Raw genomic sequence first — 85302 nt, forward strand, 5'->3', positions numbered from 1 at the left:
ATGCAGGCAGGCCGTTTGCAGGATTGGCAGTTGCTCACGGTCGGCTTCGGCCAGCAAGGCCAGCAGGCGCTGGTCGGGGTGGTCGGCATGCCAGGCTTGCAAGCTGCTTGCCAGTTGAGCGGGATCCAGCGAACTGTGCCAGGGTGAGGGCATGGCGGAACTCTCTGATGATAGGCATGAAAATGCACAATAACCTTATCATAAACGAGGGAAGTGCCATTGCCGACGGCAATCCGGCTGTCGGGCGGGAAAAATGCAGCAAAGTTTGATCCTGACCAGCATGTTGGCTGGTCAGGAGGTATGGCTGTTGCTGATTCAGGGCTTGGCAGACAGCCCGGTCGGACGACTGCCATCGCTTTGCAGCCATTTGTGCAGCAGGCGGCTGCTGAGCGGAATGAACAGGAACACCATGACAGGTGTCAGCATCAGGGTGCTGCACAGTACCCGCAGCACCACCGGCAGGCTGGCCAGTTTGTCGCCCAAGAGCAGGGTGAAACAGAGCGAGACCGGAAAGAATACCAGCCAGATCATCACCGCCTGTTTCCAGCGTGGTGGTGTTTTCAGACCAAACCACTGCTCCAGGCCTTCGGCGCAATGCACGCTGCTGTGCCGGATCAACTCTTCCCCAGCAGCCAGCCATGCCTGACGTGCCGGGCTGGCTGCCCAGGCATCCAGACTGGCCTGATCGCTGAAACGAAACAGGATTTGCCAGTGGTCGTCACCCGGCGGCGGTTGCAGCAGTCCGGAGCCCAGGTAGCCGGGCGCAGCTGTAGCGAGGCTCTCGCCCTGGCGGATCCAGGCGTGGAAATCGGCGTGGCGTGCCGGCTTGATGCGGCGGGTGATCAACAAGGTAAGCGGTGTGCTGGGTGTCATGATGTGGCTCCTGCGGGCAAGTCCTGCCACCCGGGGTGTGGGTGGTCGGCACGCCTCCGGGGTGTTGGAGGCGTTTCGCTCATGTAGCAAGCAAGCAGCGTGCCTGCACTCCTACTTGCGCAGCAGTCGCAAGCCGTTGCCCACCACCAGCAGGCTGGCACCGACATCGGCGAATACCGCCATCCACATGCTGCCCATGCCCAGCAGGGTCAGCAGCAGGAAAACCGCCTTGATGCCCAGCGCCAGTACGATGTTTTGCACCAGAATGGTGTGCGTGGCGCGGGACAGGCGCACAAATGCGGGCAGGCGGGCGGGGTCGTCATCCATCAGTGCCACATCGGCGGTTTCGATGGCGGTATCCGACCCCATCGCACCCATGGCAAAGCCGATGTCGGCGCGTGCCAGTGCCGGTGCGTCATTGATGCCATCCCCCACCATGCCCACCAGTCCGTCCCGGCCCAAATGGGCAATGATGTCGGCCTTGTCCTGTGGCAGCAGCCCGCCATGGGCTTGGTCAATGCCGACAGCAGCGGCAATGGCGCTGGCAGTTTGCTGGTTGTCCCCACTGAGCATGACGGTACGGATGCCCAACTTGTGCAACTGGGCGATGGCGTCCCGGCTGGCGGGGCGGATGGTGTCTGCCACGGCAAACAGGGCCAGCACCCGCTCTTCATCCATCAGCATCACCACGCTATTGCCATCTTGCTCACGGGCAGCCACCCAAGCCTCAACTTCGGGTGTCTTCCGGCCAAGCTGACCGGCCAGCGCCAGGTTGCCCAGCCACAGCTGACGTCCGGCTATCACCCCGTGAATGCCACGGCCGGTGATTGCCGCAAACTGGCTGACTTCCTGCAGGGCGATGCCGTCTTGCTCTGCCGCGCGCAGCAAGGCGCGGGACACCGGATGGTCTGAGCGGCTGGCAAGGCTGGCTGCCAGGCTGCGGCAGCTGCTGGCGTGTTCAGTATCCAGTGCCTGCCAGGCTGTCTGTTCCGGCTTGCCATGGGTAATGGTACCGGTCTTGTCCAGTGCCAGCGTACGCAGCTGGCGGCCTTGTTCCAGCCAGACACCGCCCTTGATCAGTATTCCCTGACGGGCTGCAGCGGCCAGGCCGCTCACCACGGTAACCGGGGTGGAGATGACCAGCGCGCACGGGCAGGCAATCACCAGCAGCACCAGCGCTTTGTAGATCCATGCCAGCCAGTCGCCACCGGTGAATAGTGGCGGCAGGATGGCCAGCAAGGTGGCCAGCGCAAAGACGGTCGGGGTGTAGATGCGGGCAAAACGATCGACAAAGCGCTGGGTAGGGGCCTTGGCATCCTGCGCCTGCTCCACCGCATGCCGGATGCGCGCCAGCATGGTATCGCTGGCGGCGGCGGTGACGCGGTAATCGAAAGCGCCGTTTTCGTTCAGCGTGCCGGCGTAGACGCTATCGCCAGTCTGTTTTTCCAGCGGCATGCTTTCGCCGGTCATGGCGGACTGGTTGACCGTGGAATGACCGCTGATGATGACGCCATCCAGTGCAATGCGTTCGCCCGGCGCTACCCGCACTACTGCGTCCAGCGGAATGGCGTCCACCGGCATGTTTTGCCAGCTGCCATCGCCAGCTTGCACAGTGGCGCTGGGCGGCGTGAGTTGCAGCAGGCTGTCAATGGCATGGCGAGCCCGCTCCAGCGATCTGGCCTCGATGCGCTCGGCCAGGGTGAACAGCACCATCACCATGGCGGCTTCCGGCCATTGCTGCAGCAGCAGCGCGCCGGTAACGGCAATGCTCATCAGGGCATTGATGTTGAGGGTGAGGTGACGCAGTGCTATCCAGCCCTTGCGGTAGGTGCTGATGCCGCAAATGGCAATCGCTGCCAAAGCCAGCAAGGCTGCCAGCCAGCCAGGGGCTTTCAGCCAGTCACACAATTCGGCGGCCAGTGCCAGCAAACCGGCAGAGGCCAGCGGCCACCAGGGGGTAGGGGCGGCAGCGGAATCGGCCGGGGGCAGGGTGCCTGCCTCGGCTGCGGTTTCCGGGTTGAAGCCCAGCTCACGCAAGGCGCTCAGAATGGCAGGCAGTGCTGCCTTCTGGTGCGTGACTGTGAGCACGCGCTGCATCAGGCGGAATTCCAGCGCGACAACTTCGCTCATGGCGTCCAGCTGTTTGCGGATCAGCGCTTCTTCGGTGGGGCAGTCCATTTGCAGGATGCGGATGGGCGTAACCTTCAGCTCGCCTTCACTGCGCGCTCCGGCCAGTGTTTCCAGCGGCGCGCTGGTGCTGCCGCAGCAGTGGTCGTGGTGGTGATCAGCATGCTTGTGTCCATCCTGTCCGTGGCCATGATGGCTGTGGGCTGCTTTGTCGTGCGGGGCGGGTACACGCTTGTATCTGGCTTGCATGCTGGTCTCCTGTGTTGCATTGGCATACAGTTAACACCCTGTAGCAACTTCAAGGTCAACAGCTAAAGGGGAGTGCAATGAAAATTGGTGAATTGGCCAGACTGGCGGACTGTACCAGCGAAACCGTGCGCTTTTATGAAAAGACCGGGCTGTTGCCACCGCCACAACGCGAGGCCAACAACTATCGCAGCTATGGCGAGCGCCATCTGGAACGGCTGCGATTTATCCGTAACTGCCGGGCGCTGGACATGACGCATGAGGAAATCCACCAGTTGCTGTCACTGATGGCGGACCCGCAGTCCGATTGCGGCGGGGTGAACCAGGTGCTGGATGCGCATATCAGTCATGTGGATGCGCGCATTGCCGAACTGGTGCAGCTGAAAGCGCAGCTGGATGAACTGCGCCAGCGCTGCCAGCAGACACAGGCGCTGGACGCCTGCGGCATCTTGCAGGGTCTGGCCGAAATGGAAACCGCCGCCCGTCCGGAGCGCCATACCCATCTGTAAACGGGTATGGCTGCAGGGCAAAGCAGGTGGCGTTACACCTGATACTGCGCCACGGTGTTGAGTATGGTTCTGGCCTGCTTGTGCAGTTCACGTGCGGCATCGGCCGAGCTGCTGGCAGCAGACGAGTTTTCCTCTGCCATCTGGGCAATCTGTTCCACCCGCTGGGCAATGGTGGTGCTGGTGCTGGTTTGTTCGGAAATGCTGTGGGAAATGTCATGCACCAGTTCCCTGGCCTGCTGGGTATTGTCCTGGATGCGTTCGATGGCGCTGTTTGCACCGCGGGCGGCATCGGCTTCCTGATTGGCGCGTTCCACCACGCGTTCCATGCTGCCAACAGCATCCTGCGTACCTTGTTGCATCTGGCTGATGACCGTGGAAATTTCCGTGGTGGACTTGGCCGTGCGTTCTGCCAGCTTCCGCACCTCATCGGCCACCACGGCAAAGCCCCGGCCCATTTCACCGGCCCGCGCCGCTTCGATGGCCGCATTCAGCGCCAGCAAATTGGTCTGTTCGGCAATTTCCTTGATGATGTTCATCACCGTGGCCACCGTCTGACTGTCCTGACGCAAACTGGCCACCTGGCTTGCTGCCTGGCGGATGGATTCGGAAACCGCCGTGATGCCGCTCACCGTAGCTAGGATTACCTGCCCACCCTGGCTGGCGGTATCGCCTGCGGCACTGGTTTGCTGGTTGGCCTCCAGCGCGCGGTCGGACACATGGTTAATGCTGACCGTCATTTCCTCGATGGCTGCTGCCATGGCGGCTGCAGCTTCGCTTTGCAACTCGGAACTGCGGGCAATCTGCGTGGTGTTGCTGGCCATGCCCTCAATGGCCTGGTCGACGGATTCCACGCTGCGGCGGATATCCTGGAAACTGTCCTGCAATTGTTGCAGCAGGGCATTGAATGCCATGGCGGTTTCGCCCACTTCATCCTGGCGCATCACTTTCACCCGCAGGCGGAAATCCAGCGCCTCTCGCACATTGAACATCACGTCGCGCATGCCCAGCAGGCTGCTGCGAATGTGCCGGAACAGGCTGCCACCCAGCAGCGCACAGCCCAGCAGGCAGGCAGCAATGACCGCAATCGACATGGTGATAGCCTGCTGATAGGCCTGCCGGTTGTCATCGGCCAGCTTGCCCGCCAGCCGGTAGTTGAATTGCATGTGTTCCTGCAGGTTCTTGCTCAAGGCCGCAGTCGCAGCGCGCATATTGCCGCCGGTGATGGCCTGCTCGGCTTCCTGGGTCTTGTGCTGCCGTGACAGCTGCAACAAGGCATCGCGGGCGCTGCGATAGCTGGCCACCAGCTTGCGGTCCTGCTCCAGCAACTGGCGGTCCTCGGCGTCGACGATCAGGTCTTTTTCGTAACGGGCTGCGGCTTCATCAAAGCGTTTGTCCTGGGTATTGATGGCCTGCTGGTCTTTTTCTTTCTGACTGTCGTTTTGCGCAATGACATGGCGGTAAGTGCCGGTGCGCATCTGGGTCAGTGCATCCTGCATTTCATCCAGCGCAATGATGCTGGGGAAGGTATTGGCTGTCAGGTATTCGAAGCGGGCATTGGCCTGTTTTTGCTGATACAGGCCGAAGCCGCCGATACCTATCAATGCCAGCAAGGCAATGCCCAGTGTCAGTGCCAGTCGTTGCGAAATGTTCACGAAGCGCTCCCTGTCCTGAATTGTGTCGGATGACATAGTGTCGTAATAGACTGGAAGGTGCGGGCGACAAGTCACTAAAAATCAATATCTTGCCAAATGACAAACAAGTGGTGCTCCGCAGGCTGCGGCCTGTTGCTATGCCGTAAGGTGGCAGTCCGGCTGGCTGATGACACCCCAGATGGCAAAGTCCTGGCCGTAATCCGCCTCTATCGGCGGGTAGTCCGGATGAGCAGCCAGCAGGCACAGCCGCTGCCCGTTGCGCTGCAGGCGACGCACCATGAATTCGCCATCCACGGCGGCCAGCACCAGATTGCCTTGTACCGGGCTGCGCTGCGCATCGATGGTAAGGATATGCCCGGCAGCAATACCGGCACCGCTCAGCGAGTGGTCGGGCATGGTCAGATAGAAAGCCTGGCTCTGATCCGGGTTCAGGGTGGTTGTCATGGTGAATCTCCGCACTGTTGATTATGAAATTGTACAAAATCAAAACTGACAGGGCAAGCAGGCAATATCCATGTAAAAAAACTCTGAAGCATGTAGGGCAGGCACGGCCCCTTGTGGCAGCTATGACAAATTTTCCTTGCTGGAGCATGCTCTGGCTGGTTAACCTTCCAGCTTGAGACTATTCACCTTTTGCGGCGCAGGAGCCTTGCATGACCAAACAACAACTCATTGCCATCCTTTCCGAAAAAACCGGCTGCAGCAAAGTCGATGTCCTGCGCTTCATGGATGCGCTGGAACAGACCATTCGTGATGAGCTGGTCAGCGGTGGTGAGGTCACGCTGGCCAGTACCGGCAAGTTCAAGGTGAAAAATACGGCGGAGCGCAATGGCCGTAATCCGAAAACCGGCGAAACCGTGCTGATCCCGGCAAAGCGCAAGGTGGTGTTCACCCCCATCAAGCTGCTGAAGGAAGCCGTAGCCGGCTGACCGGCCATACCGGGTGACCGGTCATTGACATGAAAAGGACGCAGCGGCGTCCTTTTTTCATGCCTTCGGTCTATTTTGTGTGTAGTGCTGGATTGTTGCCTGAAACTGATCAATAACTAGAGAGAGCAGTAATAAATCTATTCAGTCAGTCTTTTATTTGATGTTTCGGGGAGGGATATGCATGAAACAGAGCGTTAATTGCTTCATCAATGCCAATATTGTGCATCAGCCTATTGAAAATGCCGGATGCATTTGAAATTGGTATTGACGTGTCGGATTGAAGCCGGGAACATTGCAGCACGCCGGTGGCCACCTCAGGCGGTGGTGTCAGCTAGCAATGTGTGGTTTTAAGTAATTATAAAAACAGGATCCTCCATGCGTACTCTCCGTTCCAGAATGCTTGCATTTGTACTGATGATTCTGGTAGCCATTTCGCTGTTGTTCTGCGGTGTGGCCTACTGGAAAATGAAAGAAGCGCTGCTCTCTTCCATCAGTGACCAGATTGTCCAGACGGCCAATAACAAGGTCAGCTTCATTACCGAGTGGGTTTCCACTCGTCAGAATATCGTCGGCTCTGCCTTGCTGCATTTTACCGAAGGGGACATGAAACCCATCCTTGACCAGTCGCAGGTGGCCGGCAAGCTGGATGACATGTATGTCGGTGAACCCAGCAAGAAAATGACGCAATTCACCGGCTCCACGCCAGTGCCTCCGGGTTATGACCCGACAGGCCGACCGTGGTACCTGGCGGCCAGCAATTCGCAGGACGCCATTGCCACTGCGCCTTACATTGACGCTGCTACCAAGAAGCCCATCATCACCTTTGCCAAGGCCCTGCGCAAAGATGGCCAGCTGGTTGCCGTGGCCGGTGGTGATGTCTCCCTGGTGCGCGTAGCGGACGAAGTGGTGTCCTCCAAGCTGCCGGGTGACGGCTTTGCCTTCCTGATTACCGGTGACGGCTCGGTGATTGCCCATCCGGTCAAGGATTCGGGCTTGAAGAAAATCAATGAAGTGATGCCGGGCTTTGATCTGAACAGTGTCAGCAAGGACGGCACACTGCAAACCATCAACCTGAACGGCGAAGCCAGCATGACTGCGCTGTATCCGGTGGGCAAGACCGGCTGGCTGCTGGGCGTGGTGGTGCCGGTGGCGGCGGCTACCGTGTCAGTGACCCACCTGATCGAGCTGATGATCGCGGTGCTGATTGCCGGTGTGGTGGTGGCGGCCTTGCTGGCAACCATCGGTGTGGCCCGCATGATGTCCGGCCTGACCGAACTGCGCGATGCAATGCGTAACGTAGCCAGCGGCGATGGCGACCTGACCCTGCACTTGCCGGTACGTTCGCAAGATGAAGTAGGCCAGATTGCCGAAGCCTTCAATGCCTTCGTCCACAAGCTGCATGGCATGTTCGTCTCGGTGCGCAACGATGCCGAAGCACTGGCACGCGATACCGCAGCCCTGCATCAGGCCGCCGAGAGCATTGCCTCGGATTCCCGCGTGCAGTCCAATGAACTGTCGGCCACGGCGGCAACGATCGAAGAAATCACCGTCAGCATCAACCACATTGCCGACAATGCCGGGGAAACCGAAGTACTGGTCGCTTCCACCCGTGAAAACTCGGAAGACTCCTACCAGGCCATGGAGCAAGTGGCACGCGAAGTGCAGTCCATCGTGCAGACGGTGGATGCCCTGCAAAGCGCCATGGGCGACCTGTCTTCGCATTCCGAACAGATTCGCGGCATTGTGGCGGTGATTCGTGACATTGCGGATCAGACCAACCTGCTGGCACTGAATGCTGCCATTGAAGCGGCCCGTGCCGGTGAACAAGGCCGTGGCTTTGCCGTGGTGGCGGACGAAGTACGCAAGCTGGCCGAGCGGACTGCATCGGCCACGGTAGAAATCGCGCAGATGATCAACAGCGTGATGAGCCAGACCGAAGTGGCAATCGGCCATACCAGCAAGACCAACGAGCGTGTTGCCACCGGGGTGGCAATGTCGCGTGAAGCGGCCGAGAAGGTGGGCCGCATCAAGGCCAGCACGCAGGACATTGCCAGCCGCATGTCGGAAATCACCAGCTCCACCAAGGAGCAGAGCACGGCGACCACGGTGATGGCGCAAAGTGCAGAGCGCATCAACACCAAGGCACTGGAAAGTGATGAGAACGTGCAACGCATTCTCACCATCATTCAGGACCTGTCGCGCCGTGGTGGTGATTTGCGCAACCTGGTGTCGCAGTTCAAGCTGTAAGCCCGGGCGCAGCAATCCCAAAGCAAAACCCCCGCTAGCCGGGGGTTTTGCTTTTCCTGCCTGCACGAGAGCTGGCAGCTCTCAGTTGTCCTGACCCTCGTCGTCAGCATAGTTGGCGCGAATCCGCAGGATTTCCGGCAAGGCCTTGCGAAAGGCGGCAATCAGTTGCGGGTCGAAGTGCGCGCCGGACTGGCCATACATATAGTCCAGCGCTTCTTCAAGCGGCAGGGCCTTTTTATAAGGACGGGCCGACAGCAGCGCATCAAATACATCGGCAATGGCCACGATGCGCCCGGCCAGTGGAATGGCCTCGCCACGCAAGCCGAAGGGGTAGCCACTGCCATCCCAGCGCTCGTGATGACTCAGCGCAATGATGCTAGCGGTTTGCAGCAGCTCGTCATCGTGACTGCCAATGATGTCGGCCCCCATTTGCGGGTGCTGTTTCATCAGCTTCCATTCTTCGGCATCCAGCTTGCCCGGCTTGAGCAGGATATGGTCCGGAATGCCGATCTTGCCGATATCGTGCATGGGCGCGGCCAGTTGCAGGATTTCCTGCGCCTTGCTGCCAAGGCCGGCCACTTCGGCGATCAACCGGGTGGCATGCGCCATGCGGATGACATGGTTGCCGGTTTCGTTGTCCTTGAACTCGGCGGCACGCCCCAGGCGCTGGATGATTTGCTGACGCGAGCTGAGCAGTTCGTTGGTGCGCTGAACCACCATGCGCTCCAGTTCGCGCGTCTGGTCGTACAAGGCCAGATGGGTGCGCACCCGTGCCTTGACCACCGGCGGGCTGATGGGTTTGGTGATGTAATCCACCGCACCGATTTCCAGCCCCAGCTTTTCATCCTCCACCGAACACATGGCAGTGACGAAGATGACCGGAATGTGCTGACGGTCCGGGTTGGACTTCAGCCGGCGGCACACTTCATGCCCGCTCAGGCCTGGCATCATCACGTCCAGCAGGATCAGGTCCGGCGGGGTGTCGGAATAGGCAATCTTGAGCGCCTTCTCACCATTGGGTGCCACCTTGATGGTGTATTCGTCTTCCAGGATGGCGGCCAGCAATTCGATATTGTCCGGCACATCGTCGGCAATCAGGATGCTTTGACGTTGTCTGAGATCAGCCATGGATAATGGGCTTTCGGTTGGCATGCATGTTCAGCTTGCTTGCAGCCGGACGCGCAACTGCGCCAGCTGCTGCAAGGCGGCTTCGTATTCATATTGTCCCGCCTGACGTGACAGCTGTTCGGCGGCGTCGGCGGCTTCGTGATCAGCCAGGTTGCGGAACAATTCCGCCGCGGTCTTGCTGGCGCGGATGTCATCGTCACGCAGTTGTTGTTCCAGCGTATCCAGCAATGCACGGATGCTGTCTTCACCGGCCAGCGGAATGGCAGCTGCTGGCGTCTGCTCCTGTTCCAGCTGCGCCAGCAGGGCTTGCAATTGCTGCTCCAGCCTGCTGATGGCCTGGTCACGGCTGTCGATATCGCTGTCCAGATGGTATTCCGCGTGGCGGCAGGCGGCGGCCAGCGCGTCCGCACCCAGATTGCCGGCCAGGCCCTTGAGGTTGTGCACGATGCGGCGGGCGGTTTCGGTGTCTGCCTGCTGCAAGGCTTGTTGCAGCCGCTGGCAGGCATCGCTTTCCCGCTCGCGGAAGCGATGCAACAAGCGCTGGTACAAGGTGGTGTCTCCGCCCATGCGCAGCAGGGCGGCATCGCGGTTCAGGACGACATCGCTGCTGCGGCTGCTGCCGGGCAGCGGCAGCTTGCCGGGCAGGCTTTGCGGCATGCCGGGGCGCAAGTGGCGCAGCAGGCAGGCATAAAACACCTGGATGTCGATGGGCTTGGCGATGTAGTCGTCCATGCCGGCATCCAGGCAGCGCTGTTCTTCCCCTTCCATGACATTGGCGGTCATGGCGACGATCTTGCTCGCGTTGTGACGTGTGTCCAGGCGTAACTGGCGCGTGGCTTCCAGTCCGTCCATCACCGGCATCTGGCAGTCCATCAGTATCAGGGCATAGTCCCTGGCGGCGGCCATCGCCACGGCCTGGGCGCCGTTTTCGGCCAGATCAGCCTGTATGCCGACCTGACGCAACAGTTCCAGCGCCACTTCCTGATTGGTCTGGTTGTCTTCCACCAGCAGGACCTGTGCGCCTTGCAGCAACTGGCGCAGCTGTGCCAGATCCAGCCGCGGGGCATTGCTGCCGACTTGCAGCGCCGGCTGATGACGGCAGGCGGTGTGAATGGCGTCCAGCAAGGTGGAGAAGGTGGCCGGCTTGTTGAAAATGCCGTCAACCGTGGTGTTGCCCAGAGCCTGGCTCAGGCTGTCGCAATCGTGCGCGGTGGCCAGCAGGCATACCGGGGTGTCCAGTTGTGTATTGGCCTGGATGCGGCGCAGGGTTTCCACCCCGTCCATGCCGGGCATTTTCCAGTCGATCAGCACCAGCTGATAGGGCAGTCCGGCATCCTGTGCCTGCTGCAGGGCCTGCAAGGCAGCCGTGCCGCTGTCCACCGACCATGCCTCCAGTTGCAGTGCTTGCAGCATGTGGACGAATACTTCGCGCGCTGCGGCATTGTCATCCACCACCAGCGCACGCATGCCACGGATGTCCGGCAGCGTGCTCAGTACCGGCTCGTTGGCATCCGCCTTGCCAAACTGGCAGGTAAAACTGAAGCAGCTGCCCTGTCCTGGCTGGCTGCTGACGGTGATATCGCCATCCATCAGTTGCACGATGTGCTTGCTGATGCTCAAGCCAAGGCCGGTGCCACCGTAACGGCGGGTGGTGGAACTGTCAGCCTGCGAGAAAGCCTGGAAAATACAGTCCTGCTGGGCCGCGCTCATGCCGATGCCGGTGTCGCTGACGGCAAAGTGCAGTGTCAGCTTGTCCTGTTCTTCCCGCTCCAGCCGCACGCTCAGCGTTACCTCGCCGGAATCGGTGAACTTGACGGCATTGCCCACCAGGTTGTTCAGCACCTGACCCAGGCGCAGCGGGTCGCCAATCAGCCGGGCGGGAACCGCGCTGTCAATGTCGAACAGCAGTTCCAGTCCCTTGTCCCGCACCCGCAGCGCCATCAGGTCGGCCACCCGGGCAATGACTTCTTCCAGCGCGAATTCGGTTTGCTCGCAACTGAGTTTGCCGGCTTCGATCTTGGAGAAATCCAGGATGTCGTTGATCAGGCCAAGCAGGCCGTTGGCTGCGGTATTGACCTTCTCCAGATAATTGCGTTGCTGCGGGCTCAGCTGGGTTTGCAGTGCCAGCTGGGTCATGCCGATGACGGCATTCATCGGCGTGCGGATTTCATGGCTCATATTGGCCAGGAATTCGGCTTTGGCACGGGTGGCGGCTTCGGCCTGATGGCGGGCGGCACGAGCTTCCTGCTCGGCAATCTTGATGGCGCTGACATCGACAATCACGCCAATCAGTCCGCCCGGGGTGCTGTCCTCGTGGCGGAAGCCGGTTACCGAATACAGCACGTGATGCAACTGCCCATCGGCAAAACGCAGCTGTTCTTCACGTGAAATGCGGCTGCAGTTGGCAATGACCGCTTCATCCTCCTGCTGGAAGATCTGGCGGGCGCTGGCCGGCAGGTACTCCAGCTCCAGCACCCGTTTGCCGATGAAGTTGCTTCTGTCTATGCCGAAGGCCTGCTCGTATGCCTGGTTGCAGCCGATGAAACGGGTGTCGGCACCCTTGTAGAAAATGGGATTGGGAATGGTATCCAGCAGAGCTTCCACCAGGGCTACCTGATGTTGCAGGTCGCTGGTGCGCTCGACCACTTTTTGCTCCAGCTCGGCGCGGGCCTGTTGCAGTTCGGAAGTTTTGACCAGCAATTGCTGACGCATTTGCTCCTGCGCGGCTGCCAGCTGGCGCACTTCCAGCCAGGGGGCTTGCAGGGCATCCTGACTGACCGCCTGTTGCAGCTCCAGCTGGCCGAAACGGACGCTGCCCTGTGCCAGCAATTCCAGTGGCCGGGCAAAGCGCTGTGCCATGCGCAGTGCCACCATGCCGGCACAAATCAGGGCGGCAATGCTGATCAGTACCAGCAGGATCAGGTCGCTGGCGGTGCCGGGCAGAAAGGAGGATTCGGGGGCAATCACCGCAATCCACCAGGTTTGGTCGCCAAGCGTCATCGGCTGGAACAGGCTGAACCACTCCTGCCCGTCTGCGGTGAAGCGGCTGGCTTGCCCGGCCAGCTGGCTGCGCAGCAGCCAGTGCGGATAGGCATGCGACAGGGGGCCGTTGTTCACCGTGGCCAGCGGGTGCAGTTGCTCGCCCGGCTGCAATTGGCCATCGGCATAGGGCAGGGCCAGCAGGCGGCCCTGTTCATCCAGCAAGGCCAGGGTTTTGGCGCGTTCCGAAGGCAAGGTGCCGGCCAGGCGGGACAGGCTGCTCAGGTTGACGTCATGGCCAATCACGAAGCGGCTGCCGTCACTGGCGGTCCAGCGGGTGGAGACAGTCAGGCCGATCTGGTGCGTGGTGTAGAAGGTATAGGGCCTGGTCCAGACAATGGCCCCGTCATCGTTGCTGGCCATGGCATTGCGAAACCAGGGGCGCTGGCGGGCGTCGTAATCCTGCTGCCGTGTCTCGCTGCGGATCAGCCTGCGTTGCCGGTCCCAGAAAAACCAGTAGGTGGTGCGGCCCCAGTGTGCCGGGTCGCTGATGCGATTGGTCCAGCCGCCGTTGGCATCATGTAGCAGCAGGATTTCGCGCCCGGACTGATGTGCCATGTTGACCGAGGCTATCTCGGCGTGGTTTTCAATGATGGGGAAAAAGAAATCGTTGAAGCGCTGCAGTTCGTGACGATTGGCCGCCAGCCATTCGGTCTGGCTGTTCCAGGTGCTGTTGCGGCCCCAGGACTGGCTGGCACGCAAGGTGTCCTGCACGCTGGACAGCAAATGCTGGGTGCGGGACTGCAATTGCTGGGCGGAAATCTGCATTTCCGACTGGGCCAGACTGTCGACAGTGCGCTGCACGATCAGGTGATAGCAGCCAAAGGCGAATACCAGGATGGACAGCAGGATCAATCCGCACATGCGCAGGACCAGACTGCTGGCGAAAGTCTTTTTCAATCAGCGCTCCAATACCGGCGTACTGTGCTGTGCTGCGATGAGGGGAGGAGTGTTTACCGGCCCGGTTGCGCCTGATTCAGAGGAGTAGAGCTGGCGATTTCCGTAGCGGCTTCATGATATTAACATGGTGGAAATCGCAAACTCAATTGTCATTGCAGATTGATTGCAGCCCGCGCCGGGGCTGGCTTCAGGGCTGGTTTCAGGATTGGGCCGCCTGGGCCGCGCGCAGCTTGTCCTTCTTGCTCATGCGCTTGCCCTTGATGCCGCCATTGCCGTCGACAAGCGGCGTGCTCACCGCTGCATCCTGCGGTTCGAAACCGGTAATGCGTTCCCGCTCAAGCTGTATCTGTTGACGCTTCTCGATCAGGCGGAAGTGGGCGGCGTTGTCAGCACAGACAAAGCTGATGGCCACGCCGCTGGCACCGGCACGGCCGGTACGGCCAATGCGATGGGTGTAATCCGCAGGTGAGCGCGGCAGGTCGTAGTTGACCACCATCTCCAGCCGGGCAATGTCGATGCCGCGGGCCGCCACATCGGTGGCCACCAGCACTTGCAGCCGGGCAGCCTTGAAGTCGGCCAGTACCTGGCCACGCTGGCCCTGGCTACAGTCGCCATGCAAGGCGGCGGCACGGATGCCTGCCTGTTGCAACTTGCCGCTGACGCGCTCGGCGCTGTGACGGCTGGCAACAAATACCAGCACCCGTTCCGGGTTTTCACTTTGCAGCAGATGACGCAGCAGCATGGTACGGCGGGCTGCATCCACTTCGATGGCCCGCTGGCGGATGGCCGGGCCATTTTCAGCCGAGGCCGGAATGTCGATGGTTTGCGGCTGTCGCAGCAATTGCGTGGCCAGTGTGCGCAACGCTGGCGGGAAAGTGGCGGAAAACAGCAGGTTCTGCCGGTAGGGCGGTAGCAAGTCCAGCAACTGCTTGATTTCGGCGGCAAAGCCCAGGTCCAGCAAGCGGTCGGCCTCGTCCAGCACCAGGGTGCTGACGGCAGACAGACTCAGCGCATTGTGTTGCAGCAAATCCAGCAAGCGGCCCGGCGTAGCCACCACGATGTCGGCACCACCGCGCAGGGCCATCATCTGCGGATTGATGGAAACCCCACCATAGGCCACCACCACCTTGGGATGGCGCGGCAGGCTGTCGCCCAGTTCGCGCAGGGTGGCACCCACCTGGATGGCCAGTTCACGCGTGGGCAGCAGGATCAGCCCGCGCAGCTGGCGGCGCTTGCTTGTGTGGTCGCTCAACCATTGTTGTAGCAGTGGCAGGCAGTAGGCTGCAGTCTTGCCCGAGCCGGTCTGGGCGGTAGCCAACACATCTCCCCCTTGCAGGATGGCGGGAATGGCAGCGTGCTGGATGGCGCTGGGGGTGGCATAGCCTTGGGCGGCGGCGGCATCGGCCAGCGCAGGCTGCAGGCCCAGAGAGGTGAATGGCATGAGCGGGACAGACGTAAAGAAGAATGAATGATGGAAGCGGCGGTAAAGCCGGCAGCGGCGCAGCAGTATCGGCTGGCTGACTGGCAGGGTCAAGCCTGCTGCGATCTTGGCAGCGGGCGCGGGCATTTACGGGTAGAATCGCGGCTCGCCAGCCAAAGTTAAAGCAATCTGCCCATGCAAGAAACAGAAGTCAAAGAACAGCCCAGATACGCCATCATCGCATCAGTCCAGTTGCCGGAAGTCAGCGATGTCGAGTTTGCCTCCTCGCTGGCCGAGTTGAGCGAACTGGCCAAGACCCTGGGTTTTCAGGTGGTGCATACCTTTGTCCAGAAGCGTAACGGCTTTGACCGTACCGCCTATCTGGGGGTGGGCAAGCTGGAAGAAATCCACATGTATGTCAATCGCGGCTTGCGCGCTGATGAGCTGGCCGATGCGCCGCAATGGCTGGACCCGTCCGCCATTGAAATTGACGTACTGCTGGTGGATCACGAAATCTCCCCGTCCCAGGCGCGCAATCTGGAGCTGGCTGTCGGTTGCGAAGTGATGGACCGCACCATGGTGATTCTGGAGATTTTCCACCGCAATGCCCGCTCACGCGCGGCCAAGGCGCAGGTGGAAATCGCCCGGCTGGGTTACATGGCACCGCGCCTGCGCGAGGCGGCCAAGCTAGCTGGCCCGCAAGGCCGTCAGCGTAGCGGCATGGGTGGCCGTGGTTCGGGTGAATCACATACCGAGCTTGACCGCCGCAAGGTGCGCGACCGCATTGCCGAACTGCAACGTGAAATCCTGGCGATGGAGCTGGAACGCAAGACCCAGCGTGCCCGCCGTCTGGAACGGCAGGGCCAGGGCCTGGCCGGGGTGTCGCTGGTGGGCTATACCAATGCCGGCAAATCCACCCTGATGCGGGCACTGACCGGTAGCGAAGTGCTGGTGGCCAACAAGCTGTTTGCCACGCTGGATACCACGGTGCGCGCCATCTACCCGGAAAGCGTGCCGCGCGTGCTGGTGAGCGATACCGTGGGCTTCATCAAGAACCTGCCGCACGGCCTGGTGGCCTCGTTCAAATCCACGCTGGAAGAGGCGCTGGATGCCGGTCTGCTGCTGCATGTGATCGACGCCAGCGACCCGGGCTTTGAGCGCCAGCTGGAAGTAACCGATACCGTTCTGCATGAAATCGGTGCTGATGAGGTACCGCGTATCCGCGTGTTCAACAAGATCGACCACGTGGCAGACGAAAGCGGCTGGCTTGCCGAGCTGGAACAGCGTTACCCCGGCTGCGTGGTGATGAGTGCGCGCCGTCCGGAAGATGTGTCCGCCTTGCGCGCCCGCATCGTGGCATTCTTCCAGCAAGACCTGACCGAGGATGAAATCCTGCTGCCGTGGTCGGCCCAGCAATTGCGCGGGGAAATCTACAGCCACTGCCAGGTGCTGGAAGAACGGGCGGATGAAGAGGGCAGCTGGTTCCGCGTGCGTGGCGAGCCGGAACAATTGCGCCGTCTGCACGAAAAACTGAACCCCGGTTCTGGCGGGCGGGAAAAGGAATACTGGGAAGTCTGAAACCCGGCATTCTGAACATGCAAAAGCCCATGTTGTTGCAACATGGGCCTTTTGTTGTGCTGTCGCGTCAGCCCGGCACACCCAGAATCACGCTGGAGGCCTTGAAGATGGCGGTGGCGCTGCAGCCGGTCTGCAAGCCCATGTCTTCGGCACTGCCATTGGTGATGATGGCGGCGATGCTGACCCCGGCGGCAATTTCGATCACCACTTCGCTATTGACTGCGCCGGGAATCAGCCTGCTCACCGTGCCGCGCAACTGATTGCGCGCCGACAGGCGGATGTCGTCATCTTGCGTACCAACGATCACCGATGAAGCCTTGATCAGCGCATAGGCCGTCACCCCCGGTTCCAGCCCCAGGCTGGCGACGCTGTCGTGGGTGACCACGGCCACCAGGCGCAGGCCATCGGTGATTTCCACTTCCACTTCGTCATTCACCGCACCGTTCCTGACGGCTACCACCTTGCCCAGAAACTGGTTGCGCGCGCTGGTTTTCATGCTCATGCCTCCCAATAGCAGCAAGTCGTCGGCCATGCCGCTGGCCTGACGCTGCAGATTGCGCAGGAACTGCTGATGTTCCCGCTCGATGATCTGGTAATTGGCCACCAGCTGGCGGCCACGTGCGGTCAGCCGGGTACCGCCACCGCCCTTGCCACCGGACAGCCGCTCCACCAGCGGCTCACCGGCCAGATTGTTCATGTGGTCGATGGCATCCCATGCTGCTTTGTAGCTCAGCCTGATATCGCGCGCTGCCTGACTGATGGAGCCGCAGACATCGATTTGCGCCAGCAAGGCCAGATGCTGCGGGCTGCCGAATTTTTCCCCGGCCAGGTTCAGCCACAATGCGCCTTGCAGGGTGATGTCCTGTTGCTTCATGTCAGATTTCCTGTCCCGGATGGGTGGCAAACGGTGCGCTCCTGATTGCTGTGGCATTCCGGCGGCTTGAGGCCTGGGCGACCCAACTGCTCTGCCAGCTCTGCATAGAGGAAATGCTTCCATTTGGCATCGCCCCGATTGCGCACATACAGGGGGTAGAGATAGCACTGCAACAGCTGGTTCAGCTCGTGTCGGGACGACAGGCCCATGTCCTGCCACAGGTGGCGGTTGCCCAGGCTGGCTACGGCCACTGCATGTGCCAGCCAGCGGCCATGTTGCGGATTTTCCGCCGCCGAGCGGTTGGCCAGCAGCATGAGCAGCAAATCATTATGCAAGGGTGGGCGCTGGGCCAGCAGTTGCTGGTACTGGGCATCGGGCAAGGCTTCCATGCTGCCAAGCGCTGGCGCGCAGGCGGACAGCACCTCCAGCAAGTCTGCTTGCGACAGGCCCAGTGTCCAGGCAAACAGTGGCAGCTCACCATCCTGCGCATTGCGCAGCACACCCAGCACCGCACGGCTGAGCAGACGGAAGGCCTGTTGTTGCCGGAAATCATCCATGGGGCGTCTCCGTCAGGTCCGCAGGTGGCTGACCAAGCCGACCATCCTGCAGGTATAAGGTTTGCTGGCCGAAGGCGCGCACGTCTGCCGCATCGTGGGTAATCAGCAGCATGGGGATGGACAGGCGCTGCAACAGCTCGGCCAGCTCGCCGCGTAATTGCTGACGTAGCGCCGGGTCCAGCGCGGAGAAGGGCTCATCCAGCAGCAATGCGCGTGGCTGAGCCACCAAGGCACGCGCCAGCGCGGTGCGCTGGCGCTGGCCGCCGGACAGGGTGGCTGGCAGTTGATCGGCCAGCGATTGCAGGCCGAAAGCTTCCAGCCAGTAATCAACAGCCTCCAGTTGACGGCGGCGTCCGGGGTTGAGCCAGCCGCGCTGCAGGCCAAAGCCGATGTTCTGCCGCACGCTCAGGTGCGGAAACAGCGCGTAGTCCTGAAACAGATAGCCCAGCTGCCTTTGCTGTGGACTCAGGCAGATGCCTTGTGCGCTGTCGAACAGACAGCGGCCGTCCAGCCGGATATGGCCGGCATCCGGACGATGCAGACCGGCAATGGCCTTGAGCAGCAGGCTTTTGCCCGCACCGGACGGGCCGTAAACCACCAGCTGCTGGCAACTGCTTTGCAATGCGATGTCCAGCGAGAAGCTGCGCTGACCGCTGCGCAGGGTGTGGCGGATGGAAAGATCAAAGCGGGGTGTTGTCATGTCAGCGCTCCGCTACCCGGCCTGGAGCCAGCTTGCCGGCCAGCAGCAGGACCAGGATGCAGACTACGGAAGTCACCAGCACCAGCCGGTTGGCACTGTCGTCCTGACCGGCCTGCACCGCTTCGTAAATGGCCACCGACAGGGTCTGGGTCTTGCCGGGAATGCTGCCCGCCACCATCAGCGTGGCACCGAATTCACCCAGTGCGCGGGCAAAGGCCAGCAGCAAGCCAGCCAATATCCCACGCCAGGCCAAGGGCAGGGTGATGCGAAAGAAAATGCCGATTTCCGAGATACCCAGCACGCGGCCGGCCTGTTCCAGCTGGCCGTCCACCGCTTCAAATGCCGCTCTTGCCGGTTTGTACACCAGGGGAAAGGCCACCAGCGCGGCAGCAATCACCGCGCCTTGCCAGGTGAAGATCAGGTTGATGCCGAACTGCTCCTGCAGCCAGCCACCCAGCGGGCCGCGCCTGCCCAAGAGGGTGAGCAGGTAATAACCCAGCACGGTGGGCGGCATCACCATGGGCAGGGTCAGCAAGGTGTCCAGCAGATTACGGCCGGGAAAGCGCCCGCGCGCCAGCAACAAGCCTACCCCCACACCCAGCAACAGGTTGAGCAGGGTGGCGCAGCCCGCCACCCGCAGCGACAGGCCCAGTGCAGTCCAGGCCGGGTCATTCATCCAGTCAGTCATGGTCAGGGTTTGCTGAATCCGTAGCGGGCCAGAATGGCCTGGGCAGCAGGCGACAACAGATAGCTGACAAAGCGTTGTGCCTCGGCGGCATTGGCCGCGCTGGTGGTGCGTGCCACCGGATAGCTGATGGTTTCATCCAGCGGCACGGCAAACGCCACTTTCACCTTGTCCGGCATGATGGCGGCGTCGGTCTGGTAGACAAAACCGGCTTCCACCTCGCCACGGGCTACGTAATCCAGCGACTGGCGTACGTTCTGGGTGTTGATGGCCTTGGCCTCCACCGCTGGCCACAGGCGGGCATTTTCCAGCGCCCGCTTGGCGTAGCGGCCTACCGGCACGCTGGCCGGAACGCCCAGTGCCACATGCTTGATGGCAGGCTGTTGCAGGTCGGACAGCTGTTGCAGCTTCAGCTTGCTGTCGGCAGGCACAATCAGCACCAGCGTATTGCGGGCAAAGTCCTTGCGGTCGGCACTGTTCACCAGTTTCTGCTTTACCGCGCTGTCCATGGTTTCCTGATCGGCCGAGGCAAACACATCCACCGGTGCTCCCTTGGCCATTTGCTGCAACAGTGCGCCGGAAGCGGCAAAGTTGAAGTTGACCTTGCTGCCCGGATTTTTCGCTTCAAAACTCTGGGCAATATCCTTGAAGGCATTGGTGAGGCTGGCGGCGGCAGAAACAGTGATTTCCCCGGCCAGGGTATGTCCTGCCAGCAACATGCTGCACAGGGAAAGGGCAATCCGCCTTGCTTTCATCGGGCACTCCGGTGTGAGGGACGAGTGCGTAATATACCCGGATATATAACGCCAAGAAATAATCCTTCCGGGGAATGGGCAATCGGCCGGCGTTGTTAGCAGTGAATGGTGGGGGTTTGGGGTGTGGCACAAAAAAAGCCCGGGCAGCTGAGTGGCTGACCGGGCTTTGTGACGGAAGCTCAGGCGGCAGATAATTCTGCACGCCGTGGCAAGTCCGGCCCACGGCGCGAGCAGGTGATGGCAGCGGCGCGGATGGCAAATTGCAGCAGGGTATTGATTTGCACTTTATCCAGGCTGTCCAGCGCGGCCGGACTGGCCAGACCCTGCTCGGCCAGATGGCACAGCAAGGCAGCCTGGAAGGTGTCGCCCGCGCCCACGCTGTCCACCACGTCCACCGGTAAGGCCGGCAGCGACCATTCGCCGTGGTGCGGGCTGAACACGGTGACGCCATCGCCGCCACGAGTCAGTATCACCAGACTGCATTGCCCGCCCAGCCAGCGGCGGGCGGCTTCTTCCACCGGCAAGTCCGGGTAGAGCAGTTGCAGGTCTTCGTCGCTCACCTTGATCAGATGAGCATGGTTGGCATGGAAGTCCAGCACGCTGCGCCAGCGGTTCAGGTCCGGCTCCACGTTCAGGCGGATGTTCGGGTCCAGGCTGATCAACCGCTGCTTGCTTTCGCGCGCCACCAGCTGTTGCAGGCTGTCACCGGTGGGGTGGCTCACCAGCGCATACGACCCGACATGAATCCCCTGTACCGCATCGTCCAGCTGCGGCAGGTCGGCAAGGCTAAGGCTGGCTTCCGGTGCCTTGTCACCATAAAAGCTGTATTGCGGCTTGCCTGCGGTATCCAGCCCCACCAGCGCCAGTGTGGTGGGCAATTGGCGACGCTGCAGGTGGCGGCAATCCACGCCTTCCTGTTCCAGCACGGCAAGCAACTGCCGGCCAAGGAAATCCTCTGCTATGCCGCTGAACAGGGCAGTGCGCTGACCCAGCCGCGCCAGCCCGATGGCGACATTGAAGGGCGAGCCGCCCGGCACCGCCTGATAACGCAGTTGTGGCCAGCAGTCGGCACTGGCGGGCTGATCGACAAAAAAGTCGAACAGTGCTTCTCCACAAACCAGAAACATGAAGTTCTCCTGCACTCAATCGTTTGGCAGTGCTTGCAGCCACTGCGCCAGTTTTTCGGTATCGGCGGCAAACAGGCGGATGCCCTCGGCCAGCTTTTCGGTTGCCATTGCGTCTTCATTCAGCGCAAAGCGGAAGCGGCTTTCATTGACGGCATCGTCCAGCAGGCTGGCGGGCAGGGTGTCTTCCCCTAGCTCCATGCCGGCATGCAGTTGCGGCTGTAACACGCCATCCGCCTGTTGCAGCTGTTGCAGCTGTTGCAGCAAATCCGGGCTGATGGTGAGCAGGTCGCAACCGGCCAATGCCAGGATCTGCCCGGTGGAGCGGAAGCTCGCTCCCATCACTTCGGTAGCAAAGCCCTGCTGGCGCAGCAGGGCGTAAATGCGCCGTACCGAGCGTACGCCGGGGTCGTTGACGCCGGCATGCGCGGCTTCGTCCCAGCTGGCCCCGGCGGTTTTCTTGTACCAGTCGTAAATGCGGCCGACAAAGGGCGAAATCAGGCGCACGCCAGCGCGGGCACAGGCGGCGGCCTGTACCGGGGCAAACAGCAGGGTGAGGTTGCAGTGAATGCCGTCGCGCTCCAGCGCCGCTGCCGCCTGAATGCCTTCCCAGGTGGCGGCTATCTTGATCAGCACGCGGGATGTGTCCACTCCGGCAGCCTGATACAGGGCAATCAGCTGGCGGGCCTTGGCCTCGGTGGCTGCACGGTCGAAAGACAGGCGCGCATCCACTTCGGTGGAGACCCGGCCCGGCACGCTGTCCAGAATGCGCAGGCCAAAGGCAATCAGCAGTGCGTCGATCTGCTGCTCGACAGGCAGTTGGCGCTTGTCTGCCAGCGTATCCAGTACCAGCTGGCGGTAGGCCGGCTGCTGGGCCGCCTTGAGAATCAGGGACGGATTGGTGGTGGCGTCCTGCGGTGCGTACTGGCGGATCAGCTGGAAGTCGCCGGTGTCGGCCACCACGGTGGTGTATTGCTTGAGTTGTGCCAGCAAGTTCATGCTCAGGCCTCTTGATGCGGAACCGGTCGGTTCCGGTAGATGTCACGGAAAAGTTGCAGACGGCCTTGCAGCGCCTGATGGCGCTGGGCATCCGGCTGATACACGGCCTGCACCGGCGGCCTGGTGCATACGGTGGCGATATCACCCCCCGCAGCCAGCCAGCCCAGCCGGGCGGCGCCCAGCGCACCGCCGGCTTCACTGCCCACGTGGGTGACAATATCCAGTTGCAGCGCATCGGCCAGCAGTTGTGCCCAGAACGGGCTGCGCGCGCCACCACCCACCAGCGACAGCTGGCTGACCTGACTACCGGCGGCACGCAGCGCATCCAGCCCATCCACCATGCCGAAGCTGACGCCTTCCAGCACCGCATAGCCCAGCGCAGCGCGGTCGTGCGCCTGGGTCAGGCCCCAGAACACGCCGGGGGCGAATGGGTCGTTGTGCGGGGTGCGTTCGCCGGACAGATAGGGCAGGAATACCGGCGCACTGGCGCGCGCCTCGTCCGGCATGGCTTCGATTTCCTGCAGCAGGCTGGCTTCATCCACGCTGGTGAGCTTGCAGAACCAGCGCAGGCAACTGGCGGCGGCCAGCATCACGCTCATCTGGTTCCAGCGGCCGGGCAGGGCATGACAGAAGGTATGCAGGGCGGAGGCCGGATTGGGGCGGAAACTGTCGTCCACCACAAACATCACGCCGGAGGTGCCAAGCGAGAGGAAACCATCCCCCGGTTGCACCGCGCCGATTCCAACCGCACTGGCCGCGCCATCGCCAGCACCACCGGCCACGATGACGTCATCACCCAGACCCCAGGCGGCGGCGACTTCCGGCAGCAGGCTGCCCGCAGCTTGCAGGCCTTCCACCAGTTGCGGCATCTGCTCGCGCCGCATGCCGGAGGCGGCCAGCAATTCGTCCGACCAGTCGCGCTCGGCTACATCCAGCCACAAGGTACCGGACGCATCCGAGGTGTCACACACCTTGGCCCCGGTCATGCGCAGGCGCAGGTAGTCCTTGGGTAGCAGTACGGTAGCGGTGGCGGCAAACAGCTCCGGCTCGTGGCTGGCCACCCACAACAGCTTGGGTGCGGTAAAGCCCGGCATGGCCAGGTTTCCTGCCAGCTGGTGCAGACGCGGCGCAGCAGCCGTCAGTGCCTGGCATTCGGCCACACTGCGCAAGTCGTTCCACAAAATGGCCGGGCGCAATACCCGGTCGTGCTCGTCCAGCAGCACTGCGCCATGCATCTGGCCGGACAGGCCGATGGCGCGCACGCCGGCAAAGGCCGCGCCAGCCTTGTCTCGCAGCTTGGCAATGGCCTTGCTGGTGGCCTGCCACCAGTCTTCCGGCTGCTGCTCGGACCAGCCGGGCCGTGGCCGGGATACGCTCAGGCTTTCCCCGGCGACGGCCAGCAGGCCTCCAGCCTCATCCAGCAGGACAACCTTGACTTCCGAGGTGCCCAGATCAATTCCAAGATACATCGCTCTCTCCAGCGGATTGCCCGAATCAGCCTGCCTGTATGCCATCCAGCCACTGGTCGACTTTTTGCAGCGCCGCACGCAGCGGTGCTTCCAGTTGAGCTGTGCCAGCCAGGCTGCCCCATAGCATGGGGTCGGCGCAGAAGGCGGCCACCGGGTCGGCGGCGGTCAGCATCTGGCGGCAGGCAGCGGCGTCCATGATACCGTCCTGATAGGTGTATGGCAGTGTATTGGCTTGCCAGCGTTGCAGGAAGCGGAAGAACAACGCCGGCAGCATGCAGGTGGCCTCCGGCACCGCACCACGCGCCACAGATTGTTGCAGGGTGGGGGCGATGAAACCCGGCACCTTGGAGAAGCCGTCAGCAGCCACGCGCTGGTTGCTGTCGCGGATGTGCGGGTTGCCAAAACGCTCCAGCACGGTGTCGCGGTAGGCCGCCAGATCCAGCGGGCTGGGGCTCAGGCAGGGGATAACGTCCTGGGTGACGTAATCGAAAGCCATCTGGCGGATGGACGGCACGGCGGTGCTTTCGTCAATGCTGGACAGGCCGATCAAGGTGCCGGCCCAGGCAATGCAGCTGTGACTGGCGTTGAGGATGCGAATTTTGGCTTCCTCATACGGCAGTACCGATTCCACCATTTCCACGCCTACCGCCTCCAGCGCCGGGCGACCGGCAATGAAGTTGTCTTCCACCACCCACTGGATGAAGGACTCGCCCATGATGGCGCAGGGGTCGTGCTTGCCGGTGGCTGCCTGTACCCGCGCGACAACTTCCGGCGTGGGGCGCGGGGTGATGCGGTCCACCATGCAGTTGGGGCTACTGGTGTGGCTATCCACCCAGTCCAGCAAACCGGTTTCGCCACGCAATTGCAAGAACTGCTTCAGTCCGCTGTGAAAGCGCTCGCCGTTATGGCGCAGGTTGTCACAGTTGAGCAGGGTGACCGGGGTGCCGCTGTCTGCCATGCGGGTGCGCAGGATGGCGGCAATCGCGCCGTAGATGGTGTTAAGGCCGCCTTGCAGGTCGGCTGCGAGGTCGGCATTGGCGGTGTCCAGTTGCAGATGCTGGTCCAGGTAGTAACCACCCTCGGTCACCGTGAAGGAAATCACCCGCGTGTTGCTGTCCGCGCCCGCCGCAATCAGCGCGGCTAACCGGTCATCCCAGGGAATGACGGCCTGAATGGCGTGGATTTCCTCATAGCGGTGCTCACCTGCCGGGGAGATGGTTTCCAGCGTGTACACGCCGTTTTGTGCGGCCAGCTGTTCCAGCAGTGGCGACATGTCGGCGCGGATATTGCCCAGCAAAAGCTTCCAGGCGGGCTGGCCCTGCTTGGCCAGCTGGTCCAGATACCAGGCCTGATGCGCGCGGTGGAAGGAACCGGCACCAATGTGCATCCAGCCGGGCTGTTGTCGGGATGAAGTCATGATCTGTGCTTCCTGTGTTTGGCTTGTTCAGGGCGCAGCCGTCCCCGCGCCCCTGCCGTATGGGCAAGGGCGGTGCAGGCGCGGCAATGCTTGGTATCAGTGCTGGGTGGGCGGGGTGGTGCGTGGCATGGCTTCACCCTTGCTGTCGAACAGATGGCAGTGGTGCGGCTTGATGGAGAAGCCCACTGCGCTGCCGTTAGCTACTTCCAGCGCGTCCGGGATGCGGCTGATCAACGGCTCTTCGGCGCTGGCGGAGGCGGCATAGATATAAGAGAAGTCACCCAGCCCTTCCACGGTGCTGACCGTGGCCTTGATCACCGGCTTGTCGCTGTCCAGTTGCAGGTATTCCGGCCGTACACCAATGCTGACCGCATCGCCGGGCTTGATGCCGCGCGCCGCCACACACACCTGTTGCAGGCCGCCGTTGTTGATTTGCACGGTGACGGTTTCGGCATCGATGGCGCTGACGGTGCCGTCGATGAAGTTCATCTTGGGCGAACCGATAAAGCCCGCGACAAAACGGTTGGCCGGGTGGTGGTACAGGGTTTTCGGGCTACCCACCTGTTCGATGCGCCCGGCAGACAGCACCACGATCTTGTCGGCCAGCGTCATGGCTTCCACCTGGTCGTGGGTGACGTAGATCATGGTGGTTTTCAGGTCCTGATGCAGACGGGAGAACTCCAGCCGCATTTTCACCCGCAGCGCGGCATCCAGATTGGACAGCGGCTCGTCAAACAGGAAAACCTTGGGCTCGCGGGTGATGGCGCGGCCAATGGCCACACGCTGGCGCTGGCCGCCGGACAGCGCCTTGGGCTTGCGGTCCAGCAGGTGGTCGATATGCAGGATGCTGGCAGCCTTGCGCACGGCGGCATCTATCTCGCTTTTGGATTTGCCCGCCAGCTTCAGGCCGAAGGCCATATTGTCGTACAGCGACATATGCGGGTAGAGCGCATAGGACTGGAACACCATGGCGATGCCACGCTTGGCGGGCGGCACGGCATTCATGCGGTCCTCGCCAATCAGCAAATCACCACCGCTGATGTCTTCCAGGCCAGCAATCATGCGCAGCAGGGTGGACTTGCCGCAGCCGCTGGGGCCGACAAACACCACGAATTCTCCATCCTGAATGTCCAGATTGATGTCGCGCATCACTTCCGGGTTGTCGCCATAGCGCTTGCTTACATTACGCAGGTTGACGCTTGCCATGTCTTGTCTCCTCCGGCGGCTTGAGTCGCCGCTTTTGTCATTGCTTGTTGTGTTGGCTCAGCAGGGCCACCAGCTCGGGCAGGCGCTGCATGTCATTGAAGGTGGTGCAGGCCCCACAGGCCAGCAGCTTGTCGGACTGGCCGTCGGCCACATGCCCGGCACCGGTAAAGCCCAGCACCGTCATGCCGGCAGCCACCGCAGCGCGTACGCCGGTCACGCTGTCTTCCACCACCAGGCAGTGCAGCGGTGCTACGCCAAAAGCCTGGCTGGCGGCCAGATACAGCGCCGGGTCCGGCTTGGCCGCGCCCACTTCGTCAGCGCAGAACACGCGCCCCTCAAACAGCGGAGCCAGACCGGTCTTGTCCAGTGCGGCACGTACCCGGTGCCCGGCGCTGTTGCTGACCACCGCCCGCGGCAGCGGCACGGCGGCCATGGCAGCGGCCACGCCGGGTATCAATTGCAGGCGCTCGGCCACTTCGCCTTCCACCGTGTCACGCAGTTGCTCGATGTCTGACGCCGACAAGGACAGGGGGTGGTGACGGGCGATGTCGGCCAGCAGCGCATCCAGCGTCAGGCCAAGCCGTGGCAGGATGGCGGCAGCCACATCGATGCCGGGCATGCTGGCGGCCAGTTCGCGCTGCAACACTTCAAAGGCGATGGCTTCGGTGTCCAGCAGTACGCCGTCGCAGTCGCTGATCAGATGGGTGAAGGTCTGGCTCACTTGACCGCTCCAAAGGTAAGGCCGCGTACCAGTTGCTTTTGTGCCAGCCAGCCCAGCACCATGATGGGCGCGACAGCCAGCAGGGAGGCTGCGGACAGCTTGGCCCAGAACAAGCCTTCCGGGCTGGAGTAGGAGGCGATGAACACCGTCAGCGGCGCGGCATGCGAGCTGGACAGGTTGATACTCCAGAAGGCCTCGTTCCAGGACAGGATCAACAGCAGCAGGCCGGTGGAGGCCAGGCCCGGCAAGGACATCGGCAACAGCAGGTGGATGATTTCCTGCCAGGTATTGGCACCGTCAATGCGCGCGGCTTCCAGGATCTCCTTCGGTACTTCGCAGAAGTAGGTAAAGGCCATCCACACCGCGATGGGCAGGTTGATCAGCGTATAGATGATGATCAGCCCGCTGACGGTGTCCAGCAGCCCGCTGTTCTTCCACAGCAGGTAGACCGGCAGCAGCACGCCGACTGAGGGCATCATCTTGGTGGACATCATCCACAGCAGGATTTTCTGGCTACGCGGGCCGGGGAAGAAGGCCATGCTGTAGGCCGCCGGAATGGCCAGCAGCAGGCTGAGCACGGTAACGCCCAGCGAGATGGCGATGGAGTTGCCGGCAAAGGACAGGTAGTCGCTGCGGGCAAACACCTCGCGGAAGCTTTGTAGCGTGGGCTGGAAAATCACGCTCAGCTGGTAGGCCTGCTCCTCGGTCTTGAAGGCGGTGATCATCATCCAGAAGATGGGGAAGAACACCAGGATGGCCAGGCTCCAGGCCACGGCCGTGGTGATGCCATAACGCAGGCGGCTGTGGGCGACGCTCATTGCTCGTTCTCCCCTTTGAGGTTGCTGGCCAGCATGCGCACCAGGAATACCGACACGATATTGGCCAGTACCACGGCCAGGATGCCGCCGGTGGACGCCATGCCCACATCAAACTGTTGCAGGCCCATGGAGTAGATCAGGAAGGACAGGGTGGTGGTGGCCGTACCCGGACCGCCCGCCGTGGTGGTGTAGATTTCGGCAAAAATAGACAGCAGGAAGATGGTTTCAATCATCACCACCACGCCGATGGCACGCTTCAGGTGCGGCAGCACGATGTAAAAGAACATGGAAAACGGGCCGGCACCGTCAATCTGCGCGGCTTCCTTTTGCTCCGGGTCCAGCGACTGGATGGCGGTCAGCAGAATCAGGAAGGCAAACGGCAGCCATTGCCAGCTGACAATCATGATGATGGAAAACATCGGGTACTGGCCCAGCCAGTCGATGGGCTGCAGGCCCAGTGCATGCATGGCCGCGGCCAGGAGGCCGTATACCGGGTGCAACAGCATGTTCTTCCAGATCAGCGCACTGACGGTGGGCATGACAAAGAAGGGTGCAATCACCAGCAGGCGCGCAATGCCACGACCAAAGAACTCCTGGTCGAACAGCACCGCCAGCAGAACACCGCCCACCACCGAAATCAGCAGTACCGCGCCGGTCAGCAGCAGGGTATTGAAGATGGACGGCAGGAAAGACGGGTCGCTCCACAGGAAGCGGTAATTATCCAGCCCGACAAAACCGGACTCGTCCGGGCTGAGCAGGTTGTAACGGGTGACCGAAAAATAGATGGTCATCAACAGCGGCACTACCGACCACAGCAACAGGCTGAGGACAGCGGGGGACAGCAGCCAGCGCTGTGCCCAGACGGATTTGCGTGCGTTGCCGGCAGCGTCAGCGACATGGGGCTGGCCGCTTTCAACTGCGGGCACTGCCTCGCGGGTGGGGGAGTTCATCAATACTGCTCCAGCAAAACGGGAATCACAGGCAGGGTTGGCCAGACACAGGCGACAGGACAGCGCCCGGCCTGGCCATGACTGCGCTTACTTCTGGTAACCACCTTGCACCACGGCGCGGTTGGCAGCGGCCTGACCGGCCTTCAGTGCTGCATCCACGGTGGTGTTGCCAGCCAGAGCGCCGGAGATGGACTGACCCACCACGGTGCCGAAGGACTGGAATTCCGGAATGCCGACAAACTGGATACCGCTATACGGCACTTTTTTCAGTGTGGCGTCGGTGGGATTGGCCGACTGGATGGCATTCAGCACAAAGCTGGCAAACGGCGCGGCCTTCTGGTATTCCGGCTGCTTGTAGGTGGAAATGCGGGTGCCCGGCGGAACCGAAGTCCAGCCCAGGTCCTTGGCCACCAGCTTGATGTAGTCCTTGGAGGTGGCCCATTGCACAAACTGCTTGGCGGCGGCTTCCTGCTTGGAGGACTTGGGAATGGCCAGGGACCACGACCACAACCAGCTGCTGCCCTTGGGCGTGACACCGGTGGGTGCCATGGCAAAGCCCACCTTGTCGGCCACTTGTGATTCCTTGGGGTTGAACAGCATGCCGGCTGCCACGGTGGCGTCAATCCACATGCCGCACTTGCCGCTGGCAAACAGGGTCAGGTTTTCATTGAAGCCGTTGGTGCTGGCACCGGGCGGGCCGTACTTTTGCAGCAGGTCCACATAGAAGCCGACCGACTTTTTCCATTCCGGGCTATCGATGGTGGGATGCCATTTCTCGTCAAACCAGCGCCCGCCATTGGTGTTGATCAGGGTGGACAGGAAGGCCATGTTCTCGCCCCAGCCGGCCTTGCCACGCAAACAGATGCCATACACGCCACCTTTTTCCTTCAGTACCTTGGCGTAATCGGCAATCTGGGTGTAAGTCGGCTTTTCCGGCATGGTGAGGCCCAGTTTGCTGAACAGGTCCTTGCGGTAGAAAGTCATCGAGCTTTCCACGTAGAACGGCAGTGCATACAGCTTGCCGCCGTAGGACAGGCCGTCACGCGCGGTTTTCACCACGTCGTTCAGGTCATAGTCGGCGGACAGCTTGTCCATCGGGTAGAGCCAGCCCTTCTTGGCCCAGATCGGCGCTTCGTAAGTGCCAATCATCATCACGTCGAACTTGCCGCTATTGGTGGCAATGTCGGTGGTGACGCGCTGGCGCAGCACGTTTTCTTCCAGCACCACCCAGTTGAGCTTGATGTCCGGGTTTTGCTGCTCGAACGCCGGGGCCAGTTTTTTCAGCTCGATCATGTCCGGGTTGTTGAGCGCGGCAATGGTGAGCGTGGTGGCTGCACCTGCGGACAGGGAAGCCAGGGCCAGGCTGCCGGCAAGGACAATCTGGCGCAAACGGGACGGGCGTTGGTATTGCTGATGCATGATGTCTGTCTCCTCTTTATTTTTTCAGTACAGCAAGGTTGCACTACAGCGGGGGAAAGTCCGCAAGCGGACGGAAATTCAGCATGGCCGGGCGCGAGGGCTCAGCTCATCCAGTTGCCACCGTCCACGTTCAGCGTCTGGGCGGTGATGTAGTCGGAATCGGCCGAAGCCAGGAACAGCGCAGCACCGGTCAGGTCTTCCGGCAAGCCCATGCGGCCCAGCGGCACGGCTTCGCCGACCAGACGTTTTTTCTCGCCGGGCTGGCGGCCTTCGTAGCGGGCAAACAGCGCGTCGACATCTTTCCACATCGGGGTATCCACCACGCCGGGGGCAATGCCGTTCACATTGATGCCATGCGGTGCCAGTGCCAGGGCGGCAGACTGGGTATAGCTGATCACGGCGGCCTTGGTGGCGCAGTAATGGGCCACCAGCGCCTCGCCACGGCGACCAGCCTGGGAGGACAGGTTGATGATCTTGCCGCCACGGCCTTGCTCCACCATCCGGCGTGCCACGGCCTGCAGCAGGAAGAACATGCCTTTCACGTTGACTGCGAACAGCCGGTCGAAGCTGTCCCAGGATTCGTCCAGCAGCGGGTGCATGTCGAAGATGGCGGCGTTGTTGTACAGGATGTCGATGCCGCCAAAGTGCTGTACGGCGGTGCTGACAATGGCGGCGATATCCTCGCGCCGGGTGACGTCGGCTTGCAGCAAGGCCACATGCTGTGGATGTGCCTGTTGCAATGCCTGTAGTTCGTCGTTGAGTTTCAGGTCCACCAGCAGGCAGCTGGCACCTTCTTGCAGATAGCGGCGGGCGACGGCAATGCCGATGCCGCTGGCGGCCCCGGTGAGGATGGCCGTTTTGTTGGCGAGTTTCACTGTGTTGTCTCCGTTGCAGGCTTGATGTTTTGCTTTGAGAGCAAATGCCCTTGTTGTGGGCAAATATTCATTAATTTGAAATTTACTGTCAAGCGCTTTTTGTGATGGCTGGCTGATGTTGCATAGCACCATGATTTTCCGTGACATTTTGCTGCGCCGCACATAAGGGCTGGCAGGCTGATCAGGCTTGCCTTGCGCCAGCAATGGGCGACATGTCGCACGCTGTTGTATCCAGTGCGGCATGGCAGGACAGAAGCTGCACATTCACACAGTGCTTGACGCCGGGGGCAGGAGCGGTGGTACAACGCCAGACAACAAGGGCTGGGCCCGACAGGAAAACCGGCAGGAGGGGAGATGGCCAAACAACAGGACAAGCTGGATCAGGCGGCGCGCGCAGCCTGGTTGTATTACGTGGCTGGCAAGAACCAGAACGAAGTGGCCGAGCAGTTGAATGTGTCGCGCCAGGTGGCGCAACGACTGTTGGCATCGGCAGTGGAGAGCGGTCTGGTCAAGGTGTCGGTACAGCACCCGGTGGCGGATTGCCTGGAATTGGCTGCCGCCTTGCAGGCCAGATTCGGCCTGAGCTTGTGCGAAGTGGTGCCCAAGGACATGGACTCGCCCGCCGAGCTGCAGCAAAAACTGGCGGTGGCCGGTGCGCAAATCTTCCAGCGCTATCTCACCCAGGACAAACCGATGGTGGTGGCGCTGGGTTCGGGCCGTACCCTCAAGGCCATCATCGACGAACTGCCGCCGCTGGATTGCCCGCAACACCGTCTGGTGTCGCTGATCGGCACCATTGCACATGACGGGTCATCCAACCGCTACGACGTGGCCTTGCCTGCCTCGCAAAAAACCCAGAGCAAGTATTTCCTGCTGCCCGCACCGCTGTATGCCGATAGCACAACTGACCGTGCCTTGTGGTGCAACCACCGGCTTTACCATGTGGTGGAGGGGCTGGCGGCGCAGGCTGATGTGGCATTCATCGGCATTGGCACCATTGGCGAACACTGCGCCTTGCAGGAAGACGGCTTTCTGACCGAGGCCGAGGTGCAAGCCCTGATGGCACAGAATGCGGTGGCTGAAATCATTGGCCGCCCCATCGACAAACAGGGCCAGCTGGCCGCTGCCGACATCCAGCAGCGCGTCACCAGCCTTCCATTGCAGCATGCCCCGCAACGCCCGGTGATTGCCTTTGCCGGCGGGGAAAACAAGGCTGCCGCCATTCTGGCGGTGCTGCGCGGTCAGTGGCTGTCCGGGCTGGTGACCGATGAAGGTTGCGCCCGGCAGATACTGGCCTGGACCGACCAGGCTGCGTAAGGGCGCTAGCACAGCGCAGATTGGCTGCGGCATGGCCGCATATCAACCGTTCTGGCAGGAAGACCTCCCTAGAATGGTGGGCAGCAAGACAGACAACACCTGTCGTATCAGCCCATTACCGGAGCAATCGCCATGTACTTTACCCATGCCATCACCCGCCTGCCTGCCGACACCGTTGCCGCCGGACTGACCACGGCCAGCCTTGGCGTGCCGGATGCCGCGCTCACCCGGCAGCAGTTTCGTGAATACATCGACATCCTGCTGCAACTTGGCCTGACCGTCACCACGCTACCGGCCTTGCCGGATTTCCCCGATGCCCATTTTGTGGAAGACGTGGCGGTGATGATGCCGGAGCTGGCCATCATCACCCATCCGGGTGCGGCGTCGCGGCGGGGCGAGGTGCACAGCATTGCTCCGCTGGTATCGCGTTTTCGCCATGCGGTGTGGCTGGGTGAGGGCGAGCACATGGATGGCGGCGATGTGCTGATGGTGGACAAGCGTTTCTTCATCGGCCTGTCCAGCCGCACCAATGAAGCTGGAATCAGCCGCTTTGCCCGCGAGGTGGAAAAATTCGGCTACAGCGTGCAGGCAGTGCCGGTGGCTTCCGGCCTGCATCTGAAATCGGTGGTGAATTATGTGGGGCGCAATACCGTGCTGCTGTCGGCGGCGGCGGTGGATGAACCGGCCTTCCGCGATTTTCGCCATATCGTGCTGGACCCGGCCGAGGAATACGCCGGCAACACCATGTGGATCAACAACACCCTGATCACCCCCAGCGGCTATCCGCATACCTTGCGCCAGCTACAGCAGCTGGACCTGCCCATCATCCAGACCGATACCAGTGAAATCCGCAAGATGGACGGCGGGCTTACCTGCCTGTCCTTGCGCTTCTGACGGTGAAGCTAATCCGGGCTGCGGCCATCGCGCTTGATGGTTTGCAGCTCGGTAGTGGTCAGGATTTTCTCGATGCGAAACGCTGTGCTGGCCAGCCAGGCGTCGGCCAGCTGGCGATATTCGTCAATATGCTGGCAGGCAATGCGCAGTAAAAAATCCACCGTTCCACTCACCATCCAGCCATCCTGTACTTGCGGAGTGCGCTGGATTTCGGCAATGAAGGCTTGCTGGGAAACCAGATGGTCGGCCAGCGTCACCTGCGCCAGAATCACCAGTGGCGGTGCACTGCGCGGCAGGTCGACGATGGCGCTGTAGCCCTTGATGATGCCGGCCTTCTCCAGACGGCGCACCCGCTCCAGACAAGGACGCGGAGTCAGGTTTACCTGCTCGGACAGGCGCTGGAAGGGCAGGCGGCCATCGCGTTGCAGGATGTCGAGGATTTTCAGATCGATGCGATCCAGGCCGTTCTTGTCTGTCATGGGGAGCAAGGCTTAATAGGGCGGAGACACAAGTGCGCATTGCAGCGCTGCCAGCGCTGGCTTGTCAAGAATAATGCCGACGGCAAAAAATCCTTGTGCATCGCAGCAGGCGGGGATAGGATCGTGTCTGCCCCTCATGGGCAACGTCGCTCGGACGGTTCCGGGCGCTTACGTGAAAGGTTCTCATGGCTTCCTCTGCAGGCAAGCGCCGCTTTGCGCGCATCGATCGTCTCCCTCCCTACGTATTCAATATCACCGCCGAACTGAAACTGGCCGCCAGACAACGTGGCGAGGACATCATCGACCTGAGCATGGGCAACCCTGACGGCGCCACCCCGCCGCATATCGTGGCCAAGCTCAACGAAGTGTCGCAACGCCCGGATACCCACGGCTATTCCGCCTCCAAGGGCATTCCACGGCTGCGCCGAGCCATTTCGCGCTGGTACAAGGACCGCTACGAGGTGGACATCGACCCTAATAGCGAGGCGATTGTTACCATCGGCTCCAAGGAAGGCCTGGCCCACTTGATGCTGGCCACGCTGGATGGCGGCGATACCGTGCTGGTGCCGGACCCGAGTTATCCGATTCATATCTACGGCGCGGTAATTGCCGGGGCGCAAATCCGTTCGGTGCCGCTGGTGCCGGGCATCGACTTTTTTGCCGAGCTGGAAAAGGCCATCCGTGGCAGCTACCCCAAGCCCAAAATGATGGTGCTGGGCTTTCCGTCGAATCCCACTGCGCAGTGCGTGGAGCTGGATTTCTTCGAAAAAGTGATTGCCCTGGCCAAGAAGCACGACATCTTCGTGGTACATGACCTGGCCTATGCTGACATCGTGTTTGATGGCTGGAAAGCGCCGTCCATCATGCAGGTGCCGGGCGCCAAGGACATCGCCGTCGAGTTCTTCACCCTCAGCAAGAGCTACAACATGGCGGGCTGGCGCATCGGTTTCATGGTGGGCAACCCGGACCTGGTGGCCGCGCTGGCACGGATGAAGAGCTACCACGACTACGGCACCTTCACCCCGCTGCAAGTGGCCGCCATTGCCGCACTGGAAGGCGATCAGCAATGCGTGCGTGATATCGCCGCCAAATACCAGCAGCGCCGCGACGTGCTGGTAAAGGGATTGAACGAGATTGGCTGGGAAGTGGAATGCCCCAAGGCTTCCATGTATATCTGGGCGCGCATTCCGGAGCAGTGGCGCGAACTGGGTTCACTGGAATTCGCCCGCCTGATGCTGGAAAAGGCCAAGGTATGTGTATCGCCCGGTATCGGTTTTGGTGACCAGGGTGACGAATATGTGCGCTTTGCACTGATCGAAAACGAAGCGCGCATCCGGCAGGCCCTGCGTGGTATCAAGGCCATGTTCAAGGAGCAGTAAACTCCAGTTGCATGTCAAAAGGCCACGCCGGGAAGCGTGGCCTTTTTTGTGTGCGTTCACACCTGGAAGCGCGCCACCAGCTTTTCCATGTCGGTGGCGATTTTTTCAACCGCATCGGCCGACTGCGCCGTGCTGTGAGCCGTCGCGCTGGCTTCTTCTGCATGCTGGACAATGGTTTCCACTTTTTGCGCCACCTCGGTAGCGGCAGCGGCCTGTTCGTGCAGCGCGGTATTCAGTTCGTTGACAATGCCTGCCACCTGCCGCGCACTGTCACGCAAGGTGGATACAGTATCGCCTGCCGCATGGGCATTGCTGACGCTGGTGCTGATCAGCTCCACGCCCTGATCCACGCCATGCACCACATCGCGAGTGGATTGCTGGATGGCATTCACCATCACGATGATTTCATTGCTGGATTGCGCGGTGCGCTCGGACAGCTTGCGTACTTCATCGGCCACCACGGCAAAGCCGCGCCCTTGCTCGCCGGCACGGGCGGCTTCGATTGCGGCATTCAGTGCCAGCAGATTGGTCTGGTCGGCAATGTCCTTGATGACGGCGACAATGGATGAAATCTTGGCGGATTCGGTCTGGAGCAGGGCAATCCGTTCGGCGGCATTGCCAACCACCACTGAAATATCGTTGATCTGGCTGCCAAGGGCGCGCAATGCATCCAGGCCGTTGGCTGCCTGCTGGTCGGACGCGCTGCTCAGGCTGGCGGCTTCAGTCGTGCCATTGGCCACGTGATTGATGGAAACGGTCAGTTGTTCGGTATTGGCGGCAATGGTGGAGGCAGCTTCACTTTGCAGGCTGGCTGACTGTTCCATTTGCTGTACCGAGCGGTTGAGCTGGCGGGATGACTCCAGCAATACCTCAGCATTGCGGCGCGAGTCCTGCATTGCGTCACGCAGCGCGGTTTGCATATTGCCCATTGCCACAATCAGCTTGCCAACCTCATCACTGCTGGCGGGCGGCAGGCTGCCACGCAAATCGCCATCGGCAATGCGCCGTGCAGCGGCTACCGTATTGTCCAGCCTGCCGGCAATGCGCCGTGCCACCAGCAGCGACAAGGCCAGCGACAGGATGACGCCGACAATCAGTGCCAATATGCCACCGGCTATGCCGGATTTGACATCCGCATCCGCCCGCGTCGCAGCCACGGCCGCGCCATCCGCATTCAGCTTGATCAGGGAGTCGGTCAGGTCGCGCAGCTTGTTGGCCTTTTTCACCCACTCGCCCTTGCGCAGGGCTTGAGCCTGGTCTTCATGGCCGTCCTTCATCAACTGGACAGCCTGATTCACCACCTCACGATACGCAGCAGCGGCAGACACCGCCTGTTGATAGGCAGCCTTTTCCGTGTCTGAACTGATCATTGTTTCGTAGTGCTTGAAGGCTGCTTGCAGTTGCTGATCCAGCTCGGACATGGATTTTTCCATCTTGGCGCGCTCTTCCGGGCTGTTGGGCAGCATGTATTCCAGGCTGCGTACCCGGTAGCGCAGGCGCAACTGGCTGATTTCTCCGACAGACTGCACCGAAGGTAGCCAGTCCTGTGCGATTTCATGCGTTTCATTGCCTACCGCCCGGATTTGCAAGATGCAAAACACAATGGCGGCAATCAATACGCCACCACTGAGCAGGAAGTTGACCAGAAACTTGCGTGTCAGACTGATATTGTCGAGAAATTGCATGGCATGCTCCACCTGTTCTGATTGTTTGTGCCTATTGTTTACCTTCAGTAAAGAACATCCCGATGGTCTATGCCAGCACAAGCTGTAGTTTCGCTGACAACTGACAAGTTCATGCCGTATGCAGGTACGGCACGTAGCTGACAAAAAGCGTCAGCTAATGCCTGTTATGGTCAGCCATCGCCTTGCTGACCTTCGTCTGCTGGCAACAAGCATGCAGGCTGTCATCAGCCCACAATGTCCACCCCTTATGCTGCCAGCCCCGAGGGAGTTGATGCTCAGCGCCAGGGTCAGAATGCAGTTGCTGCATGATTGGCATCAGCATTGTCACGCATATGTTTAAAATGCATTCATTTTGTGTTGTAAATCCTGCTGTCATGCGTTACATTACTTTCCGCAACAAAAATCATCCCAATTCAGCCCTTATTTAAATAAACTTGTTTATTTTAAATAATGTGTTGGTATTAATTTTTATTTAGATAATTTCGTCAGTCTGCGAATAAAATACAGAAAAACAAAAGCCACTCCGGCTGAAATCCGCCAAGAATGGGCACGATGTTTGCTCAATAAAAATACGGACGCAGAACGGAGTGGCAGCAATCATGGACCTTCAAGGTCGGGATGGCAGGCAGTTTCAGTGCACGACACAAGCAATTGCAAAGGTTAGGTGCGCAATGTGGGCAGATGAAGAATTATGCAAACGGGGTAGTCGCGTGATCAAGGTTTTGACAGTATTCGGTACACGGCCGGAAGCCGTGAAAATGGTGCCGGTCATCCAGGCACTGGAGTCTTTTCCCAATATCGAGTCGCGGGTTTGTGTGACGGGTCAGCATCGGGAAATGCTGGATCAGGTACTGGACTTTTTTGAGGTCAAGCCTGACTTCGACCTGCAACTGATGCAGCAGGGGCAAAGCCTGGCATCGCTGACCGCGCGGCTGATCGAAGGCATCGACAAGGTGCTGGAGCAGGAGCGCCCCGACGTGGTGCTGGTGCATGGCGATACCGCTACCACACTGGGTGCCAGCCTGGCTGCGTTTTACCGCAAGGTGCCTATCGGCCACGTGGAAGCCGGTTTGCGTACCGGTGATCTGTATTCGCCGTGGCCGGAAGAAATGAACCGCCGCGTTACCGATACGCTGACCAGTTTCTACTTTGCCCCGACAGAAGAGTCCTGCCGCAACCTGTACGCGGAAAAAATCGATCCGTCGCGCATTTTCATTACCGGCAACAGTGTGGTTGACACCCTGAAGCTGGCAGTGGAAAAACTGCAAAAAAATGCCGACCTGCGCGCCAGCATGGAGGAGAGCTTCTCCTTTATCCGTACCGATGCCCGCATGATTCTGGTTACCGGACATCGCCGCGAGAACTTTGGCGACAAATTTGCCAGCTTCTGCAACGGCCTGCTCAAACTGGCTCAGCGCTACCCGGATGTGGACATTGTCTACCCGGTGCACCTGAACCCCAATGTGCGCAAACCGGTGTTCGAACTGCTGTCCCGCGTATCCAACATTCATCTGATCGAACCGCAGGAATATCTGCCCTTTGTCTATCTGATGAACCGTTGCCACCTGATCATCACCGACTCCGGTGGTATCCAGGAAGAAGCCCCGGCGCTGGGCAAGCCGGTACTGGTAACCCGCGACACCACCGAGCGCCCCGAAGCACTGGCCGCCGGCGTGGCGCGTCTGGTGGGTACGGAGGCGGAAAACATCGTGCGCTGCGCCAGCGAACTGCTGGATGACGCCATGGTGTACGCCAATATGTCGCAGGCGCACAGCCCGTATGGCGATGGTTCTGCCGGACGGCGCATTGCCAGCATTCTGGCATCCCTGCCGCAGTTGCGGCATGAAATGGCTGCGGAGGCGACCCTTGCCACAGCAAGCTGAACACAAGCGGGGACGCAGCGTGCGCGCCTTGCTGATGTTGCTGCTACTGGGGGCGAGCATGACAGTGCAGGCTGCAAAGCCTGCCAAGCCTGCATCGGCAGCCAACAGTCAATCCGCCGCCGCCCTGGCGGCACTGCCTATTGAAGAGGCGGTGGATTTGCCGCCAGACGCCAGCGTGCCTGCGGCGCAACGTCACAGCCCGGCAGTCGAGGTGAAGGGCGCGGCCAGTGAGGCTGCGCTGAGCCGTACCCAGGCGGTGATCGAACAGCAGATCAAGGATGACAAGAACAGCGCCACTGCGGAGGAAGACCCGCCGCACCACGGCCAGCGTTCGGCACCTGCGTTGTGGTTTCTGCGCATTCTGGCCATCATCCTGTACGTGATTGTGGCCTTCATCATGGTGTATGCAGTGCGTCACATGGCCTTCACCCTCAACCGCCTGTTCGGCAAGCAGCGCCATCCGTATCTGGATATCGAGACTGCCGAATGGCCGCGGGTGACGGTATTCATTGCCGCGCACAACGAAGAGGCGGTGATTGCCGATGCGATGGAAGCCTTGCTGGAGTCCGACTATCCGGATGGCCGCATGATCATCATGCCGGTGAATGACCGTTCCTCCGATGGCACGCGAGAAATCATCGACCAGATTGCCGCACGTCGTCCGGACATCATCCGTCCGTTTCACCGCACCTCCGGCAAGCCGGGCAAGGCCGCTGCACTGAAAGATGCCACGGCCATGATCGACACCGACATTTTCATCGTGTTCGATGCCGACTACGTACCGGGGCGCGGCTTGCTCAAACAGCTGGTGGCACCGTTTTTCGACCCGGAAGTAGGGGCGGTGATGGGGCGCGTGGTACCGCTCAATGCCGGCACCAACATGCTGACCCGCCTGCTGGACATGGAGCGGGCAGGGGGCTACCAGGTAGACCAGCAGGCACGGATGAACATGAAGCTGGTGCCGCAATATGGTGGCACCGTGGGTGGCATCCGCGTGGCCGCGCTGGAAAGCGTGGGTGGCTGGCATGATGACGTGCTGGCCGAAGACACAGACCTGACCTACCGCCTGCTGATTGGCGGCTGGCTGACAGCTTATACCAACCGTTCCGAATGCTATGAGGAAGTCCCGGAAAGCTGGCCGGTGCGCATTCGCCAGCTGATGCGCTGGACGCGCGGCCACAATCAGGCGCTGGCCCGTCACGTGGGCCGTTTGCTGCGCACCAAGGGCGTGCCCTTCCGTGAAAAATCGGACGGCCTGCTCTTGCTTGGCACTTATGCCATGTCGCCGTTTTTGCTCTTGGGCTGGTTGATCACCCTGATCCTGTTCTACTTCGACAGCGTCTTGCCCTCGCCCGGTTTCTTCCTGATCCTGGGTCTGGTGTGTTACAGCGCGATGGGCAATTTTGCCGCGTTTTTTGAAATCGGCACGGCCTGCTATCTGGATGGCAGCGGCAACCGCTTGCGCATTCTGCCGTTCTCCATCTTTGGTTTCATTGTCAGTCTGGTGACCATTTCGCACGCCACCATCCTGCAATTCATCATCGAGCCCTTCCGCAAGACGCAAAACCTGCACTGGGACAAGACCAAGCGTTATCGGGGGCAGGCCAAATGATGGTATTGCTGTTTGCTGTAATCGTATTGCTGTTGATGTTGCTGCCCTTGTTGCCCGCCTTGCTGGAGTTGATCCGCAAGACCGACGTCACTTCGCTGGGTATCAATCGTCTGCATACCGGTTCGTCCAATGTATTTGCCGAAAACTATCGCAAATACCTGGAAAGCCATGGCCTGCTGGATCAGCTGCAGAATTACTGGAATTCCCGGCTGGCATCCTGGAGTGTGCTGCTGGAAAAAACAGTCGAGGAAGAAGTACTGTCCACGGCAGGACTGGTGATTCCGTCTGATTTCAGCTTTCTCAAGGAAGTGTATTGCGCGGGGGATGTGGAAACCCATGGCGGGGTTATCCTGCGCAGCTTGCTGGCCGAAGGCGACCTGATCCTGGGTGATCACAATTCGGTGGTGCGCTGGGCCAGTGCCCGTCACATGCTGATTGGCCGTAATGCCACGCTGTTCGGCCGCATGGTGGCAGCGCAGGAAATGACCTTTGCCGGACCGGCCAGCTTCCAGCGCATCCAGGCACCTGTCATTCGCATGGGTCTATCCTGGCGGCCAGTGATGCCGATGGGTCCGTACCGCGAGTTCGACATTACGACACTGGAACATACGGTGTTTTTCAATGACGACATCCAGCGGGTGGTGGTGGAAGGCAATCTCACCATTCCGGACGACACGGTCATCCGCGGACACCTGGTGGTGCACGGCACGCTGAAAATCGGCCATGGTTGTTACATCCAGGGCAGCATCAAGGCCAGTGGCAATATCCATATCGGCAATGCAGTGGCTGTCGAAGGGGCCATGGTGTCCGACATGTCGGTTTCCTGCCTGAATGACTGTCTGCTGCTGGGCCCGATTGTGGCCGAGCGCTTTGTCTATATCGGCAGTCGTTGCGTGCTGGGCAGTCTGCACAGCCCGATCAGCGTCTCCTCCAGCTCCATCCGGCTGAAGCTGCCCATGCTGGTGCATGGCACCGTATGGGCACGGACACGTGGTGCGATCCGGCATGAACGTGCGCAGCTGGCGTAAAGAACTCGCATGGCTGGGTTTGTCCTGCTTGCTGTGGACAGGAAGCGCCATGGCCAATGACAGCCTGGATTTGCAACAGTACCAGACGGAAGACGGCGCCATCCTGCTGCAACACGAGGGTGGCGTGGTTGACCCGTACTTTGCCATGAAGGCCTTGCTGGCGGCGGACGAGCTGGGGCTGGATGCCAAGCCCGCTGCCACCGTATGGATAGCCTGGCTGCAGCCGCGCCAGGAAGCCAACGGCAGCTTTCCCCGCTTCATCCGGGGAAAGAACGGCCAGTGGCGTCGATTTGCCAATGCTGACGCCGATGACTCCACCATGGCCCTGTGGCTGTCCTTGCTGTACCGGGTGTATGGCACAGCGGACAACATGAGCCCTGACTTGCAGCAATCGCTGCGCAAGGCCAGAAAAGCCCTGCTGCGGCTGCGTGTTGCCAGTGGCGTGTTTCATTACGCCCGCGGTGCCGATCTGGGTTACCTGATGGATAACGCGGAAGTGCTGGAAGCCTTGCGTGACGACTGCCACCATGCCGGCCTCGGTTGCCAGCAGGCGGACCAGCTGGAACGCGCCATGGTGCGGGTGTTCTGGAACCCGCGCCGTCATGTCTGGCGGACTGCCACGCACGGCGAACCGGCGGCAGCGTTCTACCCGCGCAGTGCCGCACAGCTGTTTCCGCTGATGGCGGGCATGCGCTTGCCGCCAGGGCAGCCCGGCCTGGATGACTGGCTGAATGGCGAAGGGCGGCCATGGCTGATGCAGGATGAAAAGAAGCTGGATTTTGCCTGGGGTCTGCTGACCCTGGCTGCACTTAAAAGCCAGCGGGAAGATGTGGCGCGCCAATGGTGGGAGCGTGCAGCGCCATCGCGACTCGGACGGCGCTGGAATGTGCTGGAAGAGGCTATTTTTCAGGGATTGGAACAGCGTTTCAATCCGGCTGAGCAAGAAGAGGGGAAGTAAGGTTTGATGAAAGTACAGCAATGGCCCAAGTGGGTCTGGTTTGTGCTGCTGCTGGTTCTGGTGTTGTTGGCCAGTCTGGCGTGGCATTTGCAGCGCAGCCGCAATGCGACAGCTCCGGATGCCGGAATTGTCTTGTTGCTGCCGGATACGGAAGCCTCGCGGAAATACGTGCTGACCTGGCAAGACGCCGCCGCAGAAAGCGGTGTGCTGATGACTCCCATGCGCGCCGCCGACTTTGTGGCGCTGGATGCTGCGCAGCGTGCGCAAATTCGTGGCGTGGTGTTGCCGGACAGCATTCATCGTCATGTCACATCCGCACTGGGTGGCGTACTGGAGGAATATGTCCGCCAGGGTGGGGCGCTGTGGCTGAACTATGACGCAGCCACCGAAAATGCCGATGGCCGCTTCCTGGATCGTGCCGAACTGACCCGTCTGGTGGGTGTGGACTACCTGCTGTTCCGCGAGCGCGGCAAGGGCATGATCCACAACGACATGCTGCTGGTGCCGCCTTCCACCATCACGGACCTGGCCATTGCGCCCGGCCGCTTCCAGCCTTATACCGCCAGTGGCAATGGCTGGCTGCAGGCCACAACCTATGGCTATGACAATGCGGCGTTCAGCTATTTTGAAACGCGCGGACAGTTCCCCGGCAAGCTGATGGCCCAGGGGCGTGACGGCTCGGTACTGGCCGGCCTGCGTGATTACGGCAAGGGCAAGGTCTTGTTCGTCAATCTGCCGGTGGGTTATCTGGCAGTGCGTACTGACGGCTTGTGGCTGCATTCCTTCATGGCCTTCTTCAATGGCCAGGTATTGCATCTGCCGCGCTTGTCCGCCGTGCCGGACGGCATTGGCGGACTGGTGATGAACTGGCACGTCGATGCGGCCAATGCGCTGCCGTACATCGACATGCTGGAGAAAATCGGCTTCCTCAAGCAGGGGCCGTATTCCATCCACTTCACCACCGGCCCGGACACCAATCGCCCCGGCGATCACATGGGTATGGATCTGGCCAACAACCCGCAGGCACAGGCGCTGGTCAGCCGTCTCAAGGGCATGGGTAACGAAATCGGCGCCCATGGTGGCTGGGCGCACAACTACTTTGCCTTCAACATCAACGAGCACAACGGGGCAGAGTGGACGCCGTATCTGGAGCATAACAAGCAGGATCTGGAAAACGTCATCCATCAGCCGCTGACCGAGTACTCCGCTCCCAACGGCAACCAGCCAGGCTGGGTGACCGACTGGCTGCGCAAGCATGGCGTGATTGCCTACTACCAGGTGGCCAATCTGTCGATGGGCCCGACCCGCTCCTTTATTGATCCGTCCGACATGCATGGCCGCCCATGGTCCTTCCCGGTTTCGGCAGATGGTGCGGTAGCCTCGTTTGAAGAAGGCGTGCGCAACAATTACGGTCAGCCGCGCATGCAGGCTTGGCTGCAGGCCATGACCCGGTTCGTGGTGGATCAGGGCGAAGCGCGCCTGGTGTATTTCCATCCGCCCGGTGTGTATTTCTTCCAGGATGCTGCCGCCCAATGGCTGGCGCAAACCGCTGCGTTGCGCAGCAGTGGCAAGTTCCGCTGGTACACCATGTCCGGCCTGGCGCGCTTCCTGTCGCAACGCGAACTGACCACATGGAAAACCCGTCCGCTGGCAGGCGCCACGGATGGACGCCTGCGCATTCAGGCGAACAATCCGCAATCACTGGCTGATCAGAGCTGGCTGCTGCCCAAGGCAGGCGTCAGCGGCAAGCCGCAAGTGACGGCAGGTGCCGCGCGCATCGAGGAAACTGCCACCGACTGGCGCATTACCGCGCAGTCCGGCAAGGATTTGCAAATCGACTATCTACCGACAACAAGTATTTCTCAGTGAGGGGAATGATGAAACTCAAACAACAACACTATGCCTTGCTGCTTGCCAGCGTATTGAGCACGCCGCTGGCGATGGCGGAAGACGCCATGCCGGCCGCCGAAGCTGCCCCGGCTGCAGCGGAAGCTGCTGCGGCACCGGCGGCTGAAGCCGCTGCCGCACCTGAAGCTCCCGAGGCCGCTGCGGCACCGGAAGTGGCTGGTCCGTACTCCATGAGCCGCAGCATTGAAGTAGGCGGCGGCGGTCACCATGTCAGCGGTGGCAATGGCGACTGGAACAGCGCCTTTGTTTCCGGTGTGTGGCAGACGGATACCGCCAATGTATTCGACTGGATCGTGCAGAATGACCACCGCTTCGGGGAAAGCGGCACGTCGTTCAATGGCGGCTGGAACCATGACATCAACCAGGACTGGTTCGGTCGTCTGGAATTCGGCAAGAGCAGTGCCGGTACTTTCTGGGCTGACAAGCACTACGGCGCAGCCATCAACCGCAAATGGCTGGCCGATCGCAATCTGGTATCCACCTTCGGCTTTGCCTACAACGACAACCGCCAGGGCTACAGTGACCGCGTTTATACCGCCGGCCTGATCTATTACTTTGACGGCCCGTGGGTCATCGAAGGCGGCATTCACCGCAACCTGAGCAATCCTGGCAGTGTCATTTCCACCCAGGGCTATGGTGCCGTCACCTATGGTCGCGACCGCTGGCGTCAGATCGTGCTGTCGGTCAATTCCGGCAGTGAAGGTTACATGCCGGTTGGCAACAGCGCCTCGCAACAGGTGTTTGACAGCCAGTATTACAGCCTGGGCTGGAAAGAGTGGATCGGCCCGCACTGGGGTGTGCATGCCACGGTGGATTACTACCACGGCACGTATTACCAGCGCTCTGGTGGTTCCGCCTCCGTGTTCTGGGACCTGCCATGAGTCTCAAACAGCGCGCGGACTTGCTCAATGCGATGCGCAGCACCGGCTATGCCGGTGGTGTCATCCAGAGCCATCGCGCCATGCGAACCGAGCGCTTCACCCGGGTACGCTGGGTGGAGATCATCGGCCTGCCATTGCTGTTCGACCTGATCCTGCTGGCTTTCCTGCCGCAGGTGATGCAGTTCTGGCAGACGCTGACCGCCTGGGCGGTGGCCTTTACCGGCGTGCCGGCTGATCTGTCCAGTCAGGCTATTGACGGCTGGCCGCTGCACCCGATGGTTTCCTTGCCCTGGCTGGAGCTGTCCGCCTCGGTGCCCAGCTACTGGCAGTGGTGGCTCAATTGCGTGGCATGCGTGGTATTGCTGGTGCTGTCTTTCCTGATCAACAAGGAAAACACGCCCATGCGCTACGTGCTGCGCCTGATTGTCATCGTGCATGGCAGCGCCTGCCTGTTCTTTGCGCTGTATCCGGCCGGTTTCACGCATTCACTGCCGGAATACCACCACACCTGCCTGGAAACGGTGTTGATCCTGACCTTCCTGGTGCCGTGGATACACAGCATCACCTTCAACATCCTGAACAAGCCCATCGTGGAGAAGATCCTGCTGACGGCGATTTCCATGGCCTATCTGCTGGTGGCAGCGCCGCTGCATTATTTTCTGGCTGCCATCATCATGCACTACGGCTCGCTGATGTTCATGCCCATGCTGTTCATCCTGTTCAGCCTGATGCTGAATGTGATGATGCTGATTGCCTTCTACGCCTGGGCCATGAGCTGGGAGTTTGGCAGCGGACATCAATCCAGCTGAGCCGCTGAATACCGGTCAGCTTTGCATTGTCCGACGGGTCGCCATGTTTGCATGGCGGCCCGTTTTTACATTGCAGGCGCTGCCGGCACGGCGAATTTCCATCTGCCAGCCGCGCTAAGTCACTGAGCGGCAAGGGGATGGTCATGCAGTTCCCGGCAAGGCCTTGAATGGCTGGTACGGCACGGGGCAGGCCGCACGACAAGACATGCGCTGACGGGGTGGACGTGGTAGAATCCAGGCTTATTTTTGATTCCTGAAAAGATAGCCATTTACCCATGACAGATCAGCTTTTCGCCAAGGAAACGATCCCAATCAGCCTCGAAGAGGAAATGCGCCGCTCCTACCTCGACTACGCCATGAGCGTGATCGTGGGTCGTGCACTTCCCGATGTGCGTGATGGCCTCAAACCGGTACATCGTCGCGTGCTGTTTGCCATGCACGAACTTTCCAACGACTGGAACCGTGCATACAAGAAATCCGCGCGTATCGTGGGCGATGTCATTGGTAAATACCACCCGCACGGTGACTCGGCGGTTTACGACACCATCGTGCGCATGGCGCAGGACTTCAGCCTGCGCTACCCGCTGGTGGATGGCCAGGGCAACTTCGGTTCGGTGGATGGCGACAGCGCCGCCGCCATGCGTTACACCGAAATCCGCATGGCGCGCATCGCGCACGAACTGCTGGCGGATATCGACAAGGAAACCGTGGACTTCGGGCCGAACTACGACGGCTCCGAACACGAACCGCTGATCCTGCCGGCCAAGATTCCCAACCTGCTGATCAATGGCTCCTCCGGCATTGCCGTAGGCATGGCCACCAACATCCCGCCGCACAACCTCACCGAAGTGGTGGACGGCTGTCTGGCGCTGCTGGCCAACCCGGAAATGACCATCGACGAGCTGATCGACATCATTCCGGCACCGGACTTCCCGACGGCAGGCATCATCTACGGCACCGCCGGGGTGAAAGAGGGCTACCGTACCGGTCGCGGTCGCGTCATCATGCGCGCCCGTACCCACTTTGAAGACATCGGCAAGGGTGACCGTCAGGCCATCATCGTCGACGAGATTCCGTACCAGGTGAACAAGTCGCGCCTGCTGGAGCGCATTGCCGAACTGGTGCGTGACAAGCAGATCGAGGGCATTTCCGACCTGCGCGACGAGTCGGACAAGTCCGGCATGCGCGTGGTGATCGAGCTCAAGCGCGGCGAAATGCCGGAGGTGGTGCTCAACCACCTGTTCAAGCTCACCCAGCTACAAGACAGTTTCGGCATCAACATGGTGGCACTGGTCGACGGCCAGCCGCGCCTGTTGAACCTGAAGCAGATCATCGACGAATTCCTGCGTCACCGCCGCGAAGTCGTCACCCGCCGCACCATCTACGAACTGCGCAAGGCGCGCGAACGTGGCCACATCCTGGAAGGTCTGGCCGTTGCGCTGTCCAATGTCGACGACATCATTGCGCTGATCAAGGCCTCGGAAACCCCGCCGGCTGCCAAGGTAGCGCTGATGGCGCGCGCATGGCGCTCGGAGCTGGTGGAAGAGATGCTGACCCGCGTGGACCAGAGCAAGGCGCGCCCGGACGGGCTGGACGCCGAGTTCGGCCTGCACCCGGATGGCTATCGCCTGTCCGACGCGCAAGCCCAGGCCATCCTGGAAATGCGTCTGCAACGCCTGACCGGCCTGGAGCAGGACAAGATCGTCGGCGAATACCGCGACATCATGGCCATCATTCTGGATCTGATCGACATTCTGGAACGTCCGGAGCGCATCAACCAGATCATTGGTGACGAACTCTCTGCCATCAAGACCCAGTTCGGTGACGAACGTCGTTCGGAAATCGAACCGTTCGGTGGCGACATCAATATCGAGGACCTGATCACCCCGCAAGACATGGTGGTGACCATCTCCCATACCGGCTACATCAAGACTCAGCCGATTGACGACTACCGCTCGCAACGCCGTGGCGGTCGTGGCAAGCAGGCTGCCGCCACCAAGGATGACGATTTCATCGACACCCTGTTTGTGGCCAATACCCACGACTACGTGCTGTGCTTCTCCAGCAAGGGCCGTTGCTACTGGATCAAGGTTTACGATCTGCCGCAAGGCGGTCGCAACAGCCGCGGCAAGCCGATGGTGAATGTGCTGCCGCTGGCCGATGGCGAGAAAATCAACGCACTGCTGCCGATCAAGGCCTTCACCGATGCCGAAGCCGTGTGCGACGAAAACGAAGATGACGAAGCCGCCGCCCTCAAGGCCAAGGGCCCGTTCATCTTCATGTGCACCGCCAATGGCACCGTGAAGAAAACCCCGCTGGAAGCCTTCTCCCGTCCGCGTACCGCCGGCATCATCGCCGTGCGTCTGGACGAAGGTGACAACCTGATCGGCGTCGCCCTGACTTCCGGCAACGACCAGATCATGCTGTTCTCCGACGCCGGCAAGGCCGTGCGCTTCAGCGAAACCGACGTGCGTGCCATGGGCCGTACCGCCGGTGGCGTGCGCGGCATGATGCTGGGCGAAGGCCAGCAGGTGATTTCGCTACTGGTCACCAATTCGGAAGAGCAGCAAGTGCTGACCGCCAGCGATGGCGGTTATGGCAAGCGCACCCGCACCGGCGAATTCCGTCATACCAGCCGCGGCACCCAGGGCGTGATTGCGATGGACCTGACCGACAAGACCGGCCTCAAGCTGGTGGCAGCCAGCCTGGTGGAAGACAGCGACGATGTGATGCTGATCACCACCGGTGGCGTACTGATCCGCACCAAGGTATCCGAAGTGCGTGAAACCGGCCGCTCGGCACAGGGCGTGCGCCTGATCAACCTGGACGAAGGCGAGAAGCTGATCGGCCTGGAAAAGGTGGCAGAGGGCGAATCTGACGAGGAAGTCGTGGAAGAGGGCGAAGCTGCTGCTTCGGCTGAAGACGCTGGCGGAGACGTCGAGGCATGACGCCAAGCCCTGCCAATCCGCAGGTACTGGAGACGATGAGCAAGCTCTTCGTCTCCCTCCCGCACTGCGCTACCCTTGGTTTCCAGTATCTGGGCACCGAGGGTCGCCGCCCGGTGCTCAAGGTGGAATGGCGGGAAGACCTGGTGGGCAACCCCGCCAGCGGCACCATCCACGGCGGGGTGATCACCTCGCTGGTGGATACCACCAGTGCCGTTTCGGTCACCGCCTGCCTGCCGGATTTTGAAACCATTGCCACGCTGGACCTGCGCATCGACTACCTGAAGGCAGCCACACCGGGCAAGGCCATTCACTGCCGTGCGGAGTGTTACCGCCTGGCCAGCCAGATCGCCTTCACCCGCGCAGTGTGCTATCACGACGATCCTGCTGATCCGATTGCCCATGGTGTAGCCACTTTCATGCGGGAATCCAGTCGCGCCTCGATGTTGCAGGAGCCGAAACCATGAGCGATTTCATGGAAAAGCTGGCCGCACTGCGCGATGCCAAGGACTTCACCGCCCTGATTGACGCCATTCCCTATGCCCGGCTGATGGGCGTGGAAATGCTGGAAGATGAAGCAGGCGAGCTGCTGTTCCAGCTACCGTTTGCCGAGCGCAATGTCGGCAACACCGTCCTGCCGGCACTGCATGGCGGCTTGATTGGCGGTTTTCTGGAGAATGCCGCGTTGCTGCACCTGATCTGGCATCGCGAATCGCTGGAAGCACCCAAGATTGTCGATTTTTCGCTGGACTACCTGCGCTCCGGCCGACCGCAAACCCTGTTTGCCCGCTGCGAAATCACCAAACAGGGCAAGCGCGTGGCGCATGTATTGATAGAGGCCTGGCAAGAAGACCGCCGCAAGCCGGTGGCCGTGGCGCGGGCCCATTTCCTGCTGACGCAGTGACACACACAGGCATGGCCTGATCTGGTCATGCCGCAAGTTTGAAGCAATGACTGAGGACAGACATGGCCAAGGTGTATAACTTTTCCGCCGGACCGGCAGTTTTGCCCCACGACGTTCTGGCACAAGCCCAAAGTGAAATGCTGGACTGGCACGGCTCCGGCATGTGCGTGATGGAAATGAGCCATCGCGGCAAGGAATTCATGGAAATCATCCATGATGCCGAACAGGATCTGCGCGAGCTGATGCACGTGCCAGCCGGTTACAAGGTGCTGTTCCTGCAAGGCGGCGCCTCCATGCAGTTTTCCATGGTGCCGCTCAATTTGCTGGGCGACAAACAGTCGGTCGACATCGTCAATACCGGCCACTGGTCCAAGCTGGCCATCAAGGAAGCGCGTCGTTATTGCAATGTCAACGTGGTAGCCAGCAGCGAAGACCGCAACTTTGCCTATGTGCCGGCAGAGGAAACCTGGCAGCGCGACCCCAACGCCGCCTATCTGCACTACACCTCGAACGAAACCATCGGCGGCCTGCAATTCCCCTTTGTCCCGTCTGATCTGGGCGTGCCACTGGTATGTGACATGTCGTCCGACTTCCTGTCGCGCGAAGTGGATGTCAGCAAGTTCGGCCTGATCTATGCTGGCGCGCAAAAGAATATCGGCCCGTCCGGTCTGGTGGTGCTACTGGTGCGTGAAGACCTGCTGGGCCGCGCCCGTGCTGACCTGCCTACCATGCTCAACTATCAGGTACATGCTGACGCCGACTCCATGTACAACACCCCGGCCACTTACCCCATCTATATCGCCGGTCTGGTGTTCAAGTGGCTGAAGCAGCAGGGCGGGGTGAAGGGCATGGAAAGCCGCAATGCGGAAAAAGCAGGCCTGCTGTATCACACCATCCAGGCCAGCGAAGGCTTCTACACCACCCATATCGATGAACCCTTCCGTTCGCGCATGAATGTGGTGTTCCGCCTGAAGGACGAGGCACTGGAAGAGAGCTTCATGATGGAAGCACGCAAGAACGGACTGATCCAGCTCAAGGGCCACCGCGTGGTTGGCGGCATGCGTGCCTCCATTTACAACGCCATGCCGATTGAAGGCGTGAAGGCACTGGCCAGTTTCATGCAGGACTTCGCCCGCCAGAACGGCTAAGGCGGAGCTGGCAGCTTGATTGTTCTGCCTGGATTACACTGTGTGCAAAAACCCGTGACCAACACGGGTTTTTTCTTGTGCGTTGCGGTTTTATGATGGATGACCATAACAATACCGGAAATCATTCCATGGACCGCTCCATTCAACGCTTGCTGCTTGCGGGCGGCCTCATCGTTTCACTGGCCATGGGCATTCGCCATGGCTTCGGCTTTTTCATGCCGCCCATGACCAGCGCCTTTGGCTGGACCCGCGAAAGCTTCGCATTTGCACTGGGCATGCAGAACCTGATCTGGGGCCTGGCGCAACCCTTTGCCGGCGCCCTGGCCGACCGGCACGGACCGGGCAAGGTACTGCTGGGCGGCGGCCTGCTGTATGCCCTGGGCCTGCTGCTGATGACAGTATCAGCCACACCGGTGCTGTTTTCCCTGTCAGCCGGTGTCCTGCTGGGGCTGGCATTGTCCGGTACCACTTATAGCGTGATTTTTGGCGTGCTGGGCCGTACCGTACCCGCTGCTTACCGCTCCCGCGCCATGGGCCTGACAGCCGCTGCCGGCTCATTCGGCCAGTTTGCCATGGTGCCGATCGAGCGCTCGCTGATTGACGGCATGGGCTGGCTACCCTCATTGCTGGTACTGGGTGGCTGTGCGTTGCTGATGCTGCCGCTGGGCCGTGCCTTGACCAGACAGGCAGAGGCCATGCCGCAAACCGGCACACCACAGGCTCATGCGCACCTGCTGCAAGGCATGCTGCATACCTTTGCCCGTGCCTGGACCGAAAAAGGCTTCCGCCTGCTGATGGCGGGATATTTTGTCTGCGGCTTTCAGGTGGTATTCATTGGCGTGCATCTGCCTGCCTATCTGCGTGACCATGGAATGGGCGGCAATATCGCCAGCCTGGCGCTGGCGCTGATCGGTCTGTTCAACATCTTTGGCACCTTCATCTTTGGCGAAGCCGGTAGCCGCTTTGCCAAGCCGCCCTTGCTGGCCGGCATTTATCTGGCGCGCAGCATTGCCATCGGCCTGTTCCTGGTTCTGCCGTTGTCTGTGCCGTCTGTGCTGGTATTCGCCTCGGTCATGGGCTTTTTGTGGCTGTCCACCGTACCGCTGACCAACGGCGTGATTGCCAGCCAGTTTGGCGTACAGCACCTTGGCATGCTGTCCGGTGCAGTGTTTTTCTCACACCAGGTGGGCAGCTTTCTTGGCGTATGGCTGGGAGGCAAGCTGTACGACCTGAATGGCAATTACAACATCGTATGGGGCATTGCCATTGTGCTGGGTGTGCTGGCCGCGCTGGCCAACCTGCCGATCCGCGAGCAGGCATCCGCTGCTTTCGCCGACAAGGCAGCTGCATGAAAACCGTTTTGTATGCCGTGCTGGGCCTGTTGCTGGTGATACTGCTGTTGATGTATCAGCAGCCACGCTTTGTCATGGCATTTTCCGACTTGATAACCGCCTGTTTTTGAAGCATCAGGAGCTTGCATGCTGAGTACCGAACTGTTTGCCCGCTTGAATGCCATCTGGGAAGAGGGCGAGCATCACGATGCCGTCACTACCGAACGCGCACTGAAAAACCTGTTCATCACGCCGGATACCGGGCGCTTCCTCTACCAGCTGTTGCGGCATGCCAATCCACAGCGTGTGCTGGAAATTGGTACCTCCAACGGTTATTCCACCCTGTGGCTGGCGCTGGCCTTGTGCGACCGGGATGGCCGGGTCACCAGTCTGGACATTTTGCCGGCCAAACAGCAGCAAGCTGCCCAGCATTTGCAGGAATTTGCCTTGCAACACAAGGTGGAGCTGCTTTGCCAGGACGCCTCTGCCTACTTGCGTGAAGCCGCTGACGGCAGCGTGGATGTGGTGTTTCTGGACGCAGATCGCAGCCGATACATGGATTATTGGCCTGATTTGTGCAGGATTCTGCGGCGTGGCGGCCTGATCGTGGTGGATAATGTCCTGTCACATGCGGCTGAATGTGCAGATTTCATTCGACTGGTGCTTGCGACGGAAGGCTATCTCGCGGAAACTTACCAGATTGGAAAAGGCCAGTTTGTCATAGTGAAAGATTGATTACGTGTCAGAAGAACTGCTGAAGCAACATCGCGATGCCATCGATTCCATCGATGCCCAGATCCTCCACCTGCTGAACAGCCGCGCCAGTCATGCCCGTGAAATCGGTGAAATCAAGGGTGGTGGCATCATCTACCGTCCGGAGCGTGAGGCGCAGGTGCTCCGCCGCATCCAGCAGCTCAATCCGGGCCCCTTGCCAAATGAAAGCGTGGCCCGCCTGTTCCGCGAGGTGATGTCAGAATGCCTGGCGCTGGAAAAGCCTTTGTCCATTGCCTATCTGGGACCGGAAGGCACCTTCACCCAACTGGCTGCCATCAAGCACTTTGGCCATGCTGCGCGTACGGTAGCCTGCGCCTCGGTGGATGAGGCTTTCCGCCTGGTGGAATCCCGCACGCTGGATTACGTGGTGGCTCCGGTAGAAAACAGCACCGAAGGTGCGGTTGGCCGCACGCTGGACTTGATGGTCAGCAGCCCGCTACGCATTTGCGGTGAGGTGGTGCTGCGTATTCATCATCACCTGCTGCGCAAACAGGAAGGCATGAACGGCATCACCCGGGTGTATGCCCATGCCCAGGCACTGGCGCAATGTCATGAATGGCTGAACAAGAACCTCCCGGCGCACGTTGAACGGGTGTCTGTGGCCAGTAATGCCGAGGCTGCCCGCCTGGCTGGTGAAGATGCCAATGCCGCTGCCATTGCTGGTCAGGCTGCGGCGGAGCGCTATGGCCTGGTCAAGCTGGCGGAAAACATCGAAGACGAACCGAACAACACCACCCGTTTCCTGGTGCTGGGCAATCAGCAAGTTGGCGTGACCGGTCAGGACAAGACCTCCATCGTGGTAGCAGCACCCAACCGACCGGGTGCGGTACATCAGTTGCTGGCTCCTGTGGCAGACAACGGCGTATCGATGACCAAGTTTGAATCGCGCCCGTCGCGTGCCGGTTTGTGGGATTACGTCTTCTTTATCGACATGGAAGGGCATCATGACGATGCCAATGTCGCGACGGCGCTGGCCGGCCTGTCCGAGCGGACTTCCTTTGTCAAAGTGCTTGGTTCCTATCCGCAAGCAGTGCTGTAAAAATTGCTGTAATCAGTACGGCCGGGCTGGAGACATCCACCCGGCTTTATTCTTTTTGGAGAGTGTTGATGAAGTCCCTGTGTCTGTTTTGTGGTTCGAATAAAGGAACACGTCCTGAATACCAAGCCGCTGCTGCCGCATTTGGCCGCACGCTGGCAGAAGAGGGTATCACCCTGGTGTATGGTGCCGGCAAGGTGGGCTTGATGGGTGTGGCTGCCGATGCCGCGCTGGCTGCTGGCGGCAAGGTGATCGGGGTGATTCCGGAATTCCTCAAGGCCAAGGAAGTTGCCCATCTTGGGCTCTCGGAATTGCATGTCACGCAAACCATGCACCAGCGCAAGGCCATGATGGCGGAACTGTCTGACGGCTTTGTTGCCTTGCCCGGCGGCTTTGGCACCTTTGACGAGCTGTTTGAAATCCTGACCTGGGCGCAGCTGTCGGTGCACGACAAACCGGTAGGCCTGCTGGATATTGCCGGCTTCTTCCAGCCGCTGCTGGCGCTCAGCCGCCATGCCGTGACTGAAGGCTTTGTACCGCAGGGCAATATGGACTTGTTCAGTCATTCGGCTGATATCAAGCAATTATTGCAAGCCATGCGCGCTTACCAGCCAAAACAGACCGCCAAGTGGCTTGATCTGGCGAAGACCTGACCCCATCTGGCATGACATCGTCCCGGGGGTTTTGACATGAATGATGACCGTGCGACAACGCGCAAAAGCTTGCTTTGGCGCTTGCGTCGCTTGCTGACAGGGCCGCTGGTACTGCTGGCGGCCTTGCTGATTGCTTTTGAAGAATTCGCCTGGGACGAATTGTCGGACTTGCTGGCCCAGCTGGGCCGCTGGCCGGTACTGCGTCAGCTGGAGGCTGCTGTGGCACGTGCCTCACCTCCGGTGGCGCTCAGTCTGTTTTTGTTGCCGGTGCTGGGGCTGTTGCCGGTCAAGCTGGCCGCAGTCTTGCTGATCAGCCGCGGCCATGCCGTACTTGGCCTGCTGCTTATTCTGCTGGCCAAGCTGCTGGGAACCGCGGTGGCTGCACGGCTGTTCAGCCTTACCCGCAATCAGCTGATGCGCGTACAGTGGTTTGCTCGTGCCTATCAGCTGTTCATGCGTTTCAAAAACTACATACATGATCGCCTTGCCGCATCTCCGGCCTGGCAAGCTGCCCATCGCTTGCTGGATGCCGTGCGCACCAGGCTGCGGCGCTCTTCGGTCTGGTCCCGCCTTGGGCGGCGCATGTCCCGCCAATGGCAGCATTTGCGTAAATAGCTGCCCGTGCCCATGACTTGCTTCTGCTAAAATCTGGCTCGATAACAGCCAGACCAATCCCATCGCCAGGAAATAAACATGATTATCGTGATGAACCGTTTCGCACAGGATGAACACATTCAGGCGGTGGTGGACAAGATTCGCGCTGCCGGCTTGAGCGAGCACGTCTCGCGCGGGACCGAGCGCACCATCATCGGCGCGGTCGGGGATGAGCGGGTATTCAGCCCGGATGCCTTTGCCTTGTTGCCGGGTGTGGAGCGGGCGATGCGGGTGGTCAAGGAGTACCGCATTGTCTCGCGCGAAGTGCACCCTGCCGACAGTGTGGTGCAGGTGCGCGGGCTGTCCATCGGCGGTCTGGCCATTCATGTGATTGCCGGCCCGGCTGCCGTGGAAACGCCGGAGCAGATGGCGCTGTCCGCGCAAATGGTACGTCAGCATGGCGGCAAACTGCTGCGCGGCGGTGCGTTCAAGCCGCGCACCAGCCCCTATGCGTTCCAGGGCGTTGGCGTGGAGGGACTGGATATCCTGCAGCAGGAGGCGCGCCGTCAGGGCCTGCCCATGGTGAGCGAATTGCTGGATGTGCGCCTGCTGGACACCTTTCTTGAGCATGACGTCGATGTCATCGAAATCGGCGCACGCAATATGCAGAATGTCGGCCTGCTCAAGGAAGTGGGGCGTATCAACAAGCCGGTGATCCTGAAACGCGGGCCGTCTTCAAGCCTGAGTGAATGGCTGATGGCTGCCGAATACATTGCAGCCGGTGGCAACCACAACATCATTTTCTGTGAGCGCGGCGTGCGCAGCTTTGAAACTTCTTACCGGAACATGCTGGACCTGTCGGCAATTAGCGTGATGAAGCGGGAAACCCACCTGCCGGTGATGGTCGACCCCAGTCACGCTGCAGGCAAGGCATGGATGGTAGCTTCACTGGCCAGGGCGGCACTGGCAGCCGGGGCGGATGGCCTGATGCTGGATATCCACCCGGACCCGGCCAATGCATGGTGTGATGGCGAGCAGGCGCTCAATCCGCTTGAATTCAGCCAGCTGATGCAACAGTTGTCAGTACTGGCCGGGGCGCTCGGCCGCAGTCTCGCCTGAGCAGCACCATTACTCATCAGCAAGATAATAAAAAAACCGGCAGAAGCCGGTTTTTTTATTTGAGCGCTATCAGGTCCAGCCCAGCAGGATGGGCGCAATCCAGCCCCCCAGCCACATGCTGGCTATCGGTGCGGCGATTGTCCCGATGAGCAACAAGCGCCAGCTCAATATGCCATCCTTGTTCCGCTGCAGGGAAAACAGAAACACCCGGTATAGCAGATAACTGAGCACGGCCATCAGTGGTGGCAGCATCACGTAAGCGGCCATTGGGCGCCATTCCAGTGCAGGCGCGGTGAGCAGGCTGCCAAGGGTAAAGCACAGTTGTGAAACCAGCAGGGCTGGCGATACGTGGCGACTCTGCAGGCAGCAATAAGCCGCGACGGGTCGGGCAGGCGCTGGCAGGTAACCAGAGCGCTGCTGCAATGGCAAGCCAGCTGTAGCTATAGACAAAAGGCAGCCAGACCGGGCGCAGCGGCGTGTAGGGTTCGCTCAGGCGGAAAAATGCAGCCAGCACGAAATATGCGGCGATGAAACTGGCAATGGCGACCGGGCTGCGTGCTGCAATCTGACGCCAGAGTATGTGCAGGAGGTATGCCAGCAGCAACAGGATCAGCAGCCAGCCTCCAAGGGTTGCCGTCATGCTTGTCCCAATACGCGCAGCAGGGCGGCGGAAATGATTTCGCCCATTTGGGCCAGATAGTGGGTGTGCATGTCGAAGGTGAAGCGCTGTGCATCGTCACTGGCCAAGACCAGCAGACCAAAGCGCGCCCCACTGACATCGGTCAGCGGAATCTGGCTGAATGATTGCAGTACCGGTGTGGCCGGGAACCAGCCCAAGACTTCGTCATTGACATAGGGGCCGCAGTAGGGCGCAGACAGGTTGCGGGCCAGGGCCTGCACTTCGTGACGTGCATTGTAGAGCGGAGAGGATTCGGCCGCCGGATGCCACAGGCGCAAGGCCATACGGTCCAAAGAGAAGTCCTGCTTGAAGCAGCTGGCCAGCCCATCCACCACCTGCTGCAGGTTCAGGCAGCGTTGCAGTACCAGGGACAGGCGGTGGGCACTGTGAATGATCTGATCATTGGCTTCGCCATGGAGGATGAGTTGATGTAGGCGCGCTTCCAGCTGACGGTTACGGTCCTTCAGTTCCAGCATCTGTCTGTCAGCCAGCGAAACCACCACCCGGTCCTGTGTGGCCGGGCTGCGCAGGCCAAAGCGGTCGGCATGGTGCTGCAGGAAGTCCGGGTGGGTATCCAGAAAGGCCAGAACCTCATCGCTTTGCATCAACATTCTCCTTGTAGTGTGCCTGTGTACCGATCAGTCAGACTTCGATTTCACCCTGGAATACCGTCATGGCCGGGCCGGTCATGCGCACTGGCTGGCCTTCGCCATGCCATTCGATTTGCAGATCGCCGCCACGGGTATGCACCAGCACCTTGCTATCCAGCAAGCCGCGACGGATGCCAGACACCACCGCGGCACACGCTCCGGTGCCGCAGGCCAGGGTTTCGCCCGCACCACGTTCAAACACACGCAGGCGGATTTCATGGCGCGAAACAATCTGCATAAACCCGGCATTCACCTTTTCCGGGAAGCGGTGGTGGGTTTCAATCAGTGCGCCCAACTCTTTCACCGGTGCAGTATCGACACTATCGACCACCTGCACTGCGTGCGGGTTCCCCATGGAAACCACACTGATGTCGCAGCTGTAACCGCCGGTATCCAGCGGGTAGGTGATGGCTTCGCCTTCTGCCACAAAAGGAATCTCCAGCGGACGGAAGCGCGGCACACCCATGTCAACCACAGCCTGGTTCTGGCCCAGGTATTCCGGAATGATCACGCCTTTGGCCGTTTCAACCCGGATGGCTTTCTTGTTGGTCAGTTTCTGGTCGCAGACAAACTTGGCAAAACAGCGTGCGCCGTTACCGCATTGCTCCACTTCGCTGCCGTCATTATTGAAAATGCGATAGCGGAAATCGTTGTTTTCTTCCTGGGGGGATTCCACCAGCAGCAGCTGGTCAAAGCCAATGCCAAAGTGGCGATTGCCAAGCTGGCGGATTCTGTCGGTATCGAGGGAGACGGTTTGTCTGACACCGTCAATTACCATGAAGTCATTGCCCAGGCCATGCATCTTGCTGAATTTGAGTCGCATCGGAAAAGTCCGGTCTCAGGGTTGGCCAAATACCGTCCATCATAACCGATATGCCATGCCTGTCCAGCGCTGGAGCCATCCGATTGACACCTTACTAACCAGTAAGTAAAGTTTGCTGATGAAAACTGCCGCCGATGCCAAAACCGATACCAGCAAACGCATTCTCGACATTGCCGAGGAGCTGTTGCTGACGCGTGGTTATAACGCCTTCAGCTACCAGCACATCAGCTCGGCACTGGGTGTGCGCAACGCCGCCATCCATTATCACTATCCCAAAAAAACCGATCTTGGCGTAGCGCTGATCCAGCGTTACCGTCGCCGCTTTCAGCGTTTTGTCGAAGCGCAACTGGCCCTGACTCCCGCCCAGCAGCTGGAGCAGTACTACACCCTGACTGATGCCTATTTCGAGCGCGATCAGCAAATCTGCCCCAGCGGCATCCTGACGACCGAATACCAGACCCTGCCGGAAGAAATGCAGCAGGAAGCCAATGCCTTTGTCGATGAAATGCGTGACTGGGCGGTCAGCATTGCCGCACGCGGTCGTGCCGATGGCAGCATGCGTTATGCCGGAACGCCGGAAGCCATGGGCCTGCTGATGCTGGCAGCCTTGCAGGGAGGCTTGCAACTGGCACGTACCGACCAGGCGGTGATCGATGTATTGAAAATCCAGATCCGGGCCTTGCTGGGCCTGGATGTTCCACTTCCATGACATAAAACAGAGGGCTAACACGCATGGATTATCAGAAAAACAGCATGAGTCGCATTGCCGACAAAGTGGGCAGACTGCCAGTCGGCCTGCGCAGTACGGTGCTTTCCTTGTTATTCGGTCGCTTTGTGCCGTTTCTGGCCACGTCAGGCATTCGCTTTGAGCAGGCAGGACATACCCGCCTGACTGTTTCCATCCGCAACCGGCGCAAGGTGCAAAACCATATCAAGGGCGTGCATGCTGCCGCCATGGCGCTGCTGGCTGAAACCGCCAGTGGCTTTGTGGTGAGCATGAACGTGCCGGATGACAAGCTGATGCTGCTCAAGTCGATGAAGGTGAATTACGTCAAGCGCGCGCAGGGCGACATGCGGGCGGTGGCCACGCTGACGGATGAGCAGATCCGCAGCATGTATACCACCGACAAGGGTGATGTGCTGGTGGATGTCACGGTGACGGACGAATCGGGCGAATCGCCGGTGGTCTGCGAAATGGTGTGGGCCTGGGTGCCCAAAAAACGCCCCCAATAAAGGAGCCCAGGCATGCAATGGCAGACTTTTGACGTTGAATTGCAGGGCAAAGTGGCGCTGGTGCGCTTTAATCGCGCTGACAAGGCCAATGCTTTGAACCAGACCATGTGGCAGGAGCTGCAATCGGTCATGGAGTGGGCTGATGCCGAGCCTGCGGTGCGCGCGGTGGTGCTGGCTGGGCAGGGCAGGCATTTCTGTTCCGGGATCGACCTTTCCATGCTGTTGGGCATCCAGGGTGCCATTGCCGACGAATGCGAAGGACGTCAGCGCGAGAAACTGCGTCGACTGATTTTGCAATTACAGGACAATGTATCCAGCCTGGAGCGCTGTCGCAAACCGGTAGTGGCCGCCATTCATGGTGCCTGCCTTGGCGGCGGGCTGGATATTGCACTGGCGGCTGACTTCCGCTTTGCTGCAGCAGATGCGGTATTTGCCGTGCGCGAAGTGGATATCGGCATGGTGGCCGACGTTGGTACCTTGCAGCGCTTGCCAGGGGTGGTTGGGCAGGGGATTGCCAGGGAAATGGCGCTGACCGGCCGGGATGTCACGGCAGAAGAGGCATTGCGCTTTGGCCTGGTCAATCGTGTATTGCCTGATGCCAATAGCGTGCTGGCAGCTGCGCTGGAAACGGCGGCGCTGATGGCAAGCAAATCGCCGCTGGCTGTGCGTGGCAGCAAGGAAATGCTGAACTACTCGCGCGATCATAGCGTGGCGGACAGCCTGAATCAGGTCGCCACCTGGAATGCGGCCATGCTGCTGTCGGAAGACATCCAGAAGGCAGCCATGGCGTCGATGACGCGGCAGACGGCAAGCTTCCGCGACTGAGCCAGTAGGCCATAAACAAAAACGGCAGCTTCTGGCTGCCGTTTTTGTTTGGATCAGGATCGCGCTTATTGTGCTGCGCTGGCTGCCGCTGCGGCAGGCTTGGCCACCGATTCCCACTTGCCGTTTTTCAGCTGGTACAGGGAAACAGTGCCGTTGACGATATTGCCCTTGGGATCAAAAGCGATATCGCCGGTAACGCCTTGCAGCTTGGTCTTGGCAATTTCCGGCAGATACTTGGCCGGGTCGGCCGAGCCTGCGCGCTTCATCGCTTCGATCATCACGCGGGTAGCATCGTAGGTGTACGGTGCGTAGGCCTGGATGTCGGCATTGAAGCGCTTTTTGAACTTGTCGTTGAATGCCGCAAAGCCGGGCATGCTTTCCTTGGGAGCGCCGGCGCTGGAGGCATAGCTGCCTTCGGCATCCTTGCCACCCAGTTTGGCGAATTCGGCGGTATTCACACCGTCAGCACCCATGTAGTCGGCGGTGATGCCCAGCTTGCGCATCTGCTTGACCATCGGGCCGGCTTGCGCGTCCATGCCGCCGTAGAACACCAGATCCGGCTTTTCACCCTTGATGGCGGTGAGGATGGACATGAAGTCGGTAGCACTGTTGGTAGTGAATTCGCGCTTGATCACCTTGCCACCGGCAGCTTCTACCGATTTGGCAAAGTCATCCGCCAGGCCCTGGCCATAGGTGGTGCGGTCATCAATGATGGCAATGCGGTTGCGCTTCAGGTCGCTCACGGCAAATTTGGCCAGCGCCTGTCCCTGCTGCTGGTCATTGGCAATGATGCGGAAGGTGTTCTTGAAACCTTGCTCAGTGAACTTGGGGCTGGTCACCGAACCGGCAATCATCGGAATGCCTGCGTCCGAATAGATTTTCGATGCCGGAATGGCTGCGCCGGAGGTGAGGTGGCCGATTACACCGGCAACCTTGTTGTCGACAAAGCGTTGCGCTACCTGGGTGGCGGTTTTCGGGTCGGCCTGGTCATCTTCCGAAACCACTTCAAACTTGACCGGCTTGCCGTCCAGTTTCAGGTTCTCAGCAGTGGCTTCTTCGGCAGCCAGCTTGACGCCATTGTCGGCGTCACGGCCCCAGTGTGCAAACGGGCCGGTCAGCGGGTTGGCAGAGCCAATCTTCACGACGACAGCATCGCTTGCGCCGGCAGCGGCAGATGCGTTTTGTTGCGGGGCGGCAGCGTCTTGCTTGTTACAGGCAGTCAGCGCCAGTACGGCGGCGGCGATAAGGGTAATACGTGGGAGATACATGGAAATGCCCTGGTCTAATTAGAATTGGATAAGGGTCATTCGCCACGAAAGCTTTTGGCATTTCATGTCAGCACACCCCGGGGGTGGTGGGGTCTGTTGATGGCGCTGACTGGATACAATCGACGCCACTGACCTGCCCATTTTTGTTGTTCTGCAGCATTTCGTCAACCTTTGTGGCTGATCCACATCAGATTAACGCCGGTTTGTCCGAGCCTGACGGCAGCAGAAACAAAAAAAGCGCAGCCTGGGCTGCGCTTTTTCGGGGGTGAAGCAGGGATTACTGGGCTGCGCTGGCTGCTGCCGGTGCACCACCAACGGTGGAAACCACTTCCCACTTGCCGTTTTTGACCTGGTAAACGGTAACAGCACCGTTCTTGATGTCGCCCTTGTCGTCAAAGGCGATGTGGCCGGTCACGCCGGTGTAGTCAGTCTTGCCGACTTCGGGCAGGTATACCTTCGGATCGGTGGACTTGGCACGCTTCATGGCATCAACCAGTACACGTACGGCATCGTATTCATACGGTGCGTAGATTTGTACTTCGGTGTTGAACTTGGCCTTGAACTTGTCGTTAAAAGCAGCAAAACCCGGCATCTTGTCACGCGGAACGCCGCAGCTGGAGGAGTATTGACCTTCAGAAGCAGAGCCAGCCAGCTTGATGAATTCCGGAGTCTGCCAGCCATCGCCGCCCATCAGCTTGGCCTTGATGCCCAGACGTTCCATCTGCTTGGCCAGCGGGCCTGCTTGTGCATCCATGCCGCCGTAGAAGATGACGTCCGGCTTGGTGGCCTTGATGGAGGTCAGAATGGCGTTGAAGTCAGTTGCGGTGTTAGTGGTGAATTCACGCTTGACCACTTCCAGACCCTTGGCCTTGACGGCCTTTTCAAACTCGTCAGCCAGACCCTGACCATAAGCAGTACGGTCGTCAATAATGGCAACCTTCTTGGCTTTCAGGCCATCAGCAGCAAATTGACCCAGCGCAGTACCTTGTTGTACGTCGTTGGCAATCACGCGGAAGGTGGTCTTGAAACCTTGCTTGGTGTAGTCCGGGTTGGTAGCGGACGGGGAGATCTGCGGCAGGCCGGCGTCGGAGTAGATCTTGGAAGCCGGGATGGTGGTACCGGAGTTCAGGTGACCTACCACGCCAACAACACCAGCATCTACCAGGCGCTGGGCAACCTGGGTGCCGATTTTCGGATCGCCCTGGTCATCTTCGGAAACCAGTTCGAATTTGACTTTCTTGCCACCGATCTCAACGCCTTCAGCGTTCAGGTCTTCAATGGCCAGTTTGGCGCCAAATTCATTGTCTTTGCCCAGATGCGAAATCGGGCCGGACATGGGGGATACTTGACCGATCTTGACGGTAACGTCACCGCCGGTTGCGGCAGCAGCAGGAGCAGAAGCTGCACCAGCAGCCGGTTGCTCTTGTTTGCCACAAGCAGCCAGGGTCATGGCAGCGGCAGCGATGAGGCTCAGACGAGCATACTTATTCATATTTTATTTCCCCTGATCTTATCTATGTAGACTTGGCGATCTCTGCGGGCAGCCTGATTAAAATTCAGACTTTACCCTTTACTGATTCAGGCCATTCTTATGGAATGGCCACCAGCTGCGCTGATTATGGGGAGCAGTTTGCGCGGGTGTCAACGGGGTTTATTCATTGGCGGACAAATTATTTTTTATCCCTTCAACGGGCTGCACCAAGCGCTTGCGCACGCTGCTGGCGCATTGTGGCATCTTGTTCTATAACTTCCTGCCAGCCTTGGAGATTTTTCTCCACAATGCCTGCCAACGCTGCAATCCACTGCGGGTCATCATTGAGGCAATCGATGTAGCGGAAATCCCCTCCACCGGCTTGCTGGAAGGTGTGTTTGCCTTCCATGGCTATTTCTTCCAGCGTTTCCAGACAGTCTGCGACAAATCCCGGACAAATCACGTCCAGCCGTTTACAGCCTTCTTTACCCAGTTTTTCCAGGGTTGCACTGGTATAAGGCTGGATCCATTCCGCCCGGCCAAAACGGCTTTGGAAACTCACCATATATTGTTCCCGGCTCAATCCCAGCTTTTCTGCCAGTAAGCGTCCGGTTTTCAGGCATTCGCAGTGGTAGGGGTCACCCTTGTCCAGGGTAAAACGTGGCACGCCGTGAAAGCTCATCAACAGCTTTTCCGGGCGACCATGCACTTGCCAGTGCGCTTGCACCTTGTGTGCCAGTGCGTCGATATACGCCGTGTCCTCGTGGAAGTGACGCACGGTGCGCAATTCCGGCATGTTGCGCAGCTTCATCAGTACCCGGTAGACATCATCCAGCGCCGTTGCACTGGATGAACCGGCGTATTGCGGGTAGAGCGGAATCACCAGCAGCCGGTCCACACCCTGGGCACGCATTTTCATGATGGCGGACTCGACCGAAGGCTGGCCGTAACGCATGGCGAAATCCACCACCACATTGCGCAGCCCCCGTTCACCCAGCAGGCCTTTGAGCAGGCTGGTTTGTTTACGGGTGTAGGTGAACAAGGGCGAACCATCCGGCCGCCAGATGCTGGCATATTTTTCTGCCGACTGTTTCGGACGGGTGTTGAGGATGATGCCGTTCAGGATCAGCCACCAGATGGCCTTGGGGATTTCAATGACACGGGTGTCAGACAGGAACTGTTTCAGATAAGGGCGTACCGCCTGCGCGGTGGGTGCTTCGGGTGTGCCCAGATTGATCAGCAGAATGCCGATGCGGGCTTGTTGGTCGTGGCTGAAAGGTGGTTCTGGAAGGTATCCGGACATGGGGTTCTCGCTACCTGTACAGGTTGTGACTGCCGGCACCGGGCCGGCAGTCTGAAAAGTTGATTACTGCTTAGTCGTCGCGTGCTGGTGCCAGTACTGTGCGGTTGCCATTGGTTTCCATTGCAGAAACCAGGCCTGCCATTTCCATTTGCTCGATGAGGCGGGCAGCGCGGTTGTAACCGATGCGCAAATGGCGTTGTACCGAAGAAATGGACGCCTTGCGGGTTTTGACCACGATGGCCACGGCTTCGTCATACAGCGGGTCGGCTTCACCGCTGCCATCCACATCGCCGCCAGCGGTTACGCCTGCTTCATCGGCTTCGGCCTGACCGCTAAGTATGCCTTCGATGTAATCCGGCTCGCCGGTGGTTTTCAGGAATTCCACCACATGATGGACTTCTTCATCGGCCACAAACGCACCATGTACCCGGTTCGGGTAGCCGGAGCCAGGCGGCAGGTAGAGCATGTCGCCCTGGCCGAGCAGGGTTTCTGCGCCCATCTGGTCCAGAATGGTACGGCTGTCGATCTTGCTGGAAACCTGAAACGCGATTCGGGTGGGGATGTTGGCCTTGATCAGGCCAGTAATCACATCAACCGACGGGCGCTGGGTGGCCAGAATCAGGTGAATGCCTGCAGCACGGGCTTTTTGTGCCAGCCGGGCAATCAGCTCTTCGATTTTCTTGCCCGCCACCATCATCAGGTCGGCCAGCTCGTCAATCACCACCACGATCAGGGGCAGGGTATCCAGCGGCTCTGGTGTTTCAGGCGTAAGACTGAAAGGATTGGGAATCTTTTCGCCGGTCTTTTCCGCGTCCTTGATCTTCTGGTTGTAACCGGCCAGATTGCGCACGCCCAGCTTGGACATCAGGCGATAGCGCCGTTCCATTTCACCGACGCACCAGTTAAGCGCATTGGCGGCCTGCTTCATGTCGGTCACCACTGGTGCCAGCAGGTGCGGAATGCCTTCGTAGACCGACAGCTCCAGCATCTTGGGGTCGACCATGATCAGGCGGACTTCCCGTGCGGTGGATTTGTACAGCAAGGACAGGATCATCGCATTGATGGCGACCGATTTACCTGAGCCCGTGGTACCGGCCACCAGTACATGCGGCATCTTGGCCAGATCCACCGACACCGGCTGACCGGCAATATCCTTGCCGACGGCGATAGCCAGACGGGAACTCATGTTCTGGTAACCATCCGAGCCGATGATTTCCGACAGGCGGACGATCTGCCGTTTGGGGTTGGGTAGCTCCAGGCCCATGTATGTCTTGCCCGGAATGGTTTCCACCACCCGCACCGAGACCAGTGACAGCGCGCGAGCCAGGTCTTTCATCAGGTTGACGATTTGCGCGCCCTTGACGCCGACAGCGGGTTCGATTTCATAGCGGGTAATCACCGGACCGGGATAGGCGGCAATCACTTTGACGTCCACGCCAAAGTCGGCCAGCTTGCGCTCGATCAGACGGGAGGTGTACTCGACGGTCTCGGCAGAAACCGGCTCGTGCTGGTCTTTGGGGGCCTCCAGCAGACTCAGGCCGGGCAGCTCGCCGCTATTGGGGTCGGCAAACAGCGACTGCTGTACCGGTTTTTGTGCTTTGGGCGAAACAGGAATCTCCGCCGTAGTGGCCTCAATGCGCACTGGAGGTTTGTCTTCCTGCTTTTTCTTTTCGCTACTGACCTTGACCTCACGCTGCTGCGCAGTTTCGCGGCCGATTTCCCGGTCCTTGCGGGCCTGCCAGGCATGCCACACCTTGAGCACACCATCTTCCAGCGTGCCGCCGATTTTTTCCATGATGTCCAGCCAGGACAGGCCGGTAAACAGTGAAAACCCGATGGCTGCCGTTACCGACAGCAACAGGTAAGCGCCGGACTGGCCAAGGCCATGTCCCAGTGCCTTGCCCAGCCAGTGGCCCAGCATGCCGCCAGGGGACAAAGGCAGCTTGAGTTGTTTGCCGGCCAGCACGATGCCTTCAACGCTGGCGCTGGACAGCAGCAACAGGAAAAAGCCACCCATGGCCGCCAGCGTCATCGGATTCAGACGAAACCCCAGGGTTTCCATGCGGCGGTAGCCCCAGGCAATGGCAACCAGGCAGAACACCACCAGCCACCAGGCTGACAAGCCGAAGATATAAAGCAGCATGTCGGACAGCCAGGCACCAAAGGCACCGCCGTAGTTACGTACCGTGGGGTCGGATGAACTGTGCGACCAGGAAGGGTCTTGCGGTGAATAGCTGGCCAATACCAGTACCAGGTAGACCGCAGCCACCGCCATCAGCAACCACCATGCTTCACGCAGCAGGCTGGCAAGCTTGGGGGGCAGTGGTGTCTGGCTGTTCTTGACGACGGCCTTTCTTTTGAAAAGTCGCATTTTTCTCGTTTAAGGCTAGGACAGGGGGTGATTATAGCCTGACAAGGCCGTTTGGCGCGCTTGCTGTTGTCAGGCTTTGCTGTGGAGACAAGGCTTTCAGGCTGGGTAGAGTGCGCCCAGCACGCGCAAACCGGCAGCGCCGGTCACCTCGGGCAGGTTGGCAGGCAGGCGATGACAAAAGCGCCAGGCCAGCCAGGCAAACGCAGCCGCTTCTACCTGATGTACCGGCAAGCCCAGTTCAGCCGTACTGCAGATACGGATATCCGGCAATTGCTGTTGCAGTGCCTGCATCAATGCCGCATTGTGCGCACCGCCACCGCAGACATGCATGCTCTGCGTTTGCGGGCAGTGGCGGCGAACTTCGCCAGCGATGCTGTGTGCGGTCAGCTGCAGCAGTGTGTGCTGGACATCTGCTGCATCCAGGGCTGGCCAGGCGGCAAGTTGCTGCTCCAGCCAGTTGAGGTCAAACAGATCGCGGCCGGTGCTTTTGGGCGGCGCGAGTTGGAAATAGTCATCGGCCATCATCTGTTGCAGCAAGGACTGGTGCAAACGGCCACTGGCGGCCCAGTCGCCATTGGCATCATAGGGCTTGCCGGTGTGGCGCTGGCACCAGGCATCCAGCAGCATATTGCCTGGCCCACAGTCAAAGCCGATTACCGGCAGGCTGCGATGCAGGCGTGTCAGATTGCTGATGCCGCCGATATTCAGGATGACGCGGTTTTCCGTATCACTGGCAAACACATCCTGATGAAAGGCCGGCACCAGTGGAGCTCCATGGCCACCGGCAGCCACATCGCGGCTGCGGAAATCACCAATCACGTCAATGCCGGTCAGTTCTGCCAGCAAGGCATGGTTGCCAATCTGCAAGGTATAAGCGGCATGCGGGGCATGGCGAATGGTCTGGCCGTGGCAGCCGATGGCGCGAATTGCTGCAGCGGGCAGGGCGGCCTTGCCCAGCAGTTGCGCGACAACATCCGCATAAATTCGTGCCAGCGTATTCGCCAGGCGCGCGGCAAGGTCCAGTTCGTTGTGCCCGATGGCTTGCAACTGCAAGACCTGTTCACGCACGCCAGCGGGGAAGGGCAGGAAACTGTCTTCCACCACTTGCGGCTTGCCTTGGGCATCCATTTCCAGCAGGACGGCATCCACGCCATCCAGGCTGGTGCCGGACATCAGTCCGATATAGCGTTCAATCATGTCGTGTCGGCTTTTCATCAGGGCATCGTATAGCGAGGCACAGGCGGTTTTGCGGTAATCCCGGCAGTTTGCGATAATCCCGCACTTTGCTGCCTGCCTTGCAGTTGCACTGCAATATACAGGGTTTGCCATGCATTGCAGACATTTCCAGTCGCAAACCGGAGTGCCTTGCCTGGTCAGCCTACTTGTCACTGCTAGCAGCCGGGCGATTGCCAGCTGCTTTGCCGATCTGAAATAACGGACTCATGAAGCTCACCCTGCTGATGCCAGGACTCGCCTGGCTGGACGTCCATGATGGCGCCGAAGTTTGCCGCGGGCTGTCGCTGCCCGCTTTGTCTTGCCTGTTGGGCCGTGGCCACAGGCATGGCCAGGCCTTGTCGCTGACCGAGCTGTATGGCCGGGCTGGCGGTTTCCCTTTGCATGGACTGGCGCGCGAACTGGCAAAGCATGCCGGTCTGACTGGCGACGACTGGCTGATGGCAGACCCGGTACACGTGCGCATTGATCGCGACCGCGCCTTGCTGGCCGATGTCGGGGTGATGCGGCTGTCGCAGGATGAGGCCGATGCCATGGTACAAAGCCTGAACCGGCACTTTACCGAAGATGGCCTGACATTCCATGCCATCGAACCGGGGCGCTGGTTGCTGCAATTGCCAGGGCCCAGTCAGGCGCAATTCACCCCACTGCAGGATGCAGTAGGCGAAAACGTGAATGAACACCTGCCCGCAGGCGAGCGTGGTTTGCACTGGAGCCGTTTGCTCAACGAGATGCAGATGCTGCTTTATACCCATCCGGTGAATGACGCCCGCGAAATGCAGGGCGAGCTGGCGGTCAACAGCGTCTGGCTGTGGGGGGATGGTGCAGCAGCAAGCCAGCTTGCCGACCAGCCGCAGGCAGATCTACTGCTAAGCGATGACCCCATCTTGCAGCAGCAGGCCGACTGCCCGACGGATGCCATGCCCTATGACTTTTCCGGCCTGATGGCGCGCTGCGCAACACTGCAAGCCAATAGTCATGTTGTGGTGGTGCAGGATGCTTTGCTGTCCGCAGCGCAATACCGTGATGCCTGGGGCTGGCGCGAGCAATTGCAGCGCATGGAAACCGACTGGTTCCAGCCGCTGCTGCAAGCACTGAAGCAAGGCAAAATCAGCGAATTGCAGCTGCAATGCCATGGGGCTGCCGGCTTCAAGCTGCGCATTTGCCGCCGTGATTTGTGGAAATTCTGGCAACGCCCGCAATCGCCCGCCACCCTGTATTGAGAGCTTCATGTCACGCATCGTCACCCGCAATATTCCAGATCAACATCATGCCACCCTGGTTGCCCAGGGCCTGAGTCCCTTGATGGCCAGGCTGTATGCCGCCCGCGGCATTGCCGGGTCGGATGAGCTGGACTACAGCCTCAAGGCCCTGCTGCCTTATCACAGCATGAAGAACATCACCGCCATGGCCAGCCGTCTGGCCGACGCCATTGCCGCCGGGCAGCGCATGCTGGTGGTGGCCGACTATGACGCTGATGGCGCAACAGCCTGCTCGGTGGCGGTGAAAGGCTTGTCCATGCTGGGCGGCAAGGTGGATTTCATCGTGCCCAACCGCTTTGAATACGGTTACGGCCTGACGCCGGAAATTGTCGACCTGGCGGCGCAAAGCAAACCCGACATCATCGTCACCGTCGATAACGGCATCGCCAGCGTGGCAGGGGTGGAGCGTGCACGTGCGCTGGGCATCGAGGTGCTGATTACCGACCATCACCTGCCTGGTGACACCCTGCCGCAGGCCTTGATCGTCAACCCCAACCAGCCGGGCTGCGAATTCCCCTCCAAGCACCTGGCCGGAGTAGGAGTGATGTTTTATGTGTTGCTGGCCTTGCGCGCCGAGCAACGCCAGCGCGGCATCTATGCCGGGCAGACAGAACCCAATCTGGGCGAATTGCTGGACTACGTGGCACTGGGAACGGTGGCTGACGTGGTAAGGCTTGACCAGAACAATCGCATCCTGGTGGAAAACGGCCTGCGCCGCATGCGTAGCGGCCGCATGGTGCCTGGCATTGCCGCACTGTTCCGCATTGCCGGACGTGCGCATTACAAGGCCAACACCTTTGATTTGGGATTTACTCTTGGCCCCCGGCTGAATGCGGCCGGGCGGCTGGATGACATGAGCCTGGGCATCGCCTGCCTGCTATCCGGCACGGAAAGCCAGGCAATGACACTGGCGCAGGAGCTGGACCGACTGAACCGCGAGCGCAGGGTCATCGAGCATGGCATGCAGGACGAAGCGCTGGCGGTACTGTCCAGCATCGACCCGGCAGACCGCTACACCCTTACCTTGTACCGGGATGACTGGCACCAGGGTGTTGTCGGCATTGTTGCCTCGCGCCTGAAAGAACGTTTCCATCGTCCGGCCATCGTTTTTGCACCGGGCGATGAAGGCGAGATCAAGGGCTCCGGCCGCTCGATTCCCGGTTTCCATCTGCGCGATGCGCTGGATCTGGTATTCAAGCGCCACCCGGGCTTGATCCTCAAGTTTGGCGGCCATGCCATGGCAGCCGGCATGACGCTGGCAGAAGCACGATTTGCCGAATTCCAGCAGGCATTCGAGCAGGTGGCACGCGAGTTGCTGGACGAAAACCAGCTCACCCGCACCATCGAAACCGACGGCAGCCTGGATGCGCGTGAGCTGCATCTGCCGTTTGCCGAAGAACTGGCCGCAGAAGTGTGGGGGCAGGGCTTTCCGGTGCCGTATTTCCACGACCGCTTTGCCGTGATGAGCCAGCGCGTGGTGGGAGACAAACATCTTAAATTACGGATTGCCAAGCAAGGGCAGGAGTTCGACGCCATGCTGTTCAATCAGGTGGACTGGCTGCCTGACAATATCAATGCGGTGTATCAACTGGTGGCCAACGAATGGCAAGGCCGCAAGGAATTGCAGATCTATCTGCAACACTGGACGGCAGCGGAGTGATGCTGTCCGTGCGTGACGATTACTGCGGATAAAGCGGCTGACCGATGGCCAGCTGGTCGTCGTCACGAAACTTACTGGCCGGGCCGGCAGACCAGGCCCAGCCAGCCAGACTGCCGTCCTCTCGGGTGTAAATGCGTACCAAACCGCGCCCGATACCGGTTTGCTTGCTGCCATCCTCCCGGTAGCGCGTATCGCCCTTCCAGTGCGCACCAGCCGAATCGATGACCTCCACCAGCCACTGTGTGGTTCCCGGCTGCAAAGGTGGTTGTGGAGGATTGAGCACTTGCGGCTTGCTGTTGACGATCATCACATGGCCGGTGTCCTTGGCATGCAGATAACGCGCTGCAAAAACATCGCCTGCTTCAACATCCTGCATGTGCTCGCGCCGGACAAAGCCCTGACCGGAGGCAATTGCTGCGTAGTAATTCTCGGCCTTGGGGTACTCCTTCCAGTAAGTCCTGCGTACCCCATCCAGCACCAGACTGTCGGTACGCTGGAAAATGGCATCAAGCAAACCACTGCAATCCGTTTGTACCGTGCTGTATTCGGCGCGGCCCAGCAAGCCCGCATCGCCTTGCCAACGTACCCAGCCATGATGCTGATAGCTGTTGTGCTCGGGGCTGACCTCTGCAAGCAGTTGCCGGGCCAGCTGCAAATGGGCGGGCAGAGGAGGGGAATCCGCCCAGGCAGGACTGGTCAGCAGCATGAATATCAAGAAAGGGCGCATCAAGGTGCCTGCCTGAGGGAAAACCGGATTATCGCGCCGGAATCCGGTTTTTGTCAGCCAGCAAACCAGGGCTATATCAGATCAGCCCTTGCGCCAGCATGGCATCCGCCACTTTGGCGAACCCGGCAATATTCGCGCCGCGGACATAGCTGACACGGCCATCCTCTCCACGCCCGTGGTTGACACAGGCCTGATGAATACCTTGCATGATGGCATGCAGACGCGCATCCACCTCGCCATGTGTCCAGCTCAGTCGCGCCGCATTCTGGCTCATTTCCAGCCCGGAAGTTGCCACACCACCGGCATTGCTGGCCTTGCCGGGCGCATACAGGATGCCAGCCTGCTCGAAGCGCTGAACGGCTTGCCAGGTGGACGGCATATTGGCACCTTCAGCTACGCAGCACACCCCGTTTTCAATCAGGCAACGTGCATCTTCTTCATCCAGTTCGTTCTGCGTGGCGCAGGGGAGCGTAACATCCACTGGTATTTGCCAGGGCCGTTTGCCCAGCAAGAAGGGCAGGCCGAGCCGCGCTGCATAGTCGCTGATACGACCGTAGTGACGGTTCTTTACATCCATCAGCTCGGTCAACTTTGCCGGGGTGAAGCCCTGCTCATCCAGCACGGTGCCACTGGAATCAGAAGCGGACACTACCTTGGCACCCAGCTCCATGGCCTTGGCAATGGCATATTGCGCCACGTTGCCAGAGCCCGAAACACTCACCCGCATGCCTTCCAGTGACAAGCCGCGTGTCTTCAGCATTTCCTGCGCAAAATACACGGTGCCGAATCCGGTGGCTTCCGGCCGCATCAGCGAGCCGCCAAAACTCAGGCCTTTACCAGTAAATACACAGTCAGCGCGGTTGCCCAGCTTTTTCACCATGCCGGCCATATAAGCGACCTCTCGCCCGCCAACGCCGATATCACCCGCCGGAACATCGGTGTCGGCACCAATATGACGGTAAAGCTCGCAGGCAAAGGCCTGGCAAAAGCGCATCACTTCGCCCTGGCTCTTGCCTTTGGGGTCGAAGTCCGACCCGCCTTTGGCACCGCCCATGGGCAGGGTGGTCAGCGCATTTTTCAGTGTTTGTTCAAAGGCCAGAAACTTGAGAACAGACAGATTGACCGATGGATGAAAACGTATCCCGCCCTTGTATGGGCCAATCGCCATGCTGTGTTGCACCCGGTATCCGCGATTGACCTGAACCCTGCCTTGATCATCCGTCCAGCACACGCGGAACATGATGATTCGTTCAGGCTCCGTCAGACGTTCCAGCAAAGCCTGATCGGTGTAGTGTGGATGCTGGCGCAAGAAGGGTTGCAAACTGTCAAATACTTCGTGGACAGCTTGCAGGTATTCCGGCTGATGGGGATTGCGCTGGCGCAGGTGCTCAAGAAAAAGCGTGCTATCGAACATGGCGTATGAGAATGGCGAGTTTTCGAAAGCACGAGTTTAGCCAGCAAAGGGGCAGGGTAAGGCTGCCAAGCCGTCCAACAGCACAAAATCGGAATAAACGAGACATGCCCGGAGAATTTTCCAGGAAGCTGCCATATCGATCGCAGAGCCATGACATGAATATGTACAAAATCAATCTTGTTCGCTATGCTGGGCTGATTGTCATCCTGCAGCAAAGAAAATCATGACAGAACTGATAATGGGCCTGTTGTTGCTAGGCTCGGCAGCCAGCTTGCTGGCCTGTTTCCGGGTGCAGCAGCGCAGCGCGACCGAGCGTCAGCAATGGTTGCAGCAAGAGGCAGGCATGCAAGCCAGGCTGGAATCCCTGCAGGAATCATTGCAGCAGTTAGGCCGGCAATCTGATGCCCAATCCCGGGAGCTGAACGACTTGCGGACGCAGTTGGCTGAAGCACAGCAACAAACAGCCGCGCATTGGGCCAGCAAGCAGGAGCAGGCCCGTCAGCTGGAGCAAACCCGCAGTGACTGGCAGCGGCAAGGCCAGCAACTTCAACAGCAGGCGCAGGAGCTGGTCCGGTTGAGCAACCGGGAGCAGGAACTGCAAACCATGCTGCAAATGGAAAGGCAGCAAGCGGCGGAAAAACTGGCCTTGCTGACCGAGGCCAAAGAAACACTGAGCAATCAGTTCAAGGCGCTGGCCAATGACATCCTGGAAGAAAAGTCCAAACGCTTTGCCGAACAGAATCAGCAAAGCCTTGGGGCCATGCTGGGCCCGTTGCACGAACGCATCCAGGGTTTTGGCAAACTGGTGCAGGACACCTACGACAAGGACTCCAAGGAACGCCTGAGCCTGGAGCAGGAATTGCGCCGCCTGCAAGAAATGAATACCCGCCTGAATCAGGACGCCATCGCACTGACCCAGGCACTGACCGGCAGCAATAACAAGGCCCAGGGCAACTGGGGGGAAATGGTGCTGGAGAAGGTGCTGGAAACGTCGGGCCTGAGCCGGGATCGCGAATACCGGGTTCAGGTATCTGATGTTCTGGAAACAGAAGACGGCCTCAAACGCTACCAGCCGGATGTGGTCATCGACCTGCCGGAAGGCAAGCAACTGGTTGTCGATTCCAAAGTCAGCCTCAACGCCTATGTACGCTATGTGGCAGCCAGTGATGAAGATGCGCGCGAACAGGCCCTGAAAGCACACGTGGCGGCCATTCGCCAGCATATCCGCAGCCTGTCGGAAAAGCGTTATCAAGACCTGTACCGGCTCAACACTGTCGATTTTGTCTTCATGTTCATTCCGGTGGAGCCCGCGTACCTGCTGGCCGTGCAGCATGACATGAGCTTGTTCAATGAGGCTTTTGAACGCCGCATCATGATTGTCGGTCCCAGCACCTTGCTGGCAACGCTGCGCACCGTGGCCAGCATCTGGCGCTATGAGTACCAGAACCAGAACGCTCAGGAAATTGCCCGCCAAAGTGGCGCCATGTACGACAAATTCGCCGGCTTTGTCGGCAATATGGATAAACTGGGCAAGCAACTGGACAACACCCGTGAGGTATTTGGCGATGCCATGCGTCAGCTGTCGTCCGGGCGAGGCAATCTGCTGTCCAGTGCCGAACGGCTGCGCAAGATGGGGATCAAGCATAACAAGCAACTCCCCGGACACCTGCTGAGTGATGCGGCAGAAGAGGGAAGTGATGAATGAATGCGCGCATTTGGAGGTGAACTATTTGCGCCAAATGGTTAAGATAGCGCCGTTAAATCAGCAAGCATGACCGCAGCCTTCTTGCGGTCAGCATGACAAACAGGAGTATCAGTATGGTGTTCTTCAAGGTTCCGATGCGCAATTCCAGCGAATGGGAAAAAATGTATGACTTCATTATTGTTGAGATGAAGTCGGCTGATGAGCTGGACGATGTACTGTCGGCTACGCTGTATGATGTTTTCGGTGAATTTGACGACGAGCAGCCGGAACACTGGCAGCCGCAGCAACTGACCCTGGAACAGGCTCTGGCTTCCGGCTGGCCGATTTTCAGCTATGCTATGTATCAGCGTGAAAAAGAAATCGCCTGAGCGTCTTGCTTGAGCATTTCAATAAAAAGCCCTGCAATGCAGGGCTTTTTTCATGCATGAGTGGCCAGATCAAGGGCAGGGGTTGGGAATCCGCGCATGAATGGCTTCCAGCTGCTGCAGGATTTCATCACTCAGCGTGACATGGATGCTATCCAGATTTTCCTGCAACTGCGCCAGCGTGGTCGCACCAATGATATTACTGGTGACAAACGGACGACTGTTGACAAAGGCAAGTGCCAGTTGTGCCGGGCTGATTCCATGCTGCTGCGCCAGCTCAACATAGGCCTTGCTTGCCTCGGCAGCGGTCGGGCTGCTGTAACGGGTAAAGCGATCGAACAAGGTCAGACGTCCACCTGCCGGACGTGCGCCATTCAGGTATTTGCCCGTCAGCACACCAAAGGCCAACGGCGAATAGGCCAGCAAACCGACATTTTCCCGTCGACTGAACTCTGATAAGCCAATTTCATACAGCCGGTTCAGCAGGCTGTACGGGTTCTGTATACTCACCACACGCGGCAGGCCAAGGTTTTCGGATGCTTTCAGAAACTGCGCCACGCCCCATGGTGTTTCATTGGACAGACCGATGGCGCGGATTTTTCCATCGCGAATGAACTCCTGCAGGACAGACAGCGTTTCTTCAATCGGCGTACTGCCTGCCGGATCATCCTGCCAGGGAAAACCCAGAGTACCAAAGGTATTGGCGTTACGATCCGGCCAATGCAACTGGTACAAATCGAGATAATCGGTCTGAAGACGACGCAGGCTGTCGTTCAGCGCCTGAGTCAAATTCTTGCGATCAAAGTGGGGGTTGCCATCGCGAAAATGGCTGGGTCGCTTGGGATCGGTCGCAGGACCCGCCGCCTTGCTGGCCAATACGATACGATCACGCTGACCGGTTTTCTTCAGCCAGCTGCCGATGTAGGACTCTGTCAGACCTTGTGTTTCAGGACGAGGCGGCACCGGATACATTTCAGCCGCATCCAGCAGGTTCACACCATGCTCCAGCGCCAGGTCAATCTGGCTATGGGCTTCAGCTTCCGTATTCTGTTCGCCCCAGGTCATGGTACCCAGGGCAATCACACTCACCGAAACATCAGTGTCGCCCAGCTTGCGATATTGCATGATTCGTATCTTTCCGTCAGGTGGATGGGGAAGTACATGGTACTGATGCGAACGATAACTGAGAAGTCATTTGCTTCCATAAGTAATCCTCTGGATATGAATACATATGTTCGCATAATATATATTATGTCAAATTATATAAATCCCGACCATGCAACTCCATGCATGACAGCAAACAGTCAACGTTTCTCAGCCCGCACTTCAGCTGCTTGGCTTTGCATATCAAAAAAGGCCCCGGGGGCCTTTTCACTACTGCAGCTGACGGGTCAGACGCTATCGACATTACTTTGCACTTCGCTTTCGCTCAGTACTTCTTGTGCCCAGACCACGGCTTCCATGTAGACACTATTCACCTGACCAATGTCGACTTCCATGCTGGCAGCCAGCCGGGTGATGCTGTCGCTGTCATCCTGTTCACAGGCTTTCGCCAGCTGCAATGGCGCTGCAAACAGGCCCTTGTCGTGCAACAGGGCATCAGAAATCATGAATGGCAGATCCAGCGGCTCCAGCGCTTCGCTCAAAGGCATGTTAAGCAGGTCGCCTAACAAGGAGAACATGCCGGTCAGAAACAGGTGTTCGGCTTCCAGCTTGTTGCCGCGGACGATGCCGAGTTCTTCCATGAAATGGGCTCGAATCAGCGACTTTTCCAGCAAGGACAGGGTTGCACCGCTATCACTTTCCGAGGTGAACAGTAGCAGGGACAGCCATTTGAACAAGGCATTGCGTCCCAGCAGCATCAACCCGTCTTCAATGGTCTGGATCTTTCGAGACAGGCCGTTGACCGGCGAATTGACAAAGCGCAGTAGTTTGAACAACAGTACCGAATCCAGCTTGAACTGTGCTTCCACTTCTGCGGTAGGTGCATTGGCACGGAGCAGGCGCATGATTTCCAGCACTCTGCCCTGATTTGCACCCTCTTTCTGGCTTACCTTCTGCTGTGCAACTGACAGATAGGAGCCATGAAACAAGGCAAAGCGGTCATTATTCTTGGCATGGCGGCACAAGGCCAGCTCTTCGGCGGTGTTGATGTTGCGTGCCAGCCAGCGCAGTTGCGGGTAGCGCTGCGGCAGTTGTTCCAGTAAGGGAAACAAGGCACGCGTATTTGGCGCGGCAAAATCCAGCACCAGGTAATCCAGTCGCTGGTACAGCGCCAATGCGGTGGGGCTGCTGCCATAACGTGCCGGTTCAACGGCAAAGCGCAGCCCTGCTCCACGCAAGCCATCAAGCTGGGTAATCAGGTCTTCGGTGAGTTGCTCGCCTTCCAGTAAATCGAGCATGTAAATGGTGCTATCGGATGGCAGTTCCAGCGACGGCAAATCATCCAGTGAGGCGAGCGAGACATGAATGAAGGCGCGGCGAAAAGTCAGCAGGCGGAAAATGTTCATGTTCTTCAGCGTGCTGAACAACAGGCGGTCAAACGTGCGCCGGCCTGCGGGAGTGCGGCTGCCACTCAGCCCGTCCTTGACGGAAAACTCATAGGCGACAATGCGCTGGGACTTGTCCTGGATGGGCTGGTGCGAAACAAAGCCCAGGGTCTGTGGCAGATTGAGCGGTGCACTGTGGCCGGTAGCTTCTTCCGCCGGGGCCGGCGGCTGGGCTACAGGGGGGGCTTCCGGTGTGACCTGCTCTCCCCGATTGAGCAGGCCGCCGAATATCTTTTTAAACATTGTTTACTCGCTGACATCAACAGTTAGCCATGCGGGCCAGTCAGCCTGAACTACAGGCCACAGCCGCGCATGACAGTGTAGTCAGAATTGGCATGCATGGACAGTCTGTTGTGAACAATCAGTTGTGCGCAGGAGACTTGCGCAGCCAGCACTCATTCTGAAACACTCCGGCAAAAAACGGAGTCAGCAGTTTGTCGGCATCCTGCACCAGGTCGACCACCTGATTGAGCAACCAGCTGTCGATCAGGCCGCAAATGGTGGAATGCAGGCAGCCCGCAGCGCAGCGCAGGTCTATTCCCGGGCGCACCAGCCCGGCCTCGGCAGCCTGGCTGAGGATGGTATGCAGATTGCCTATTTTTTCCATCAGCCAGTTGCGGTCCATCAAATGCGAATTTTGCATTTCACCCACGTATTCACAGCGCAGGTTGATAATGCCGATAACCCGTGCAATACGTGGCGTGGTAGTTACCAGCCGCAGCACCCCGCAGCTGTGCAGCCACAAGCGCTGTGCCGGGTTGAGCTCCGGGCAATGTCCGGCCTGCAGCAAAACATCCATCATCTCGGCAAATGGTGGAAATGCGCGATCACACATGGCGTTGAACAAGTCGGCCTTGTTGTCGAAATGCCAGTAGATGGCACCACGTGTCAGGCCTGCGTACTCGGCAATGCTGGCCAGCGTGGTTTTGCTGACACCCTGTTCCCAGAACAGATGTTCTGCTGCATCCAGCAACAGATGCCTTGTCTTGTCAGCTTCTTCTTTAGTCTTGCGTGCCATTGCGTCATCAATCCGGAAAAGATGACCGGGTACATTGCCCGGTCATTCTGTATTGTCGGGGAGCACCACCAGGCACTCCCCTGCCAGCAGAAAGGCCGGAATTCTACCCGCCTTTGCTGCCCTGCTCCACTGGCTGCCAGCCGCCACCCAGCACCTTGTACAGCGTCACCAGATTGGAAGCTTGCGACAGTTGCGTGCTGATCAGGTCCTGCTGCGCGGTGTAGAGCGTGCGCTGTGCCACCAGCAAGGTCAGATAGCTGTCGATACCCGCCTTGAAGCGCGCCTCGGACAATTGCAAGCTGCGCTGGCTGGACTGCACCAGTGCCTGCTGTGCCTTCAGCTGGGTGCCCACCGTGCCACGGATTGCCAGCGCGTCGGACACTTCACGGAATGCAGTCTGCACAGCCTTGTCGTACTTGGCGACCGCGATTTCCCGTGCCACTTTTGCCGATTCAAGATTGGCGCTCAGACTGCCGGCATTGAAAATGGGCAGGTTGATGGACGGGCTGAACGACCAGGCCCCACTACCCGCCTTGAACAGATCGGACAAATTGCTGGAGCTGGCTCCGGCACTTGCCGTCAGGCTGATGCTGGGGAAGAACTTGGCCCGCGCTGCGCCGATATTGGCATCCGCGGCTTTCAGGTCGTGCTCGGCCGCCAGAATATCCGGGCGACGCTGCAATAGCGACGATGGCAGTCCGGCAGGCAGGTCTGCCAGTTGACCCGGCAGCAGCTGGGCATTACTGCTGCGCAGATCTTCCGGCAGCGCCGTGCCAAGTAGCAGCGTCAGCGCGTTTTCGTCCTGCGCTACCTGGCTCTGATAACTTGCCTGGGCCGACTGGGCGGATTGCACCGTGGTTTCGGCACTGCTGAGGTCCAGATCGGTAGCGGCACCCAGCTCCAGCTTGCGGCGGGTCAGCTCAAGCGAAGATAGCTGTGACTGCAGTGTGTTTTCAGCCACTTTCAGATGCTGGCGATCCGCCAGCAAGGTCAGGTAGGCATTGGCCACTTCGGCAACCAGCGAAATCTGCGTACTGCGCCGGGTTTCTTCCAGTGAGAAGAAATTTTCCAGTGCTTGCTGCTTCAGGCTGGACAAGCGGCCAAACACATCCAGTTCGTAAGAACTGAAACCGATTCCGGCACTGTAGCTGTGGCTGATATACGCGCTGCCAGTGCTGCTGCTATTGGCGGAAATCCGCTGATTGGTACCACTGCCACTGGCACTGACGGCCGGAAACAGATTGGCTTTCTGGATCTGGTAACTTGCGCGCGCCGTTTCGATATTCAGGGCAGCCACCCGCAGGTCGCGGTTGTTTTCCAGCGCCAGGCGTATCAGCCGCTGCATGGCAGGGTCGGTAAAGAATTGCTGCCATGCCAGTTGTGCGGCATCGGTACTGCCGGCCTTGTCAGCCGGAACACCCTGATACGCCGGTCCGGTGGGCCACTGGGCAGGCAATACATTGGCCGGCTGCTGATAAACCGGAATCAGCGAGCAGCCTGCCAGCGCACTAGCCAGCATGCCCAGGCTGAAAACCTTGATGAAGCGGGACATTACAGGCCCTCCTTGCTGATGCCGTGCATGTCATCCGCCAGTTTCTTGGGCGGGAAGCGACGGCGGACGACCACGAAAAATACCGGAACCAGGAAAATCGCCAGTACGGTGGCGGAGATCATGCCGCCCATCACGCCGGTACCAATGGCGTTCTGACTGCCGGAACCCGCGCCATGGCTGATCACCAACGGCAAGATACCCAGAATGAAGGCCAGCGAGGTCATCAGGATGGGGCGCAGACGCATGCGGACTGCTTCCATGGTGGCGGCAATCAACTCCTTGCCGTGTTCTTGCTGCTCTTTGGCAAACTCCACGATCAGGATGGCGTTTTTCGCCGCCAGACCAATGGTGGTAAGCAAACCCACCTGGAAATACACGTCATTGGTAAGGCCGCGCAAGCTGGCTGCCAGCAAGGCACCAATCACACCCAGCGGCACCACCATCATCACCGAGAACGGAATCGACCAGCTTTCATACAGGGCAGCCAGGCACAGGAACACGATCAGCAGCGAAATGGCGTACAGCGCAGGTGCCTGCGAGCCGGACAGGCGCTCTTCGTACGACAGGCCGGTCCATTCAAAACCGATGCCGGCAGGCAGCTGCTTGATCATGTTTTCCATTTCCGCCATGGCGGTACCGGTACTCACGCCAGCAGCCGGGGAGCCCTGGATTTCCACCGACGACTGGCCGTTATAGCGCTCCAGCCGCGGCGAACCGAAGCCCCAGTGCGAACTGGCAAAGGCCGAGAAAGGCACCATGGCACCGCTGCTGTTACGTACATACCAGTTGGTCAGGTCTTCCGGCGACATGCGGTATGGCGCATCACCTTGCAGATATACCTTCTTGATGCGACCACGATCAATGAAGTCGTTGACGTAGCTGGAACCAATGGCGGTACTCAGCGTGGTATTAATGTCGGAGACGGAAACACCCAGCGCATTGGCTTTTTCGTGGTCCACATCCAGCAGGTATTGCGGGTTGTCACTCAGGCCGTTGGGGCGCACTGCCATCAGCTTGGGATTTTTCGCTGCCATGCCCAGCAACTGGTTACGCGCCGCCATCAGCTTGTCATGCCCAAGACCGGCACGGTCTTGCAATTGCAGGTCGAAGCCGGAGGCATTACCCAGCTCCATCACGGCCGGAGGCGCAAAGGCGAAGATCATCGCGTCGCGAATCTGGCTGAATGCACCCATGGCGCGGCCAGCCACAGCCTTAACGCTCAGGTCGGGGCGATTGCGCTCATCCCACGGTTTGAGCTGGACAAAACCCAGGCCCATGTTCTGGCCGCTACCGGCAAAACTGAAGCCCGATACGGTAAACAGCGAGCTGACAGCCGGGTCATTCAGGAAGTGCTTTTGCACTTGCAGCAATGCCGCATCGGTACGTTCCCGGGTGGCACCCGGCGGCAATTGCACCTGGGTAAACAGGATGCCCTGGTCTTCTTCCGGCAGGAAGGAGGTGGGCAGCCGCATGAATAGCACCGTCATGGCAATGATGATGCCGGTGTAGATCACCATGTAGCGGAAAGTCTTGTTCAGCATGCGCGACACGATGCTCTGGTAGCGCTCGTTGTTACGGTCGAAGGTGCGGTTGAACCAGCCAAACACGCCGGTGTATTCATGGCCGACGCCATGGCCTTTTTCAACCGGCTTGAGCAAGGTGGCGCACAAGGCCGGGGTCAGCACCAGCGCCACCAGGACCGACAGTGCCATAGAGGACACCACGGTGATGGAGAACTGGCGATAAATCACACCGGTAGAGCCGCCAAAGAAGGCCATCGGCACGAATACCGCAGCCAGCACCAGCGCAATGCCGATCAGCGCCCCGGTAATCTGGCCCATGGATTTGCGCGTGGCTTCACGCGGCGGCAAGCCCTCCTCGCTCATCACCCGTTCCACGTTTTCCACCACCACGATGGCATCGTCCACCAGCAGGCCGATGGCCAGCACCAGGCCGAACATGGTCAGCGTGTTGATGGAAAAGCCGGTGGCCGCCATCACGCCAAAAGTACCCAGCAGCACTACCGGTACGGCGATGGTCGGAATCAGCGTGGCGCGGAAGTTTTGCAGGAATACATACATCACCACAAACACCAGGCCAATGGCTTCCACCAGCGTCTTGACCACTTCTTCGATGGAAATCTTCACGAAGGGGGTGGTGTCGTATGGGTAAACCGCCTTCACGCCCTTGGGGAAATAGGCCGACAGTTCGGCAACCTTGTTGCGCACTGCCTGGGCGGTATCCAGCGCATTGGCACCACTGGCCAGCTTGATGGCCACACCGGTTGCCGGCTTGCCGTTGAACAAGGCCTTGGTGCGATAGGTTTCGGCACCCAGTTCGATACGGGCCACGTTTTTCAGCAGCACCCGCGAGCCATCGGCATTCACCTTCAGCAGGATCTTGCCAAACTGCTCGGCGCTGGACAAACGGGTTTGCGCGACGATGGTTGCATTGAGTTGCTGACCCGGCTTGGCAGGCAGACCACCCAGTTGACCAGCAGAAACCTGGGCATTCTGTGCGGTAATGGCACTGGTGACATCGGCCGTGGTCAACTGGTAGCTGTTGAGCTTGTTCGGGTCCAGCCAGATACGCATCGCGTATTGCGAACCGAACAGCGACACTTCACCCACACCATTTACCCGGCTGAGGGAGTCCTGCAGGTTACTGGCAACGTAATCGCCCAGGTCGGTGCCGGTCATGCTGCCGTCTTCGGACACAAAACCCACCACCATCAGGAAGTTACGTGCCGATTTGGTGACAGTAATACCCTGCTGTTGTACCACGGTGGGCAAGGTGGCCATGGCTGATTGCAGCTTGTTCTGCACCTGTACCTGCGCGGTATCCGGGTTGGTACCGGCATCAAAGGTCATGGTGATGGTGACAGCACCGGTGTCATCACTGGTGGAGTTCATGTAACGCAGGTGGTCGATACCCTGCATTTTTTGCTCGATCACCTGAGTGACACTGTCTTCAACGGTTTTGGCCGATGCACCCGGATAGGTGGCATTGATGGCGATCTGCGGCGGTGCAATGGCCGGATATTGCGATATCGGCAGGCTGCGGATCGACAACAAACCCGCCAGCATGATCACGATGGCAATCACCCAGGCAAAGATTGGCCGGTCGATAAAAAATTTGGACATGAATCTTTCCCTGATTTACTTGGCGGCAGAGGCATTGGTTTTCAGCGGCTCGGCTTTGACAGCGGCGCCATCCTGCACCTTCATCAAGCCTTCCACCACGATGCGCTCACCACCTTGCAGGCCGCCATCCACCAGCCATTTGTCGCCGATGGTCTGACTGGTCTTGATGATGCGGGCATGCGCCTTGTTATCCTGCCCCACCACCATGACCACGGCCTCGCCTTTCTGGTTGCGGCTGACAGCCGGTTGCGGAACCAGCAAGGCGTTATGCCGCACGCCCTGCTCCAGGCGGGCACGTACAAACATACCCGGCAGCAGTTCTCCATTCGGGTTATCAAAGGTAGCGCGCAAGGTCACCATGCCAGTGCCGGAATCCACGGTGATGTCGGAGAACTCCAGTTCACCGCTGTGCGCATATTCGCTGCCGTCTTCCAGGATCAGCTTCACCTTGGCCTTGCCGGCCTGGTTCTGCAAAGCGCCCTTGGCAAAATCACGACGCAGGCGCAGCAACTCGGTACTGGACTGGGTCATGTCGACATAGGCGGTGGACAGTTGCTGAACGGTAGCCAGCGCCGTGGTCTGATTGGCAGTTACCAGTGCACCGGCAGTCACGCTGGATTTGCCGATACGACCGCTGACCGGAGCGGTAATGCGGGTATAAGCCAGGTTGATGCGAGCAGTTTCCAGCGAGGCCTTGGCAGTAGCCACATCGGCACGCGCCTGCAGCAAGGCGGCATGTGCATCGTCATTGTCCTGGCTGCTGATTGCCTTGATTTCCACCAGTTGCGCATAGCGCTTGGCCTTGAGCTCGGCCGATGTCAGAGTCGCCTCGGCCTTGGCCAGGCTGGCCTGAGCGGTCTGGTATGCGGCCTGATAGGTATCGGGGTTGATCTGGTACAAAACCTGGCCTGCCTTGACGTTGCTGCCTTCAGCAAACAGGCGCTTCTGGATGATGCCGCCAACCTGGGGGCGGATTTCGGCAACGGTAAACGCTGAAATGCGTGCCGGCAGTTCGCGGGTGATAACGGTATCCTGCGGCTGCAGCGTAATCACGCCGACGCTGGCCGGGCCGGCTGCAGGCATGGCGGCATTTTGCGACTGACCGCAGCTACTCAGGGCTGCAGTCAGGAGCAAAGCGGCAACAGCCTTGAGTGCGGGTGTGGCTTGCTTGATGTGCATAGACATTCCAGTTCTTGATTTTATGAAAGCTGCGCTGAGCCAGTGCATGGCTGCCCAGTTCATGATGCAGTGCAGACATTTTAAATACATACGCGTTTGTATGCATTAATTTTTGCGGAGAAAAAATGTAAAACCTGGTAGCTGATAAAGAAGCAGGCGCGAAAACTAGCGAGTTTTCGTGTGATTTATTACGTTGTAGTCGAATGTTTTGTTAACGATGATTAATAAAAATGACTTTTTTGCTACACCACGTATTTTTACTTAGTATATTTTCGTGTTTTTTGTCATGTGGATGATGCGGCAGGCATGCAGCAGGGT

General features: G+C 59.6%; 71 protein-coding genes. 31 read left to right on the top strand and 40 right to left on the bottom strand.

Annotated elements, in window-relative coordinates; all coding sequences use genetic code 11:
- Positions 1 to 315 precede the first annotated feature (315 nt).
- Both ACE3SE_RS15910 and ACE3SE_RS15915 read right to left on the bottom strand, forming a co-directional pair.
- A complete protein-coding gene (locus ACE3SE_RS15910) occupies positions 316 to 873 on the bottom strand; it encodes an antibiotic biosynthesis monooxygenase (protein WP_374556695.1) in 558 nt (185 codons plus the stop codon).
- A 111-nt stretch (positions 874 to 984) separates the two neighbouring features.
- Positions 985 to 3249: a heavy metal translocating P-type ATPase gene (locus ACE3SE_RS15915; protein ID WP_374556697.1), complete on the bottom strand. Its 2265-nt coding sequence runs from the start codon at positions 3247 to 3249 to the stop codon at positions 985 to 987.
- 77 nt (positions 3250 to 3326) lie between these two features.
- Here ACE3SE_RS15915 and cadR point away from each other — a divergent pair, with 77 nt between their 5' ends.
- Positions 3327 to 3755: a Cd(II)/Pb(II)-responsive transcriptional regulator gene (gene cadR, locus ACE3SE_RS15920; RefSeq protein WP_062787683.1), complete on the top strand. Its 429-nt coding sequence runs from the start codon at positions 3327 to 3329 to the stop codon at positions 3753 to 3755.
- A gap of 32 nt (positions 3756 to 3787) precedes the next feature.
- Here the strand turns inward: cadR and ACE3SE_RS15925 are convergent, their stop codons facing one another.
- The gene (locus ACE3SE_RS15925) at positions 3788 to 5407 is read right to left on the bottom strand and encodes a methyl-accepting chemotaxis protein (RefSeq protein ID WP_374556700.1); all 1620 of its coding nucleotides are present in this window, start codon (positions 5405 to 5407) and stop codon (positions 3788 to 3790) included.
- A gap of 135 nt (positions 5408 to 5542) precedes the next feature.
- The gene (locus ACE3SE_RS15930; RefSeq protein WP_374556702.1) at positions 5543 to 5851 is read right to left on the bottom strand and encodes a LexA family protein; all 309 of its coding nucleotides are present in this window, start codon (positions 5849 to 5851) and stop codon (positions 5543 to 5545) included.
- A gap of 209 nt (positions 5852 to 6060) precedes the next feature.
- Here ACE3SE_RS15930 and ACE3SE_RS15935 point away from each other — a divergent pair, with 209 nt between their 5' ends.
- Entirely contained in the window at positions 6061 to 6336 is a 276-nt protein-coding gene (locus ACE3SE_RS15935) for an HU family DNA-binding protein (protein ID WP_045844798.1), read from the top strand.
- Between the two features lie 375 nt (positions 6337 to 6711).
- A complete protein-coding gene (locus ACE3SE_RS15940; protein WP_374556704.1) occupies positions 6712 to 8583 on the top strand; it encodes a methyl-accepting chemotaxis protein in 1872 nt (623 codons plus the stop codon).
- 81 nt (positions 8584 to 8664) lie between these two features.
- On the opposite strand, the gene ACE3SE_RS15945 is transcribed toward ACE3SE_RS15940, so the two are convergent.
- The 3 genes from ACE3SE_RS15945 to ACE3SE_RS15955 form a co-directional block, all read right to left on the bottom strand.
- Positions 8665 to 9711 carry an HD domain-containing phosphohydrolase gene (locus tag ACE3SE_RS15945; RefSeq protein ID WP_374556706.1) on the bottom strand — a complete coding sequence of 349 codons (1047 nt, stop codon included), beginning with the start codon at positions 9709 to 9711 and terminating at the stop codon, positions 8665 to 8667.
- A gap of 30 nt (positions 9712 to 9741) precedes the next feature.
- Complete coding sequence (locus ACE3SE_RS15950) at positions 9742 to 13650, bottom strand: response regulator (protein WP_374556708.1); 3909 nt, start codon at positions 13648 to 13650, stop codon at positions 9742 to 9744.
- A gap of 199 nt (positions 13651 to 13849) precedes the next feature.
- Entirely contained in the window at positions 13850 to 15091 is a 1242-nt protein-coding gene (locus ACE3SE_RS15955; protein WP_374556711.1) for a DEAD/DEAH box helicase, read from the bottom strand.
- Positions 15092 to 15265: 174 nt separating this feature from the next.
- Between ACE3SE_RS15955 and hflX the strand changes: the two genes are divergently transcribed.
- Positions 15266 to 16648 (top strand): GTPase HflX, encoded by a 1383-nt coding sequence (gene hflX, locus ACE3SE_RS15960; RefSeq protein WP_374556713.1) that lies wholly within the window; start codon positions 15266 to 15268, stop codon positions 16646 to 16648.
- A gap of 67 nt (positions 16649 to 16715) precedes the next feature.
- Here hflX and ACE3SE_RS15965 read toward each other — a convergent pair whose 3' ends face one another.
- From ACE3SE_RS15965 to ACE3SE_RS16035, 15 genes are all read right to left on the bottom strand, one after another.
- Positions 16716 to 17522 (bottom strand): TOBE domain-containing protein, encoded by an 807-nt coding sequence (locus ACE3SE_RS15965; RefSeq protein ID WP_374556715.1) that lies wholly within the window; start codon positions 17520 to 17522, stop codon positions 16716 to 16718.
- Positions 17519 to 18079, bottom strand: a complete 561-nt coding sequence (locus tag ACE3SE_RS15970; RefSeq protein ID WP_374556718.1) for a nitrogen fixation protein NifQ — start codon at positions 18077 to 18079, stop codon at positions 17519 to 17521. Before ACE3SE_RS15970 ends, ACE3SE_RS15965 begins: the two co-directional genes overlap by 4 nt.
- On the bottom strand, positions 18072 to 18779 hold the full coding sequence (locus ACE3SE_RS15975; protein ID WP_374556720.1) for an ATP-binding cassette domain-containing protein: 708 nt from the start codon (positions 18777 to 18779) through the stop codon (positions 18072 to 18074). The genes ACE3SE_RS15970 and ACE3SE_RS15975 overlap by 8 nt, the downstream gene beginning before the upstream one ends.
- A gap of 1 nt (position 18780) precedes the next feature.
- Positions 18781 to 19467, bottom strand: a complete 687-nt coding sequence (modB, locus tag ACE3SE_RS15980; RefSeq protein WP_374556722.1) for a molybdate ABC transporter permease subunit — start codon at positions 19465 to 19467, stop codon at positions 18781 to 18783.
- Between the two features lie 2 nt (positions 19468 to 19469).
- Positions 19470 to 20219, bottom strand: coding sequence for a molybdate ABC transporter substrate-binding protein (gene modA, locus ACE3SE_RS15985; RefSeq protein WP_374556724.1), 750 nt, complete (start codon positions 20217 to 20219; stop codon positions 19470 to 19472).
- A gap of 179 nt (positions 20220 to 20398) precedes the next feature.
- Positions 20399 to 21346 carry a carbohydrate kinase family protein gene (locus tag ACE3SE_RS15990; RefSeq protein WP_374556726.1) on the bottom strand — a complete coding sequence of 316 codons (948 nt, stop codon included), beginning with the start codon at positions 21344 to 21346 and terminating at the stop codon, positions 20399 to 20401.
- 15 nt (positions 21347 to 21361) lie between these two features.
- A complete protein-coding gene (gene tal / locus ACE3SE_RS15995; protein ID WP_374556728.1) occupies positions 21362 to 22342 on the bottom strand; it encodes a transaldolase in 981 nt (326 codons plus the stop codon).
- Between the two features lie 2 nt (positions 22343 to 22344).
- Complete coding sequence (xylB, locus tag ACE3SE_RS16000) at positions 22345 to 23811, bottom strand: xylulokinase (RefSeq protein ID WP_374556730.1); 1467 nt, start codon at positions 23809 to 23811, stop codon at positions 22345 to 22347.
- Positions 23812 to 23836: 25 nt separating this feature from the next.
- Complete coding sequence (gene dalD, locus ACE3SE_RS16005; protein ID WP_374556732.1) at positions 23837 to 25228, bottom strand: D-arabinitol 4-dehydrogenase; 1392 nt, start codon at positions 25226 to 25228, stop codon at positions 23837 to 23839.
- Positions 25229 to 25324: 96 nt separating this feature from the next.
- Positions 25325 to 26434 carry an ABC transporter ATP-binding protein gene (locus tag ACE3SE_RS16010; protein ID WP_374556734.1) on the bottom strand — a complete coding sequence of 370 codons (1110 nt, stop codon included), beginning with the start codon at positions 26432 to 26434 and terminating at the stop codon, positions 25325 to 25327.
- A gap of 37 nt (positions 26435 to 26471) precedes the next feature.
- On the bottom strand, positions 26472 to 27155 hold the full coding sequence (locus ACE3SE_RS16015; protein WP_374556736.1) for an HAD family hydrolase: 684 nt from the start codon (positions 27153 to 27155) through the stop codon (positions 26472 to 26474).
- Positions 27152 to 27973: a carbohydrate ABC transporter permease gene (locus ACE3SE_RS16020; protein ID WP_374556738.1), complete on the bottom strand. Its 822-nt coding sequence runs from the start codon at positions 27971 to 27973 to the stop codon at positions 27152 to 27154. Before ACE3SE_RS16020 ends, ACE3SE_RS16015 begins: the two co-directional genes overlap by 4 nt.
- Positions 27970 to 28923, bottom strand: a complete 954-nt coding sequence (locus tag ACE3SE_RS16025; protein ID WP_131360084.1) for a carbohydrate ABC transporter permease — start codon at positions 28921 to 28923, stop codon at positions 27970 to 27972. The genes ACE3SE_RS16020 and ACE3SE_RS16025 overlap by 4 nt, the downstream gene beginning before the upstream one ends.
- Positions 28924 to 29010: 87 nt before the next feature.
- Complete coding sequence (locus tag ACE3SE_RS16030; protein ID WP_045844784.1) at positions 29011 to 30342, bottom strand: ABC transporter substrate-binding protein; 1332 nt, start codon at positions 30340 to 30342, stop codon at positions 29011 to 29013.
- Between the two features lie 101 nt (positions 30343 to 30443).
- On the bottom strand, positions 30444 to 31217 hold the full coding sequence (locus ACE3SE_RS16035; protein ID WP_374556741.1) for an L-iditol 2-dehydrogenase: 774 nt from the start codon (positions 31215 to 31217) through the stop codon (positions 30444 to 30446).
- Positions 31218 to 31571: 354 nt separating this feature from the next.
- Here ACE3SE_RS16035 and ACE3SE_RS16040 point away from each other — a divergent pair, with 354 nt between their 5' ends.
- Together ACE3SE_RS16040 and ACE3SE_RS16045 are read left to right on the top strand one after the other, a co-directional pair.
- Positions 31572 to 32534 carry a sugar-binding transcriptional regulator gene (locus ACE3SE_RS16040; RefSeq protein WP_374556743.1) on the top strand — a complete coding sequence of 321 codons (963 nt, stop codon included), beginning with the start codon at positions 31572 to 31574 and terminating at the stop codon, positions 32532 to 32534.
- Positions 32535 to 32666: 132 nt separating this feature from the next.
- Positions 32667 to 33428: a dimethylarginine dimethylaminohydrolase family protein gene (locus ACE3SE_RS16045; protein ID WP_374556745.1), complete on the top strand. Its 762-nt coding sequence runs from the start codon at positions 32667 to 32669 to the stop codon at positions 33426 to 33428.
- Between the two features lie 8 nt (positions 33429 to 33436).
- Here ACE3SE_RS16045 and ACE3SE_RS16050 read toward each other — a convergent pair whose 3' ends face one another.
- Positions 33437 to 33907, bottom strand: a complete 471-nt coding sequence (locus tag ACE3SE_RS16050; protein ID WP_045844780.1) for an Lrp/AsnC family transcriptional regulator — start codon at positions 33905 to 33907, stop codon at positions 33437 to 33439.
- 185 nt (positions 33908 to 34092) lie between these two features.
- Between ACE3SE_RS16050 and alaC the strand changes: the two genes are divergently transcribed.
- Positions 34093 to 35286 (top strand): alanine transaminase, encoded by a 1194-nt coding sequence (alaC, locus tag ACE3SE_RS16055; protein WP_062786898.1) that lies wholly within the window; start codon positions 34093 to 34095, stop codon positions 35284 to 35286.
- A 56-nt stretch (positions 35287 to 35342) separates the two neighbouring features.
- Here alaC and ACE3SE_RS16060 read toward each other — a convergent pair whose 3' ends face one another.
- On the bottom strand, positions 35343 to 36971 hold the full coding sequence (locus tag ACE3SE_RS16060; protein WP_374556748.1) for a methyl-accepting chemotaxis protein: 1629 nt from the start codon (positions 36969 to 36971) through the stop codon (positions 35343 to 35345).
- A 710-nt stretch (positions 36972 to 37681) separates the two neighbouring features.
- Between ACE3SE_RS16060 and wecB the strand changes: the two genes are divergently transcribed.
- The 17 genes from wecB to aroF all read left to right on the top strand — a co-directional run bounded on the left by wecB (position 37682) and on the right by aroF (position 56554).
- Positions 37682 to 38854, top strand: a complete 1173-nt coding sequence (gene wecB / locus ACE3SE_RS16065) for a non-hydrolyzing UDP-N-acetylglucosamine 2-epimerase (RefSeq protein ID WP_131360070.1) — start codon at positions 37682 to 37684, stop codon at positions 38852 to 38854.
- Positions 38838 to 40466 carry a glycosyltransferase family 2 protein gene (locus ACE3SE_RS16070; RefSeq protein WP_207389802.1) on the top strand — a complete coding sequence of 543 codons (1629 nt, stop codon included), beginning with the start codon at positions 38838 to 38840 and terminating at the stop codon, positions 40464 to 40466. Before wecB ends, ACE3SE_RS16070 begins: the two co-directional genes overlap by 17 nt.
- Positions 40463 to 41494 (top strand): hypothetical protein, encoded by a 1032-nt coding sequence (locus ACE3SE_RS16075; RefSeq protein WP_374556751.1) that lies wholly within the window; start codon positions 40463 to 40465, stop codon positions 41492 to 41494. The genes ACE3SE_RS16070 and ACE3SE_RS16075 overlap by 4 nt, the downstream gene beginning before the upstream one ends.
- A 49-nt stretch (positions 41495 to 41543) precedes the next feature.
- Positions 41544 to 42452 carry a hypothetical protein gene (locus ACE3SE_RS16080; protein ID WP_062786886.1) on the top strand — a complete coding sequence of 303 codons (909 nt, stop codon included), beginning with the start codon at positions 41544 to 41546 and terminating at the stop codon, positions 42450 to 42452.
- 6 nt (positions 42453 to 42458) lie between these two features.
- Positions 42459 to 44321 carry a hypothetical protein gene (locus ACE3SE_RS16085; RefSeq protein WP_374556753.1) on the top strand — a complete coding sequence of 621 codons (1863 nt, stop codon included), beginning with the start codon at positions 42459 to 42461 and terminating at the stop codon, positions 44319 to 44321.
- A gap of 5 nt (positions 44322 to 44326) precedes the next feature.
- Complete coding sequence (locus ACE3SE_RS16090) at positions 44327 to 45241, top strand: YaiO family outer membrane beta-barrel protein (protein ID WP_131360064.1); 915 nt, start codon at positions 44327 to 44329, stop codon at positions 45239 to 45241.
- Positions 45238 to 46050, top strand: coding sequence for a hypothetical protein (locus ACE3SE_RS16095; protein WP_153013211.1), 813 nt, complete (start codon positions 45238 to 45240; stop codon positions 46048 to 46050). The genes ACE3SE_RS16090 and ACE3SE_RS16095 overlap by 4 nt, the downstream gene beginning before the upstream one ends.
- Before the next feature lie 275 nt (positions 46051 to 46325).
- Complete coding sequence (gyrA, locus tag ACE3SE_RS16100) at positions 46326 to 48998, top strand: DNA gyrase subunit A (protein WP_374556756.1); 2673 nt, start codon at positions 46326 to 46328, stop codon at positions 48996 to 48998.
- Entirely contained in the window at positions 48995 to 49462 is a 468-nt protein-coding gene (locus ACE3SE_RS16105) for a PaaI family thioesterase (RefSeq protein WP_199101671.1), read from the top strand. The genes gyrA and ACE3SE_RS16105 overlap by 4 nt, the downstream gene beginning before the upstream one ends.
- Positions 49459 to 49899 carry a PaaI family thioesterase gene (locus ACE3SE_RS16110; protein WP_045846915.1) on the top strand — a complete coding sequence of 147 codons (441 nt, stop codon included), beginning with the start codon at positions 49459 to 49461 and terminating at the stop codon, positions 49897 to 49899. The genes ACE3SE_RS16105 and ACE3SE_RS16110 overlap by 4 nt, the downstream gene beginning before the upstream one ends.
- A 62-nt stretch (positions 49900 to 49961) precedes the next feature.
- On the top strand, positions 49962 to 51047 hold the full coding sequence (serC, locus tag ACE3SE_RS16115; RefSeq protein WP_045846916.1) for a 3-phosphoserine/phosphohydroxythreonine transaminase: 1086 nt from the start codon (positions 49962 to 49964) through the stop codon (positions 51045 to 51047).
- A 128-nt stretch (positions 51048 to 51175) separates the two neighbouring features.
- Entirely contained in the window at positions 51176 to 52399 is a 1224-nt protein-coding gene (locus tag ACE3SE_RS16120; protein WP_045846917.1) for an MFS transporter, read from the top strand.
- Between the two features lie 126 nt (positions 52400 to 52525).
- Positions 52526 to 53113 carry an O-methyltransferase gene (locus ACE3SE_RS16125; protein ID WP_374556759.1) on the top strand — a complete coding sequence of 196 codons (588 nt, stop codon included), beginning with the start codon at positions 52526 to 52528 and terminating at the stop codon, positions 53111 to 53113.
- A gap of 4 nt (positions 53114 to 53117) precedes the next feature.
- Positions 53118 to 54191 (top strand): prephenate dehydratase, encoded by a 1074-nt coding sequence (gene pheA / locus ACE3SE_RS16130; protein ID WP_045846919.1) that lies wholly within the window; start codon positions 53118 to 53120, stop codon positions 54189 to 54191.
- A gap of 68 nt (positions 54192 to 54259) precedes the next feature.
- On the top strand, positions 54260 to 54841 hold the full coding sequence (locus ACE3SE_RS16135) for an LOG family protein (RefSeq protein WP_374556761.1): 582 nt from the start codon (positions 54260 to 54262) through the stop codon (positions 54839 to 54841).
- A gap of 36 nt (positions 54842 to 54877) precedes the next feature.
- Positions 54878 to 55456 (top strand): hypothetical protein, encoded by a 579-nt coding sequence (locus ACE3SE_RS16140; protein ID WP_374556763.1) that lies wholly within the window; start codon positions 54878 to 54880, stop codon positions 55454 to 55456.
- A gap of 78 nt (positions 55457 to 55534) precedes the next feature.
- Entirely contained in the window at positions 55535 to 56554 is a 1020-nt protein-coding gene (gene aroF / locus ACE3SE_RS16145) for a 3-deoxy-7-phosphoheptulonate synthase (RefSeq protein ID WP_131360050.1), read from the top strand.
- A gap of 55 nt (positions 56555 to 56609) precedes the next feature.
- Here the strand turns inward: aroF and ACE3SE_RS16150 are convergent, their stop codons facing one another.
- The 3 genes from ACE3SE_RS16150 to dapF are packed head-to-tail and all read right to left on the bottom strand — an operon-like array spanning position 56610 to position 58706.
- Positions 56610 to 57194, bottom strand: coding sequence for a hypothetical protein (locus ACE3SE_RS16150; protein ID WP_374556765.1), 585 nt, complete (start codon positions 57192 to 57194; stop codon positions 56610 to 56612).
- Positions 57191 to 57838: a DUF484 family protein gene (locus ACE3SE_RS16155; RefSeq protein ID WP_045846924.1), complete on the bottom strand. Its 648-nt coding sequence runs from the start codon at positions 57836 to 57838 to the stop codon at positions 57191 to 57193. The genes ACE3SE_RS16150 and ACE3SE_RS16155 overlap by 4 nt, the downstream gene beginning before the upstream one ends.
- A 37-nt stretch (positions 57839 to 57875) precedes the next feature.
- Positions 57876 to 58706, bottom strand: a complete 831-nt coding sequence (dapF, locus tag ACE3SE_RS16160) for a diaminopimelate epimerase (RefSeq protein WP_045846925.1) — start codon at positions 58704 to 58706, stop codon at positions 57876 to 57878.
- A 118-nt stretch (positions 58707 to 58824) separates the two neighbouring features.
- On the opposite strand from dapF, the gene ACE3SE_RS16165 reads away from it, so the two are divergent.
- Genes ACE3SE_RS16165 through ACE3SE_RS16175 form a run of 3 tightly spaced genes read left to right on the top strand, consistent with a single transcriptional unit; the run spans position 58825 to position 60764 of the window.
- Positions 58825 to 59415 (top strand): TetR/AcrR family transcriptional regulator, encoded by a 591-nt coding sequence (locus ACE3SE_RS16165; protein ID WP_062786936.1) that lies wholly within the window; start codon positions 58825 to 58827, stop codon positions 59413 to 59415.
- A gap of 44 nt (positions 59416 to 59459) precedes the next feature.
- Positions 59460 to 59939: a DUF4442 domain-containing protein gene (locus ACE3SE_RS16170; protein ID WP_374556768.1), complete on the top strand. Its 480-nt coding sequence runs from the start codon at positions 59460 to 59462 to the stop codon at positions 59937 to 59939.
- 12 nt (positions 59940 to 59951) lie between these two features.
- Positions 59952 to 60764 carry a crotonase/enoyl-CoA hydratase family protein gene (locus ACE3SE_RS16175; RefSeq protein ID WP_131360045.1) on the top strand — a complete coding sequence of 271 codons (813 nt, stop codon included), beginning with the start codon at positions 59952 to 59954 and terminating at the stop codon, positions 60762 to 60764.
- Between the two features lie 65 nt (positions 60765 to 60829).
- On the opposite strand, the gene ACE3SE_RS16180 is transcribed toward ACE3SE_RS16175, so the two are convergent.
- From ACE3SE_RS16180 to ACE3SE_RS16200, 5 genes are all read right to left on the bottom strand, one after another.
- Positions 60830 to 62032, bottom strand: coding sequence for a branched-chain amino acid ABC transporter substrate-binding protein (locus ACE3SE_RS16180; protein ID WP_374556770.1), 1203 nt, complete (start codon positions 62030 to 62032; stop codon positions 60830 to 60832).
- Positions 62033 to 62309: 277 nt separating this feature from the next.
- Positions 62310 to 63524: a branched-chain amino acid ABC transporter substrate-binding protein gene (locus ACE3SE_RS16185; protein ID WP_374556772.1), complete on the bottom strand. Its 1215-nt coding sequence runs from the start codon at positions 63522 to 63524 to the stop codon at positions 62310 to 62312.
- 193 nt (positions 63525 to 63717) lie between these two features.
- Complete coding sequence (gene hemH, locus ACE3SE_RS16190; RefSeq protein ID WP_374556774.1) at positions 63718 to 64806, bottom strand: ferrochelatase; 1089 nt, start codon at positions 64804 to 64806, stop codon at positions 63718 to 63720.
- Positions 64807 to 64876: 70 nt separating this feature from the next.
- A complete protein-coding gene (locus ACE3SE_RS16195; protein ID WP_374556776.1) occupies positions 64877 to 67177 on the bottom strand; it encodes a DNA translocase FtsK in 2301 nt (766 codons plus the stop codon).
- A 96-nt stretch (positions 67178 to 67273) separates the two neighbouring features.
- Positions 67274 to 68392 (bottom strand): anhydro-N-acetylmuramic acid kinase, encoded by a 1119-nt coding sequence (locus ACE3SE_RS16200; RefSeq protein ID WP_374556778.1) that lies wholly within the window; start codon positions 68390 to 68392, stop codon positions 67274 to 67276.
- A gap of 227 nt (positions 68393 to 68619) precedes the next feature.
- On the opposite strand from ACE3SE_RS16200, the gene ACE3SE_RS16205 reads away from it, so the two are divergent.
- Both ACE3SE_RS16205 and recJ read left to right on the top strand, forming a co-directional pair.
- Complete coding sequence (locus tag ACE3SE_RS16205) at positions 68620 to 69633, top strand: hypothetical protein (RefSeq protein WP_374556780.1); 1014 nt, start codon at positions 68620 to 68622, stop codon at positions 69631 to 69633.
- 7 nt (positions 69634 to 69640) lie between these two features.
- Positions 69641 to 71332 carry a single-stranded-DNA-specific exonuclease RecJ gene (recJ, locus tag ACE3SE_RS16210; RefSeq protein WP_374556782.1) on the top strand — a complete coding sequence of 564 codons (1692 nt, stop codon included), beginning with the start codon at positions 69641 to 69643 and terminating at the stop codon, positions 71330 to 71332.
- A 19-nt stretch (positions 71333 to 71351) separates the two neighbouring features.
- Here the strand turns inward: recJ and ACE3SE_RS16215 are convergent, their stop codons facing one another.
- Both ACE3SE_RS16215 and gdhA read right to left on the bottom strand, forming a co-directional pair.
- Positions 71352 to 72038, bottom strand: coding sequence for a hypothetical protein (locus ACE3SE_RS16215; RefSeq protein WP_374556784.1), 687 nt, complete (start codon positions 72036 to 72038; stop codon positions 71352 to 71354).
- A gap of 97 nt (positions 72039 to 72135) precedes the next feature.
- Complete coding sequence (gdhA, locus tag ACE3SE_RS16220) at positions 72136 to 73473, bottom strand: NADP-specific glutamate dehydrogenase (RefSeq protein WP_374556786.1); 1338 nt, start codon at positions 73471 to 73473, stop codon at positions 72136 to 72138.
- A gap of 223 nt (positions 73474 to 73696) precedes the next feature.
- Here gdhA and rmuC point away from each other — a divergent pair, with 223 nt between their 5' ends.
- Positions 73697 to 75178: a DNA recombination protein RmuC gene (gene rmuC, locus ACE3SE_RS16225; RefSeq protein WP_374556788.1), complete on the top strand. Its 1482-nt coding sequence runs from the start codon at positions 73697 to 73699 to the stop codon at positions 75176 to 75178.
- A 113-nt stretch (positions 75179 to 75291) separates the two neighbouring features.
- Complete coding sequence (locus tag ACE3SE_RS16230) at positions 75292 to 75546, top strand: hypothetical protein (RefSeq protein WP_045846938.1); 255 nt, start codon at positions 75292 to 75294, stop codon at positions 75544 to 75546.
- Positions 75547 to 75615: 69 nt separating this feature from the next.
- On the opposite strand, the gene ACE3SE_RS16235 is transcribed toward ACE3SE_RS16230, so the two are convergent.
- The 6 genes from ACE3SE_RS16235 to ACE3SE_RS16260 form a co-directional block, all read right to left on the bottom strand.
- Positions 75616 to 76668 (bottom strand): NADP(H)-dependent aldo-keto reductase, encoded by a 1053-nt coding sequence (locus ACE3SE_RS16235; RefSeq protein ID WP_045846939.1) that lies wholly within the window; start codon positions 76666 to 76668, stop codon positions 75616 to 75618.
- Between the two features lie 266 nt (positions 76669 to 76934).
- On the bottom strand, positions 76935 to 78335 hold the full coding sequence (locus tag ACE3SE_RS16240) for an EAL and HDOD domain-containing protein (protein ID WP_374556791.1): 1401 nt from the start codon (positions 78333 to 78335) through the stop codon (positions 76935 to 76937).
- 118 nt (positions 78336 to 78453) lie between these two features.
- Positions 78454 to 79110 (bottom strand): TetR family transcriptional regulator, encoded by a 657-nt coding sequence (locus tag ACE3SE_RS16245; RefSeq protein WP_374556793.1) that lies wholly within the window; start codon positions 79108 to 79110, stop codon positions 78454 to 78456.
- Positions 79111 to 79213: 103 nt separating this feature from the next.
- Positions 79214 to 80662: an efflux transporter outer membrane subunit gene (locus ACE3SE_RS16250; protein ID WP_374556795.1), complete on the bottom strand. Its 1449-nt coding sequence runs from the start codon at positions 80660 to 80662 to the stop codon at positions 79214 to 79216.
- Positions 80662 to 83805: an efflux RND transporter permease subunit gene (locus ACE3SE_RS16255; RefSeq protein ID WP_131360019.1), complete on the bottom strand. Its 3144-nt coding sequence runs from the start codon at positions 83803 to 83805 to the stop codon at positions 80662 to 80664. Before ACE3SE_RS16255 ends, ACE3SE_RS16250 begins: the two co-directional genes overlap by 1 nt.
- A 15-nt stretch (positions 83806 to 83820) precedes the next feature.
- Positions 83821 to 84984: an efflux RND transporter periplasmic adaptor subunit gene (locus tag ACE3SE_RS16260; protein ID WP_045846969.1), complete on the bottom strand. Its 1164-nt coding sequence runs from the start codon at positions 84982 to 84984 to the stop codon at positions 83821 to 83823.
- Between the last annotated feature and the right edge of the window lie 318 nt (positions 84985 to 85302).

This window comes from Aquitalea pelogenes, from assembly GCF_041914625.1.
Classification (GTDB): domain Bacteria; phylum Pseudomonadota; class Gammaproteobacteria; order Burkholderiales; family Chromobacteriaceae; genus Aquitalea; species Aquitalea pelogenes.

Coding starts and splice junctions, on each gene's coding strand:
- serC (WP_045846916.1), top strand. CDS start 49,962: ATGGCCAAGGTGTATAACTTTTCCGCCGGACCGGCAGTTTTGCCCCAC.
- ACE3SE_RS16105 (WP_199101671.1), top strand. CDS start 48,995: ATGACGCCAAGCCCTGCCAATCCGCAGGTACTGGAGACGATGAGCAAG.
- ACE3SE_RS16175 (WP_131360045.1), top strand. CDS start 59,952: ATGCAATGGCAGACTTTTGACGTTGAATTGCAGGGCAAAGTGGCGCTG.
- ACE3SE_RS16010 (WP_374556734.1), bottom strand. CDS start 26,434: ATGGCAAGCGTCAACCTGCGTAATGTAAGCAAGCGCTATGGCGACAAC.
- ACE3SE_RS15915 (WP_374556697.1), bottom strand. CDS start 3,249: ATGCAAGCCAGATACAAGCGTGTACCCGCCCCGCACGACAAAGCAGCC.
- ACE3SE_RS15935 (WP_045844798.1), top strand. CDS start 6,061: ATGACCAAACAACAACTCATTGCCATCCTTTCCGAAAAAACCGGCTGC.
- ACE3SE_RS16180 (WP_374556770.1), bottom strand. CDS start 62,032: ATGTATCTCCCACGTATTACCCTTATCGCCGCCGCCGTACTGGCGCTG.
- ACE3SE_RS15945 (WP_374556706.1), bottom strand. CDS start 9,711: ATGGCTGATCTCAGACAACGTCAAAGCATCCTGATTGCCGACGATGTG.
- ACE3SE_RS16170 (WP_374556768.1), top strand. CDS start 59,460: ATGAGTCGCATTGCCGACAAAGTGGGCAGACTGCCAGTCGGCCTGCGC.
- ACE3SE_RS16090 (WP_131360064.1), top strand. CDS start 44,327: ATGATGAAACTCAAACAACAACACTATGCCTTGCTGCTTGCCAGCGTA.
- ACE3SE_RS16020 (WP_374556738.1), bottom strand. CDS start 27,973: ATGAGCGTCGCCCACAGCCGCCTGCGTTATGGCATCACCACGGCCGTG.
- ACE3SE_RS16230 (WP_045846938.1), top strand. CDS start 75,292: ATGGTGTTCTTCAAGGTTCCGATGCGCAATTCCAGCGAATGGGAAAAA.
- ACE3SE_RS16195 (WP_374556776.1), bottom strand. CDS start 67,177: ATGCGACTTTTCAAAAGAAAGGCCGTCGTCAAGAACAGCCAGACACCA.
- ACE3SE_RS16050 (WP_045844780.1), bottom strand. CDS start 33,907: ATGACAGACAAGAACGGCCTGGATCGCATCGATCTGAAAATCCTCGAC.
- ACE3SE_RS16150 (WP_374556765.1), bottom strand. CDS start 57,194: ATGACGGCAACCCTTGGAGGCTGGCTGCTGATCCTGTTGCTGCTGGCA.
- ACE3SE_RS16045 (WP_374556745.1), top strand. CDS start 32,667: ATGTACTTTACCCATGCCATCACCCGCCTGCCTGCCGACACCGTTGCC.
- hemH (WP_374556774.1), bottom strand. CDS start 64,806: ATGTCCGGATACCTTCCAGAACCACCTTTCAGCCACGACCAACAAGCC.
- ACE3SE_RS16135 (WP_374556761.1), top strand. CDS start 54,260: ATGAAGTCCCTGTGTCTGTTTTGTGGTTCGAATAAAGGAACACGTCCT.
- ACE3SE_RS15965 (WP_374556715.1), bottom strand. CDS start 17,522: ATGAAGCAACAGGACATCACCCTGCAAGGCGCATTGTGGCTGAACCTG.
- dapF (WP_045846925.1), bottom strand. CDS start 58,706: ATGCGACTCAAATTCAGCAAGATGCATGGCCTGGGCAATGACTTCATG.
- ACE3SE_RS15955 (WP_374556711.1), bottom strand. CDS start 15,091: ATGCCATTCACCTCTCTGGGCCTGCAGCCTGCGCTGGCCGATGCCGCC.
- ACE3SE_RS16140 (WP_374556763.1), top strand. CDS start 54,878: ATGAATGATGACCGTGCGACAACGCGCAAAAGCTTGCTTTGGCGCTTG.
- ACE3SE_RS15930 (WP_374556702.1), bottom strand. CDS start 5,851: ATGACAACCACCCTGAACCCGGATCAGAGCCAGGCTTTCTATCTGACC.
- ACE3SE_RS16215 (WP_374556784.1), bottom strand. CDS start 72,038: ATGCTGCTGACCAGTCCTGCCTGGGCGGATTCCCCTCCTCTGCCCGCC.
- ACE3SE_RS16260 (WP_045846969.1), bottom strand. CDS start 84,984: ATGCACATCAAGCAAGCCACACCCGCACTCAAGGCTGTTGCCGCTTTG.
- ACE3SE_RS16200 (WP_374556778.1), bottom strand. CDS start 68,392: ATGAAAAGCCGACACGACATGATTGAACGCTATATCGGACTGATGTCC.
- ACE3SE_RS15975 (WP_374556720.1), bottom strand. CDS start 18,779: ATGACAACACCCCGCTTTGATCTTTCCATCCGCCACACCCTGCGCAGC.
- modB (WP_374556722.1), bottom strand. CDS start 19,467: ATGACTGACTGGATGAATGACCCGGCCTGGACTGCACTGGGCCTGTCG.
- ACE3SE_RS16040 (WP_374556743.1), top strand. CDS start 31,572: ATGGCCAAACAACAGGACAAGCTGGATCAGGCGGCGCGCGCAGCCTGG.
- ACE3SE_RS16110 (WP_045846915.1), top strand. CDS start 49,459: ATGAGCGATTTCATGGAAAAGCTGGCCGCACTGCGCGATGCCAAGGAC.
- rmuC (WP_374556788.1), top strand. CDS start 73,697: ATGACAGAACTGATAATGGGCCTGTTGTTGCTAGGCTCGGCAGCCAGC.
- aroF (WP_131360050.1), top strand. CDS start 55,535: ATGATTATCGTGATGAACCGTTTCGCACAGGATGAACACATTCAGGCG.
- ACE3SE_RS16240 (WP_374556791.1), bottom strand. CDS start 78,335: ATGTTTAAAAAGATATTCGGCGGCCTGCTCAATCGGGGAGAGCAGGTC.
- ACE3SE_RS16235 (WP_045846939.1), bottom strand. CDS start 76,668: ATGCAATATCGCAAGCTGGGCGACACTGATGTTTCGGTGAGTGTGATT.
- ACE3SE_RS15940 (WP_374556704.1), top strand. CDS start 6,712: ATGCGTACTCTCCGTTCCAGAATGCTTGCATTTGTACTGATGATTCTG.
- dalD (WP_374556732.1), bottom strand. CDS start 25,228: ATGACTTCATCCCGACAACAGCCCGGCTGGATGCACATTGGTGCCGGT.
- recJ (WP_374556782.1), top strand. CDS start 69,641: ATGTCACGCATCGTCACCCGCAATATTCCAGATCAACATCATGCCACC.
- ACE3SE_RS16030 (WP_045844784.1), bottom strand. CDS start 30,342: ATGCATCAGCAATACCAACGCCCGTCCCGTTTGCGCCAGATTGTCCTT.
- ACE3SE_RS16080 (WP_062786886.1), top strand. CDS start 41,544: ATGGCCAATGACAGCCTGGATTTGCAACAGTACCAGACGGAAGACGGC.
- alaC (WP_062786898.1), top strand. CDS start 34,093: ATGGCTTCCTCTGCAGGCAAGCGCCGCTTTGCGCGCATCGATCGTCTC.
- modA (WP_374556724.1), bottom strand. CDS start 20,219: ATGAAAGCAAGGCGGATTGCCCTTTCCCTGTGCAGCATGTTGCTGGCA.
- ACE3SE_RS16155 (WP_045846924.1), bottom strand. CDS start 57,838: ATGCAAAGCGATGAGGTTCTGGCCTTTCTGGATACCCACCCGGACTTC.
- ACE3SE_RS16245 (WP_374556793.1), bottom strand. CDS start 79,110: ATGGCACGCAAGACTAAAGAAGAAGCTGACAAGACAAGGCATCTGTTG.
- ACE3SE_RS16185 (WP_374556772.1), bottom strand. CDS start 63,524: ATGAATAAGTATGCTCGTCTGAGCCTCATCGCTGCCGCTGCCATGACC.
- ACE3SE_RS16125 (WP_374556759.1), top strand. CDS start 52,526: ATGCTGAGTACCGAACTGTTTGCCCGCTTGAATGCCATCTGGGAAGAG.
- ACE3SE_RS16120 (WP_045846917.1), top strand. CDS start 51,176: ATGGACCGCTCCATTCAACGCTTGCTGCTTGCGGGCGGCCTCATCGTT.
- ACE3SE_RS16075 (WP_374556751.1), top strand. CDS start 40,463: ATGATGGTATTGCTGTTTGCTGTAATCGTATTGCTGTTGATGTTGCTG.
- ACE3SE_RS16085 (WP_374556753.1), top strand. CDS start 42,459: ATGAAAGTACAGCAATGGCCCAAGTGGGTCTGGTTTGTGCTGCTGCTG.
- ACE3SE_RS15990 (WP_374556726.1), bottom strand. CDS start 21,346: ATGTTTCTGGTTTGTGGAGAAGCACTGTTCGACTTTTTTGTCGATCAG.
- ACE3SE_RS16025 (WP_131360084.1), bottom strand. CDS start 28,923: ATGAACTCCCCCACCCGCGAGGCAGTGCCCGCAGTTGAAAGCGGCCAG.
- gdhA (WP_374556786.1), bottom strand. CDS start 73,473: ATGTTCGATAGCACGCTTTTTCTTGAGCACCTGCGCCAGCGCAATCCC.
- cadR (WP_062787683.1), top strand. CDS start 3,327: ATGAAAATTGGTGAATTGGCCAGACTGGCGGACTGTACCAGCGAAACC.
- ACE3SE_RS16060 (WP_374556748.1), bottom strand. CDS start 36,971: ATGCAATTTCTCGACAATATCAGTCTGACACGCAAGTTTCTGGTCAAC.
- hflX (WP_374556713.1), top strand. CDS start 15,266: ATGCAAGAAACAGAAGTCAAAGAACAGCCCAGATACGCCATCATCGCA.
- ACE3SE_RS16095 (WP_153013211.1), top strand. CDS start 45,238: ATGAGTCTCAAACAGCGCGCGGACTTGCTCAATGCGATGCGCAGCACC.
- ACE3SE_RS15970 (WP_374556718.1), bottom strand. CDS start 18,079: ATGGATGATTTCCGGCAACAACAGGCCTTCCGTCTGCTCAGCCGTGCG.
- ACE3SE_RS16165 (WP_062786936.1), top strand. CDS start 58,825: ATGAAAACTGCCGCCGATGCCAAAACCGATACCAGCAAACGCATTCTC.
- ACE3SE_RS15910 (WP_374556695.1), bottom strand. CDS start 873: ATGACACCCAGCACACCGCTTACCTTGTTGATCACCCGCCGCATCAAG.
- gyrA (WP_374556756.1), top strand. CDS start 46,326: ATGACAGATCAGCTTTTCGCCAAGGAAACGATCCCAATCAGCCTCGAA.
- ACE3SE_RS16250 (WP_374556795.1), bottom strand. CDS start 80,662: ATGTCCCGCTTCATCAAGGTTTTCAGCCTGGGCATGCTGGCTAGTGCG.
- ACE3SE_RS16205 (WP_374556780.1), top strand. CDS start 68,620: ATGAAGCTCACCCTGCTGATGCCAGGACTCGCCTGGCTGGACGTCCAT.
- ACE3SE_RS16255 (WP_131360019.1), bottom strand. CDS start 83,805: ATGTCCAAATTTTTTATCGACCGGCCAATCTTTGCCTGGGTGATTGCC.
- tal (WP_374556728.1), bottom strand. CDS start 22,342: ATGAACTTGCTGGCACAACTCAAGCAATACACCACCGTGGTGGCCGAC.
- xylB (WP_374556730.1), bottom strand. CDS start 23,811: ATGTATCTTGGAATTGATCTGGGCACCTCGGAAGTCAAGGTTGTCCTG.